General features: G+C 62.2%; 88 protein-coding genes and 1 pseudogene (1 of these 89 running past the window's edge). 38 read left to right on the forward strand and 51 right to left on the reverse strand.

Going from position 1 to position 99,529, the window contains the following annotated elements; all coding sequences use genetic code 11:
* The 9 genes from secA to NQ018_RS04955 form a co-directional block, all read right to left on the reverse strand.
* Nucleotides 1-51, reverse strand: the beginning of a protein-coding gene (secA, locus tag NQ018_RS04915; RefSeq protein ID WP_257052324.1) for a preprotein translocase subunit SecA. It extends 2,541 nt beyond the left edge of the window; the window shows 51 of its 2,592 coding nt (coding positions 1-51); it begins with the start codon at nt 49-51; its stop codon lies beyond the left edge, outside the window.
* Nucleotides 52-538: 487 nt separating this feature from the next.
* Complete coding sequence (gene hpf / locus NQ018_RS04920) at nt 539-1,201, reverse strand: ribosome hibernation-promoting factor, HPF/YfiA family (protein WP_257059021.1); 663 nt, start codon at nt 1,199-1,201, stop codon at nt 539-541.
* Nucleotides 1,202-1,337: 136 nt separating this feature from the next.
* Nucleotides 1,338-1,805 (reverse strand): ComF family protein, encoded by a 468-nt coding sequence (locus NQ018_RS04925; protein WP_257059023.1) that lies wholly within the window; start codon nt 1,803-1,805, stop codon nt 1,338-1,340.
* 169 nt (nt 1,806-1,974) lie between these two features.
* Nucleotides 1,975-3,810 (reverse strand): MtrAB system accessory lipoprotein LpqB, encoded by a 1,836-nt coding sequence (lpqB, locus tag NQ018_RS04930; protein WP_257059027.1) that lies wholly within the window; start codon nt 3,808-3,810, stop codon nt 1,975-1,977.
* Nucleotides 3,803-5,530 (reverse strand): MtrAB system histidine kinase MtrB, encoded by a 1,728-nt coding sequence (gene mtrB / locus NQ018_RS04935; RefSeq protein WP_257059193.1) that lies wholly within the window; start codon nt 5,528-5,530, stop codon nt 3,803-3,805. Before mtrB ends, lpqB begins: the two co-directional genes overlap by 8 nt.
* Nucleotides 5,531-5,569: 39 nt before the next feature.
* Nucleotides 5,570-6,247, reverse strand: coding sequence for an MtrAB system response regulator MtrA (gene mtrA / locus NQ018_RS04940; protein WP_257037788.1), 678 nt, complete (start codon nt 6,245-6,247; stop codon nt 5,570-5,572).
* Between the two features lie 89 nt (nt 6,248-6,336).
* Nucleotides 6,337-6,954 (reverse strand): dTMP kinase, encoded by a 618-nt coding sequence (locus NQ018_RS04945; protein WP_257059029.1) that lies wholly within the window; start codon nt 6,952-6,954, stop codon nt 6,337-6,339.
* Nucleotides 6,955-7,081: 127 nt separating this feature from the next.
* Complete coding sequence (ahcY, locus tag NQ018_RS04950; RefSeq protein ID WP_257037790.1) at nt 7,082-8,551, reverse strand: adenosylhomocysteinase; 1,470 nt, start codon at nt 8,549-8,551, stop codon at nt 7,082-7,084.
* Between the two features lie 159 nt (nt 8,552-8,710).
* The gene (locus tag NQ018_RS04955) at nt 8,711-9,061 is read right to left on the reverse strand and encodes a DUF4259 domain-containing protein (protein ID WP_257052316.1); all 351 of its coding nucleotides are present in this window, start codon (nt 9,059-9,061) and stop codon (nt 8,711-8,713) included.
* A 318-nt stretch (nt 9,062-9,379) separates the two neighbouring features.
* Between NQ018_RS04955 and NQ018_RS04960 the strand changes: the two genes are divergently transcribed.
* Nucleotides 9,380-10,183: a hypothetical protein gene (locus tag NQ018_RS04960; RefSeq protein ID WP_257059032.1), complete on the forward strand. Its 804-nt coding sequence runs from the start codon at nt 9,380-9,382 to the stop codon at nt 10,181-10,183.
* Nucleotides 10,184-10,247: 64 nt separating this feature from the next.
* Here the strand turns inward: NQ018_RS04960 and manA are convergent, their stop codons facing one another.
* The 4 genes from manA to NQ018_RS04980 all read right to left on the reverse strand — a co-directional run bounded on the left by manA (nt 10,248) and on the right by NQ018_RS04980 (nt 14,777).
* Nucleotides 10,248-11,507, reverse strand: coding sequence for a mannose-6-phosphate isomerase, class I (manA, locus tag NQ018_RS04965; RefSeq protein ID WP_257059034.1), 1,260 nt, complete (start codon nt 11,505-11,507; stop codon nt 10,248-10,250).
* A 100-nt stretch (nt 11,508-11,607) separates the two neighbouring features.
* Complete coding sequence (locus NQ018_RS04970) at nt 11,608-12,702, reverse strand: hypothetical protein (protein ID WP_257059036.1); 1,095 nt, start codon at nt 12,700-12,702, stop codon at nt 11,608-11,610.
* A gap of 92 nt (nt 12,703-12,794) precedes the next feature.
* Entirely contained in the window at nt 12,795-14,171 is a 1,377-nt protein-coding gene (locus NQ018_RS04975) for a phosphomannomutase/phosphoglucomutase (protein WP_257059038.1), read from the reverse strand.
* Between the two features lie 204 nt (nt 14,172-14,375).
* On the reverse strand, nt 14,376-14,777 hold the full coding sequence (locus tag NQ018_RS04980) for a DUF3499 domain-containing protein (protein WP_257059040.1): 402 nt from the start codon (nt 14,775-14,777) through the stop codon (nt 14,376-14,378).
* Between the two features lie 98 nt (nt 14,778-14,875).
* Between NQ018_RS04980 and NQ018_RS04985 the strand changes: the two genes are divergently transcribed.
* On the forward strand, nt 14,876-15,328 hold the full coding sequence (locus NQ018_RS04985) for a metallopeptidase family protein (RefSeq protein WP_257059042.1): 453 nt from the start codon (nt 14,876-14,878) through the stop codon (nt 15,326-15,328).
* Between the two features lie 114 nt (nt 15,329-15,442).
* Here the strand turns inward: NQ018_RS04985 and NQ018_RS04990 are convergent, their stop codons facing one another.
* The 3 genes from NQ018_RS04990 to NQ018_RS05000 form a co-directional block, all read right to left on the reverse strand.
* Nucleotides 15,443-15,763, reverse strand: a complete 321-nt coding sequence (locus tag NQ018_RS04990) for a WhiB family transcriptional regulator (RefSeq protein ID WP_306428433.1) — start codon at nt 15,761-15,763, stop codon at nt 15,443-15,445.
* 458 nt (nt 15,764-16,221) lie between these two features.
* Nucleotides 16,222-17,361, reverse strand: a complete 1,140-nt coding sequence (gene manB / locus NQ018_RS04995; protein WP_257059044.1) for a mannose-1-phosphate guanylyltransferase — start codon at nt 17,359-17,361, stop codon at nt 16,222-16,224.
* Nucleotides 17,362-17,559: 198 nt separating this feature from the next.
* Nucleotides 17,560-18,462 (reverse strand): glycosyltransferase family 2 protein, encoded by a 903-nt coding sequence (locus tag NQ018_RS05000; protein WP_257059047.1) that lies wholly within the window; start codon nt 18,460-18,462, stop codon nt 17,560-17,562.
* Nucleotides 18,463-18,705: 243 nt separating this feature from the next.
* Between NQ018_RS05000 and NQ018_RS05005 the strand changes: the two genes are divergently transcribed.
* The 8 genes from NQ018_RS05005 (at nt 18,706) to NQ018_RS05040 (ending at nt 26,208) form a co-directional block, all read left to right on the forward strand.
* Complete coding sequence (locus tag NQ018_RS05005; RefSeq protein ID WP_257059050.1) at nt 18,706-20,277, forward strand: LCP family protein; 1,572 nt, start codon at nt 18,706-18,708, stop codon at nt 20,275-20,277.
* 397 nt (nt 20,278-20,674) lie between these two features.
* Nucleotides 20,675-20,920 carry a ribbon-helix-helix domain-containing protein gene (locus NQ018_RS05010; RefSeq protein WP_257059052.1) on the forward strand — a complete coding sequence of 82 codons (246 nt, stop codon included), beginning with the start codon at nt 20,675-20,677 and terminating at the stop codon, nt 20,918-20,920.
* Entirely contained in the window at nt 20,917-21,159 is a 243-nt protein-coding gene (locus NQ018_RS05015; RefSeq protein ID WP_257059054.1) for a toxin, read from the forward strand. The genes NQ018_RS05010 and NQ018_RS05015 overlap by 4 nt, the downstream gene beginning before the upstream one ends.
* A 371-nt stretch (nt 21,160-21,530) precedes the next feature.
* Complete coding sequence (locus NQ018_RS05020; RefSeq protein ID WP_257059056.1) at nt 21,531-22,199, forward strand: TIGR03089 family protein; 669 nt, start codon at nt 21,531-21,533, stop codon at nt 22,197-22,199.
* Between the two features lie 293 nt (nt 22,200-22,492).
* On the forward strand, nt 22,493-23,734 hold the full coding sequence (locus NQ018_RS05025) for an ABC transporter substrate-binding protein (protein WP_257059195.1): 1,242 nt from the start codon (nt 22,493-22,495) through the stop codon (nt 23,732-23,734).
* A gap of 118 nt (nt 23,735-23,852) precedes the next feature.
* On the forward strand, nt 23,853-24,911 hold the full coding sequence (locus tag NQ018_RS05030; protein ID WP_257037804.1) for a carbohydrate ABC transporter permease: 1,059 nt from the start codon (nt 23,853-23,855) through the stop codon (nt 24,909-24,911).
* Nucleotides 24,912-24,916: 5 nt separating this feature from the next.
* Nucleotides 24,917-25,753 carry a carbohydrate ABC transporter permease gene (locus NQ018_RS05035; RefSeq protein ID WP_257037805.1) on the forward strand — a complete coding sequence of 279 codons (837 nt, stop codon included), beginning with the start codon at nt 24,917-24,919 and terminating at the stop codon, nt 25,751-25,753.
* Between the two features lie 248 nt (nt 25,754-26,001).
* Nucleotides 26,002-26,208, forward strand: a complete 207-nt coding sequence (locus NQ018_RS05040) for a hypothetical protein (protein ID WP_257059197.1) — start codon at nt 26,002-26,004, stop codon at nt 26,206-26,208.
* Nucleotides 26,209-26,243: 35 nt separating this feature from the next.
* On the opposite strand, the gene purE is transcribed toward NQ018_RS05040, so the two are convergent.
* Genes purE through NQ018_RS05060 form a run of 4 tightly spaced genes read right to left on the reverse strand, consistent with a single transcriptional unit; the run spans nt 26,244 to nt 29,439 of the window.
* On the reverse strand, nt 26,244-26,759 hold the full coding sequence (purE, locus tag NQ018_RS05045; RefSeq protein WP_257059058.1) for a 5-(carboxyamino)imidazole ribonucleotide mutase: 516 nt from the start codon (nt 26,757-26,759) through the stop codon (nt 26,244-26,246).
* A gap of 41 nt (nt 26,760-26,800) precedes the next feature.
* A complete protein-coding gene (locus tag NQ018_RS05050) occupies nt 26,801-28,012 on the reverse strand; it encodes a 5-(carboxyamino)imidazole ribonucleotide synthase (protein ID WP_257059061.1) in 1,212 nt (403 codons plus the stop codon).
* A gap of 53 nt (nt 28,013-28,065) precedes the next feature.
* Complete coding sequence (locus NQ018_RS05055) at nt 28,066-28,620, reverse strand: hypothetical protein (RefSeq protein WP_257059064.1); 555 nt, start codon at nt 28,618-28,620, stop codon at nt 28,066-28,068.
* Entirely contained in the window at nt 28,621-29,439 is an 819-nt protein-coding gene (locus NQ018_RS05060) for a biotin--[acetyl-CoA-carboxylase] ligase (RefSeq protein WP_257059200.1), read from the reverse strand.
* A gap of 429 nt (nt 29,440-29,868) precedes the next feature.
* On the opposite strand from NQ018_RS05060, the gene NQ018_RS05065 reads away from it, so the two are divergent.
* From NQ018_RS05065 to NQ018_RS05095, 8 genes and pseudogenes are all read left to right on the forward strand, one after another.
* Nucleotides 29,869-31,500, forward strand: coding sequence for an acyl-CoA carboxylase subunit beta (locus tag NQ018_RS05065; protein WP_257059065.1), 1,632 nt, complete (start codon nt 29,869-29,871; stop codon nt 31,498-31,500).
* Between the two features lie 378 nt (nt 31,501-31,878).
* Nucleotides 31,879-33,510 carry an acyl-CoA carboxylase subunit beta gene (locus NQ018_RS05070; protein WP_257037810.1) on the forward strand — a complete coding sequence of 544 codons (1,632 nt, stop codon included), beginning with the start codon at nt 31,879-31,881 and terminating at the stop codon, nt 33,508-33,510.
* A 67-nt stretch (nt 33,511-33,577) separates the two neighbouring features.
* Entirely contained in the window at nt 33,578-33,847 is a 270-nt protein-coding gene (locus tag NQ018_RS05075) for an acyl-CoA carboxylase subunit epsilon (RefSeq protein WP_257059067.1), read from the forward strand.
* Between the two features lie 532 nt (nt 33,848-34,379).
* A pseudogene (locus NQ018_RS11600) lies at nt 34,380-34,535 on the forward strand (LacI family DNA-binding transcriptional regulator); the annotation flags it as partial.
* 57 nt (nt 34,536-34,592) lie between these two features.
* Nucleotides 34,593-35,378: a substrate-binding domain-containing protein gene (locus NQ018_RS05080; RefSeq protein WP_257059069.1), complete on the forward strand. Its 786-nt coding sequence runs from the start codon at nt 34,593-34,595 to the stop codon at nt 35,376-35,378.
* Nucleotides 35,379-35,433: 55 nt separating this feature from the next.
* A complete protein-coding gene (locus NQ018_RS05085; protein ID WP_257059071.1) occupies nt 35,434-36,345 on the forward strand; it encodes a ribokinase in 912 nt (303 codons plus the stop codon).
* A gap of 11 nt (nt 36,346-36,356) precedes the next feature.
* Complete coding sequence (locus NQ018_RS05090; protein WP_257059073.1) at nt 36,357-36,965, forward strand: Maf family protein; 609 nt, start codon at nt 36,357-36,359, stop codon at nt 36,963-36,965.
* A gap of 20 nt (nt 36,966-36,985) precedes the next feature.
* Entirely contained in the window at nt 36,986-37,432 is a 447-nt protein-coding gene (locus NQ018_RS05095) for a DUF3151 domain-containing protein (RefSeq protein ID WP_257059075.1), read from the forward strand.
* Here NQ018_RS05095 and NQ018_RS05100 read toward each other — a convergent pair.
* The 3 genes from NQ018_RS05100 to NQ018_RS05110 all read right to left on the reverse strand — a co-directional run bounded on the left by NQ018_RS05100 (nt 37,429) and on the right by NQ018_RS05110 (nt 42,383).
* The gene (locus tag NQ018_RS05100) at nt 37,429-38,922 is read right to left on the reverse strand and encodes an NAD-dependent succinate-semialdehyde dehydrogenase (protein ID WP_257059078.1); all 1,494 of its coding nucleotides are present in this window, start codon (nt 38,920-38,922) and stop codon (nt 37,429-37,431) included. The genes NQ018_RS05095 and NQ018_RS05100 overlap by 4 nt on opposite strands.
* Before the next feature lie 134 nt (nt 38,923-39,056).
* Nucleotides 39,057-41,150, reverse strand: a complete 2,094-nt coding sequence (locus NQ018_RS05105) for an acyltransferase family protein (RefSeq protein ID WP_257059082.1) — start codon at nt 41,148-41,150, stop codon at nt 39,057-39,059.
* 174 nt (nt 41,151-41,324) lie between these two features.
* Nucleotides 41,325-42,383 (reverse strand): Cj0069 family protein, encoded by a 1,059-nt coding sequence (locus NQ018_RS05110; RefSeq protein WP_257037818.1) that lies wholly within the window; start codon nt 42,381-42,383, stop codon nt 41,325-41,327.
* A 473-nt stretch (nt 42,384-42,856) separates the two neighbouring features.
* Between NQ018_RS05110 and NQ018_RS05115 the strand changes: the two genes are divergently transcribed.
* Together NQ018_RS05115 and NQ018_RS05120 are read left to right on the forward strand one after the other, a co-directional pair.
* Complete coding sequence (locus NQ018_RS05115) at nt 42,857-43,735, forward strand: sulfurtransferase (protein WP_257059086.1); 879 nt, start codon at nt 42,857-42,859, stop codon at nt 43,733-43,735.
* Nucleotides 43,736-44,039: 304 nt separating this feature from the next.
* The gene (locus tag NQ018_RS05120) at nt 44,040-45,818 is read left to right on the forward strand and encodes an acetyl/propionyl/methylcrotonyl-CoA carboxylase subunit alpha (protein ID WP_257037820.1); all 1,779 of its coding nucleotides are present in this window, start codon (nt 44,040-44,042) and stop codon (nt 45,816-45,818) included.
* A gap of 73 nt (nt 45,819-45,891) precedes the next feature.
* Here the strand turns inward: NQ018_RS05120 and crtI are convergent, their stop codons facing one another.
* Together crtI and NQ018_RS05130 are read right to left on the reverse strand one after the other, a co-directional pair.
* A complete protein-coding gene (gene crtI / locus NQ018_RS05125; protein WP_257059088.1) occupies nt 45,892-47,436 on the reverse strand; it encodes a phytoene desaturase family protein in 1,545 nt (514 codons plus the stop codon).
* A 29-nt stretch (nt 47,437-47,465) separates the two neighbouring features.
* Nucleotides 47,466-48,359, reverse strand: coding sequence for a phytoene/squalene synthase family protein (locus tag NQ018_RS05130; protein WP_257059091.1), 894 nt, complete (start codon nt 48,357-48,359; stop codon nt 47,466-47,468).
* Nucleotides 48,360-48,463: 104 nt separating this feature from the next.
* Here NQ018_RS05130 and NQ018_RS05135 point away from each other — a divergent pair, with 104 nt between their 5' ends.
* On the forward strand, nt 48,464-48,862 hold the full coding sequence (locus NQ018_RS05135) for a hypothetical protein (RefSeq protein ID WP_257059094.1): 399 nt from the start codon (nt 48,464-48,466) through the stop codon (nt 48,860-48,862).
* Nucleotides 48,863-48,873: 11 nt separating this feature from the next.
* Here the strand turns inward: NQ018_RS05135 and NQ018_RS05140 are convergent, their stop codons facing one another.
* From NQ018_RS05140 to NQ018_RS05150, 3 genes are all read right to left on the reverse strand, one after another.
* Nucleotides 48,874-52,272 (reverse strand): pyruvate carboxylase, encoded by a 3,399-nt coding sequence (locus tag NQ018_RS05140; RefSeq protein WP_257059097.1) that lies wholly within the window; start codon nt 52,270-52,272, stop codon nt 48,874-48,876.
* A 361-nt stretch (nt 52,273-52,633) separates the two neighbouring features.
* Nucleotides 52,634-54,040: an NAD(P)H-quinone dehydrogenase gene (locus tag NQ018_RS05145; RefSeq protein WP_257059099.1), complete on the reverse strand. Its 1,407-nt coding sequence runs from the start codon at nt 54,038-54,040 to the stop codon at nt 52,634-52,636.
* Nucleotides 54,041-54,150: 110 nt separating this feature from the next.
* Nucleotides 54,151-55,335: an amidohydrolase gene (locus tag NQ018_RS05150; RefSeq protein ID WP_257059203.1), complete on the reverse strand. Its 1,185-nt coding sequence runs from the start codon at nt 55,333-55,335 to the stop codon at nt 54,151-54,153.
* A 227-nt stretch (nt 55,336-55,562) separates the two neighbouring features.
* Between NQ018_RS05150 and NQ018_RS05155 the strand changes: the two genes are divergently transcribed.
* On the forward strand, nt 55,563-57,167 hold the full coding sequence (locus NQ018_RS05155) for a phospho-sugar mutase (RefSeq protein WP_257059100.1): 1,605 nt from the start codon (nt 55,563-55,565) through the stop codon (nt 57,165-57,167).
* A gap of 3 nt (nt 57,168-57,170) precedes the next feature.
* On the opposite strand, the gene NQ018_RS05160 is transcribed toward NQ018_RS05155, so the two are convergent.
* Both NQ018_RS05160 and upp read right to left on the reverse strand, forming a co-directional pair.
* Nucleotides 57,171-57,665 (reverse strand): helix-turn-helix domain-containing protein, encoded by a 495-nt coding sequence (locus NQ018_RS05160; RefSeq protein ID WP_257059102.1) that lies wholly within the window; start codon nt 57,663-57,665, stop codon nt 57,171-57,173.
* Nucleotides 57,666-57,851: 186 nt separating this feature from the next.
* Entirely contained in the window at nt 57,852-58,508 is a 657-nt protein-coding gene (gene upp, locus NQ018_RS05165; protein ID WP_257059104.1) for a uracil phosphoribosyltransferase, read from the reverse strand.
* Between the two features lie 119 nt (nt 58,509-58,627).
* Between upp and NQ018_RS05170 the strand changes: the two genes are divergently transcribed.
* The 3 genes from NQ018_RS05170 (at nt 58,628) to NQ018_RS05180 (ending at nt 61,058) form a co-directional block, all read left to right on the forward strand.
* Nucleotides 58,628-58,936 (forward strand): hypothetical protein, encoded by a 309-nt coding sequence (locus NQ018_RS05170; protein ID WP_257059107.1) that lies wholly within the window; start codon nt 58,628-58,630, stop codon nt 58,934-58,936.
* On the forward strand, nt 58,933-59,769 hold the full coding sequence (locus NQ018_RS05175; RefSeq protein ID WP_257059109.1) for a C40 family peptidase: 837 nt from the start codon (nt 58,933-58,935) through the stop codon (nt 59,767-59,769). The genes NQ018_RS05170 and NQ018_RS05175 overlap by 4 nt, the downstream gene beginning before the upstream one ends.
* Nucleotides 59,770-59,843: 74 nt before the next feature.
* Nucleotides 59,844-61,058, forward strand: a complete 1,215-nt coding sequence (locus NQ018_RS05180; protein WP_257059111.1) for a SatS C-terminal domain-containing protein — start codon at nt 59,844-59,846, stop codon at nt 61,056-61,058.
* A gap of 26 nt (nt 61,059-61,084) precedes the next feature.
* Here the strand turns inward: NQ018_RS05180 and NQ018_RS05185 are convergent, their stop codons facing one another.
* The gene (locus NQ018_RS05185) at nt 61,085-61,981 is read right to left on the reverse strand and encodes an amidohydrolase family protein (RefSeq protein WP_257059113.1); all 897 of its coding nucleotides are present in this window, start codon (nt 61,979-61,981) and stop codon (nt 61,085-61,087) included.
* 34 nt (nt 61,982-62,015) lie between these two features.
* Here NQ018_RS05185 and NQ018_RS05190 point away from each other — a divergent pair, with 34 nt between their 5' ends.
* A complete protein-coding gene (locus tag NQ018_RS05190; RefSeq protein ID WP_257059115.1) occupies nt 62,016-62,972 on the forward strand; it encodes a D-alanyl-D-alanine carboxypeptidase family protein in 957 nt (318 codons plus the stop codon).
* Here the strand turns inward: NQ018_RS05190 and NQ018_RS05195 are convergent.
* The 5 genes from NQ018_RS05195 to NQ018_RS05215 all read right to left on the reverse strand — a co-directional run bounded on the left by NQ018_RS05195 (nt 62,961) and on the right by NQ018_RS05215 (nt 67,465).
* The gene (locus NQ018_RS05195; protein WP_257059116.1) at nt 62,961-63,965 is read right to left on the reverse strand and encodes a YhjD/YihY/BrkB family envelope integrity protein; all 1,005 of its coding nucleotides are present in this window, start codon (nt 63,963-63,965) and stop codon (nt 62,961-62,963) included. The genes NQ018_RS05190 and NQ018_RS05195 overlap by 12 nt on opposite strands.
* Nucleotides 63,966-64,065: 100 nt before the next feature.
* Nucleotides 64,066-65,106 carry a tryptophan--tRNA ligase gene (gene trpS, locus NQ018_RS05200; protein ID WP_373566898.1) on the reverse strand — a complete coding sequence of 347 codons (1,041 nt, stop codon included), beginning with the start codon at nt 65,104-65,106 and terminating at the stop codon, nt 64,066-64,068.
* A gap of 57 nt (nt 65,107-65,163) precedes the next feature.
* Nucleotides 65,164-65,343 carry a hypothetical protein gene (locus NQ018_RS05205; RefSeq protein WP_257037836.1) on the reverse strand — a complete coding sequence of 60 codons (180 nt, stop codon included), beginning with the start codon at nt 65,341-65,343 and terminating at the stop codon, nt 65,164-65,166.
* A 110-nt stretch (nt 65,344-65,453) separates the two neighbouring features.
* Entirely contained in the window at nt 65,454-66,344 is an 891-nt protein-coding gene (locus tag NQ018_RS05210) for an exodeoxyribonuclease III (RefSeq protein WP_257059119.1), read from the reverse strand.
* Between the two features lie 5 nt (nt 66,345-66,349).
* On the reverse strand, nt 66,350-67,465 hold the full coding sequence (locus tag NQ018_RS05215) for an MFS transporter (RefSeq protein ID WP_306428941.1): 1,116 nt from the start codon (nt 67,463-67,465) through the stop codon (nt 66,350-66,352).
* Between the two features lie 217 nt (nt 67,466-67,682).
* Between NQ018_RS05215 and NQ018_RS05220 the strand changes: the two genes are divergently transcribed.
* Nucleotides 67,683-69,893 carry an NADP-dependent isocitrate dehydrogenase gene (locus NQ018_RS05220; RefSeq protein WP_257059122.1) on the forward strand — a complete coding sequence of 737 codons (2,211 nt, stop codon included), beginning with the start codon at nt 67,683-67,685 and terminating at the stop codon, nt 69,891-69,893.
* Nucleotides 69,894-69,926: 33 nt separating this feature from the next.
* On the opposite strand, the gene ppc is transcribed toward NQ018_RS05220, so the two are convergent.
* Nucleotides 69,927-72,512: a phosphoenolpyruvate carboxylase gene (ppc, locus tag NQ018_RS05225; protein WP_257059125.1), complete on the reverse strand. Its 2,586-nt coding sequence runs from the start codon at nt 72,510-72,512 to the stop codon at nt 69,927-69,929.
* A 213-nt stretch (nt 72,513-72,725) separates the two neighbouring features.
* On the opposite strand from ppc, the gene NQ018_RS05230 reads away from it, so the two are divergent.
* The 3 genes from NQ018_RS05230 (at nt 72,726) to NQ018_RS05240 (ending at nt 76,463) form a co-directional block, all read left to right on the forward strand.
* Complete coding sequence (locus tag NQ018_RS05230; protein ID WP_257059127.1) at nt 72,726-74,042, forward strand: O-acetylhomoserine/O-acetylserine sulfhydrylase; 1,317 nt, start codon at nt 72,726-72,728, stop codon at nt 74,040-74,042.
* A gap of 37 nt (nt 74,043-74,079) precedes the next feature.
* The gene (gene metX, locus NQ018_RS05235; protein WP_257059129.1) at nt 74,080-75,177 is read left to right on the forward strand and encodes a homoserine O-acetyltransferase MetX; all 1,098 of its coding nucleotides are present in this window, start codon (nt 74,080-74,082) and stop codon (nt 75,175-75,177) included.
* A 269-nt stretch (nt 75,178-75,446) separates the two neighbouring features.
* On the forward strand, nt 75,447-76,463 hold the full coding sequence (locus NQ018_RS05240; protein ID WP_257059204.1) for an HNH endonuclease signature motif containing protein: 1,017 nt from the start codon (nt 75,447-75,449) through the stop codon (nt 76,461-76,463).
* Here the strand turns inward: NQ018_RS05240 and NQ018_RS05245 are convergent.
* Both NQ018_RS05245 and NQ018_RS05250 read right to left on the reverse strand, forming a co-directional pair.
* Nucleotides 76,397-76,729, reverse strand: coding sequence for a DUF3017 domain-containing protein (locus NQ018_RS05245; protein ID WP_257059131.1), 333 nt, complete (start codon nt 76,727-76,729; stop codon nt 76,397-76,399). The two genes, NQ018_RS05240 and NQ018_RS05245, sit on opposite strands and share 67 nt — an antisense overlap.
* A complete protein-coding gene (locus NQ018_RS05250; RefSeq protein ID WP_257037845.1) occupies nt 76,698-77,546 on the reverse strand; it encodes a bifunctional methylenetetrahydrofolate dehydrogenase/methenyltetrahydrofolate cyclohydrolase in 849 nt (282 codons plus the stop codon). Before NQ018_RS05250 ends, NQ018_RS05245 begins: the two co-directional genes overlap by 32 nt.
* 53 nt (nt 77,547-77,599) lie before the next feature.
* Between NQ018_RS05250 and NQ018_RS05255 the strand changes: the two genes are divergently transcribed.
* Nucleotides 77,600-78,067, forward strand: a complete 468-nt coding sequence (locus NQ018_RS05255) for a tRNA (cytidine(34)-2'-O)-methyltransferase (protein ID WP_257037846.1) — start codon at nt 77,600-77,602, stop codon at nt 78,065-78,067.
* On the opposite strand, the gene NQ018_RS05260 is transcribed toward NQ018_RS05255, so the two are convergent.
* Genes NQ018_RS05260 through NQ018_RS05270 form a run of 3 tightly spaced genes read right to left on the reverse strand, consistent with a single transcriptional unit; the run spans nt 77,952 to nt 82,771 of the window.
* Entirely contained in the window at nt 77,952-79,232 is a 1,281-nt protein-coding gene (locus tag NQ018_RS05260; RefSeq protein ID WP_257059133.1) for a PH domain-containing protein, read from the reverse strand. The genes NQ018_RS05255 and NQ018_RS05260 overlap by 116 nt on opposite strands.
* Nucleotides 79,229-79,648 carry a PH domain-containing protein gene (locus tag NQ018_RS05265; protein ID WP_257059134.1) on the reverse strand — a complete coding sequence of 140 codons (420 nt, stop codon included), beginning with the start codon at nt 79,646-79,648 and terminating at the stop codon, nt 79,229-79,231. The genes NQ018_RS05260 and NQ018_RS05265 overlap by 4 nt, the downstream gene beginning before the upstream one ends.
* A gap of 51 nt (nt 79,649-79,699) precedes the next feature.
* The gene (locus NQ018_RS05270; protein WP_257059137.1) at nt 79,700-82,771 is read right to left on the reverse strand and encodes an error-prone DNA polymerase; all 3,072 of its coding nucleotides are present in this window, start codon (nt 82,769-82,771) and stop codon (nt 79,700-79,702) included.
* Between the two features lie 405 nt (nt 82,772-83,176).
* Between NQ018_RS05270 and NQ018_RS05275 the strand changes: the two genes are divergently transcribed.
* The 3 genes from NQ018_RS05275 (at nt 83,177) to NQ018_RS05285 (ending at nt 85,857) form a co-directional block, all read left to right on the forward strand.
* Nucleotides 83,177-84,070, forward strand: a complete 894-nt coding sequence (locus NQ018_RS05275; protein WP_257037850.1) for a MetQ/NlpA family ABC transporter substrate-binding protein — start codon at nt 83,177-83,179, stop codon at nt 84,068-84,070.
* A gap of 96 nt (nt 84,071-84,166) precedes the next feature.
* Nucleotides 84,167-85,186 (forward strand): methionine ABC transporter ATP-binding protein, encoded by a 1,020-nt coding sequence (locus NQ018_RS05280; protein WP_257059140.1) that lies wholly within the window; start codon nt 84,167-84,169, stop codon nt 85,184-85,186.
* Nucleotides 85,183-85,857 (forward strand): methionine ABC transporter permease, encoded by a 675-nt coding sequence (locus NQ018_RS05285; RefSeq protein WP_257037852.1) that lies wholly within the window; start codon nt 85,183-85,185, stop codon nt 85,855-85,857. The genes NQ018_RS05280 and NQ018_RS05285 overlap by 4 nt, the downstream gene beginning before the upstream one ends.
* Nucleotides 85,858-85,862: 5 nt before the next feature.
* Here NQ018_RS05285 and NQ018_RS05290 read toward each other — a convergent pair whose 3' ends face one another.
* Nucleotides 85,863-86,675 (reverse strand): ferredoxin family protein, encoded by an 813-nt coding sequence (locus NQ018_RS05290; RefSeq protein ID WP_257059143.1) that lies wholly within the window; start codon nt 86,673-86,675, stop codon nt 85,863-85,865.
* Nucleotides 86,676-86,771: 96 nt separating this feature from the next.
* Here NQ018_RS05290 and NQ018_RS05295 point away from each other — a divergent pair, with 96 nt between their 5' ends.
* Nucleotides 86,772-87,353: an AMIN-like domain-containing (lipo)protein gene (locus NQ018_RS05295; protein ID WP_257059146.1), complete on the forward strand. Its 582-nt coding sequence runs from the start codon at nt 86,772-86,774 to the stop codon at nt 87,351-87,353.
* A gap of 18 nt (nt 87,354-87,371) precedes the next feature.
* Here the strand turns inward: NQ018_RS05295 and NQ018_RS05300 are convergent, their stop codons facing one another.
* Both NQ018_RS05300 and imuA' read right to left on the reverse strand, forming a co-directional pair.
* Nucleotides 87,372-88,856, reverse strand: a complete 1,485-nt coding sequence (locus tag NQ018_RS05300; protein WP_257059148.1) for a Y-family DNA polymerase — start codon at nt 88,854-88,856, stop codon at nt 87,372-87,374.
* Nucleotide 88,857: 1 nt separating this feature from the next.
* A complete protein-coding gene (gene imuA' / locus NQ018_RS05305; protein WP_257059150.1) occupies nt 88,858-89,463 on the reverse strand; it encodes a DnaE2-dependent mutagenesis accessory factor ImuA' in 606 nt (201 codons plus the stop codon).
* Between the two features lie 215 nt (nt 89,464-89,678).
* On the opposite strand from imuA', the gene NQ018_RS05310 reads away from it, so the two are divergent.
* Nucleotides 89,679-90,122 carry a hypothetical protein gene (locus tag NQ018_RS05310; protein ID WP_257059154.1) on the forward strand — a complete coding sequence of 148 codons (444 nt, stop codon included), beginning with the start codon at nt 89,679-89,681 and terminating at the stop codon, nt 90,120-90,122.
* Nucleotides 90,123-90,131: 9 nt separating this feature from the next.
* Here the strand turns inward: NQ018_RS05310 and NQ018_RS05315 are convergent, their stop codons facing one another.
* Together NQ018_RS05315 and NQ018_RS05320 are read right to left on the reverse strand one after the other, a co-directional pair.
* Complete coding sequence (locus tag NQ018_RS05315; RefSeq protein WP_257059207.1) at nt 90,132-90,806, reverse strand: response regulator; 675 nt, start codon at nt 90,804-90,806, stop codon at nt 90,132-90,134.
* Nucleotides 90,807-90,834: 28 nt separating this feature from the next.
* Nucleotides 90,835-91,947: an ATP-binding protein gene (locus tag NQ018_RS05320; protein WP_257059156.1), complete on the reverse strand. Its 1,113-nt coding sequence runs from the start codon at nt 91,945-91,947 to the stop codon at nt 90,835-90,837.
* Between the two features lie 123 nt (nt 91,948-92,070).
* Between NQ018_RS05320 and NQ018_RS05325 the strand changes: the two genes are divergently transcribed.
* Complete coding sequence (locus tag NQ018_RS05325; protein WP_257059168.1) at nt 92,071-93,117, forward strand: PspC domain-containing protein; 1,047 nt, start codon at nt 92,071-92,073, stop codon at nt 93,115-93,117.
* Here NQ018_RS05325 and NQ018_RS05330 read toward each other — a convergent pair.
* Both NQ018_RS05330 and guaA read right to left on the reverse strand, forming a co-directional pair.
* Nucleotides 93,114-93,578 (reverse strand): imm68 putative immunity domain-containing protein, encoded by a 465-nt coding sequence (locus tag NQ018_RS05330; RefSeq protein ID WP_257059176.1) that lies wholly within the window; start codon nt 93,576-93,578, stop codon nt 93,114-93,116. The genes NQ018_RS05325 and NQ018_RS05330 overlap by 4 nt on opposite strands.
* A 72-nt stretch (nt 93,579-93,650) precedes the next feature.
* Entirely contained in the window at nt 93,651-95,240 is a 1,590-nt protein-coding gene (gene guaA / locus NQ018_RS05335; protein ID WP_257059178.1) for a glutamine-hydrolyzing GMP synthase, read from the reverse strand.
* Nucleotides 95,241-95,565: 325 nt separating this feature from the next.
* Here guaA and NQ018_RS05340 point away from each other — a divergent pair, with 325 nt between their 5' ends.
* A complete protein-coding gene (locus NQ018_RS05340) occupies nt 95,566-96,483 on the forward strand; it encodes an EamA family transporter (protein ID WP_257059180.1) in 918 nt (305 codons plus the stop codon).
* Nucleotides 96,484-96,490: 7 nt separating this feature from the next.
* Here the strand turns inward: NQ018_RS05340 and NQ018_RS05345 are convergent, their stop codons facing one another.
* Entirely contained in the window at nt 96,491-97,618 is a 1,128-nt protein-coding gene (locus tag NQ018_RS05345; RefSeq protein ID WP_257059183.1) for a GuaB3 family IMP dehydrogenase-related protein, read from the reverse strand.
* Between the two features lie 24 nt (nt 97,619-97,642).
* Nucleotides 97,643-99,163, reverse strand: coding sequence for an IMP dehydrogenase (gene guaB, locus NQ018_RS05350; RefSeq protein ID WP_257059185.1), 1,521 nt, complete (start codon nt 99,161-99,163; stop codon nt 97,643-97,645).
* Nucleotides 99,164-99,529: the final 366 nt, after the last annotated feature.

Raw genomic sequence — 99,529 nt, forward strand, 5'->3', positions numbered from 1 at the left:
CTTCACAGCGCGTCCCTCGCCCATGCGGAGGATCTTAGAAAGTCCGAACACGAAAGATTCCTTCTTTGCTTGTTGCTTTTGCTAGTTGCTTACTTGCCGCTAGGCCGCGCCCATGATCTAGCCGGCGCTTCGTTCCGCGTCCCCAACTGCGGGAGCTCCAAAGCACCCGAAATACTGGGCACACATACAGTCTTCTGATTGTACGCGTTAAGGCCACATTAAGAAACCTCATGCTTTGGGGTTGGTGGTGCGCCTGGCGTGAGCGCCTCTGCGTGGGGGTTTAGGCGTTGGATTAGGCCTTGGTTTAGGCGTTGGTTTAGGCGTTGGTCGATGGCTTAAAGTCGATAGGCCGTTGCGTTGGTCGATAGGACGGCTATTTTCGGGGAAATCCGCGTCCTATCGACTTTGAGCTATCGACCAACGCGTCCTATCGACCAACACGCCAGCACCCCGACACACCAGCACACCAACCCCCCCAACCCCACAAAAAAGGAAGCCCACCACCAGGTGGGCTTCCAAATCAAGTGCTCACCAGCACCTATTCAGCGTTCTTCAAGGAGATCAAGCCGTAGTCAAAGGCGTGGCGACGGTACACCACGGATGGCTGGTTGTTCTCCTCGTTGATGAAGAGGTAGAAGTCGTGGCCAACGAGCTCCATCTCGGAGAGGGCGTCGTCCACGCTCATTGGGGTGGCCTCGTGCTCCTTGGTACGCACGATCTGGCCTGGCACTACATCCTCGACCATGTCGGCGTATGGGTCGGTGTCGTACTGATTCTCCGCGCGTGCCTCCTCGGCTTCCTGCACGAGCGCTGCAGCTGCCTCGCCGGTGCTCATTGGGGCGCGGTGGCCGGAAAGGGAGATGGAACGGCGAGCCTTCACCTTGCGCAGCGAGCGCTCCATGCGGGCGAGTGCGGTTTCCAGTGCGGCGTAGAAGCTATCTTCCTTCGCCTCAGCTCGTGCGATGTGCCCCTTGCCGGTTGCGGTGATCTGGATGCGGTCGGAGGCATCGGAGCGGCGTGGGTTTGGCTCGTGCTGGAGCTCTACGTGGAAGAAGGTGAGGGTGGGATCCAAACGTGCAATCTTTGCCAGTTTTGCGTTGACCCGTTCCGCGAAGTGCTCTGGCACCTCAACGTTGCGACCAGTAATGGAAACCTGGACCTCTGGGGAGAGCGTCTCGTTGTTTGCAGCAGGCGTGGACATAATCACGTACCTTCCTGTTCAGCCGCCCTGGCGGAGGTGAATCGGATTACTCACTCCACCCAACTATGGCGGGGATCAACTTCCACATCCAAGGATACATCTGGTCATAACAAGTTCGCTAAAAGTTGGAGCTGCATCACGCACTGATCCACCCCAATCCCCCTGCCACCTTCGCTCCTGCGCTGCTGAGAGCACTTGCCGCCGCAATGAGCGTTGCCCCCGTTGTGATCACATCGTCCACCAAGAGCACCTCCCGCCCGCGCAGGAGGGCGGCTTCGGGGGCGAGGCGAACCGCCTGTTGCATGTTTTGCCGACGCGCCTGCGCGCTCAGTCCCACAGACTCCAGGGCCTGCTCACTGTGGTAGAGGGCCTGCACATAGGGGAAACTGCAGTGTGCGAGCGCACGGGCCATGTGGTCACCGCCGCGCGCCCGCGCTGAGCTGCGCTTACTCGGCGCGGGCACGAGCACCACCTGGCCGCTCACATGCCCTTGCTCAATCAACCGTGACACCGCCGACTGCGTGATTGCCCCGAGGTACTGGGCGGCGTCGGCACGCCCTCGCTCTTTGTAATGCACCACGGTGCGGCTGCGGACCTCGCTCATGGGCCCGAGCGCCCACAGCGGCCAATGCGCGAAGCTGCGCGTGCTGATCCTACCCGGCGGACTGCGCCATTCCCGCAGGCAAGCAGCACACATGGTGTGGCCCGGCGCGTTGCAGCCCACGCAGCGCCGCGGCAAGAGTAGTTCCCCCAATCCCCACATGGGGCCAATTCTAGCGAGTGACCAGCATGATGGAGCGGTTGCCTTCCAGGCCCTGGACTTCGCGCCAGTAGCTGGCGGTGGTGCCGCCGTTGGGGAGCTCGAGGGCCGCGCGGTTGTCGGTGACGTAGAGCATCGATGGCCCGGCGGCAACGGAGAGCACGGGGGCCACAATGTTGCCGCTGGGCAGCGGGGCTACGGTTGCACCGTCGGCGGCCACAGCCCATACGGGGGCCTCGGAGTTCGCGGTTCCTACTACCAGGGAGCCGTCCATCTGCCAGTCCAGGGCGGTGGCGGTGTCGCCGATTGCGGCAGCTACCTCCTGGATGCTGGTGAGCCTGCGCTCCCCCGCGTTGGGCCGCGCCACCACGGCGGTGTACACGCGGCCGTCCATGATGAACGCCGCGCGCACGCCGGTTGGGGAGAGCTGGAATTGGGAGAGGTCACCGATGTCAGCGCCGAGGGCGGAAATATCTACTTCATTGGTGGAGATCTCGCCGGTTTCCGCCGAGCGTGAGACGCGCACCAACGTCTCCCCGTCCACCACTGCCCAGGCGCTTGTTCCGCCCTGCTCAAAGGTGGGTTGGGAGATGCGCTGCGCGCGGAGAACCTCGGTCACGTCTCCGCCAATCGCACCCACCACGAGCGCGCGTTCGCCGCCTGCACCGTCTCCGGTCACCTGCACCGCCGCGATCGTATTGTTGGTAGCCGCCACTCGTGCCGACTCCAACGTGTTGAGCGTGGTGAAGTCCCCGCCAACCCTTTGCACGGCATCGTCACTGAGCTGGTACAACACACCGCCGGTCAGGGAGTACACCTGGCTCACAGCGTTTGGGGTTGCCTGCGGGTTGTACTCAGGGAAGGAATCGGCGGTGAATTCAGTTTCGCCGAGCGGGCCCGGCACGTCCTCGCCGTCAAAGCGGAACCGGTACGGACCTGGGACTTCCGCCATAGCGAGCGTCCACACTGCCTGTCCAAGGAAACGGCGTAGCGCATCTTCGGCCATGCCCACCATGCCGGTGAATTGGTACACGCCGTCGGAGTTGCCTGCATAGGCCGCGGTATCCGGCAGCTCATCGATCACCCCCGGCGCGAGGTCCGCAGAAGGCCCCGCCACCAGAAGCTGCATCAGAGAGGAATCCAGGTTGGACATCCCCGTGAACAGCCAGCGGCGATCCTGCACCAGCACCTTGCCCGAGGGGTCAAAGAAGTACACGCCGCGGGGATTATAACGATTACGCAGCTCAGAGCGCTCAAACACAATCTGGTTGCCTAGCTCATCCAGGCGCCACTGCCCGTCGATGCGCTGCAGCGTCACCCTGTCCGTAAACGTCTCCTGCCGTGGCCGGTAGGCGCCACCTTCCGTGATAGAACCGACGATCGTGCCACGCACCTCATAGCTGCGCCGCTCCGTCTCCAGGTTCACCGAGTTGATCTCAAAGCGGTCCACCACCACGATCTCGCTGCCAGGATTCCAGGTTTCGCTGGCGGCCGGCGTGAGGAAGCTCCGGGCGTTTGAGTAGGACTGCGAAGGGTCCGAGCTCGCAATGTAGAAATCACGCAGCAGCAGGTCCGGGTCACGATCTTGAATCGGGCCTACCTGCGCCTGCTCCGCGGATCCCTCAAAGGCGCGCAGCACCTGCGGCTCGGAATTGCTCGGTAGCGAGGCGCAGGCACCCAAGGTCAGGGAGCACACCAGCACAAGTCCGCTTGCCGACGCTGCCCGGCGCCAGCGCGGGGCCGGCTCACACGCGGCGTCGGCTCGTGCGCTGCGGGGCGCTAGTTGAGAACCCGGAGACGGACTCGGATTCGGATTCGGATTCGGTGAGCGCCACCTGAAGTTACGCATGGTTGCCCTCCTCGGATTCAGACGCGGGTTCCCCAAGGTGCGCCGGGCCGTCGAGGTCTGGCCCGTCGAGGTCTGGATCGTATGCTGCGGCGAGCTCGGCCTCATCCACGGCGTCCTCATCAACCTCAATTTCATTGTGTTCCGCGGCGGTTGCGTTTGGGGCATCGGCGATGGCTGGCGTGACGTCCACATAGCGCTCCTTCGGCGCTTCGAGGACAATTGGCGGTTCGATGATCTCCTGCCCAGGCTCACGGGGCAGGATGAGGCGGAACATGGTGCCTACCGACTTCATACCGGCAGCGTCCAGGGTGCCGCCGTGGAGGCGGGTGTCCTCTAGGGAAATAGCTAGGCCAAGGCCGGTACCGCCGGAGTGGCGTTTGCGGGAGGGGTCGGCGCGCCAGAAGCGGTTGAACACCAAATCTTCCTGGCCGTATTCCAGGCCCACACCGTGGTCCACCACGGCCACGCCCACGGCGTATTCGTTTTCCTTCAAGGTCAACTCCACCGGGTTACCCTCGGAGTGGTCAAGGGCGTTGGCCAGCAGATTTCGCAGGATGCGTTCGATTCGGCGGGAATCGCCATTGATTCGCACCGGCTCGTCTGGCATGTCCACGTGGACGGGAACGTTGAGCTTTGCCGCAATGTGTTCGGTTTGCTGCACCGCGGCTTGCACGCACTGGCGCAGATCAATGGAGCTGGTGGCGAGGTCGGCCACGCCGGCGTCGTGGCGGGAAATCTCCAACAGGTCATTGAGCAGGGACTCAAACCGGTCCAGCTCGTGGACCATCAACTCAGAGGCCCGGCGGGTACTGGCTGGCAAGTGCTCGGCATCATCCACGATCATGTCCGCGGCCATGCGGACCGTGGTCAGCGGGCTGCGCAGCTCATGTGACACGTCAGAGGTGAACTGCTTTTGCAGGTTGCCGTACTCCTCAAGCTGATTGATCTGTTTGCTCAAGGATTCCGCCATGGCATTGAAGCTCACGGCGAGGCGGGCCATCTCATCTTCACCGTCCACCACCATGCGTTCGCGCAGGTGCCCAGAGCTGAAGCGCTCGGCGATGCGGCTCGCGGAACGCACCGGGGTGATCACCTGCTGCGTGAGCAGCCAGGCGATGCCCACCAGGAGGACCACCAGCACAATCGCCGCACCGGAGAACAGACCACGGAGCAGGGCGAGGGTCGCCTCGTCCTGCTCCAAAGACAGCACGAGGTACACCTGCAGGTTCGGAATGTCTGTTTCGGTTGGGGTGCCGATGATGAGTGCTTTGTACGGCGAAGCGTCGGCACGCTCGATGGTGGCGTACTGGTAGGACACCTGCCCCTGGCTGACAAAGGACCGCAGGCGTTCGGGGATGCGGTAGCCCTCTGGGGATGCGAGGACGCTGCCGTCGGGGTTGTTGACGATCAGCACGGGCTCGTAGACCGCCTGGTCACCGGCGGTGGTGCCCTGGTTCACCAAGGCCGCGCGAGCCGATTGAAGGCGGACTTGGGTGCTACTGGCGGTGCCGGTGGCGTCGATTTGCAGTTCAACGGCGGCGCGAGCGCGGTCGATCTCATTGTTGGCCAGCTCCAGTTTGGTGTTCACCAGGCGTTGGGTCACAAAACTCACCAGCACAAAGGCGAGCACGAGCATCACTACGGCAGAGGCCACCAGGATGGAGCCCAGAACCCTTGTTTGCAAAGAGGTACGCCACCGTTCCGTGAAGCGGTGGCGCATCTTTGTGGCGAATTGCAACACTTGTGCCACGGTGGTGAACTACTCCTGGCCGGTCTTGTATCCAACGCCGCGGACGGTACGCACAATCTGCGGGCGTTCGGGGTCAATTTCTATCTTGGAACGCAGGCGCTGGACGTGCACATTCACCAGGCGGGTATCCGAGGCGTTGCGGTATCCCCACACCTTTTCCAGCAACTCCTCGCGGCTAAACACTTGCCCAGGCTTTTGGGCGAGCTCCAAGAGGAGGTCGAACTCCAGTGGGGTGAGCGGGATCTCATCGTTTCCGCGGCGCACAACGTGGCCGGGGACGTCGATCACCAAGTCACCAACCTCGATGGTGTGCACGTCCTCTTCCTCGGTGCGGCGCAGGCGCGCGCGGATGCGTGCCACCAACTCCTTGGGTTTGAAAGGCTTGTTCACATAGTCATCCGCGCCGGACTCCAGGCCCAGCACCACGTCCACGGTGTCCGTTTTGGCAGTGAGCATCACGATCGGCACCTGGGAAACCTTGCGGATGGCACGGCAAATATCGATGCCATTCATGCCCGGGAGCATGAGGTCCAGCAGAATGAGGTCTGGTTGCTCGCGTTCAAAGGTGCCGAGTGCTTCCGCGCCGTCCATGACCGCAACGGTGTCAAACCCATCAGCCTCCAGCACGATGGAAAGCATCTCAGAGATTGCTGGGTCATCATCCACCACGAGGATCTTGTGAGCCATGACGAGGAGCACCTTTCACTAACCAGCGGGACGTATTCGGGGTTGCCGCCGAAAAAAGGCAGCACTACACACGCAATGCTACCGAACTGCTAGGACAGATGGTGCTGCACACGGCGCACAACGTCCGCCGGTGTATCACTTGGCTCCACCACGATCCAGGGGGAAACCCACTTGCTTTCCGCAAGCGCGTGGAACGCCTGATCCACGCGGTGTTGGAGGCTGCTGCTTTGCTCATAGGCGTCTTTTTCCCTCGTTGCGTCCAGTTTTGCACGGTGCGCCGCGCGCTCCATGGCCAACTCAGGCGGGGTGGCCAGGAATACCTGCAGGTCAGGGGTGGGTACGCCGAGGGTGGAGAACTCCAGCTCCTCCACCCACTGCTGCATCGCCGGGTCCTGTGTGCGGGCCACGCTGTAGGCCACGTTGGAGGCAACGTAGCGGTCCAGCAGGAGGTGCTCCGTGGCGATGCCTTGGTATGCGCGGACCTGTTGGGCGGCATCTGCGCGGTCGAGGGCGAACAGGGTTGCCATGGCGTATGCGGAATCGATGAGGTCACCCATCTGGCCATACAGCGCCTTGCTGGCAAGTTGCGCGTGCACCGATTCTTGGTAGCGCGGGAACGCCAGCACGCTCGCATGGAGCGCCTCGCGGATAGCCCCCATGAGGGTGTTTTTCCCCGCGCCGTCGATCCCCTCGATCGCAATGATCACGCGCCTACTCCTTCCACTTCGCTACCTGAACGCCCCTCCGCTTCCCCCGCCCCACACTTGGAACTTGGGCCTTGGGTCTTGGGCCTTGGGGGCGTCGGGAAATTGCTACCGGAAGCCCTACCCTGCTCTAGTAGCGGTAGTGCTCTGGCTTGTACGGGCCGGCTACGTCCACGCCGATGTACTCTGCCTGCTCCTTGGTGAGCTCGGTGATGTTGCCACCGAGTGCCTCCACGTGGATGCGGGCAACCTTTTCATCGAGGATCTTGGGAAGGCGGTACACCTCATTGCTGTAGCGGCCGTCGTTTTGAAACAGCTCGATCTGTGCGATGGTCTGGTCCGCGAAGGAGGTGGACATCACGAAGGAGGGGTGGCCAGTGGCGTTGCCCAGGTTGAGCAGACGGCCCTCGGAAAGCACAATGATCGCGCGGCCGTTCGGCAAGGTGAACTCGTCTACCTGCGGCTTGATGGTGGTGCGGGAGACGTCGGTGCGGTGGAGCAGCGAGGCCATGTCGATCTCATTGTCAAAGTGGCCGATGTTGCCGAGCACCGCGTGGTCCTTCATCTCAAGCATGTGCTCAAAGGTGATGATGCCCATGTTGCCGGTTGCGGTGATCACGATGTCCGCGTCCGCGATCGCCTGCTCCACGGTGACCACAGGGAAGCCGTCCATGAGTGCCTGCAGCGCATTGATGGGGTCTGCTTCTGTGACCTTCACTCGCGCGCCCTGACCGGCCATGGCCTCGGCGCAGCCCTTTCCGACGTCACCATATCCGCAGATCAACACATTCTTGCCACCCATGAGCATGTCTGTTGCGCGGTTGATGCCGTCGATCAGTGAGTGGCGCGTGCCGTACTTGTTGTCGAACTTGGACTTGGTCACCGCATCATTGACGTTCATCGCAGGGAAAGGCAGCACGCCTTCTTCGGCGAAGTGGTACAGGCGGTGGACACCGGTGGTGGTTTCCTCCGTCACGCCCTTCACCTCCTGGGCGATGGCATCCCACTTGGGCCCCTCCTCCGCCAGAACGCCGCGCAGCATGTTGAGGAACGCCTGGTACTCGTCCGAATCACCGTCTTGCACGGGTGGAACCACGCCGGCCTGCTCAAACTCGCGGCCGCGGATGACGGCCATGGTGGCATCACCGCCGTCATCCAGGATCATGTTTGGCAGCACGCCTTCGCCCCAGCTAAAGATCTGGTTGATGCACCACCAGTACTCATCCAAGGTCTCGCCCTTCCAGGCGAACACCGGCACACCCTGCGGATCCTCCGGGGTGCCTTCCTTGCCCACCACAACTGCAGCGGCTGCCTCGTCCTGGGTGGAGAAGATATTGCAGGAAGCCCAACGCACCTCAGCGCCCAAGGCAACCAGCGTTTCAATGAGGACGGCGGTCTGCACCGTCATGTGGATGGAGCCAGCAATGCGGGCGCCGCGCAGCGGCTGCTCATCCTTGTATTCCTCACGCAACTGCATCAGACCCGGCATCTCATATTCAGCCAAACGAATCTGGTGGCGGCCTGCCTCCGCGAGGCTGAGGTCTGCGACCTTAAAGGCCAAAGGTGCGGTCTGCGGGGTCAGGTCAGAGGATGCTGCCATGGTGAAGGTGTACTCCTTGGGGAAAGCTGGATAGGCGGTTGGCCGTATTGCTGGATAGCTGGTTTTAGAGTCTATCGCACACACCGGACGCGCCGGACGCACCGGACTCACCTGACGCCACAGACGCCACGGCCGCTACGGCCGCCACCCGAGGAACGGCTAGCTCAACGCCTCCAGGAAGGGATCCAGGTCCTCTTCAGTCTCCGCCTGCTCCAACACCCCGGAGGCTAGCTCCCGCAAGGTTTCGTCGGCTTGCCCACTGAGCTCCCTGATGAATGGATACTCATCCACGATTTCCCCAGAGCTGTACGGGGCGCCGGACCAGATGGCCGCGATTGTTGCAGCAGCCAGCGCGTTCAGTTTGTCCGTTTCCCCCGCGGTGGGGTCCTGTGCGAGCAGGCAGGCATCACGCACAGATTCCACAATATCTTCTGCTTCCAGGGAAAGCAGCTCCTCCAGGAAGTCTGTATTGGCTTCCTCAGTAAAGATTTCGGTGTCCCAGCCGCTCATTCGTCCGGTGTTCCTTTCCTTGCGGAGTGCTACGGGGTATTCACGTTTCAGTCGATTTCATTTTTCAGGCTGATACTTCACTTTCATACCCGCAAAATCTGCAGAACGCATGCAGATCCTTTGTGATTACTTGCTCAAGCCAAGTCCCACCGGGCGCGCCGGTATCCCACATTGTCACCCTCGAATGCGCCGTGAATGCGCCGTGACCAGTGCCAGGAGGTGTAGTTGTGTGATAGCGTCGCTACTACTGAGAGAATTGTGTCCGATTTGTGATCAAAATGTGATGGTGTTTTTGAAGGCCACTCAGGAGGAAATCTCATGCGTCCGCATCGCCCGGCTGAGCCCCCACAGGCGCGCCGACTCCTCCTGTTCGTCGCCGCCGGGTGCACCGTAGCACTCCTCGTAGGCGTGCTGGTGTGGCGCTATGCGCTGCAGCCACCGGCTCCTACGGTGGATGCGGGCCCGGCGATCACTTCCACGCAAGACCCCGCGCAGGCAGCTCAGCGCAACTCCGCTCGCCGCGCAACGGATTCTGCAGCACGCGCCGAAGACAATGCGCAGTTGCACTCAACCTGGCCAGGCGCTGCAGGTTTCTCCTCCGGCTTTACGACGCCGCGCAGCCGCTCCACTGCATCAGGCACGCAGGCGGAAACAGGGATCCCGCTGGTTACTGCGTCTACTCCGATCTCCGCGCCGGCGCCGGTTCCAGGTTCAGGATCGGGTTCTGCAAACTCTTCGGGCACTCAGGGCGCTGGAAATCGCCCGGCCACACCGACGTGGGGCAACGAGCCAACTTCGCCTGAGTACAATCCGCCGCAACCTTCCCCACCGGGCACTTCTCCGGCGCCGCCGCCAGTGGATCCCACAAATCCAGGTGACCCAGATCCAACCACTCCCCCAACCACCGGTCTCCCTGAGCCCACTGAGCCTGTTGGGCCTGTTGAGCCAAGGCCTACGGATCCCACTGATCCACCAATAACTACACCGATTGATGAGCCAGATCTTCCGCTTGTCCCCGGCGATCCCGATGCACCAACTGACCCCGCGGAACCGGTGAGCGAACCAGTTGATCCAGCCTCCCCCGGTACTGGAACTGGAATTGGAATTGGCGCAGAAGCGTAAGTAGGAATGTGAGGGGGAGTTGGCTCAAGCCCCCCCGACCAGCTCCTGTTGCTGAACTGACGTACTAACCAACGGTGGCGATGAAGATTTCGCCTTCGCCCTGTACCCGCACTGCTGCCTCGTTGGCTGCTACCCAGGCGGCGTCGGTAGGCCTGAGGGTTTGACCATCGATTTCTACTTCGCCGCTGGTGACCAAGAGGATAGTTGGACCGTGGTGTTCCACGGTGGTTTCCCCGTTGATGGCGCGCTTTTCCAGCGCGAATTCCTTAATGGGGATGGGGTACACGCCGCCTTGGGGTTGGATTTTGGGGTCCTCAATGGATTCAAAGCGCAATACGCGGACGAGTTCGGGGACGTCCACGTGCTTGGAAGTCAGGCCGCCGCGGAGAACGTTGTCTGAGTTCGCCATGATTTCCACGCCGAGGCCGCGGACGTAGGCGTGCAGGTTGCCGGCGTCTAGGTAGGTGGCCTCGCCTGGCTGCAGGACCACGTGGTTGAGCAGTAGTGCGCCGAGGACACCCATGTCACCTGGGTAGCGTTCGGCCAGCTCCACGATGTTGCGCAATGTTACCAGCATCCATTCCTCAACGGCCTGCTGATCAGCAACATCCGTTCCAGCTTCAGCACCGCTTAGCACCGCCTGTGCGCACTCCACTACGGAGTTGATGAGCTCCACCCGCGCTGCTTGTGGGATGGAGATCCAGGTGGTGAACAGGGCGCGGAGGTTTTCGGATTCCGCGGCGGGGTCGTCGCTGAGTAGGGAGAGCGAGCGATCCAATCCCGTGCAGCCCAGCGCCGCGAACAGCTTTCGGGTTTTCGCCAGTGGGCGGAAGCCAGCCATGGCGTGGAACTCGGTGAGCGCCACGATGAGTTCCGGCTTATGGTTGTTGTCTTTGTAGTTCCTGTTGGCAGCACCTAGCGGAATGCCAGCGGCGTTGTCTCGTTCAAAGCCTTCTTTCGCCTGCTCCAACGATGGATGCGCTTGAAGAGATAGCGGCTGGTCAGCGGCCAGCAGTTTCAGGAGGAACGGAAGGCGCTCGCCATAGGTTTCAATCACCCGGTCACCTAGTTGCTGCGCCGGATCAGCATCAATGAGTGCCGCCAAGGTTTCCTGCTGAGCGCCTGGGGTGCGGGATGGCCCACCGGGGTGGGCGCCGTACCAGAGTTCTGCGATTGGCTTTTCACCACTCAGATACTCTGCAACTGCCCCGTTGGGTTGTTCGCTGGCGTTGCCAGCGGCGGGGGGCTGAGCCTGGCGCATTTGCGGGATCAGTGTCCGCGAACCCCAAGGGTAGTACTGGGCAATCGGGGTGAGCAGTTGCATCTGTTTCCTTTGGTTCCTCACGTTTGGGCCTTGCAAGCCCTGGCAAGCCTCAGCGTCTGCCGTAGGTCGCCATTTTCCCAATAGAGCTTATATGTAATTGCTAAAAGAAGGCACTCGCTGCGAATCCGCGGGTCACCAAACGGAGCGTGGCGGCCAGGTCAAGATTGCGCAGCGCCACTCCTTCTTGGGCAACAGGGTCCGCCACGGTGGGATCGCCCCACACCAACACTTTCATCGGCAATGCCGCCGGTGCTGTGCCAGCGCCGGCCCCATCCCCAGATGTAGGGTCTGCATCACCGTCAATGAAGGGGTCATAAAAGACATCGCGTTCCGTGCCATTCCGGCTCCCTTCCCGGTACCTTCGATCCAGCTCTCGCATGCTTGCTTGCAGGGTGTCGTGCTCCAAGTAGCTACTCAGTACGCCTTGGGCGGACCAGAGTGTGGCCATCAATTCCGCTATTGCGCTGGTCACCCCAGCGGCGTTGTCCGGATCATAAGGCGCAGAAGGGTCCTGCCCAACGCCGGTGTGCAGCATCGAATGGCGCAAAGCCGCCTCTGCAAGCTGGCGCGCGGGATTCACCAATACGTCACGTTCCGGTGAGCATTTCAGCAGCTCATCGTCCACTTCCTCCGCAGCACGGCTCAATGCCTCTGCAATCAAGCTGCGTTCTTGGGTAAAGCTCTGTGCGAGCACTTGCACAAGCGCTACCACGCGCGCGGGGCTCGGACCTTGGACTGCGGGCAGTGGCGGAACGGTAATTACAGAGGCGGGGGCGTCGTTTTGCAAGGGCCCCTCCCCGCCTGCGGCGAGTACTACGGGAACGCCTTTGTTCGCAGCGACCGAGATCTCATTGGCTAGGCGCTCGAATTGCCGGCGCTCCGTGACCACCAGCACCACATCCAGCGCACCCACATAGCGCGGAATCTGTTTTGTCACCACTACCGGAAAGGCGTAAGGCGCCTGCAAAACAGCGCCCAGACGGGCGGCGGCGTGGGAAATATGGTCACCAGCCACTACCACCAAGCTGCGTGGCTGCACACCTACTCGCTCAAACATCCCATGCTGAAGCTGCTGGGCCACATTACGCAGTTGCGCTCCCTCATGGGCAATGTCAAAGAAGCGCACTGCCTCCGGGGAGTAGCGGCTGCCGTCGTCCCAACTATCCGTGCTGTCTGTACTTTCAGTGCGAGCCATGGTGGCCATTGTAGTGAGCCACCCCGACGCGCCGCCGCACCAAACTCACAAACTTTCGAACAGTAATTCGAACACTCGGCGGGAAACCGCACCTAAGCGCGAATGATCCCCAGAATCTCCTGCACCAAAGCATCCACCTCTTCCTGAGTTGGCGCCTCAACGTTGAGGCGCAGCAAAGGTTCGGTGTTGGAGGCGCGAACATTGAACCACGCCGGGGTGCCCTTGAGCTCCACCGTCACGCCGTCCAAATGATCCACTGATTCAGTGCGCTCAGCGAAGGCGTCCAGCACTGCCTGCGTACGTTCCTTCTGTGCCTCAGCACTGGCGAGCACCGAGTTGATCTCGCCCGAAGCAGCGTAGCGGGTGTACTCCCCCATCATCACGGACAGCGGCTGGTCCTGCTCACCCAGTGCTGCCAGCACGTGCATGGCTGCCAGGATGCCGGAATCCGCGTTAAAGAACTCGGAAAAGTAGTAGTGCGCGGAGTGCTCGCCACCGAACACGGCACCGGTCTGTGCCATCTGCGCCTTGATGAAGGAGTGACCCACACGGGTACGCACTGCGGCGCCGCCGTTTTCCTCAATAATCTCCGGCACAGCCTTGGAGGTGATGAGGTTGTGGATGATGGTAGAACCAGGGCGTGCGGCGAGGTAGCGCTTGGCCACAATGCCACAGATCGCGGAGGGGCTCACAGGCTCGCCGCGCTCATCGACTACGAAGCAGCGGTCGGCGTCGCCATCAAAGGCAAGCCCAATGTCCGCGCCTACCTTTGGGGTGAACTCTTGCAGGTCCACGAGGTTCTTCGGGTCCAGGGGATTGGCTTCGTGGTTGGGGAAGGTGCCGTCGAGCTCAAAGTACAGAGGCTCAATTTCCAGTGGCAGCCCGCGGAATACCTCTTCCACAGTGTGGCCGGCCATGCCGTTTGCGGCGTCCACAGCCACCTTCAGTGGGCGGATGTTGGAAAGGTTCACAAGCTCACGCAGGTATGCACCGTAATCCGCCAGGACATCGCGGTTCGAAATGCTGCCCTGGGCGCCGTCGTACTGCGGCACGCCCTCCACCAGGAGGTCAATGATCGTGCCGAGCCCCGTCTCCTGCCCCACCGGACGAGCGCCGGAGCGGCACATCTTGATGCCGTTGTACTCAGCGGGGTTGTGGCTGGCGGTGAACATGGCACCTGGGCAGTCCATCACGCCAGAGGCGTAGTACAGTTCATCAGTGCTGGTCAGGCCAAGCATCACGACGTCCACACCTTGCTCGGTGGCGCCTTCCGCAAACGCGGCCGCCAGGCTGGGTGAGGAAGGCCGCATGTCGTAGCCGATCACGATCTTGCTTGCGCCTTCCTGGCGCATCAGGTGGCCGAATGCGGCACCGGTGTCTTTGATGAATACCTCATCAATCTGCTCGCCGACGATCCCGCGGACGTCATACGCCTTGATGATCTGAGCAACCTGCTCGCGAGTGCGCATGGAGTTTCCCTTTCTTTCGAGCAACATTCGAACCAAAAAGACCACTGAAAAAGACCACTTAGTCAATGCAGGTAAGCACCTGCTGGGCTTGCTCGAATTCTTCCTCAGGGCATTGTACGCGCACCAACGCCGAAAACCGCCAACGGTTGCACAGGGCAGCCACGGCGGTCAAAGATTGGGCCCGAATGTGAAGTTCATTCGCTCCTAGTTCGCGTCATTCTCAGGGCTTGGCACCACACGTAGGTGGGCGCGGCGGGCCTCTTTGCGGTCCGTGCGGAATACCGGATGGTTGGGTTCCGGGAATACCGGAGGCTGGGTGCTGGGGTTTTCCACCAGGCCGGTGGTGGTGCGGCCAGCCTCACGCACGGCTTCGGCCAGTGCGGTGAGGTCTTCATCGTCTTCTTCGATGGCATCCACGCGGAGCAATTCCCAGCCAAGGGGGGCGGTGATGCGCTGTGAGTGGTGGGCACAGAGGTCCCAGCTATGCGGGTCCGTGCTGGCGGCGAGGGGGCCAACCACAGCCACGGACTGCTGGTACGCGTAGGTCAAAGTTGCCACTGCGGGTTTGCCGCAGCCGGGACGGGAGCAACGTCGAAAGTGATTCACGGAAGTAGAGTCTAGACCCCAAGTTGAGGTTTAGGTAGTGGGAGTTTTCTCGGCGCGGGAGCCGCTCGCGGTCCCAGCCAGGCTTTAGGCTGGTCACTATGCACATTCGCCCCAATCGGAATCGTCACGGAAGAGGCGTTCGGGGGCCACTTATCCCCACGCAGGTCCCCCGCTACCGCACGCGGCGGGAGAGTTTCGACGCCGCCGTGTTGGAAGCATACGCACCACTCCAACAGCGCTTTGGCCGCCAGCTCGGGCAGCTCGACATCGCAGTGGACACCGTTCCCAGGATGCGGCTGAGCATCCACGACCAACTCCCGGACGAGATCACCGCGGACGGCCCCATCCCGCTTGGCCGGGTGATTCCTGCGGGCATTGACCCTTCGGGGCGGCCAACCCGCGCCCGGATTGTGCTCTTCCGGATGCCCATCGAACAGCGGGCGCAACACGCACTGGACCGCCAAGAGCTGCTCACGAAAGTACTCACGTCCCTGGTAGCCAATTACCTTAACGTGCGCCCGGAGGACATTGATCCGAACTACGCGCCCTGAGCAGTTCAATAAGGAAAGCGCCCTGCGGTTCTCATGGAATCCGCTTTGGGCGCTGAGTTCTGGGGCCTTACTTCAGTGCCAGCCGGAATGCTTCCGCGGCCACCTCGAGACCCTTTAGATAATGTCTCGCTTCAGGCGGCGGCGCTCACGCTCGGAAAGGCCGCCCCAGATGCCAAAGCGCTCGTCATGCTCGAGTGCATACTCCAGGCACTCATCGCGCACGGCGCAGGCCTTGCAGATGCGCTTTGCCTCGCGGGTGGAACCACCCTTTTCCGGGAAGAATGCCTCGGGATCAGTTTGAGCACAGAGGGCCTGCTCCTGCCACTCTTGCTCAACAACACCAAAGATGTCGTCGAGGGTCAGCTCACGCGTTGCACGAGCTTGAGGCGCGGCATTGCCAGCGATTTCTTCCACGCCACCCTCCTCTTCTTTCATTGGGCCAACACTTCAAAAAAGCGCTCTATACGCGATAGGTGCTTTTCATCCCACCATAAACGCCAGCAGGTGATTCAAGGCCAAAGGTGTGAATCAGGAAAGGCCCATCATGCTGGAGCTTCAAGCGAGATTGCCAGTGCGGCATACGTTCAAAACTTCTACCGATATTTCTTCGCCGCGCGTCCCACGCAGCGAATTACACACTTGCGATTCAACACGCCAACACAAGATCACGTCAACCTGAAGCCAAGATTAGTAGCCAGAAAATTTTATTTTCCCAGTTCAACACATTGGCAAGTCACAACAGTCACAGAACCCCCGCGGCGGGGGCATGCCACGGGGGTACTAAATATTGTGTCCATTTCTCGATTGGGCACCATAGGGACGGTATTGAAGCTGAAACCCATCAGAAAAACTGAGAGCAGCGTGTCATGCACCACCCTGGGAATCGGCGCGTGCTAGGCGTCGGAACTGAAACGAATGCCGTTATCAGGAATCACCACACCGGGCCACACACGCATGCCGTCGCGTAGCTCGCAACGTGCGCCCACCACGGCGCCTTCGCCAATAATGCAGCCGGAAACCACAGCGTTTGCGCCGATCCGCGCACCCGAGGAAATGATGGAGTCCGCGATCACCGCACCTGGCTCAATGGTCACACCGTCAAACACCACGGTGTCATCCAACCTGGCGCCCGCGCCGATCTCCGAACCGCGGCCCACCACGGTGCCACCGAACAGCAGTGCGCCATCCCGTACTGCCGCAGTGGAATCCACCAAGGCCTCACCAGTCATGCCGGACAGCAGCGGCGAAGGCGCAATACCGCGCACCAGGTCCGAAGAACCACGGATAAAGTCCTGCGGGGTTCCCATGTCACGCCAGTAGGCATTATCCACGTAGCCGTACACCTTGCGGCCATCTTCCAGCAGTTGCGGGAAGGTTTCACGCTCCACGGAAACAGGGCGCCCTGCGGGGATTTCCGCGATCAACTCACGCTTGAACACATAGCAACCGGCGTTGATCTGGTTGGTTGGCGGGTCCTCGGTCTTTTCCAAGAAGGCGCTCACGCGACCATCGGCGTCCGTTGGCACGCAGCCGAAGGCCCGGGGATCCGCCACGCGCACGAGGTGCATGGTGACGTCGGCATCCTTTTCATGGTGGTAATCCAAAATGCCGCCCAAATCGGTGCCGCCCAGGACGTCGCCGTTGAACACCATCACGGTGTCTGCACGCAGCTTCTCGTACACGTTGCGGATGCCGCCGCCGGTGCCTAGCGGGTGCTCCTCCACCACATAGTCAATCTCCAGGCCGAACTGCTCGCCGGTTCCGAAGTAGGCCTCAAACACCTCCGCCTTGAAGGAAGTTCCCAGCACCACATGCTGAATACCCGCGGCCTGGATGCGTGCCAGCAGGTGTGAGAGGAACGGCACACCAGCCGTAGGCAGCATTGGCTTTGGGGTGGATACCGTCAGCGGGCGCAGGCGTGTGCCCTTGCCACCAACCAAAATCACTGCGTCAGTGGTTGCGCCATGCACGCTTGGCACGTTTGGCACGCTATTTGCGCTCGCGCCAAGGGCCACAAATTGCCCAGCAGACATTCCTTGAGCACTCCTTCAGGATCAAACTTCAGTCTCGAAAACTCGATTTGCCACTTAATCTATCTGGCCAATGGCGCAAACCTTTACACGCCGCGCCACGGCCGAGGGGTTCTGGGCCCCAGATGTGCCACAAATTTGCCCAACCGCTCCGGCCTTTCTGGGGAGCAGCGGCTGATCCCCCGCCCCGCCTCCGCCCGGCTAAACCTTCTCCTGCTTCTTCCTCCGCGCCGCCGCAACGGCAACCCGAGCCCGCAAGCCAAGGCCAACTTTCAGCGCCACGCGCAGCGGCGCCTGCCACGCTGCGGGGTGACGATCCGCCAGGAATCGGTACGCGGAGGCGTGGTGCGCGGGCAGCATCCGCTCGGGCACCTTGCCGGCGGCGTGACCCACCTCATGGCTGATCACCGCCTGCGGGCAGAACAGGTTTTGCCAGTCGGCGCGGCCAAAGCGGTCCCCAAGGTCAACGTCCTCCATATACATGAAGTAGCGCTCGTCAAAGCCGCCCACCTGCTCGAATGCATCCCAGCGCACCAGCAGGCAGGAGCCGGAAAGCCAGCCCGCGGGGCGTTGCTGGATCATGTCGGCGTCATCCTTGTAGGCCTTGGTCCAGGGATTGCTTGGCCACACCTGCCCGAACAGTGCATGGCCGATGCCATTGCGCAGCGTCGGCACCGCTCGCGCCGAAGGGTATGGGCTGCCGTCTTCTTGCTCGATGTACGGACCAGCGCAAGCCGCCTGCTCGGCGTCGTTGAGTGCGGCGATGAGCGCGTCGATACTGCCCTTGCCAAACTCCACATCTGGGTTGGCAAACAGGAAGTAGTCTCCCCTGATCTCCCCCGCCTCCCGGCGCGCCTGAAGGTGGCGCACGGCGCGGTTGATCGCGGTGCCGTAGCCCACGTTTCCGCCTGTTGGGAAGAATTCCACATGTTCGTGATCTTTGGCGGCTTGCTCGGGTACGCCGTCGGTTGAGCCGTTGTCCGCAAGGATGACCACGGTGCCAGCGCTGGTTGCGGTACGCAGGCTGGAAAGGAACGTGTCCAGGTGCTCACCTGGGGAATAGGTCACGGTAATCACGGCAAGTGGCTTGTTCACGTTCGCCATGTTACGGCCACCCTGGGGCTTTCTTGCCCACGCCACGCGCTGGAAGCGCCGCCCCTGCCCCGAGCCATGGCACGAAGCATTCGTACAAACCACTGCGCCCTACCTCTGCAGTACGCATGCAACGCAGATTCTTGGTGCATACTGAAGGGAGACTTTTTCAAGGCGGAGCGCTATTTTTAAGTGCAGCGATTCGCATTTCCACACTGTGGTTCATTTTTGCCAAGCAAGGATTCCCCAACGAGCATGACTGATCGGTACCGACGCACGCGTGATATTCAAGCACCCCCAAAACTCGGGCCACAGACTACCCAAATGGGGCACAAAGGCGTGAAGGCTACGGTGGCCTTGCTTTCCGCTGCCTGCCTGACCGTGTCCGCCTTGGGGTACTACACGGTGGGTCAGCTCGGGAACACCGTGGCCTCCGCGGGCAACCTGGCGCTCGGCGGGGATCAAGGGATGAAGCAGCCTGCCGACGGCGCCGTGGACATCCTGCTCGTGGGCTCGGACTCGCGTGCCGACGCGCACGGCAACCCACTTTCCCAAGAAGAGCTGGCGATGCTCAACGCAGGCGACGAGGAAAATGACAACACAGACACACTCATGGTGATCCGCGTGCCAAACGACGGCTCCTCTGCCACCGCCATTTCCATTCCGCGCGATACCTATATTCATGACGCCGAATACGGCAACATGAAGATCAACGGCGTATTCAAGGCCCACAAAGACGCGGAAACCTTGGCACTCACTGAACAGGGCGTGACGGATCAAACCACACTGGAATTGCGTGCCCGAGAGGCTGGCCGCCAGGCACTCATTGAACAGATTTCTACCCTGTCCGGCATCACCGTGGACCACTACGCCGAGGTTGGTCTGCTGGGGTTTGTGCTCCTCACCGATGCTGTGGGTGGCGTTGAGGTGTGTTTGAACGAGGCAACCCAGGACGAGTTCTCGGGCGCGGACTTTGCCGCCGGTGTGCAGACCCTCAACGGCTCCCAGGCGCTGAGTTTTGTGCGCCAGCGCCACGGCCTGCCCCGCGGCGACCTGGACCGCATTGTGCGCCAGCAGGCGTACATGGCGTCCCTGGTGAACTCCGTGCTCTCTTCCGGCACCCTGACGAACCCCTCCAAACTCAATGAGATGGGCCAGGCGGTGGAACGTTCAGTGATCATCGACGAAGGCTGGGACATCATGGCCTTTGCCACCCAATTGCAAAACTTGGCCGGTGGCAACGTCACCTTCAACACCATCCCCGTAACCTCCATCGACGGTGTGGGCGACTACGGCGAATCCGTGGTGACCATCAACCAAAATGAGGTGCACACCTTCTTTGAGCAACTTCTTGGCACGGGGACGGGGGATGCGCCTGAGACTTCCACACAGGCACCGCAGTTCGCGAGCGACGTCACCGTGCTCAACGCTTCCGGCATTGACGGCCTGGCCTCCGCTGTTGCCGCCGCCTTGAGCCAAAACGGCGAGAACATCATTGAGGTGGGCAACGCCAACAACGGCTCCTACATCTCCTCCCAAGTTGTGGCCGCTAACGCCAACAGCGAGGAAGCCCGCCGGATCGCAGAGTTCCTGGGCCTGCCAGTGGTGGAGAACAGCTCCCTGGACGAGCGCACCATCATGGTGATCACCGCCGCCGACTACGCCGGCCCCACCGAATATGGGGTGGAGCCCATCATTAACGGCCAAAGCGCAACTGATACCGCGAGCACCGAGGAGACCATCGGCCAGCCGGGTGCCGACGCGGGCGAGGCGATCGTGTCCCCCGAGATCAATGCCGGCGGCACGGGTCCACGCTGCGTGAACTAGCCTCCTGACTCCTGGCCCGTCATAGCCCAAACGGCACTCACCCATTCACCCGGATAAGCTCACCTTCGGGCGAGCGGCCGACCTTCAAACGCAATTCCGGCACACCGCCGCCAACACTGACTCAACCACGGGGCCAGTCCCGCTGGAAAAGTAACTCCTTCCGCAAGGATGAATGCGGCCCCGATTTCCCGTTGCTCGCCCCAAGTTGAATCCAAGTTGAATCAGCCCCAGAAATTGTGGAAGCTAGGGCATTCTCTCTGAAATGCCCCCTGGGCAGTGTGATGTTATTTTTTCTTGGACAAGAGAGCAATGGTTTACACGTGTGTTATCGGGAGCTTCATTTAAGAGATTGGGTGGGGGGCTCGACATGCCCCCAATTCCGTAATACGATAATTGCATGCCTGTTAATATCACCGAGAAGCAGTTAAACGCCTGGGTTGCCGAGGCGGAGGATGGCTATGACGTCGATGCGCTGAAGAAGCGCGGGCGGGGGCGTCCGGGGCGTGGCGCCGAAGCTTCCCAGGTGGTTACGGTTCGTCTCACCCCGGAGGAGCTGGAGTTGCTTGACAGGATCGCCGCTGAAAAGCATCTGTCGCGTTCGGAGCTTATGCGCCAGGCGATCACCGCTCTCACCGCGGCATGAGGGTGGCGGCCTCCGCCATCAAGCACGGCATCAGTGAGGAAGCCAGCATCCATGCCGCTTCATTTCCGACATGGGTCGCACCCCTTGATGATGATCCCGCGCAATGGCGTGAGCTGCGCCTCGGATTCGACACCCACGCCCGTCTTTTGGAAACTGTCGTGGTTGTCGCCTCCGACGGAGACGAATTACTGATTCACGCAATGAAGGCGCGGTCGAAATACGTCGATCTCCTTAGGTAACCGCTCGGTGAGTCGACGGTTACCTAAGGGTGTTCTCCTAGCTGATGGTTATGCAAAGGAGTTGTTAGAGGGATGCGGGGAGTAGCGCTAGAGGTTCAAGGTACTTCCCGCGCCATTGGAAGAGAGGCGGTCGCGTTAACGGCGGAAGGATGTTGATGAGGGGGTGCCCATTTTGTCGCGAGTCCCACCCCAGACCTGGTTCGCTGCGGCGCTCGGTGACCGGTAAACTATTTCGCCCTGGAAATAGTAACAATAGCCTCTCGCTCCCTCCCGCCACAGGCCCCGCTCGTGTGAGCATGTGGGACCTTGGGCTCGTCGGCAATGCTGAGCCTTCCGGCGCAAAGGAATGAGCGCGCCTACAATGGGCGGGCATGGAACTCCTCGCTGAACTTTTGGCACAGGACCCCGCCGCCCCGCGCTTGAGCACTTATAACGAGCGCACCGGAGCCAGGCTCGATTTTTCCGCAACGACCCTGGACAACTGGGCCGCCAAGGTGGCGAACATGTTCCGCGACGAGTTGGACCTCGACCCCGGGGACACCGTGGTACTGGACCTCCCCTCCACCTGGCAGGCCGTGGCAATTGTGCTCGGGGCGCTGGCTGCTGGGGTGAATGTGAAAAGCCCCGGTGAGCTTGAAGATCCTTCGGGTGTTGCGGTGTGGTTTGTTGCACCAGAACATGAGCAGATCCATGAGGAAAGTGACGTCGTGGTGGTAAGCGAGGATCCCTTCGGACGTGGGGTGACGGAGACCGGCGGGCAACTCCCCGATGGCTTCATTGATTTTGGGCCCACCGTGCGAATGTTTGGGGACCAATTCTTTGAGCCCACCCCTCACCTGCGCGAGCTCGTGCCAGCATCTGCCTGGGGGCCCGCACCAAGGGTGCTTTCCACGGGATGGAACAGTATTGAGGAGCTGTTTGCCCAAGTTCTGAGCCCAATCGCGGCGGGTGGCTCGGCCGTGGTGGTGTCCGGCTTGGTGAGCGCGCAGCGGCTGGCACACATTGGGGAATCGGAAAAAGTCACCCACACCGCTTCTTAAGCGCCCCCATTTGTGGGTAACTCAAGTCACAAGGGCTACCCGATTGCGTTTTAGGTCACTAGGTTTAGGTGCACACTGCGCGGTAGATACTGCAGATACTGCACCGTGCACGTCCCAAAACTGTGCACGTCCCAGAAGCGCATGCGCGCAGCACGGCGCACAGCTTTGTGCGCCCACCTTTGGTCCCCTAGAGAAAGGCCCACGTCCAGATGCGTACCCGCCCGCTTTTCTTCAGCAACTCAACTGCATCTTCATCACACGTTTTCAGTGTGAAGAAGATTGCGGCCTCTTTGATGATTGGCGCGCTCGCGCTCGCCGGTTGTTCCAGCGATAGCTCCTCCCAGAGTGGGGGCAGCGCGGATGCCAGCCAGGCTAGCGAAGGCGCCTCGGACCGCGGCCCAATCACCTTTGCTATGGGCAAGAATGATACGGACAAGCTAATTCCCGTGATTGAGCGCTGGAATGAGGAGCACCCAGATGAGCAGGTGACTCTCCACGAGCTCGCCGGCGAGGCCGATGACCAGCGCGAAACACTGGTGCAGTCCCTGCAAGCAGGAAACGCAGACTATGACGTGATGGCCCTGGACGTGGTTTGGACCGCCGACTTTGCCGCCAACCAGTGGCTTGCTCCACTCACCGGTGACCTTGCCGTGGACACCTCTCAGCTGCTGCAGCCCACCGTGGATTCCGCCACCTACAACGGCACCCTCTACGCGCTGCCGCAAAACACCAACGGTCAGTTGCTCTTCCGCAACACCGCCATCATCCCGGAGGCACCTGCGGACTGGAATGCCCTGGTGGCAAGCTGTGACGCCGCAGAAGCAGCCAACGTGGACTGCCTCACCCTGCAGCTGAAGCAGTACGAGGGCCTCACCGTGAACACCGCTGGCTTCATTGAGGGCTTCGGCGGTCACATCCTCGATGACTCCGGCACGCCTGCCGTGGACTCCGCTGAGGCGAAGGCCGGCCTGCAGGCCCTGGTGGATGCGTACTCCGACGGCACCATCTCTGCATCCTCCACCTCAGCAACTGAGGAGGAAACCAACCTTGCCTTCGTGGGTGGCGAGACCGCATACGCCATCAACTGGCCGTACATGTTTACCAACGCCGGCGAGGATTCTTCCGCGGTGAAGGACAACTTTGAGGTCACACCACTGGTTGGTCAAAACGGTGTGGGCGTTTCCACCCTGGGTGGCTACAACAACGGCATCAACATCAACTCCCCCTACAAGGCCACGGCACGTGACTTCATTGAGTTCATCGTGAACGAGGAGAACCAGACCTGGTTCGCGGACAACTCTTTCCCGCCAGTGCTCGCCTCCATCTACGATGACGAAACCCTGGTAGAGAAGTACCCTTACCTGCCTGCGCTGAAGACCTCCCTGGAGAACGCGGTACCTCGCCCAGTGAGCCCCTTCTACCCTGCAATTTCCAAGGCTGTGCAGGATAACGCCTACGCTGCGATCAACGGCACCAAGTCTGTAGACGACGCCACCGCAGACATGAAGGCAGCCATCCAAAACGCCGCAGGATAGGCCCAACGCTTGGGAACACTGCAGTAGGAAGCAGCAGGAATCCGTACCGACGTCGCCACGCCCCACACTTGCTGGGGCGTTGCGGCTGTTCGGTGGGCACAACACGTAAGGAATCAAGATGGCGCACTCAGCCGAACAACTCGCCGCACAATCGGCCAGGAAGTCCGCCGTACACGCTCGGCGAAAGCAGGCTCGCAACGCCGCCCTGCTCATCACCCCAGCGCTTGCGGTGCTGGCAGTGGTCATTGGCTACCCGATTGTGCGCGCCATCTACCTCTCCTTCAAAGCAAACAAGGGCCTAGACCCCACCACGGGCATGTTCACCGAGGGCGGGTTCGCCGGTTTGCAGCACTACCTGTACTGGCTTACCCAACGGTGTATGACGCCATCGGGTACCGTCGGCACCTGCCCTCCGGGCGTGCTGTCCACCGACTTCTGGCCGGCGATGGGCAACACCGTGTTCTTCACTGTGGTCACCGTGAGCCTGGAGATTGTGCTGGGTATGGCGATGGCGCTGGTGATGAACCGTGAGTTCCGCGGCCGCGCCCTGCTGCGCGCCTCCGTGCTGATCCCTTGGGCGATCCCCACCGCGGTGACGGCAAAGCTCTGGCAATTCATCTTTGCTGACCGCGGAATCATCAACTCCCTGCTGGGTGAGCCGATCCGCTGGACCACCGACCCCTGGGCGGCGCGCTTCGCCGTGGTGATTGCCGACGTCTGGAAGACCACCCCATTCATGGCGCTACTCATCCTGGCTGGCCTGCAAATGATCCCCAAGGATGTGTACGAGGCCGCCCGCGTGGACGGTGCCTCCACCCTGCAGCAGTTCCGCCTCATCACAATGCCGCTGGTCAAGCCCGCGTTGATGGTGGCGATCCTGTTCCGCACCCTAGACGCCCTGCGCATGTATGACCTCCCGGTCATCATGATTTCCTCCTCCTCCAACTCCCCCACGGCCACCATTTCCCAGCTCGTGGTGGAGGACATGCGCCAAAACAACTTCAACTCCGCCTCGGCTTTGTCCACCCTGATCTTCCTACTGATCTTCGCCGTGGCCTTTATCATGATCCGATTCCTGGGCGCTGATGTCTCAGGCTCGCGGCAGCGCCGTGAGGAAAAGAAGGCGTGGCGACGTCGGCAGCGTTCCTCCCTTCCGCAAGCAGAAGGGGCACGGTGACGGCGATGAGCTCGAAACTGCGCAGCAGTATTGCAAACTACCTCGGCGTGGTGCTGATCATGGTGTGGGGCCTTGCCCCGTTCTATTGGATGGTGATCACCGCGCTACGGGACAAGGCCTACACGTTTGACACCACGCTGTGGCCCACCCATGTAACCCTGGAGAACTTCCGTGACGCGATGGCCACGGATAAGGGAAACAACTTCCTGCAGGCCATCGCGAATTCGCTGATCATTGGCCTTGCCACCACCACTATTGCGGTGCTGGTTGGTGTGTTCACCGCGTACGCGCTGGCGCGGATGGAGTTCCGCGGCAAGGGTTTTGTTACCGGCATCATCCTGGCAGCCTCCATGTTCCCAGGAATTGCGCTGGTGACGCCGCTGTTCCAGCTGTTCGGTGACCTCGGGTGGATTGGCACCTACCGTGCGCTGATCATCCCGAACATTTCCTTTGCGCTGCCGCTGACCATTTACACCTTGGTGTCCTTCTTCCGGCAACTGCCTTGGGAGCTTGAGGAGGCAGCCCGCGTGGACGGCGCCACCAGGGGCCAGGCGTTCCGTCTGGTGCTGCTGCCACTTGCCGCGCCGGCGCTGTTTACCACCGCGATTCTGGCGTTCATCGCTACCTGGAACGAGTTCATGCTGGCCCGGCAGCTTTCCACAACCGCCACCGAGCCGGTCACGGTTGCAATTGCCCGCTTCAGTGGCCCGAGTTCCTTTGAATACCCCTACGCAGCCACGATGGCGGCGGGCGCATTGGTGACAATCCCCCTCATCATCATGGTCCTCATCTTCCAGCGGCGCATCGTCTCTGGCCTGACCGCGGGCGGCGTGAAGTCCTAGCCCGCATGGCTGCGCGCCGCGGGGAGTGAGCGCTGCTGTGAGCGCTGGGAGTGAGCGCTGCCGTGAGCACGGGGCGGGCTCAGAGGAGTTTCGGCGGTTTCGGGCTTTGATTACGGGCTTTGATTACGATGGTGCCCATGAGTGCCATGGACCCCGCCGAACACCATCCTGACCCAAACCCAACACCTAAACCAGCACCGGCACCCTCGGGGCCTACACCCTCGGGGCCTCAGCAGCAGCGTGAGTCCCTGGTGAAAGACGCCATCTTAGGGTTCGTAGCGTTTTTCGCGTTTATGTCCGTGGTTCAGGCAACCATGAATCTGTTGCAGCCTGAGCCCGCCCTGTGGCCCGCGCTCCTCGCGCTGGTGTTGGTGATCGCAACGGTGGCGCTGTGGCGGGCGTGGAAAAGCCCCAATACCGGTTCCGATACCGGTAGCGGGGAGTTGAACCGCTAGCTTTTCACCCTGTGACCCGTGGGCAGCGTTGCCTGCTACTCCCCCAGCAGTTTGTTGCGAAGGGCCTCGTCTTTGGCCTCTACTTCCTTGCGCATCGTTTCTTGGTAGTCCACCATCTTTTGCACCAGGGTGGCATCACCAGCGGAAAGAATTCGCACGGCGAGCAGGCCGGCATTCTTGGCACCACCGATGGACACGGTTGCAACGGGAACGCCACCTGGCATTTGCACGATGGAGAGCAGAGAGTCCATGCCGTCGAGCTCTTTCAGAGCACGCGGTACACCGATCACGGGAAGTGGGGTTGCCGCAGCCACCATGCCGGGAAGGTGAGCGGCACCGCCGGCGCAAGCAATGATCGCCTTGAGGCCGCGGGTGTGCGCACTTTGTGCGTAGGAGAGCATCTTTTCCGGCGTGCGGTGTGCGGAAACCACGCCCACCTCAAAGGGGATGCCGAACTCCGCCAGGACTTCTGCCGCGGGTTCCACGGTGGGCCAATCGGAGTCCGAACCCATGATGAGGCCAACCAAGGGGCCGTTGTTTGCTGCGTTCATCGCTTCCTTCCAGAAACTAACTGATGGATGGTGTGGTAGTCCTAGTCCTGCCACTTGGCGTGCACCAGGAAGTGCGCGGCGTCGCGGGCTTCGGCACGCACAGTGTCTGCGTCTTGGCCAACCATGTTGACATGCCCGATCTTGCGCCCTGCGCGGTGGGTTTTGCCGTAGAGGTGAATCTTGGCGTTGGGGTACTTTTCCCACACTTTTTGCATGCGTTGCGGCATCGGCATGTCTGGGTCCTCAGGCGCACCAAGCACGTTGGCCATCACGGTGACTGGAGCGAGCATCTCCGTGGAGCCGAGGGGCCAGTCCAGCACCGCGCGGAGGTGCTGCTCAAACTGGCTGGTCACACAGCCGTCCTGGGTCCAGTGCCCGGTGTTGTGCGGGCGCATGGCAAGCTCGTTCACCCAAATCTCGGGCTGCCCGTGCTCGCCTTCAGTTTCAAACAGTTCCACTGCAAGCGCGCCAGTGACGCCAAGTTCGGTGGCAATACGCTGGGCCAGGTCCCGAGCCTCAAGCATGAGTGCCTCCGGGAGGTTGGGGGCGGGCGCCACCGCCTCGGTGCAGATCCCGCCGGTTTGCACCGACTCCACCACCGGCCACGCCACGGTCTGCCCACTCGGGGTGCGCGCGACCATCGCGGAGAGTTCTCGCACCAAACGGACCTTCCGCTCCGCCATCAACGGCACACCGCGGCCTAGCAGCTCGGTAACTTTTTCCACGAGCTCGGCTTCGCTTTCCGGGAACCATACGCCGTTGCCGTCGTAGCCGCCACGGCGAGCCTTCAAGCACACTGCCCCGTCCGTGAGCGCAAAGAACTGGCGCGCATCCTCCACAGAATCAATGGCGGCGAAGGTGGGAACCGGCGCACCGAGTGCCGCCAAACGCTCACGCATCACCAACTTGTCCTGCGCGTTCACCAGCGCGGCCGGCTGCGGCTGCACGTTGATCCCCTGGGCGATCAGCACCTCGAGGTGTTCGTTTGGCACATGCTCGTGATCAAAGGTGAACGCGCTGGCCCCCTGGGCTGCGCGCTGGAGATCTTCAAGGTTGGTGTAGTCCCCGTACAGCACGTCGGAGGTCACCTGCGCCGCAGATGCATCGGGCGCGCCCGCGAGCAGGCGGACCGAGAGCCCAAGCTCGATGGCTTCGGTGTGCATCATGCGGGCCAATTGCCCATCGCCAATCACGGCAACAATTGGCATGCCCTGCGCGTGGGAAGGATGAGGAGAGGAAGTCTGTTCAGCCACGTTCCCACTATACGTTGCGCTTCCCCTCACTCACACACCGCGTGCCGACGCAGCTAGCCGCCCATCCCAGCAGGTCCCAGCGCGGCAGCACTGTGGGACTGGGCGTAGCTGTGTGACTGGGCGTAGCGCTGCGCCGCCAATTCGGCAAAGGCGCGCTCCCGAGCTCCACTGAGCACCGCCTGAACCCGTTTTGCTTTGGGCACATTAGGAATGAGGTAGGGGCGATCCCATCCCACCAGCACCAGGTGAAGGGTGTTCCGGTGACGCCCAACTTCAAGGATTTGTTCAAGCGGGATATCCTCTTTCCTTCCCCTGATACCCCGGCCGCGCAGGCTCAGCCGCTGGTCTGTGACCTTGATGCGGCGTCGTCTTGAGCTCAGCACTGGCAGCAGGAAACGCAGTACCACGAGTGCCACCCAGATCCACACCACCGCATTTCGCAGCGTGGGAGTTGCGGCAAGAAACGCCGGCGCTGTTCCCGAATCCAGATAGCCGATGAAAGCCCAGGCCAACCCCGTATATACCACCAGCTCGGCAACCTCCTGGAGGTGGCTGCCCAGCGGGGTGCTTACGTCCACCAACAGGCGTTCTTTGCGTTGCTGTGCCATCTACTGCAACCTCAGGTGCACTACATCGCCTACCGCCAGGGCGTGTTCCTCGCCTTGGGAGTCGCGGACATGGAGCAGGCCGTCGTCACTGACGGTGAGCACGCGGCCGAGCAACTCCTCATCACCGGGGAGGATGACTCGCACGTCTTTCCCAATGGAAGTGCAGACGGCGCGGTAGTCATCCATCAGATTGGGATCATTCGCCTCCCACTGCGTCATGCGCTTGTGGAGCGCCAGCAAGACCCGGACCGCAAGCTCGTTGCGTTCATACGGGATTCCCTCCAGTTCCAGGCTGGTGGCGTGGGCCACGGGAAGTTCCGCCACCGTCATTGAGGTGTTGAGCCCCAGGCCGATCACCACTGCAGGGTTTTCCCCAAGGTCCACCGCCTCCGCAAGGATTCCGCAAAGTTTGCGCCCTCCGGCAAGCAGATCATTGGGCCACTTCAACCCCACTTCCGCGGCGTGAGTGTCCTTGCCGCCGATTACCGTTGCCCCAGGAAGTGGGCCTTGGCGCAGGGCGTCCACCAGGGCAAGGCCAGTGGCCAGTGCCATCGTGCCAATGCGTTCCAGGGCTGAATGCGGTGGGCGGATCAAAAAGGACAAGGTGAGCTGGGAACCGGCAGGTGCGCCAAACTTTCGCCCCATGCGCCCGCGGCCGGTCTCCTGGTGCTCGGTGAGCATTACCGTCCAGGCAGCAGCTCCTTTGTGCGCAGCGGCTACCAGGTCTGTATTGGTGGAACCCGTGGAAAGAGAATGCTCAAGGGCGCTGTAGGGGCCGTTTTCTACAAGCTGTTCCCGCAGGTAGTTCGCGTTCAGCAGGTTGCGGGAATCCTTTGTTGGGGGGCTCGAGTATTCATCGCGCGGCGCAACTGGCCACTCCGGGTAGGCGTTCGTGGCGCGCCCCTGCCCCTGTCCCGGCCCCTGTCCCGGCCTCTGCCCCTTCCCCGACTCCTGCTGCGGTCGGGCTGTGCGATCGTCTGGATGTGTACTCACGGTGCCAATGATAGCTAGCTCCCCAGACACGCCCCATCCGCCCTGGGAACGCTTCGGCCTTGGGGGCGTCGGAAAGCCCGCCCAAGCCCTCTCTTTGACACCTCAAATCGTGAAGTCCTGTGAGTTAGCACACGTTCAGCAAAAATCTTTTCCCCGCAGAAACCATTTTGACCTGCAGCTTTGCAGCAGACCTAGGCGCGACACGCCGAAGCCCCTATAGCTTTCATGGGCAAACCTTGTTTAGAATCCCCAAACATGACCATTTCCTCATCTTTTGTTGACGCGGCTGCCCTGAAGAACGTGAACACCACGGCGGGCAAGATCGCTGACCTCAAGGCGCGGCGCCAGGAAGCCGCCGCACCGATGGGTGAGAAAGCATTTGACCGCGTTCACAACGCCGGTCGCCTCACCGCGCGCGAGCGCCTGGACTACCTCCTGGACGAAGGCTCTTTCATTGAGACCGACCAGCTCGCACGCCACCGCACCACCGCATTTGGGATGGAACACAAGCGCCCAGTGACCGACGGTGTAGTCACCGGCTGGGGCACCATCGACGGCCGCGAGGTCTGCATCTTCTCCCAGGACGGCACCGTGTTCGGCGGCGCGCTGGGCGAGGTGTACGGCGAAAAGATGTGCAAGATCATGGAACTCGCCGTCACCACCGGCCGCCCCCTGATCGGCCTGTACGAGGGCGCCGGCGCCCGCATCCAAGACGGTGCGGTGTCCCTGGACCTCATCGCGCGGACCTTCTATCACAACATCAACGCCTCCGGGGTGGTGCCGCAGATCTCCGTCATCATGGGCGCCTGCGCCGGTGGCAACGCTTACTCCCCCGCCCTCACCGACTTCGTGGTGATGGTGGATGAGACCTCCAAGATGTTCGTCACCGGCCCAGAAGTGATCAAGACCGTCACCGGCGAGGTCATTTCCCAAGAGGAGCTGGGCGGCGCCTCCGTACACATGTCTACCTCCGGCAACAGCCATTACACCGCGTCCAGCGATGAAGATGCCCTGGACTTTGTCCATGACCTGGTGGGTTTCCTGCCGTCGAACAATCGCAGCATGGCACCTCGGGAGCCCTATGAGCGTGAGGAGGGTTCCATTGACACCAACCTCACCCCGGACGATCTCAAGCTGGACCACATCATCCCGGACTCCCCCTCCACCCCGTATGACGTGCGTGAAGTGATTGAGTCCCTCACCGATGATGGCGAGTACCTGGAGATCCAGGCCGACCGTGCGGAGAACGTGGTGATCGCCTTCGGCCGCATCGAGGGCGAATCCGTGGGGTTCGTGGCGAACCAGCCAACCCAGCTCGCCGGCTGCTTGGACATCAACGCGTCTGAAAAGGCCGCCCGCTTCATCCGCACCTGCGATGCCTTCAACATCCCCATCGTGATGCTCGTGGACGTCCCCGGCTTCCTCCCCGGCGCAGGTCAGGAGCACGAGGGCATCCTGCGCCGCGGCGCCAAGCTCCTCTACGCGTACGGCGAGGCAACGGTCCCCAAGATCACCGTCACCATGCGCAAGGCTTACGGCGGCGCGTACTGCGTGATGGGCTCCAAGGGCCTGGGCGCCGACCTCAACCTGGCATGGCCCACCGCTCAGATCGCGGTGATGGGCGCTGCTGGTGCCGTCGGATTCCTGCACCGCAAGGAGCTGCTGGAGGCAGCCGATCGCGGCGAGGACATCGTGGAGCTCGCCAAGGTCTTTGAGGCTGAGTACGAGGACCACATGCTCAACCCTTACCTCGCCGCGGAGCGTGGCCTCATCGACGCCGTCATCCTCCCCTCCGAGACCCGCGGCCAGCTCGCGCGCAACCTGCGCCTCTACCGCGACAAGAATGTAGCCCGTCCCGCACGCAAGCACGGCAACATTCCGCTGTAAGAGCTCATCCTGAGCTTTCCGACGCCGCCCGCGCCACACCCATCACCGTGGGGAGCGCGGGCTCGCGCGTTTCTTCCATATATTCCGTATATATAGGTGCGCTTTGGGGTCTTGCAAAGGGTGGCTTTTGCAAAGCTTGCCACCTGGGGCGCGGGAGGCTCTGGCTAGGCCCGAATTGAAGGGAAAACTCCCACCGTTTCACCCCCAAGCGCACCCCCACATACTGCGCCGAATGTGCCTGCTCACCGGCTGCAAGCTGTACTTTTCCGCTGGGGCTGCGCCCATTCGCCCCCGAAAGGTGGAGAAGTAGCTCCCAATCCAAAAGTTTCTTGGATAACCGTTCACAAAAACTTTCTTCACCGCATAAACTATGGAGTCATGACTGCCGCAACGATGAATGAAACCGGAGCACAGGCTCCTGATCTCACCACTACCGCTGGAAAGCTTGCCGATCTTCGCGCCCGCCTCGCTGAGACCCAGGCCCCAATGGGCCAGGCAGCCGTGGAGCGCACCCATGAGGCAGGGAAGAAGACCGCCCGCGAGCGCATCGAGTACCTGCTCGATGACGGCTCCTTTGTTGAGGTGGACGCCCTCGCGCGTCACCGCTCCAAGAACTTCGGCCTGGACGCCAAGCGCCCAGTGACCGATGGTGTGGTCACCGGTTTCGGCACCATCGAAGGCCGCAAGGTCTGCGTGTTCTCCCAGGACGGCGCGGTCTTCGGTGGCGCGTTGGGCGAAGTTTACGGTGAAAAGATCGTCAAGATCATGGACCTGGCCATCAAGACCGGCGTTCCACTGATCGGCATCAATGAGGGCGCCGGCGCCCGCATCCAAGAGGGCGTGGTCTCCCTTGGCTTGTACTCCAAGATCTTCTACCGCAACACCCTTGCTTCCGGCGTGATCCCACAGATCTCCCTGATCATGGGCGCGTGTGCAGGCGGCCACGTGTACTCCCCTGCGCTGACGGACTTCATCATCATGGTGGACAAGACCTCCAAGATGTTCATCACCGGCCCAGACGTGATCAAGACCGTGACCGGCGAGGAAGTGACTCAGGAAGAGCTGGGTGGTGCACACACCCACATGGCTACCTCCGGCACCTCCCACTACACCGCTGCTGACGACGCCGACGCACTTGACTGGGTGCGTGACCTGGTTGGCTTCCTGCCTTCCAACAACCGCGCCGAGGCACCGCGTGAGGCAGCCGACATCATGGTGGGTTCCATCAAGGAGAACATTAACGACTCCGACCTGGAGCTGGACACCCTGATCCCAGATTCTCCGAACCAGCCTTACGACATGAAGGACGTCATCACCCGCGTTGTGGACGACGGCGACTTCTTCGAGATCCAAGAGGGCTACGCCGGCAACATCATCATCGGCTTCGGCCGCGTTGAGGGCCGTTCTGTGGGTATCGTGGCAAACCAGCCAACCGAGTTCGCTGGCTGCTTGGACATCAAAGCATCCGAGAAGGCAGCTCGCTTTGTGCGTACCTGTGACGCCTTCAACATCCCAATCATCGAGTTCGTGGACGTTCCAGGCTTCCTGCCAGGTACTTCCGAGGAGTACAACGGCATCATCCGCCGCGGCGCGAAGCTCCTCTACGCTTACTCTGAGGCAACCGTTGGCAAGATTACTGTGATCACCCGCAAGTCCTACGGCGGTGCGTACTGCGTGATGGGCTCCAAGGACATGGGCGCGGACCTGGTGTTCGCATGGCCCACCGCACAGATTGCCGTGATGGGCGCTTCCGGCGCCGTTGGCTTCATCTACCGCAAGGAACTCAAGGCAGCAGCCGCTGAGGGCAAGGACGTTGTGGCAGTGGCCAAGGAATACGAGAAGGAATACGAGGAGACCCTGGTGAACCCATACATGGCTGCAGAGCGCGGCTACGTAGACGCCGTTATTCCTCCATCCGAGACCCGTGGCCAGATCATCGAAGGCCTGCGCCTCCTCGACCGCAAGGTGGTTAACGTTCCTGCGAAGAAGCACGGCAACATTCCACTGTAAACTGCAGATTTGCAGATTCAAGCAGCAGGTTCACGTACAAGCCCGAATACACCCTTAAAGGAACACCATGTCTGATACCGCATCTGAAAAGCCACAGGATGCCCAGCAAGATGGCGCCGCTGAGGCCGCAAAGAAGCCTTTCTTGACTGTGGTGAAGGGCAACCCCGACCCAACCCAGGTTGCAACCCTCACCGCACTGTTTGCCACCATGGCAAACAACGCGGCGCAGGCGCAGGAACCCGAGCGTGAGCGCAACCTCTGGGGCAGCGTGGAGGAGCGCCTCCAGCGCCCCACCACCTACAACCCTGCTGCATTTCGGAACATGAGCCTCTACTAGAGAGCGCCACAAGCCCACCCACAAACCCCTTCCAGCCAGTTCAAACATCAAGGCGGGGAGGGGTTTACTTGTGCGTGTTGCGGTCTCCAGCAGCGTCCGGCCCTAGTTACCCCACCGTTGGTGATCTTGCAAACAATTTCATTCCCAGAAATTTTGCTTCCCACCCAGGCCCCAATGAGAGGCTGTGCAGCCCAAAAACCACTCTTACGGCGCACTTTTCCCAAAACTGGAACCGGACACCCGAAAATCCAAAATTATGGCAAACAGCAGCGGCACTTGTGAGAGAGAAAAACAGTGATCTCAAGTGGTTTATACTTATCCGAGTGGTTGGAGCGGCGCGCTCAGGCTGGGGCGGGTGAGCCTGCACCGGCCGTGAAGCGCTGCGATTCTGCAGGATCGCTTCGGCATCGCAGAGGCAGCCCCTCAACAAGATGCACCTCAATTGGCGGTTTCCCTCACCCCGTGTACGCACCGTGCACACATCTCTTAGCGCCAATTGATGTGCCATAGCCTCTAGTGGAATGGAATCTTTATGGCAGAGTCTCGGCCGCGGAAACGCGGCACGCTGAAGGATATTGCTGAAAAAACAGGTCTCTCTGTCAGTACGGTCTCCCGCGCGCTATCCGAAAATCCGGTGATCCCCGAGCGCACGCGGGAAGTAGTCCGCCAGGCGGCAAGAGAACTGGATTATCGGCCTAACGCGTTGGCAAAAGCTTTGCGCACACAGCGTTCAAACATTATTGGCGTGCTGGTTCCAGATATCCGCAACCCCTTCTTTGCAAACTTGGCCGCGGGCATCCAACGCGCAGCCCATGAAAAGGGTTACTTCATCCTGTTGAACCATCTTGGGGATGATGAGTCCCAGCTCGCCGCGAGCATCGAAATGCTCTCCTCCCAGCAGGTAGACGGCCTCATCGTGGTCCCGTACGCCCAAAGCAACCAAGCGTTGAGCAGCATCATTGAGGCAGGCGTGCCGGTAATCACCGTGGACCGGGAAACCGAGTTCGCGGTCCCCACAGTCACCGCTGACCCCCTCCCCGGCATCCGCGAGGCGCTCACTCACCTTGCAGGGCTGCCACATGCACGCGTCGGCTTTGTCTCCGGCCCTGAATCAGCTTCCACTGCTCGCGCACGCCTGCGCGCCGTGGAGCAAGTTGCCCTGGAGTTGGGCATTGAGGTGTTGGTGGAGTGCGGCAACTACCGGGTAGATGAAGGCGAAAAGGCCGCCACTGCCCTGCTCTCCCAGGGGGTGAATGCTGTGCTGACCTCTGACTTAATGTCCACCATTGGCACCTCGGAGGCGCTCAACAAGGCGGAAGGCCGCCTGGGCAAGGACTTTGCTCTGGTGGGCTTCGACGAAATCTCCTTCTTCCATCTCTTTGACCCCCCAATCGCGGTGGTGGATCAACATGTAGAGTGCATAGCCAGCGAAGCATTTGAGCAGCTCTACGCGCTCATCGAACACAAGCCCGCCCGCAATGTGGTGCTTCCCACCAGCTTTATCAACAGGGCATCGGCAAACCTGTCCTAGGCCCTCAGTAGACTGGTTAGGAAACACGTCTAATCGGCCTGGGAAAGGAACCTCCATGGGATACATTGCAACCGTTGGCTCCATCAATGCTGATCTCCGCGTCACAGTGCAGCGCCACCCGCAACCCGGCGAGACCCTCCTCGGCTCAGGCGGCGAGGTTGGCCCTGGCGGCAAAGGGGCAAACCAGGCGGTAGCTGCGGCGCTGCAGGGAGCACAGGTGCGGTTTGTGGGGGCAATTGGCAGCGATGCCAACGCCGCCACGGCGATCGGCACCATGCGCGCGGCGGGGGTGGGTTTGGAGGACGTCCACACGCTGTCCGGCCCAACGGGCCTAGCCATCATTTCCGTATCCGAGGACGCAGAAAACTCAATCATCGTGGTGCCCGGTGCGAACGCGGCGGTGGATGCGGAGTTTGTGGCCCAGGCGAAAGACACCATCGCTGGCGCAGACATCCTACTTCTCCAAGGGGAAATCCCGGCCTCGGGTATTGAAAAGGCCGTGGAATTGAGCACTGGACGAGTGGTCATCAATTTGGCACCCGTGGTGGAGGTGAACCGCGAAGTGCTGCTCAAGGCTGATCCGCTTATGGTCAATGAGCATGAGGCTCAGTTGGTCCTGGATCAGCTCGGCTCCCCCTACCAGCCAACAACAACCCCACAAGCCCCAGATGAGTTGGCACAGGCACTGCTGGATCAGGGTTTCGCCTCCGTGGTGATCACCCTGGGTTCCAAGGGCGCGTTGTTGGCTACTGCCGAAGCCATGGAACACATCGCCCCGCTTGACGTGCAGCCCGTGGACACCACCGGCGCAGGGGATGCCTTTGCCGGCGGTTTCGTGGCCAAGCTGCTCCAGGGCGCCTCCCTGAAGGAGGCTGCGGAGTTTGCCAACAGGGTGGGTGCGTATGCCGTGCAGGGCGTGGGTGCTCAAGATTCCTACCCAACGCAAGACGCCGAGCTGCCCAGCTAGAATTGGGCCCTATGCGCGTCGTTCTTGCTTCAGCCTCCGCTTCCCGGCAATCAATCCTGCGTTCGGCGGGGGTGGAGCCGGTGGTGCATCCCGCGGACGTCGATGAGGAGGCCATTGCCGCGCGCTTGCAGGGTGCCGCGCCGGAGGACATTGTGGCGGCCCTGGCCGAGGCCAAGGCCCAAGCGGTGGCGGCGCACTATCCGGATGACGTGGTGATCGGCGGGGATTCCATGCTGCTCTTAGACGGTGAGCTGCAGGGCAAGCCCCACACCGTGGACAAAGCCATCGAGCGCTGGCACGCGCAGCGAGGCAAGGAGGCAGTGCTGCTCACGGGGCATTGCATCGTCACTCCGCGCGGCAGGCACAGCGAGACCTCGCAAACCACCGTCTTTTTTGCGGAGGCTACCGACGCCGACGTCGCGGCCTATGCCCGCACCGGAGAGCCGCTGCCATGTGCAGGCGCGTTCACCCTAGAGGCTATTGGGGGCTGGTTCATTGACCGCATCGAGGGGGATCCCTCCAGCGTGATCGGCCTTTCACTGCCGGTGGTGCGCCGCGCGCTGTACGCCTTGGGCTACCAAGTCCACGAGTTGTGGGAGGCCCCTGCCGCCTGGGATTGATGGATGGCATGATGGTGGGCATGAACCAAGCACACAGCAACCCAAAGACCGTCAATGACATGCTCGCTCCCCCACCAGTACACCTGCCGGAGGACTACAGCGGCAAGGTAACGGTGGCCACTGTCCTCGAAGCCCCGGCGAGCCCATATGCCTGGGCGACCCTCGCCTTGGAGCGCATCGCTGCCGCCGCAGCAATTGAAGGTGCGGAAGGAGCAGAAGCGAAGGCCGTTGCGTATGCCTTTGCGCGCACGGCCTACCACCGCAGCTTGGACCGCCTCCGGGCCAACGGCTGGAAGGGATTTGGCCCTGTTCCGGCAAGCCACGAGCCAAATCGCGGGGTGCTCATGGCAATCGCCGCTCTGGCGAAGGCCTCGGCATTGATTGGCGACGAAGCCGAATACGATCGCTGCCGCCAGATGCTCTCTGACGCCGACCCCACGGCCGTGGCAGAGTTACTGGACAACTAACGGCGTTGGCTGTACGGGTCGCGCAGGCCGAGGTATTGCACGCTGGTGTACTCGTTGATTCCTTCGGCTGAGCCTTCGCGGCCCAAACCGGATTGCTTCACGCCACCAAAAGGTGCCGCCGCATTGGAGATCACGCCAGCATTAAAGCCCATCATGCCGAACTCCAGGCCATCTGCCATGCGCCACAGGCGGTCTATATTTTCCGTGAACACGTAGGAGGCCAGGCCGTATTCGGTGGTGTTTGCAAGGCGCAGCACCTCCTCCTCGCTGCGGTAGGTGAGCACCGGGGCGATCGGGCCAAAGATCTCCTCCTGGAATACCCGCATTTGCGGGGTCACGCCGGTGAGCACCGTTGGGGCAAAGAAGTAGCCTTTGCCCTCAATGCGCGCACCACCTGTGGCAACGTGGGCGCCTTTTCGCGTGGCATCGCGCACAAACTCTTCCATCTTCTCCACCGCCGCGGGCTCAATGAGCGGCCCCATGCGCACCCCCTCGTCCAGGCCATTGCCCACGGTGAAGGCAGCAATTTCCGCCACAAACTTCTCGGTGAACTCCTGGGCCACCTCCTCATGAACAAAAATCCTGTTTGCCGAGGTACAGGCCTGCCCGCCGTTGCGCATCTTCGCCGCCACGGCACCAGCTACGGCTTCCTCAATGTTGGCGTCCTCACACACGATGAGCGGGGCGTTGCCTCCGAGCTCCATGGAGGTGCGCAGGATATTCTGAGCAGCCGATTCCAGCAGCACTCTGCCCACTGCCGTTGAGCCGGTGAAAGACATTTTGCGTAGGCGCGAATCCGCCATAATCGGCTCCGAGATCGCGGAGGCAGACTTCCCCGACACCACATTGAGCACACCCGCCGGCAGCCCGGCTTCAAGCATAATCTTGGCAAAATACTGCGTGGTCAACGGGGTGAGTTTGGCGGGCTTGACCACCATCGTGCAGCCCGCCGCAAGCGCCGGAGCAATCTTCCTGGTGGCCATGGAAAGTGGGAAGTTCCAGGGAGTGATCAGCAGGCAGGGCCCCACCGGCTTGTAGCGAGTAATCATGCGCAGCGTGCCCTCAGGAGTGCTGCTCACCCGCCCGTAGTGCCGCACTGTTTCCTCACTAAACCAGCGCAGATACTCCGCCCCGTAGGTCACCTCAGCATCGCTTTCCGCCAGTGGTTTGCCCATCTCAAGGGTCATCAGGGTGGCAAATTCATCGCGGTGCTCCACGATCGCCTCGAAGCCCGCGCGCAGGATTTCCGCGCGCTCACGCGGTGCGGTGCGTGCCCACTCATCCTGTACGTCCGCGGCGGCGCTTAAGGCGCGTAGGGCGTCGTCGGCGTCGGCAGAGGCCAAGGTTGCCAGCACTTCCTCAGTGGCTGGGTTGAGCACCTCAAAGGTGTCTCCGGAGGCCGATTCCACCCACTCTCCCCCGATGAGTAGGCCGGTTGGAACCTTGCCAAGCAAGGCCTTGATATCTGGTGCGCCCTGTGGTGCATTCATTTCTGCGGGTCTCCTTTCGCACGCAGCTCAGCCAGGGAGCCCAAAAAGTACAGTCCGGTTCCCATGATCGAGCTCGGGTGCTGTCTTACCGATGCAGCCCAGCATAGGCCCGCCCCCGCACACGCGTGGGTCGGTTACACCCCCACCAGCCCTGCTGCGCGGAACACCGGCTCCATTTCCGCCCACAGCAGCGGCATGGTGGAGCGGGCGTAGTCGTCGGAGATGTGGTTGCCGTCGCGGTAGACGTAAATGTTGCCGATCACCGCGGGACAGTCGGAGCCTGGACAAAACCATGCGGAGGTATCCACGGACCTCATGGTCTCGCTGTTCAGTAGCGCGGCGGCGGGGTCCACGGCACTGTAGACCTCCGCGCGGGGTTGGCCGCAAGCCACCGGATCACCAGTTTCTTCAGCGCAAATGCTCACCAGCTTTCCGGCGCCGCCTTCCTCAATGAACCAGGGATTGTCCCGTAGGCCCACAAAGGCGATGCCCTGCTCCTCTAGGAAGTTCCACAAGGTGCGGTAGCTGAGCGGCACCTCGTCTTGGAAGCGCAGGCGTTCCGGAAGAGGGCGAGTGGAGTTGCTGATCACCAAGTCCGGCTTGTCTTGCGCTACGCGCTCAAGCACCAATTCGTTAAAAGTGGTGCAGTCTTCCGTGAACACGCCGTCCAATTCCTCCGCGTAGGCGGGGCAACCTTGACGCACCAGGGGGATCACCTTGAACGCGTGCTCTTTGCCCAGCCCATCAAGCGCGGCCATCCACTGCTCCGCGTGCGAACCACCCAGCACATACACGGTGAACTCCGCGTTCGGGTCACCGTAGGTGCAGTGCTCCACCGGGAAATCATCAATGGCGATCCGTGTTGGCGGGTCCCCCACTTCAGCCATGCAGCCGTCACTCCACGCCGGCGAGAGGCTGGACACCAGCAAGTACGGGTCCGGTTCCGCGGGCACGTTGGGCACCCGTGCACCCGCCGTGGCCATCGCCCCTGGGTACACGCGTGGGTCCAGGCGAATGTTGGCAAACTGCTCAGCCTCCGCCTGCCAGGCCGCAGGCACCCACAGAACCGACGCCGCCAGCGCCGCCACAAGCACGCCGCTCGCCGCGCGCAGCTTCCCAAGTCCGGTGCGTACCGACGCAGCCGCCGCCGCAACGCGCTGCTCGCCCCGCTGCGGGCGTGGGGCATGCTGGCGCAGGGGTTGCTCGATGATCGTGTGGCTTAGCCAGGCCAGCGCCACGGAGGCTGCCACCACCAACAGGCCCGTAGTCACCGTGGGCTCTGGCTGCCCGAGCACCACGAGGGTGATGATCAGCAGCGGCCAGTGCCACAGGTACAACGGGTAGGCGATGTTGCCCAGCCAACGCATGGGTTTGGAACCCAGCCAGCCCATGCCGGCGCCGCCGCCCAGGATCATCAACGCCGCCCCACCCAGCGGGTACAGCGCGGCGGGGCCGGGGAACTGCTGGGCACCATCGAATAGGAAACCGGTGCTGAGCACCATGCCAAGCCCCACATATCCAGCGGCCACGCGCACGGGGGCTGGAGTGCGCGCGGTGGTTGCGTACACTGCGAGGGCGCCACCCAAGGTGAGTTCCCACAACCTGGACCAGGTTGAATAGTAGTTGAGGTCCTGCGCCACACCCTGCAGGTAGGCGGCATAGCCAAAGGAGATGGCGGTAGCGATGAGCAGCGGGATACCGGCCAGGTGCTTGATCGTCTGCACGGTGTGCCCACGCGTGCGCAAACGCCGCACCAGCAGCGTGATGAGCGCGGCAAACACAATGGCCATTGCGTAGAACTGCCCCTGCACGGACATGGACCACAAGTGCTGCAGTGGGCTCACGGAATCCGCCGCAGCACCGTAGGCTTGGCCATCTGCAGCGAGTTGCCAGTTTTGGTAGTACAGCAAGCTGGCCACCAATTGCGGCCCCAAGTTGTTCACCTTTAATTGCGGAGCAAATTGGTCCACCGCCACCGCGGTGCATACCAGCACCAGCACCAGGGCCGGCACGAGCCTTCGGATGGTCCGCCACAGCGGCCACAGCACGTTTGCGCTGGCCTGGGGTTTGGCGGCGTAGCGCAATTGGGAGCCAAGGAAGAAGTAGCCGGAAAGCAGCAGGAATACGTCTACACCGCCGGACACCTTGCCCACGAAGACGTGAAAGATCACCACAAAGGCGATGGCAATACCCCGAAGTCCGTCAAGGTCGTACCGGTACTTGTTCACAATCTTCGGGTGCCTTCTTCTCGCTCTGTTCACACTAGGTGTGGGCTGCAACGCTCACGCCGGTTGGGCGCGGGCTAACCCCTCAAAGTGTATGCAAGTAGACCAGTTTTCACTAACCCACCAACACCAAAAAAGGGACCCGAACGAGCTCGGGCCCCAGTTGTGAGGAGTGGTTTAGGCGAACTTCTTCTCCACGCGCTCGATTGCCTCCTTGGCAACGAGCTCCTGGATGCCCATGTCCAGCTCGGAGGTGAAGCCCACGCAGGAGCAGTTGATCTCGCCGAGGACGTAGGTGTCCTCGCCGTTTTCGCCGTCAGCGAGCATGAAGTCTGCGGTCCAGATCAGTGGGATGTTGTCTCCACCGAGCTTCTCAGCGATCACTGGGCGGGCCTCAGCGAACATGTCCACGAGCTCTTGCCACTGCTCTGGCTTGTCGTAGGTGTAGGTTGCGCCGGAGAACAGGGTTGCGGAGAAGTTGTCGCCACCTGCGGCTGGCTTCTTGTGCACCACGAACACTGGGTGTGGGCCAACCAGCAGAATGCGGATCTCGCCCTCAACGATGCGGGGCATGAAGCGCATGTCTACGAGCATGCCGTTGTCGCCAACAATGTACTGGTCGCAGAAGTCCATGAACTCGCCGAGCTCGCGGATTTCGGTGTGGTTGTCCACTGCCTCAGTGCAGCGCAGTTTGGTGTCCAGCGGAAGTGCGGTGCCTGGCTCCACGGAAGCGGCCAGCTCCTTGTCTTCCAACTGCACGCGCCAGATGCCCTCACCGGTTGAGCCACGGTTCTGCTTGAGCACGCGCTCGCCGTAGGAAATGGAGGTTGGGAAGGTGTTGTGGAAGGTTTCCACATCGTAGTATGCGGCGGTGTCGGAGGGAACGAGGTCGGTGTCGTTGAGCTTCACCAGTGCGTCCTTGGCACCGTATGCCATCATCTCAGCAGGAGTGGACATACCCACCAGGCCGGCCTCGGAAAGCTTGGTAAGCAGGGCAAAGTAGCCCTTTTCACCGCCTGGAATGTTGCCAGGGTTCACGCGGGAAATGTAGGCATCGAAGTTGTTTGACACGTACTCGAAGATGGTGTCAGCCCACTCGGGGCGGAAGTACACCACCTCAGAGTGGTAGCCAGCTTCCTTGATGGCGTTGACGATGGGCATGGTGTCCTTGCGGTGCCCGTCAATGAACTTGTCGGAGCCACCCTCAACCTCGAAGACAACAATGCTCTTGTGCACGTGCGTATTCCCTTTCATATGGAAACTGTTAGTGGAAGTTTTCGCAGATTTTCTACTAAATGCTCAACGAACACTTGAAGAAAACTTGAAAACCAACTTTTTGGCGCAAACCGGCAAGCACACAGAAGCCACAAACCACACAAAACCCAACATGTGGTGGCCCGTGTACAGGAGTTCACTAGGCAACAATTCTACGCGGCACCACTATGGTTTTTGCCTCAATAAAGCCTGAGAGTAATCAACGCCACACCCACTCCTCACACCCTCTCCCCCTGCTTCCGTGACTCCCCCGTTTGCCCACCACACCTGCCACCTAGGGGGCGTCGGCACGCTCGCTCAAGATATTAAGGGAATCCTGAGTTTCGCAGCGGCTCATGGGATTTTTGTCAGTTGCCACACCGCGTGTCCACGGGTGCCGCTACGCTGTAACCGTACTTTTCCTCCCACACGTTCCCGCGATTCTAGGAGCCACCATGCCCGCACCGTTAGACCCCCATCCGCTGCTCCAGGAATACGCACACCCTGAACGCCTGGTTTCCGCGGCTTGGCTCAGCGCGCGCCTGGGGACGCCGGGGCTGAAAGTGGTGGAATCCAATGAGGACTCCTTGCTGTATGACATCGGCCATATCCCCGGCGCCATGCGCATTGACTGGTTCAAGGATCTCAACGACGCCACGATCCGCGATTACATCACGGGCGAAGATTTTGCCCGCCTGATGAGCGAGAAGGGCATCTCCCGCGACGACACAGTGGTGGTCTACGGCGACAAGTCCAACTGGTGGGCGGCATTCACCCTGTGGATCTTCGACCTCTTCGGCCACGAGGACGTCCGCCTCCTCAACGGCGGCCGCGACGCCTGGATGGCCGAGGAACGCGACACTTCCTACGCCGTCCCCGAACTCCCCCGCACCGATTACCCCGTTCCAACACGCAATGACGCCAGCGCACGAATCTATGTTGACGAGCTGCGCGCCAAGCTCGAAGAGTTCAAGCTTATCGACGTGCGCGAGGCGGCAGAGTTCCAAGGCACTGCCGCGCCTACGGGCGAAGGCGAAGTTTCCCCCTCTTCAGGGGTATTGCGCCACGGCCATATCCCAGGAGCGGTGAACATCCTGTGGAGCCAAGCGGTACACCCGAACGGCCGCTTCCGCTCCCGGGAGGAGCTGGAGGAGATTTACAAGGACTTCCTGGGTCCAGAGGAGACCGTTGTGTACTGCCACATCGGCGAACGCGCCGCGCATACCTGGTTTGCCTTGAAATACCTGCTGGGCAAGGAAAACGTGCGCGTGTACGACGGCTCTTGGGCCGAGTGGGGCAATATGACCCGTATGCCAATTGAGACAGGCGAATGAGCCAGGTCACCCCCGCGTAGGGTAGGCAGAAAGACTTGAACATTGTTTAGTTTGTGTCCTGAAAAGCCGCGATTCAAAAGGTCGCGGCTTTTTGCTTTCTTTGCTTTGGATTTATGTAAGAATGTTCCTGCTACGTCCTTCGTGCAGCAACGCGAGGGATTTATCTTGAACAAACTCACATCACTTGCGGTGGTTTTCAAAGTTTGCAAACTTGCACCCCCGGGCCAACTCAAGCCGGGGAACTTTTGTGCAAGAAACTGTGGACTTTCCACCCAAGCGCCACAACGAACCAGGAGAGCTTTCAGTGTCTGTGGAAACCAGGAAGATTACTAAGGTCCTCATTGCAAACCGCGGCGAGATCGCAATTCGCGTCATCCGCGCGGCCCGTGACGCAGGCATTGCCAGCGTTGCGGTCTATGCAGAGCCAGACGCAGACGCGCCATTCGTCTCCCTCGCCGATGAGGCATTTGCCCTTGGTGGTCAGAACTCTGCCGAGTCCTACCTTGTGATCGACAAGATCTTGGACGCCGCAAAGAAGTCCGGTGCGGACGCAATCCACCCAGGCTACGGCTTCCTTTCTGAGAACGCCGACTTTGCACAGGCAGTGATCGACGCCGGCCTCATCTGGATCGGCCCTTCCCCACAGTCCATCCGCGATCTTGGCGACAAGGTGACCGCACGCCACATCGCACTGCGCGCAGACGCCCCGATGGCACCTGGCACCAAGGAGCCAGTGAAGAATGCCGACGAGGTTGTGGCTTTCGCCGAGGAGCACGGCCTGCCAATCGCCATCAAGGCTGCATTCGGTGGCGGTGGCCGCGGCATGAAGGTTGCCTACAAGATGGAAGAAGTTGCGGAGCTGTACGAGTCCGCAACCCGTGAAGCTGTTGCCGCATTCGGCCGCGGCGAGTGCTTCGTGGAACGCTACCTGGACAAGGCACGCCACGTGGAGTGCCAGGTGCTCGCTGACCAACACGGCAACGTGATCGTTGCCGGCACCCGCGACTGCTCCCTACAGCGCCGCTTCCAAAAGCTCGTTGAGGAGGCACCAGCGCCATTCCTCACCGACGAGCAGCGCAAGTCCCTGCACGATTCCGCCAAGCGCATCTGCCGCGAGGCCGGCTACTACGGCGCAGGCACTGTGGAGTACCTGGTTGGTTCCGACGGCCTGATCTCCTTCCTCGAGGTGAACACCCGCCTGCAGGTGGAGCACCCAGTCACCGAGGCCACCACCGGCCTGGACCTGGTGCGCGAGCAGTTCCGCATCGCTGAAGGCGCAGAGCTGCACATCAAGGAAGACCCAACCCCACGCGGCCACGCCTTTGAATTCCGCATCAACGGCGAGGACGCCGGCTCCAACTTCATGCCTGCACCAGGCAAGGTAACCAAGTACATCGAGCCAGCAGGCCCAGGCGTGCGCATGGACTCCGGCATCGTGGAAGGCTCCGTCATCGGCGGCCAGTTTGACTCCATGCTCGCCAAGCTCATCGTCTTCGGCGAAACCCGCGAGGAGGCGCTGCAGCGCTCCCGCCGCGCACTCGGCGAGTACGTAGTGGAGGGCATGCCAACCGTCATCCCATTCCACCGCCACATCGTGGAGAACCCTGCATTCGTTGGTGACGGCGAAAAGTTCGACGTCTACACCAAGTGGATCGAGGAGGAGTGGGAGAACCCAATCCCAGCCTACGTTGACCCTGCAGAGGCCGACGAAGAAGAGGCAGCAACCCCGAACCAGAAGGTCATCGTGGAAATCGACGGCCGCCGCGTAGAAATTGCTCTCCCAGGCGACCTCGCCCTCGGTGGCGGCGCGGGCGCCGTGAAGAAGAAGGCCAAGAAGCGCCGCTCCGGTGGCGCCAAGGCGGGCGTTTCCGGCGACACCGTTGCAGCCCCAATGCAGGGCACCGTGATCAAGGTGAACGTTGAAGACGGCGCCGAGGTCAATGAGGGTGACGTGGTTGTGGTCCTGGAGGCCATGAAGATGGAAAACCCAGTGAAGGCTCACAAGTCCGGCAAGGTGGAGGGCCTCGCCGTCGCCGCTGGCGAGGGCGTGACCAAGGGCCAGGCACTGCTTGACATCAAGTAAGGCTCACTAGCTGGCCTCGCTGGCGAGGCTGAATGGAAAGGGGCTTCGGCCCCTTTTTTCATGCCTTTGAAGCTCACCCTTCCAAATCAGGCAGCTCCCGCAAGGGCGCGTCGCTGCGATCCCCCGCCAGGCGCTTCACCACGTTTTCGGCTGAGATGAGGCACATTGGCACGCCCACTCCGGGCACGGTGGTTCCCCCGGCAAAGTACAACCCCGCCACCTTTGAGTCATTACGCCCGCGCAGCATCGCGGACTGCCGCAAGGTGTGCGCGGGCCCAATCGCCCCGGCGCGATACGAGTGGTAACGCTGCGCAAAGTCTGCCGGCCCGATGCTGAAGCTACAGGTGATGCGTTCACGGAAATCCTTGATTCCCAACCAGGCGCCGATCTGCTCAATGGCTTGATCGGCGATCGCCGCCACCTCAGGGCTTTGGGTGCCGTAGGCGTTGCCGTGCCCCAGGGTTTCGTCGGCACGCGTAGGCACCAGGACAAAGAGATTCTCGTGGCCTTTGGGGGCTACGTTGGGGTCGGTGGCTGAGGTTTTGGAAATGTACAGCGACCTCGAAGCCTTCCGTTTCCCATCACCGAACACCGCCTGGAAATCCGGGGCCCAGTCTTCGGAGAACAGCAAGGTATGGTGCGTGAGCTGCGGCAATGAGCCTCGCACGCCGAGGAGCAGCAGCACCGCCGAGATTCCCGGATCCTTGGAGTGCTTGTCGGCCGCGCGCGCCACCCCGGAATCCGCAGCGGTTCCCAGGAGCAGCGTCTTGGTGTGCTCCACATCCGCGCAGCTCACCACCACGTCCGCGCGGAGCTGCCTCTGCGCCGTCTCCACGCCGATAGCGCGCCCGTCTTCCACCGTAATTGCGCGCACCTCCTGCCCAAGCAGAAACTCCACCCCAGCGTTGCGAGCTTGGCGGGCGATCGCCACCACCACTGCCTGGAACCCGCCCATCGGGTAGCGCACACCCTGCACCAGATCCGTGTGACTCATCAGCGAGTACAACGCCGGCGCCCGCCCCGGAGAGGTAGACAAAAACACCGCCGGATAGCTCAGCACCTGCCGCAATACTGGGTGGGCAAACTGCGCAGCGACGTGCCGTTCCAGACTGTTCAGCAGCAGCCGACCCAGCAGCCCCACATTGCGCAGGATCGCCGGGTTGAGGAAGTTCGCCGTGCGCGCAAAGTTGGTGTAGAGGAAATGCCGCAGCGCAAGCTGGTAAAGCTTCTCGGCCTGCTCAAGGTAGGCACGCACCTTCTCCCCCGCCCCCGGTTCCAGGGATTCAAAGAGCTTTTCGACGTGCCCAAGGCCCGAAGTCACCTGGGCAACTCGGCCCTGCTCGTTGCACACAGTGTAGGCCGGGGCAAGTTCCACAAGGTCAAGCTCGGCGGCGGTGCTGGTGCCGCAGAGTCCAAAAAAGTGGTCAAAGGCTTCTGGCATGAGGTACCAGGACGGGCCGGTGTCCCAACGGAACCCCTCATGGGCAAAACTGCCGGCGCGCCCGCCTAGCTCCTCGAGCTTGTCAATCACGGTGACTTGCATGCCACTGCGTGCGAGCAACGCCGAAGTTGCCAGTCCCGCGATACCCGCGCCGATCACCACTGCGTGCCGAGCCATTGCGCACACCTTTCTTCGGTTTTGATTTCCTACTTCGATTCCGGATGCAACGTTGTGCGCGCAACCGCCCGCACAACGATGAACGCCTTGGCAGCACCCGGCACCCGCCGCCGAACCTCCTGAGGTTGTTCCACCTTCTCCAAGAGGTGCTCATAGAGTTCCGTTGCCGCGGCAACCCCGTAGCGCGCCTGCGCAGGAAGCAACGTGATTGCGGCTTTGGCGTGCTCCAGATCCTCGCGTGCCTGCGTTGCGAGCTCGCGGTGGCTGGCTGCGTCGGCAATGTAATGCCTGCCGAGCTGCTGCTGGTCAAAGGATGCGTCGCGCAGGAAGTTCACCTTTTGGAAGCCCGCGCCGAGGCTGCGTGCGCCGCGTTCCAGCACCTCGCGTTGCGCGGGGGTGATGCTGTGTCCGCGCAGGAAGATTTTGAGGCACATCAGGCCGATGACTTCCGCGGAGCCGTAGATGTAGCGGCTCAGGTCCTCGGCAGTGAAGCCGCGCGGGGTGAGGTCGGTGCGCATGGCGGAGAAGAACGCCTCCACCTCGTGTGCTTGGAAGTCGCAGCGCCTGGCCGTGAGCGCGTAGGCGTGGATGATGAGGTCGGTGTGGAAACGGTGCTTTGGCGCGTCAAGGACTTCCTTGCGGTAGCGTTCCAGCAGCTCGCTGGGCGTGTGGGCGTTGTGGGCCTGGGCCTGGGTGCTCTGGGCCTGGCTGGCAGTGCCGTCTACGATCTCGTCTGCAATGCGCACCATCGCGTAGAGGTTGCGGATGTCTTGGCGGATTGGGGCGGAAAGCAGTCTGGTTGCGGCGGAGAAGCTCGTGGAATACCCTGCGATCACTTGAGCCGCGGCGCGTTGTGCGGTGTGATCATAGCGTGCGAGCAGTGCCCCTTTTGGGGTTGGCTTGTGGGTGTGCTCGCGCGCCATGTGACCTCCTTTTTTGCGCATCCAATTATGGTACACCGCACGCCGAGAAGCCTCGCCCACCAAGAACTAAACAGCGTTCAACTCCGTCAATTACGATGGTGAACATGGAACCAACCGAAATCAACGGCGGGCGCTTCTACGCGCGCCCCATCCACACCGACGAACGCATCGACGACCGCCCCGCCCTCGCAGCCCTCCAACACGACCTTGGCCGCGAGATCGACGTCGAGCGCGCCCGTGACTGGACCCCCGACACCGAAACCGCCACCAGCAGCGAGAGCAGCTACGCCGCGTGGGCGGTGTGCGAGCAAACGAACGTGGAGATGATCGCCTTTGCAGAACTCAACGAAGGCACGCTGAGCATCACCCCGATCGGCGATCCGCAGCGCGTCCTGCCCAACGACCCGGTGCTTCCACCAAAAACCCCTGCCGACGCAGCCAGCGAGATCCGGGGACCGATCACTCGCTGGGCTCGCGCGCAGGGGCTCGAGGTGCGGGACTAACTGGCTGGCGCCTACTCGATCACGAGGAGAAGGTCGCCACCTTCAACCTTGGTTGGCTGGGTGAGCACCACGCGGGCCACCTTGCCGTCCTTGGTCGCGGAGATCGATGCCTCCATCTTCATCGCCTCAATCACGGCAACTTCCTCACCGGTCTTGACCTCCTGGCCCACCTCCACGGTTGGGGTAACCACACCGGCGAACGGCGCAGCCACATGGCCTGGGGTGTTCGGATCGGCCTTCTCCGCAGAGGCAGTAACGGACTCCACCGAGGTATCGCGCACCAAGATCGGGCGGATCTGACCATTGACGTTGCACACCACGTTGCGCATGCCCTTGGCATCCGGCTCGCCCACGGCGTCCAGGCGCACGATCATTGGCACGTTGGAATCAGCGGTCTTGATCACCGTCTCCTGGCCTTCCACCAGGCCGTAAAGGAACTCGGCATCGCCAAGCGCGGTGGTGTCACCGAACTTCCGGCGGTGCTCCGCAAACTCCTTCGCCGGCGCCGGGAAGAGCAGGCGATCCAGTGTGGCGCGCACGGTCTCGGGGTTCTGCAGCGCCTCCTCATCCTCCTTGGCCAGCGGCGCCAGGGAATCACGCGACTCCTTACGCCCAGCCAGCGCCTTGTTGCGCAGCTCCTCTGGCCAACCACCGGGAGGGGTGCCCAGCTCGCCGCGGAGGAAGGCGATCACAGAATCGGGGATGTCATACTTCTGCGGGTCCGCCGCGAAGTCCTTAGGGTCCACGCCCGCGCCCACCAGGTACAACGCGAGGTCACCGACCACCTTGGAGGAAGGCGTCACCTTCGTTGGGCGGCCGAGCATCTCATTCACCGCGGCGTAGTTGTCCTCGATGAGCTCAAAGCGATCCGCCAAGCCCAGCGCGGTTGCCTGCGCACGGAGGTTGGAAAGCTGCCCACCTGGGATTTCATGGTGATACACGCGCCCGGTTGGGCCAGGGGTGCCAGACTCGAACGGCGCGTACAGCTTGCGCACGGCCTCCCAGTACGGCTCCAGGGAACCCACCGCATCCAGGGAAAGGCCGGTGTCACGGTAGGTGTTGGCAAAGGCGGCAACGATCGCGGACAGCGAAGGCTGGGAGGTGGTGCCGGAAAGCGGTGCCGACGCACCATCCACGGCGTCAGCCCCTGCGTTCGCCGCTGCCCAGTAGGTGGCGAGCTGCCCACCGGCAGTGTCATGGGTATGCACATGCACGGGGAGGTCAAAGTTCCGGCGCAGCTCGGTCACCAGCTTGGCGGCGGCCTGCGGCTTCATCAACCCAGCCATGTCCTTGATAGCCAAGATGTGAGCGCCAGAGGAAACGATCTGCTCCGCCAGCTTCAGGTAGTAATCCAGGGTGTAGAGCTTCTCGCCTGGGTCCGTGAGGTCACCGGAGTAGGCCATGGCTACTTCGGCTACGGCGGTGTTGGTTGCCAGCACCGCATCGATGGCCGGGCGCATTTGGGAGACGTCATTGAGGGCGTCGAAGATGCGGAAGATGTCCACGCCGGAACGCGCCGCCTCGTTCACGAATGCGTTGCACACGGAATCTGGGTACGGGGTGTATCCCACGGTGTTTCGGCCGCGCAGCAGCATCTGAATGTTGATGTTCGGCATCGCCTCGCGCAGCTCATCGAGCCGGGCCCAGGGATCTTCGTGGAGGAAACGCAGGGCCACGTCGTACGTTGCCCCGCCCCAAGCCTCCACGGAGAGCAACTGTGGCGTCAGGTGTGCTACATGGCGGGCGGCATCCACCAACGTGTTGGAGCGCACGCGGGTGGCCAGCAGCGACTGGTGGGCGTCGCGGAAGGTGGTGTCCGTAACGGCGAGGGCGTCCTGCGCGCGCAGTGCCTTGGCGAACTCCGCTGGCCCCTTCTGCAGCAGCAGGTCACGCGAACCACGAGGGAGGGAGGCAGGTACCTCGGCCGGCAGCTTCTCCACCGGATTGACCACCGCTGGGCGGGTGCCGTGTGGCTTGTTCACGGTGATGTCGGCGAGGTAGTCCAAGATGCGGCCCTGCTCATCGTCGGCCGGTGGTGCCTGAAGCAGCCATGGGTGCTCGGCGATGAAGCCGGTGGAGATGCGCTTGGTTTGGAAGTCCTCCTCGCGCAGCAACGCGCGCAGGAAGCCAATGTTGGTGGCCACGCCGGACACGGTGAACTCGGCGAGCGCACGCTGGGCACGGTTCACGGCTGTTTGGAAATCCACGCCGCGGCAGGTGAGTTTCACCAGCATCGAGTCAAAGTTCGGGGTGATCTCACCGCCCAGGGAGGCCGCACCGTCCAAGCGCACGCCCGCGCCACCCGGGCTGCGGTACGCGGTGATGGTGCCGGTGTCTGGGCGGAAACCGTTGGAGGGATCCTCCGTGGTGATGCGACATTGCAGCGCCGCGCCCTCGGTGTGGATGGATTCCTGGGTGAGGCCCAGCTCCTTCAGGGTGGCGCCAGCGGCGATCTGGATCTGCGACTTCACCAGGTCCACCTGCGTGACCTCCTCCGTCACGGTGTGCTCCACCTGGATGCGGGGGTTCATCTCAATGAACACGTAGTTGCCGGCCTCGTCCACCAGGAACTCCACGGTGCCTGCGCCCTGGTAGCCGATGTGACGGGCAAAGTCCACGGCGGACTGGCAAATCTTCTCGCGCAGCTCGGGGGCAAGGTGCTGCGCAGGGGCGATCTCCACCACCTTTTGGTGGCGGCGCTGCAGGGAGCAATCGCGTTCGTAGAGGTGGATCACGTCACCGGTGGCATCGGCAAGGATCTGCACCTCGATGTGCTGCGGGTTGAGCACGGCGCGCTCCACGTACACGCGGCCGTCGCCGAACGCGGCCTCGGCCTCGCGGGAGGCCTCAGCGGCGAGCTTTTCCAGCACCTCCGGGGATTCCACAAAGCGCATACCACGCCCGCCACCACCAGCTACGGCCTTCACGAACACCGGGAAGACTTGGTCTTTTGCCAGCTCAGCGAGCTCTGCTGGGTCTGAGGTGGCCTTGGTTTCGGTGAGGGTGGGCAGGCCAGCCTCACGGGCTGCGGCAACAGCCGCTGCTTTGTCACCTGTGAGCTGCAGCACCGAGGGCGGTGGGCCGATGAACGTCAGGCCGTTTTCAGCGCACTCGCGGGCCAGTTGGGCATTTTCAGAAAGGAAGCCGTAGCCGGGGTAAACCGCATCAGCGCGGGTGAGCTTGGCGGCACGGATGATCTCATCAATATCCAAGTACGCTTTCACGGCCGAGCCGCCCTCGCCGATCAACACCGCCTCAGAAGCGAAAGAACGGTGGAAGGAGTTGCGGTCCTCCTTTGGGTAGACAGCAACTGTGGAGGCGCCTGTTTCAAAAGCGGCGCGGAATGCGCGCACCGCGATCTCGCCGCGGTTTGCAACCAGGATTTTGGAAAAACCGGTGTGACTGTTCATGTGTTCCTATCCCTTCCTCCAAGAAAAGGAGGTCTGTGTTCTCTACCCACAAAACTTAGACTATGTGAGCTATATCGCGCGCCCTCGCCCCCTGAAATACTGTGGTATTGATTGAGATTTTTGTGGGTTTCAAGGCAGGCAGCTCTACAAAACCCCTGGTAATTGATTTAAACAAACACAAATGGACATAAGCAAAAATTTTTTAAGGTTTGAGTGGAAAGCAGGATCTCAGCGGGCACGCCAGGGCGCTCGCACGCCCACCTCAAAACAAATCCCCACGGGCCGGAACCTGATTTCTCAGTCCCAACCCGTGGGGAGCAATCCACAAAGCTGCAGCGTACAAAGCCGCAGCGCCTCGGCGTCACTCGAGGTCGTCGTGCTGCACGAGCTGACGCGCCGCCTCCGTGATGGAGCCGGATAGCGAAGGGTACACCGCAAAGGTGTTGGCGAGGTCCTCCACGGTAAGGCGGTTGGTCACGGCCACCGCGATGGGCAGGATCAGCTCAGATGCCGTGGGGGCAACCACCACGCCGCCGATGATGATGCCGGAGTTCTTACGGCAGAAGATCTTGACAAAACCGTGGCGCAGGGAGCGCATCTTTGCACGCGGGTTGGTTTCCAGCGGCAGCGTAATGCTTCGGGCCGCCACTTCCCCGGAAAGCACCTGTGCGTGGGTTACGCCAACGGCCGCGATCTCGGGGCGGGTGAACACGGCGGTTGCCACCGTCTTCAAACGCAGCGGGCTCACACCCTCGCCCAGAGCGTGGTACATCGCGATGCGCCCCTGCATCGCAGCCACGGAAGCCAAGGGGAACAGGTCAGTGCAGTCACCGCCGGCGTACACACCGGTCACGTTTGTGCGGGAAACTCGGTCCACCTTGATGTGGCCAGATTCGGTGGTAGCAATGCCCACCTTGTCCAGGCCCAGGTTGGAGGTGTTCGGCACGGAACCCACGGTCATCAGGGCGTGGGAGCCAAAGATTTCGCGGCCGTCGGCAGTGCGCACGCACACCCCTCCGTCCTCGGTGCGGGTGACAGTATCCACACGGGCGTGCTTTTCCAGGGAGACGCCGCGCTCAGACAGCACAGTTTCCAGGGTGTCGGCTGCGTCGGCATCATCGTGCGGGAGGATTCGGTCGCGGGAGGCAACCATCGTCACCTTCACGCCCAGCTCCGCGAAGGCGGAAACGAACTCAGCGCCCGTGACGCCGGAGCCCACCACGATGAGGTGTTCTGGCAGCTCGGTGATGTCGTAAATCTGGCGCCAGGTGAGGATGCGCTCACCGTCTGGCTGCGCCCCCGGCAGGATGCGCGGAGTAGCACCGGTGGCCACGAGCACCAACTCACACTCAATGGTCTCCACGGTGCCGTCGGCATGCTCTGCCTTAATGTAGTGCAACGTTTGCTTCACGGAGTAGTCATCAAAAGAGCCGCGACCGTTGATCACGCGGATGCCTGCGCGCTCCATGGACGCCAGAATGTCCGAAGACTGCTGGTGCGCCAAGGCCTGCACGCGATGGTTCATGGCCTCAATGTGCAGGCGCACCTCATTAATGCCCTCCCCCAGGCCCATGTCATCGGCGCGGCGAAGGTCGGTTTTAATGTTGGCTGCTGCGATGAAAGATTTCGACGGCACGCAGTCGTTGACCACCGCCGCACCGCCCATACCGCGATCCTCAATCAGCGTCACCTCCGCGCCGTACTTCGCGCCGGTCAAGGCTGCCTCGTAGCCCGCTGGGCCACCGCCGATGATTACAATGCGAGTCAAAATTCCTCCAGTATGGGTGTGCTGTATGGGAGAGTTGCTTGGGTGTTCGGGCGCAAAAAGCGCACGCCAAACTGTATTCTAACGCACACCAAAGCCACATCGCAGGCGGGTTAGGCCTGTACGAACACCGCGTCAGATTCGTTGTACCGGGAAACTACTTGCCCGAACAAGTTCACGCCCACGCTGAGGCAACGCACATCGGCGCGCATATCCGCCTGATGCAAATCCCCCGGGGTGCCCTGGCCGTCCCAGCAGCCCAAACGCGCCATCGAGCCCGGCACATGCTCCAGATACCAGGAGAAGTCCTCCCCGCCGGAGGACTGCTGCGCCTGGATGACAACGTGGGGCCCGAGCGCGCGTGCAGCGTCCGCGAGTACCGCCGTGGCGACGTCGTCATTGAGCACCGGCGGAACGCCACGGGTGTATGTGATCGTGAATTCCGCACCCGTGGGGGCAAGCACCTGCGCCACGAGTTCCTCGAGCAGAGGCTGGATGCGGCGCCACACGGAGATGTCTGCGGTGCGGATGGTGCCGGTAACGAAGCCGCTTTCCGGGATAGCGTTGGAGGCGTGGCCCGCGGAAATTTGGCCAAACACCATCACTGTTGCGGTGCGCGGGTCCACCCGGCGCGAAAGCAGCCCCGGCAAGTCCGTGACCAGCTTGGACAGCGCGTACACTACGTCCACCGTGAGGTGCGGGCGCGAGCTGTGGCCGCCAGGGCCGTGGACGTCGATGCGAATGACATCGCCAGCGGAGGTGATCGCGCCAGTACGCACACCCACCTGCCCCACCTTGAGCTTTGGCTCAGCATGCACCGCGAAAATGTTGGTCACGCCCTCCAAGGCGCCGAAGCTGATGACCTCCGGCGCGCCGCCGTCCATGACCTCCTCCGCGGGTTGGAAAATCACCCGTACACCCACGTTGAGGTCGGCGCTTGCGAGGGCGCAGGCGGTGGCGAGCGCCACGGTGATGTGGACGTCGTGCCCGCAGGCATGCATCACGCCGGGGACCTGTGAGGCGTGCTCGTGCTCGTGCTCGTGGATCGGCAGGGCGTCAATATCCGCGCGGATTGCCACCCGCTCCCCTTCCGGCCCGATGTCCACCATGAGACCGGTGGTGGGAAACAGCGTGGGGTTCAGGCCGTAGCTACGCAGCGTGCTTGCGATGAACTCGGTGGTCTGGAACTCCATGTGGGAAAGCTCCGGGTGCGCGTGAAGTTGCCGAAACCACCCAAGCACCTCCTGTTGATGCTGCTCACACCAAGCCTGCACATGCTCCGCCACCGAAGTGCTCAATTCACGCATCCCCTTTCAAAATCCTTTGCCAATACTACTGCCTTCACCCCAAATACCCCAATGAGCTGCACATTCCACATTTCACAGATTCATTGCGAGCGTTCCGACGCCCAGCGCACGCCAACCAGGGCACCAGGGCCATCGCGGGAGGTTGGGGGGGTTGTTGCTACGCTTGGGATCGTTAACCCTTAATGATTGCCCCTGATGATTTTGCTTGGGAGACTTCCATGACCCTCACCTTTGGAACCGCAGGCATGCGTGCACCCGTGGGTCCCGCCCTGCATCAGATCAACGTGGGGCAAGTGACCAGGATTTGCGCCGCCGTGGCGGTATGGCTGGCCAAGGAAGCCGCGGCCTCACCGCACGCCCACCCAGCGGTGTACCCGCAGGATTCTGGTGTGAGCATTGGCTCGGCGTTCAATGAGGAAGCGGCTCTGCGCGTGGTGGTGGGATACGACGCCCGCTACGGCTCCCACGTGTTTGCCACCACCGCCGCCGAGGTGCTCGCCGGCGCCGGCTTCGAGGTGTTCCTCATGCCCACGGCAACGCCCACCCAATTCATCCCATGGCTCATCAAAGACTGGGAGTTGGACGGCGGCATCCAAATCACCGCCTCCCACAACCCCAGCTCAGACAACGGCATCAAGGTGTATATGGCGAACGGGCGCCAGCTCACCACCGCAGGAGCAAGGGAGATCGAGACTTTTCTGCGCAAGGTGGAGGATCCAGTTGAGGTGCCGAGGGTGCCCATCAGGCCGTGCGCCGACCAGCAGCGTCGGTACGTTGATGCCATCGCCGCGCTCACGCTGCCCGAGCAAGCGGACCTGCTGCGGGTGAACTCGGAGCGCGCCAACATTCGGATAGCATTTACCGCGATGCACGGCGTGGGCGGGCGAACCCTCGAGGCGGCCTTCGAGGCAGCCGGCTTTGCCCAGGTGTTCCCCGTTCTTTCCCAGCTCCACCCGGACCCCACCTTCCCCACCGTGGACTTCCCCAACCCCGAGGAACCCGAGGCCGTAGCGCAACTGCTGCAGTGGGGTGAGGCGATCGAAGCCGACGTGCTCATCGCCCTCGACCCCGACGCCGACCGCTGCGCCGTGGGCATCCGCAACAACGACGGCGCCCTCAAAATGCTGCGAGGCGACGACACCGGCGCGCTGCTGGCCACCCGGCTCGTCCCGGAGTTCACAGGGGGCGCTGGAAGTGATGGGAATGATGAGAATAAGCCGCCGATTGTTGCCACCACGCAGGTCTCTTCCCAACTGTTAAAGGAAATCGCCAAGGAAAAGGGCTGGGACTACCGCGAAACACCCACCGGCTTTAAGAACCTCATGAACGCAGCCGGTGAACGCACCGTGGCCTACGCCTGCGAAGAAGCGGTTGGTATCGCGCCCGCGCCGCACCTGGTGGATGACAAAGACGGCATCGCAACCGCGATCATCATCTGCAGTTGGGCCGCAGAGCTCAAAGCATTGGGCATTACGCTGGGTGACAAGCTCGACGAACTGCACCGCATCCACGGTGTGTACACCGGCACCCAAGTGTCCACGCGAACCAACGACCCCCAAGGGCTGATCGCCCCGTGGATCAACGAGCCACCCACGCAGCTCGCCGGAGTCCCGATGAAGGCCACCACACTGCCCGACAGTCGAGGCGTACTCCTCAACGGCTGCACCCCGCAAGGCGAGGTCCGCGTGATCGCGCGCTCCTCCGGCACCGAACTCAAAGCCAAGGTGTACGTGGAAATTTCCAAAGCCCAAAACCGGGAAGCAGCCGAAGCGCTGCTAGAAGACATCACCGAGGCCGTTCAGGGCAGGATGCGCCAGCTCTAAGCGTTATTCGCCGTGTGGCTCAGCATCTTTGGCTGGCTTTGTGGGCTTGGTTGATTTCGCCGCTCCTGTTGCCTTGCTGGCCTTTTTCGCTTTTGCCGGGGCGTTATTCCGCTTGGCCTGCTTGTGGTCGATCGCTGCCATGTCCTCCGCGGCGTGCGTCAGGCGCACTTGGGAACGCTCCGCATCTGGCCAGGCAACCTCCACGTTGAGCACCTTCGTGCTCTTGCAGCGGTCTTTCACCGGAAACGTCGCCCCTGGCAGCAGCACCACCGGGGGCACCTCCAAGGCCTGCGCTAGCGCGTACACGGTGGAAAGGCGCGGGTCCGCAGGCGCGAGGCTGTTGTTGTCATTACGTTCCAGGTTGGAGATCTGGTTGCGGCTCAGCCCCGCGAGTTCCGCCAGCATCTCCTGGCTCAGGCCGCGCATCTTGCGCAGCGCCTTGAGGCGTTGCGCCAGTTCGTACCCATAGCTTGCCCAATGCATTGGTCGTTTATCCATGTGTCCACCTTGGCAACCCGGCTCTAGATTTTCTACCGGGACACGCCAAACATATTTGGCAGGCAGGCGTACGCGGTGACGTCGGTACGCGAAAAACTGCCCTCAGCGCGAGGGATGGCGCCGGGCTTCGCCTCCCCTATGCACAGGAAATTCTCCCCTCAATTGGGGCAACTGCTGGACGCGGCGCTAGTTGGTCACGCTGCCGTCGTGAACATGGATGTTGCGGGGGCCGTAGAGGCGGTCGCCGGCGTCACCCAAACCGGGAACGATGTACGCATCCTCGTTGAGCTGTGGGTCCACTGTGGCGGTGACCAGGCGGACAGGCAGGCCGGAGTTCGCCAGTGCATCCACGCCTTCCTGGGCAGACACCATGCAAATGGCAGTGATATCCGTGGCTCCGCGCGCGGCGAGCAAGCGAATCGAATGCAGCAGCGAGCCGCCCGTAGCGAGCATTGGATCCACCACAAACACGGTGCGCCCAGAAAGATCCTCGGGCAGCGCCTCCAGGTACGGGACGGGCTCATGCGTTTCTTCATCACGCGCAATGCCAATGAATCCCACCTGCGCGTCCGGGATCATGGACAGCGCGGGATCCACCATTCCCAGCCCGGCGCGAATGACCGGTACCACGATCGGCGGGTCCTGTAGCCGAGCACCCTGCGCTGTTGCCACCGGGGTGTCCACGTCAAAGTGCTCAATTGCGAGGTCACGGGAGGCTTCATAGACGAGCATTGCGCCCAAGTCTGCAAGCGCTGCGCGGAACCCAGCGTTGTCTGTGCGGGCATCACGCATGATGGTCAGGCGGGCGGCGGCCAGAGGGTGATCAACGATTCTTACATCCATGCCCATCATCGTAGCTTTCCCCCCGGACACGGACCCCCTTTTGCCCCTGTGACCTTTGATGACGCAGGAAATTTGCGCTTCATGGAACCGTTTGGGCCGCGCAACAGTCCAATAAAGGTATGAGCCAACACACTTCACTTCAGCTCGACCCGCAACACACCACCAAGCTTATCGACGCCCTCCGCGCCGAAGCCGCCAACGTCCCAGAGGCTCGTTGGGCTCCAGGGGACCTGGCGCCGGCGGCGCAGGCGTTCATCGAGGCCTTCAATGCCTGTTCCGACACCCTCGCGCGGCGCGGCGCCGAGTTGTGCGAACAAGCCGAAGACCTCGCACAAAGCAGCCGGGCCAGCCTCAGCGACATTGAGGCTACCGACCGCGGCCTTGGTAACCAACTGGGTGCGTTGCCCACCGGGCTGGGGGCGCCATGATCGATCTCACCGGTTTCGTGCGCGGCGTGTTGGCCCTGCTCCCCAACCCGAACCCCGCAGCCCAGCTCACTTTGCCGCACGCCCCGCACTTCCCCAGCGCTGAGGCCGTAGCCCAGCAATTCGGTGCAACCGCAGCCCCACTCACCGCTGCCACCCAAGCGCTCGAGCGGGATCGCGCCCGCGCCGAAGCCGTGCTCCCCCAGGCACTTGTGGAGTTCGACCGCCTGCGTGGGGCGCTGGGCGGGCTTGCGCAGGACTTCCTCGGTGAAGTGGCCGCCCTTGCCCCACAACTGATCACCACCAACCCGGCCTCCTTCATGGCCGTGCAGGCGCAACTTTCACATTTGCCGGAAAAGTACATGCAACTGGCGTACGCACAGGTGGATCAAAGCGCCAGCAACCTGCAGCACGCCACCGCGACCCTGCAGGAGGTGGCTGCCACCAGCAACAACACCCCCAACCAGCACGCCCCCGCACCACCCGCACCCACTTCAGCCGGGGAGAAAGCAGTGGCCGCGGCCCGCAGCGCGCTCGGCGTGCCGTACCAATGGGGTGGCACCACCCTCGACGGCTTCGACTGTTCAGGCCTCACCCAATGGGCGTGGCGTCAAGCCGGCGTGGAACTACCCAGGCTCGCCGAACACCAAAACGTTGGCCGGCAAGTGAGCGTGAACGAACTCATCCCCGGCGACCTGCTGGTGTGGGACGGGCACGTTGCCATGTACGCCGGCGATGGCCAAATCATTGAAGCTGGCAGCCCCGTTCAAACCAATCCCCTGCGCACCACAAACATGGGCATGGCGTTCAAAGGCTACTTCCGGCCCACCGGTTAGCGTCGGTTAGCGGCGGGTTTGTTGCATTTAGGGTGGTTTAAGGTCGCGGCCAATTCGCGCTAACATGTTGCCTTATGGAAAACAAAGGCATCGTACCTGTCTCACTTTCGCTGCCAAGCGGCGACTACTACACCCTGTGGGCCCCAAAGTGGCGCGAACACGGCGCCGAGTGGCAAGCCTTCCTGGGCTCAGACGATGACCTCTACCTCTTCCCCTCCGCAGCACACCTGTTGGTGTTCCTCGAGTCTGGCGCGAAGCACGACCTCACCGCCCACCCTAAGTGGGGCGCCTTCGAGTCCAACGGCGCGAACCGCGTTGTCCCACGCCACCACTATGACCTGGTGGGTGTCCCCAGCATGCTCGCCGGCCGCCCGAGCCACGAAAACGTCTCCGGTGTAGCCCGCGCACTCAACCTCTGCCGCTCACTCGGCGAGGTCACCGGCAACACCACCAGCCAAATGTTCTTCGCCTCCCACTCCATCCTGGCCAACCCCAACCGCGGCACCGACCACTTCGCCGGCGACCAAGGCCTTCAGGAATGGTCCGCCATCGGCCGCGTCATCCTGAGCAACTACAAAGAGGTGCTCGATTCCTTCGACGTCACCACCACTGAAGTAGACGAATCGCTTCTCGACGCCGCCCAGGCGCGCATCGACGAGGCGGAGGCGTCGGCGCGCGCTGCCCGCGAGGAGGAGGAAGCGCGGAAGAAGCAGGCCGCGGAGGCGTCGGATCCCTATGACTCCACCCCTTGGGCCGCCGCGGGCATTGACCCCATCAAGATCCACATCGACGGGCGCACTCTCTACACCCTGCGCACGTACATCGAGGCGCAGCCAGTGTTCCTGGGTAAGTTCGGACAGATTTTCACCTTCAATTCCTCCAAAGCCATGCTGCGCTGGCTCGAGCACGAGGATCACGACCTCGCCAAAGTGGCCACCTGGGAAGACCTGATGGTGCACATCAACGCCGGCGAGCTCGAAGTGACGGTCCACCCAGACAACGTCTACTCCTTCAACGGCATCGCCAAGGCCATCGAGCAAGGCATCGACGCCGTGGACACCGACCAAATGGCCCGCGCCTACGAACTGCTCGCCGACGCGGCCGACTGGGCGCAAGACGACTCCCTCAACGCCTACTTCCTGGCCAACCCCCGCATGCAGGACTACATCTCCTACATGCTCGGCTCCAACCGCACCACCGGCTACACCCCCACCCCGCCGTTCATCGAGCACGCAGAAGCATGGAAGGAACTCGAGTCCATGCTCACCGCGCGCTTCAGCAAGTTCTAACCAGTAATTTCTCAGCGCGCGGCTGCCTACGCGCGCGGCTGCAAATCCTCCGGATCGATCCCCAGCTCCGCGAGCAACAGCGGGTCGATCTCACCGAGCTCTTGGATTTCTTGGGCGTCTGTGACGTCTGTGGCGTCTGCGGCGTCCTTCTGCTCGGCCTGCGGAGTTTCGTCCGTGAACTGCGCGAATATCGGCCACACCACCTCCTGCTCCAACCGCGCGCGCAGCGGGGCCGGCAGCAAGCTGGACTGGAGCGTCGACACGGTCCACGCGAACACCTCGTCGAGGCCAATTTCTAGGCTCTCCGCGAGGTCGGTGATCAGGGCCGCATCGAAGCCAGCAACCGCAACACGGAACCCAAGCTTGTCCAGCAACTCGATGGGGTAATCGGCCAACGCCTCGATGGCGCCCTCCGCCACATCCGCACGCGGATCGCACACCACCGGGATGCCGCGGTCACGAACCCACGCCGAAAGCGGCCCCGGCACAAGGTCATCAGTGAGCTGGAAATCATCAAACAATGCGGTGGCCTGGGTGATGTACGGCGTACCGACGCGAACCTGCTCCGCAATCGGGCCGCGCAGCATCACTGGCACCAACTGCTCACGAAGCCGCGCGGCGAGGCCCGCGTCGACGGTACATCCGCCCACCACGAACTGCTTGCCCAGATCATCCACCGCGTCCGGCGACGCATCCAGGTCCACCACCAACCCCACCGTCGTCTTCGCCTCCTGGGCCGCGGCCACTGCCTCGTCGACGCGGCCTGAGACGATGTGCTCGATGTAGACAACGGGCTCGCCTTCGACGCGGGCTAGGACTTCCTTCAGTTCGCCCGTGGTGTGCAGCAGCACCTTGGGTACAAGATCGATGACCTCAGGGGTGAGCGTTTTGAAATCTGCGGTGAAAATCGGGGTGTTATACATAGCTCACAGCGTAGACCCGTGCACCATCATTGGTATGAAACCTCTGATCGTCGCCTGCGGCCTCGCGCTCTCAACGACGCTTTCCGCCATCCCCGCGCAGGCCGCGCTCGCCACCACAGCCTCCACCACAGCACAGGCAGCCACCACCACCTCCTTCGTCGACCCGGCCACCTCCGGTTCGTGGCTAGTGTTCAACATTGACTCCGGCGAGATCATCGCCGAGCACGCCCCTAACACTCGCTTCGACCCGGCCACCCTCATCAACGTCACCCTCATCCTCGCGGCCCTTGAGGAACTCGACCCCACCTCAGAGCTCACCATCGCCGCCCCAGGCGAGCGCCCCATGCTGGTCCAGGGGCAGGCATATTCGGTGATTGAGCTCGTCGGCGCGCTCCTGCACACCGACGCCACCGACGCCGCCCTCGCCCTCCAAGCCGCCATCGAACCCGACGCCCAACAAAACATCCTCGAACGCGTGGGCGCCACCAACACCACCCTCGGCCCGAACCCCCAAACTACGGCCCACGACCTCGCGCTGCTCTACCGCTACGCCTTCCGCCTCCCCGCGTACATGCAGATCTTCTCCAGCCCCAGCGTGCAAATCACCACCACCGAAGGCACCTCCCTCATCAGCAACAGCAACGCCTACTTCCTCTCCGACCCAGACTCCCTCGGCGGCACCGCAGGACTCAGCGACGGCCTCTACGCCTTCGCGGGGGCACAGCGTTCCGACGCGCGCCTGGGCGTGGTAATGCTCGGCGTCGACCCCGCCGTCACCATGCCCTCCTACCAAGCGATGGAACTCTTCGCCGCTGCGCAGGGGCAAGCTCCGACGGGCGTACTGGAAGCACCCGCAGTGGAGGAGGCAGAGGTGTCAATCCCCGAAATGGAAACGCCATCCTCCCCCGTCCCGTGGTTGGGCTTGGGGGCGATGGCGTTGGTGGTCTTGGGAGCTGCAACCTGGTGGCTGCAGCGAAAGCTACCTGCGTAGGCGGCGGTCCTTGATATCACGCACCCGGATGATCGCCGGGGCGGGGACGTCTTGGCGCGCTATCGCGAGGGCTTCGTCGGTGGTTGCGGCCCATGCGGAGGCGTACATGACGATGCGCCAGATCAGGTAAAGCACCACCATCAGGCCGATGATCGGACCGAAGGCTGCGCCCGCGGGGTTGGACAGCGCGTTGGCAAAGAAGACCGCACCGAGTTGCTTCACAACCTCAAAGGCCACCGCGCAGATCAGGGCCGCTTTCACGGCCGCGCGCATTGGTACTTCGCCACGGGGGAGGAATTTCATGAACCACCAGGCCACGGCAAAGTTGGCGAGCAGCGCCACGGCGAGGCTGAGCACGAACGTCAGGATAAAGATTCCTGGGACTTCGTCGAGGTTGAAGAACCCTAGGATGGCCTGCAATACGTTGGATGAGCCGAGGGCGGTGGCGGCGGCTGCGAGTGCAAAGGCCACCAGCAGGCCCACGAGGCCGAGGAGGTCGCGGAGCTTTGTCACCACAAAGTTGCCCTCGTTGACTGGGTACTTCCACATCTTGGACACGCCGTAGCGCAGGTTGTTCATCCATGCGAGCCCGGACCACAGCGCGGTCAGACCACCGATGCCGAACATTGCGGTGCGTTGCTCGATGGCCGCGTCGAGGATGCTGTTGAGCGTTTCACCCAGCGAGCCGTCCACTGCCGCAACGATCTGGTCCTTGATCTCTTGGAGCAAATCGGGGCGGTTGTTCAGCACGGTTGCCGCCACCGCGAATGCCAGCATCAGCAGAGGGAACATGGACAGCACGGAGAAGTAGGTGATGCCCGCGGAGTACTGATTTCCGCCCTCGGTGCCAAAGCGTTCCTGCATCCGCATGATGTGGTCGAACCACCCCCACTTTGCCCGGAGCTTGTCCAGCATGGTGGGTTCGTCGGCGTGCACGCGCTCGATGCCGTGTTCGTCGACCTTGTCCTTGTCAGCTCGCGTCGATGTAGCCACGGATGCCTTTCTCTTAGAAAATCAATGCTTCTACGATATGAAGAATCCGGCGCTCGGGGGAAATTGAGCACCGGATTCTTGCAAGATCGTTGCAAAAGCGTTACGCCAGCTTTGGCAGGAAACCAATGTTCTTGTACGCATCCGCGAGCGTTTTGGAAGCCACCTCGCGGGCGCGCTCAGCACCTCGGGCCAGAACCCTCTCCAACTCGGCTCGGTCCGACATGTAGAAATCAAACTTCTCCCGCAGCGGGGTGACGAATGCTTCGAGGGCGTCCGCCGTGTCCGCCTTCAGCGCGCCGTACCCCTGGCCCGCATAGCCCGCGACGAGTGCGTCGATAGGCGTGCCGGTGAGCGCCGACTGAATGACCAGCAAATTGGACACGCCGGGTTTGTTTTCTTTGTCGTAGCGGATTTCCGCTTCGTTGTCGGTGACGGCCGAGCGGATGCGCTTCGCGGAGACCTTGGGGTCGTCCAGCAGGTTGATGAGGCCCTTGGGGTTCTCCCCGGACTTGCTCATTTTTGAGGTGGGGTCCTGCAGGTCGTAGATCTTTGCCGAGCCTTCAGGGATGAAGCCCTCGGGCACCACGAAGGTCTTTTTGAAGCGCGAGTTGAAGCGCTCCGCGAGGGTTCGCGTGAGCTCGAGGTGCTGGCGTTGATCCTCGCCCACGGGAACGACGTGCGGGCGGTACAACAAGATGTCCGCCGCCATCAACATGGGGTAGGTGAACAGGCCCGCGGAGGTGCGGTCAGCGCCGCGCTTTGCCGACTTGTCCTTGAACTGCGTCATGCGGCTCGCCTCGCCGAAGCCGGTGAGGCAGGTGAGCACCCAGCCGAGTTCCGCGTGCTCTGGGACGTGCGACTGCACAAACAAGGTGGAACGCTCGGGGTCGATGCCCAACGCGAGGAGCTGCGCGGCGCCTGCGATGGTGCGCTGGCGCAACTCCTTGGGATCCTGATCCACCGTGATCGCGTGCAGGTCAGGGATGAAATAGAACGCCTCGAACTTATCCTGCAGGTCAATCCACTGCTTCAACGCACCTAGGTAATTTCCCAAGTGGTAGGAGTCGGCGGTGGGCTGGATGCCCGAAAGAACACGTTTCGGAGAATCTGCAGAAGATTGGATGGCAGTCATGCATGCCATCCTATCTCAGGCGCGCGCCTTCACAGCGCTCGAGTGTTTGGGCGCCGGGAGGGGCTGCTACTGGGTGCGTGGCTTCTCACCGAACAGGAACTGCAACGACGCCACCACACTCGCGCCGCCGATACCCATCAACAGTGCGCCGAGCAACGCGTTGACGTCGTGAGCGCCTAGCAGAAGGAAGGAAAGGCCGAACAAAACGGCACCGAGTACCAAAAGAATGATGCCCTTAACGCGCATGAGAAGCTCCTTGATTTGTGGGACGGCACGGCAGTGCCTACGTTCTGACCGCTTACTTTATCAACCTTCGCCAGTAACTTTTGCCGCGCTGGCGCTTCAGGTGCCCCCGGCTAGCCATACACCACTGTCAGTGGCGAGTGATCGGACCAGCGGAGGTCGTAGGCCGGCGCCTTGTCCACCCACGCGCGTTCGGCGCGGTCCATCATCGCCTTGGTGGCGGCCTGGTAGTCGATGCGCCACCCCGCGTTCGTGTCAAAGGCCTGCCCGCGGTAGGTCCACCAGGTGTACTCCGCGTCCTGCGGCGCGAGTCGGCGCGCGACGTCAAACCACACCGGTGCGGTGTTTGCTTCTCGACGCGGGCCGTCCGCGTACTCCACGGCCCCAGCCCAGTCACCGTGGGCTGGGATCTGGGACTCCTCATCGGGGAAGGTGCCAAACACTGCGTCCATGAACGCGCGCTCGTCCGGCAGGAATCCGCTCTTATTGCGGTTGGTTTTGAAATTTTTCAAATCCTGTTCGCGGTGGCAAATGTTCCAGTCGCCGCCCACCACCATGTTTTCGTGCTCGGCGGCGGCTTCGGCGAGATACGGCTCGAACGCATCCAAGAAGCGGTACTTCTCATCCTGTTTCTCCGTGCCCGCGGACCCGGAGGGCAGATACAGCGACGCGACGGTGACGCCCGCGTCGAGGCGCGCTTCGATGTACCTGCCGGACTCCTCGAAGCCGGGGATGCCGATGCGCACGTCGTGAAGCTCATGTCGCGAGAGGATGCCTACCCCGGCGCGGCCTTTCGCAGCCGCCGGGGCGCCCGCGTAGAACCAGCCGCCGTCGAGAGCTGGGGCAAGCGCGGTGAGGGTGTCTTTTTCCGACGCGCGCACCTCCTGGAGTAACACCACATCGGAGTTCGATGCCTCCAGCCACGGCAAGAACCCCAAGTTTTGCTCGCTGCGTTGCTTCACGGCGGCGCGAATGCCATTGACGTTGACGGTAGAAATTTGCATGCCCATCATCCTAACGCCCATGCCCAAATGAGAATTGACACCGCGGCGAGCGCGGCCCCCGCCAACGCTGGGGCCGAATACCCAAACCCGGCCGCAATGACTGCGCCACCCAAGGACGCCCCAGCCGCATTCGCGATGTTTAACGCGGAGTGATTGAGCGAGGCGGCCAGTGTCTTCGCGGGCCCCGCCACCTCCATGAGTCGCACCTGCAGGCATGGCACCAACGTGGAGCCGGAGGCACCGACGCACAGGAATGCGATGATTGCGAGCCACGCTGTGGTGGACGCGGCGTAGAAGAAGAGGAGCGACACCACAATGGCGCACAGTGCCAGCAGGATCCCGCGCTCATAATTCCAGTCCGAAAGCCTGCCTCCCAGCCAGTTGCCGCCAACCATGCCCACGCCATACGCCAAAAGCACCAGCCACATCCATTGCTCCGGTAGGCCGGCTCGCTGCGTCATCGTCCAAGAGATATAGGTATAGACCGCGAACATACCGCCAAATCCCACCGCGCCGATGGCCAGCGAGTACCACACCTGCACGCGCCCGAGCGCCTTGAGCTCACCAAGCGGGCTCGTGGGCAGCATCTTGGACATATGTGGCATGAGGAACCACAGCGCCACCAGGGTGGACACGCCGATGAGTGTGACAAACACGTAGGCCGCTTGCCAGCCGAAGCCCTGCCCCAACGCTTGCGCGATCGGCACGCCGAGCACCGTTGCCACCGGCAGGCCCATGCCTACGAACGCGAGCGCGCGTCCACGTTGCCCCGGGGACATCGACGCTGCCGCGAGAGCGGAGACAGAAAAGTACGCGCCGTGGGGAAGGCCCGCAAGGAAGCGCGATACGACGAGTAGTTCGTAACTCGGCGCCACGACAGCCAATCCGTTGCCCACCGTGAACGCCGCCATCAGGATAAGAAGGAGGCGGCGGCGCGGGATCATGCCAGTGAAGGCGATGATCAAGGGCGCTCCAATGACGACGCCGAGGGCGTAGGCGGTGATGATGTGCCCGGCGGTGTCCTCGGTAATCGCGTAGCCGGCGGCGATTTGGTTGAGCAAACCCATGGTCACGAACTCGGTGACGCCGATGCCGAAGCCTCCCATGGCGAGCGCAATCATGGTGATGATGCGGCGGCGTTCGGTGATTTCGGTTTGGCGGGGTAAGGGGCGTCGGAAACTCACCGAGCACACCTTACACTTGCCCACATTTTTGATGGTTTCACGTGAAACTTCGCCACAACTGGGCCCTACCCCCGTTTTCCCACATTTATGCACGCTTTAGGTTCTGCGCGCGCTATCCTATGGGTTTGAAATCACACGCCTACGAAGGAGACTCATGGCAAAGATCATCTACACCCGCACCGACGAAGCGCCGCTGCTCGCAACCTACTCACTGAAGCCGGTCGTGGAAGCGTTTGCGGGCACCGCTGGCATTGAGGTGGAGACCCGCGATATCTCACTCGCAGGCCGCATCATTTCTCAGTTCCCTGAGTACCTCACTGACGAGCAGAAGCTCGACGATGCCCTCGCTGAGCTGGGCGAACTCGCCAAGACTCCAGAAGCAAACATCATCAAGCTGCCAAACATTTCCGCTTCCGTGCCACAGCTCAAGGCCGCGATTGCGGAGCTGCAGTCTCAGGGCTACAAGCTTCCCGATTACCCAGATTCCCCATCTACTGATGAGGAAAAGGACGTCCGCGCGCGCTACGACGCCGTGAAGGGTTCCGCCGTGAACCCTGTTCTGCGTGAGGGTAACTCCGATCGCCGCGCTCCAATCGCGGTGAAGAACTTCGCCAAGAAGCACCCCCACCGCATGGGCGCTTGGACCGCTGACTCCAAGACCAATGTGGCAACGATGGATGCGAACGACTTCCGCCACAACGAGAAGTCCGTCATTATGCCAGCCGCAGACACGCTCACCATCAAGCTCGTGACCGCTGAGGGCGAGACTGTGCTCAAGGACGGCCTCAAGGTCCTCGAGGGCGAGGTTATCGACGGCACCTTCATGTCTGCTAAGGCACTGGATGCTTTCCTCAAGGAGCAGGTCGCCCGCGCGAAGGAGGAAGGCGTTCTCTTCTCCACCCACCTCAAGGCCACGATGATGAAGGTTTCCGACCCGATCATCTTCGGCTACGTTGTTCGCGCGTTCTTCGCCGATGTGTTCTCCAAGTACGGTGAGCAGCTCGAGGCGGCGGGCCTCAACGGCGAAAACGGCCTCGGCGCGATCTACGCGGGCCTGGAGAACTTGGAAAACGGCGCTGAGATTAAGGCTGCCTTCGACGCGGCCCTGGAAAACGGCCCCGCCCTCGCGATGGTGAACTCCGACAAGGGCATCACCAACCTCCACGTGCCGTCGGACGTGATTGTGGACGCCTCCATGCCCGCCATGATCCGCACCTCGGGCCACATGTGGAACGCTGCAGGAGAGGAGCAGGATACCCTCGCTGTCATCCCTGATTCCTCCTACGCGGGCGTCTACCAGACCGTCATCGACGACTGCAAGGCCAATGGCGCCTTCGACCCAGCAACCATGGGTACCGTGCCGAACGTCGGCCTCATGGCGCAGAAGGCTGAGGAATACGGCTCCCATGACAAGACGTTCAAGATCGAAGCCGACGGCACCGTGCAGGTTGTCAACGCAGCAGGTGACGTGCTGATCGAGCATGAGGTCGAGGCGGGCGACATTTGGCGTGCGTGCCAGACCAAGGACGCCCCAATCCAGGACTGGGTCAAGCTCGCCGTCACCCGGTCACGTCTCTCCGGCATGCCCGCGATCTTCTGGCTCGATCCAGAGCGCGGCCACGACGCCAACCTCATCAAGCTCGTGGAGAAGTACCTCGGCGACCACGACACCGAGGGCCTCGACATCACCATCGCCTCCCCAGTAGAGGCCACCAAGACCTCCATCGAGCGCATTCGCCGCGGTGAGGACACCATCTCCGTTACCGGCAACGTGCTGCGTGACTACAACACCGACCTATTCCCCATCCTGGAGCTCGGTACTTCCGCGAAGATGCTCTCCGTGGTGCCGCTGATGGCTGGCGGCGGCCTCTTCGAGACGGGTGCAGGCGGCTCCGCGCCAAAGCACGTCCAGCAGGTGCAGGAGGAAAACCACCTCCGTTGGGATTCTCTTGGAGAGTTCCTCGCGTTGGCGGAGTCTTTGCGCCACATCACCAACACCGGTGGCACGGCAAAGGCCGCGGTGCTTGCAGACGCGCTCGACCGCGCCACCGAAACCCTGCTGAATGAGGACAAGTCCCCATCCCGCAAGGTCGGCGAGATCGACAACCGCGGCTCCCACTTCTACCTCACCAAGTACTGGGCTGAGGAACTGGCGAAGCAGAGCGACGACGCCGAGCTTGCGCAGACCTTCGCTCCCGTCGCTGAGGCACTGGGTGCCAAGGCAGAGCAGATCGACGCCGAACTGCTGGCGGTCCAGGGCGAACCAGCGGATCTGGGCGGCTACTACCAGCCAAACGATGACAAGACGAACGCTGTGATGCGGCCATCGGCAGCATTCAACGAAATCATCGATTCGCTGAAGTAACACGAAAGGCGGGGTACATACCCCGCCTTTTTGCTATCCAGAGTTCCTGAGCGCCGTCGCGAGCCCGTTCATCGTGACCTGGATGGTCTTGGACACCAAGAACGAATCGTCGCCGGCGCGGTACCGTCGGAGCAACTCGAGCTGCACCGCGTTCAGCGGCAGCAGGTAGGGATAGCGCCGCTTCAGCGACCTCGCCTGCCGCAGATTCTCCGAAACCAGGTCGCGGTTCCCAGTGATCCGCAGGTAGGCGGCACGGGTGAGGTTGTACTCTTCAACGATCATCTCGTAAATGCGGTCTGCGATTTCTTGATCGCCCACCAAGTCCGCGTAGAGGCGGGCCAAGGAGATCTCTGCTTTCGCCATCACCTGCGCCATATTTGAGAGCACCGAATTAAAAAACGGCCAGTTGTGATAGAGATCGGACAATTCAGACCACCGCGCGTCGTCGTCGCCCGCCCAACTTGCGACCGCCGAGCCCACGCCGAACCAACCTGGCACATTGCTTCGGGATTGCGACCACGACAGCACCCACGGAATCGCGCGAAGATCCGAGATCGCGGTGGTTTGCTTCCTCGCCGCGGGCCTCGAGCCGAGATTCAGATCCCCAATCTCGTGCAGCGGCGTTGACTCCGTGAAGAACTGGATGAACCCTGGGTCTTGGGTGAGCCGTTTGTACGCGCGCCCCGAAAGATCGGACAGCTCGGCCATCACAGCATAGGCCCGGTCATTCGCGGGCTCATGATTCAGCAACGACGCCTCCAGCGCTCCAGACACGAAGGCTTCGAGGTGTCGACGCGCGGTATCGGGCGCACCGTACTTCGCAGAGATCACTTCACCTTGTTCAGTGATGCGCACCGACCCCGTGACGGCGCCTTGGGGCTGGGCGAGGATGGCGTCGTACGTCGGGCCGCCGCCGCGACCCACTGCCCCGCCGCGACCGTGCGCGAGGCGCAATTCGATGCCGTGACGCTCGAAGAGCTCAACAAATTTCCGCTCGGCATCATAAATTGCCCAGTTGGCAGCCAGGTACCCGCCGTCCTTGTTGGAATCGGAATATCCGAGCATCACTTCTTGCACGTCCCCGCGCCGACGCAGATGCTCGCGATACACCGGCACCTCCCACAGCGCCTCGAGGATGCCCGCGCCGACGCTGAGGTCGTCGATGGTCTCGAAAAGCGGCACAATGTCCAGATTGTCCAGGCCAACTTCCTTCAGCAGCACCATCGGCTCGAGAATGTCCGAGACCGCACCGGTCATCGAAACGATGCAATGCGAGATCATGTCCTCCCCGTAAGCGCGCACCGACGCAGCCGCCGCGCGGAAAATTCCGAGTTCTTTCTCCGTGACCTCGTCGAAGACTTTCACACCCGGAAACAGCAATGGGCGCGGGGTCTGCAATTCCTCGGTGAGCAACGCGATCTTTTCCGCTTCGTCGAGGCTCGCGTAGTCGTCGACGCGGCCTGCAATGCGGAACACCTCCGTGAGGACGTGCTCGAAGGTGTCGGAGTTTTGACGCAGGTCCAAGGTATAGAGATGGAAGCCAAACGTGGTGACGGCCGAGCGAATGTGGGCGAGCCGATCGTCAGCAATGATCGCGCCGCCGTAAGCGCGCAACGAACTGTCGATGATGTCGAGGTCGCGCAGCAGGTCCCGCGGCGAAGCGTATCCCGAGCGGAGTTTCTCGCGGATGCCGTAGATAGCGCGTCGGTAGGGCTCGTCGACGCGGGACTCCCAATTGTTGTTGGCGGCATCCGCGAGGGCGAGCAATTCCTGTGAGCACGCGGAGTAGCGGTCAGAGAGTGAAAGCTCGCGTTCGAGTTCGGCGAGTTGTTCGTCGTAGTATTCGCGGATCGTCTCGGCTGCGCGCTGGGTGGCGTAGCTGAGGGTCTCGGCGTTGACATAGGGGTTTCCGTCGTGATCGCCGCCGATCCAGGACCCCATGCGCACGACAGCGGCGTCGCCGAGCTCGATGCCGAAGGTGTCCCGCATGTTCGCTTGGATCGCGCGATTGAGCGCCGGCACTTGCTCAAGCAGTGAGAGTTTGTAGTAGCGCAGTCCGACGTCGATTTCGTCTTCCAGTGTGGGGCGGGCGATTCGGATGAGCGCGGTTTGCCAGAGCAACGTCATGCGCAGGAGCAGTTCACGCTCGATGGTGTCGTCGAGGCCGCGGAGATGAATTTGTTGGAGCAATGCTTTGATCCGCAGTTGGGTGTCGAACACTGTGCGGCGGCGCGTTTCCGTCGGATGCGCGGTGAGCACGGGCGCAACGTGGGCGTCGCGAATCATTTGGGCCCGCGTCGACGGGACTTGCTGAAGTTTTGCGAAAGTTCGCTCCAGCGACACCGCGGCTGGCTGCGACTCGTCGTCGAGGTCTTCCACAAGGTTGGTGAGGAGCGCGAAGTAACTGAATGAACGCGCCACTAAGTTTGCCTTACTCACGTCCATGTCCCGGAAAATTGCCAGGAGGTCGTCGGGGCGCGCTTCGCCGCGCGCTACCGCGAAGGCCGTCACGCGTGTGGATTCGACGAGCTCAAAAATTTCCTGGCCTTCTTGCTGGGCGATGACCTGGCCCAGGATCCTGCCGAGGAGTCGGATGTCTTCGCGGACGCGATCAGTCACTTGGCATTCCTTCCATGTTCGACCCTATGTATTCGGGGCAGATTCATAGTATCCGCTTTCCGACGCGCGCAAGGCACACTTCATGAGATGGAATCCCGCGCCCGCGCTGCACCAGTTAAAGAAGGTTTTATTCATAAAAACTAGACCGAGCTGTTTACTTTTTTCGGACCGAGGCTTAAAGTCGAGGAATCCCACTAACGAAAAGGACTGAATATGACCACGAAGTACGACAATTCAAATTCCGCCGCCTGGAGCTTTGAAACCCGCTCCATCCACGCGGGCCAGCCTGTGGACTCTGACACCAGCTCCCGCAACCTCCCTATCTACCTCACGAGCTCCTTCGTCTTCGACTCCGCTGAGCACGCCTCCAAGCGCTTCGATCTTTCCGACGCCGGCCCGGTGTACTCCCGCATCACCAACCCAACGGTCGGAGCCGTGGAAGAGCGCGTGAACTCCCTCGAGGGAGGCGTCCACGCGGTCCTGTTTGCCTCCGGTCAAGCTGCGGAGACCGCGGCGATCCTCAACCTCGCGCGCTCGGGCTCCCACATCGTCGCGTCACCACGCCTGTACGGCGGCACCGAGACGCTGCTGAAGGTGACGTTGGCCCGCCTCGGCATCGAGACCACATTCGTGGAGAATCCCGACGACCCCGCTTCCTGGGCAGCCGCAGTGCAAGACAACACTGTGGCGTTCTACGCCGAAACCTTCGCGAACCCACAGGCAGACGTCTTGGACATTCCAGCCGTCGCCGAGGTTGCACACGCGAACCAGGTTCCTCTCATTGTGGACAACACCCTCGCAACCGCCGCTCTGGTCCGCCCACTGGAGCACGGCGCAGACATCGTGGTCGCGTCCCTTACCAAGTTCTACACCGGCAACGGCTCTGGCCTCGGCGGCGTTCTGGTTGACGGCGGCACCTTCGATTGGACTGTCAAGCGCAACGGCGAGCCTGTCTTCCCTGATTTCGTTACCCCTGATCCCGCGTACCACGGCCTCAAGTACGCCGACCTTGGCCCTGCTGCGTTCGGCCTGAAGGCTCGCGTCGGCTTGCTCCGCGACACCGGCGCAGCCCCTTCCCCTTTCAACGCCTGGGTGACCGCGCAGGGTCTGGATACGCTGTCTCTTCGTGTTGAGCGTCATAACGAGAACGCGGCCCGGGTCGCCGAGTTCTTGGAGAATCACCCAAAGGTGTCCAAGGTGAACTACGCGGGCCTGCCTTCTTCGCCGTGGTACGAGACGAAGCAGAAGCTCGGTCTAAAGTACACCGGTTCGGTGCTTTCCTTTGACATTGTGGGCGGCAAGGACGAGGCGTGGGCTTTCATCGATGCGCTCAAGCTGCACTCCAACTTGGCGAACGTCGGCGATGTCCGTTCCCTCGTTGTCCATCCCGCGACGACGACTCACTCGCAGTCCGACGAGGCTTCCCTCGCAGCGGCGGGCATCAACCAGGCAACGATCCGCCTTTCCGTGGGCATCGAAAATATTGAGGACATCCTCGCTGATCTGACTGCGGGCTTCGACGCGGTCTAACGTACAGTTTGTCCTAGTTAACGATTCAGGAGGCTCGATGCTCGTCACGAACGGCACCCCACAATCCGTATCTATTGGGGAATTCACCACTGAGGCCGGCGTGACCATCGATGCCTCCATCACCTACCAGGCGTGGGGCGATTTCCGGGGCAGCAACGTCATTCTCGTCGAGCACGCGCTCACGGGAGACTCGAATGCGGTCGAATGGTGGGGCGACGTCATCGGTCCCGGCAAGGCCCTCGACACCGACCACTTCTGCGTCGTCTGCACGAACGTTCTCGGCGGATGTAAAGGCAGCACGGGACCCAGCAGCTTGCGTTCCGACGGCACCGCTTGGGGCTCACGCTTCCCCGCTATCTCCATCCGTGACCAGGTCAACGCCGAGGCCGCACTCTTGGATGTGCTCGGAATTTCCCGCCTGCACGCCGTTGTCGGCGGGTCAATGGGCGGCGCGCGCACCCTCGAATGGACCCTCCTCTACCCAGCCCGCGTCGACGCGGCGTGTGTGATCGCGGTGTCGGCGCGGGCTAGTGCTTGGCAGATCGGTATTCAGACAGCCCAGATCAGCGCGATTGAGCGCGACCCGAATTGGCAGGGTGGGGACTATTACGACGCGGCTCCACCGACCGCGGGCCTCGCCGCCGCCCGTCGCATCGCACATTTGACGTACCGCGGCGAATTGGAGATCGACGAGCGTTTTGGCACCACGGCGCAGCGTGGTGAAAATCCTCTGGGGCCGTATCGAGACCCAAATCAGCGATTCGCAGTGCAAAGCTACCTGGACCACCAGGGCCTGAAGCTGACCGAACGCTTCGACGCGGGCTCCTACGTCGCCCTCACCGAGTCTTTGAACAGGCACGATATCGGCCGTGATCGCGGCGGACTCAACAAGGCTTTGGCCGCAATCCAGGTACCCACGATGATCGTGGGCGTAGACACCGACATCCTTTATCCGTACCACCAGCAGGAACACCTTTCGCGGAACGTCGGAAATTTGCTCGCCATGGCGAAGATCAGCTCCCCCGTTGGGCACGACGCTTTCCTTACCGAGTCGCGCCAAATGGATCGAATCTTGCGGCACTTCATTGAGCTCGCAGATGGCGTTCGCGACGCCGGCATCGAATACCATTTATAGCCGCCTAGCTGGCCTTTTACAGGCATAGCACCCTACCCCTTGCCCAACAGATTCCCCAACGCTATAATCGCAATCAACTCAAACAAACATTCGATTTTCGGGGGAATCCAATGTCTCTTGCAAATTTCTTGCACACCGACCACTCAAACCAACTCAGCGAATTTCAACGGCGGAAAAATCAGCTCGAAATCGAGCAATGGTACCGCTACAAACCTGACCCAGAAAAGGACTATCATACCCAAATTGCCGAGGTCAGCGCACTCACAAACATGAGCCGCGCGGAAGTAAAAAACCTGCTTAACGTGGGCATAATGCTCCGACAGCTCCCTAAATTTTTCCAGCTCCTCAGCACGCTTTGGCACGTCAGCATGAACCGACTTTCCGCGATAGAACGCCAAATCATGGCGCTTCAGGACCCGAGCCACATCGCCGCTTTGGACGAGTTTCTGGTTTCCTATTTCACGCCGCGCTACGCCGATCAATGCATCCCGCAACCGCCGACCATTACCAAACATTTGCGTGAATTCGTGCAAAAGCTCGATCCCGAAGCTGCCTCCACCCCACCGAAGCGCACTGGGCGAAAGGTGTCGTTCCGTCAGGGAAACGAAGGCATGGCACGCATGTCAGTCCAGCTTGACGACGGCGAAATGCAGGAGGTGTACAAGGCTCTCAGTGCCGCGGGAGATCCCACGTGCCCGGATACCTTCTTGGATTTCTTCCGCTCCAAGACCCGCTACAGGGTCAAGCACGTCACCTTCACACTCGGCGAGGCCCTCCATCTCCTGGGAGGCGGACGCATTGACGATCACAGCGACTTCTGGGCTAAGCAACCCACCAAAAACGTCAACTACAGCAGTTCAGCGAAGACCAGCAAGTATCAACCCACCCCGGAAATCCGCGCGACCGTCCAAGCGCTGGACGGCTCCTGCCGCTTCCCCGGCTGCACCACCCAAGCAACCGAATGCGACCTCGACCATGTTGTTGCCTTCGAACAAGGCGGAAGCACAAGCGTCGACAACCTCGCATGCCTCTGCCGCTTCCACCACAACATGAAATCCAGCCAACGGTTCCACTACGAAATGAACCCTAACCGAACAGCTACGTTCTACTTCCCCAACGGCGCAACGAAGACCTCCACCCCAGGTGGTCCGCTCGTCACCGATATCATGTTCGGTCAATCATGGGCAGAGCACCAGCGCCGGCGCCAAGACTACCGCCGTCAGGAACCCAAAGAGTCCACCGACGCAGACAAGAACACCATCAAGACGCCCACCGCAGCCGCATAACACATATCAAACAGCCGAGAGCGGACCGCAAGAACTCCCAAAATCTTAGAGTCACATGCCCAGCGGATAACTACGTACCAAAACATGCCAACTCCCAAGGCAAAAGTGGCACGCCGCCAGTGATCAGTCAACGCAAACAGTCCCGAGACCAACACAAGCGCCACGAAAGCAGCCACCCCCGCTATCTGAACCCCCCTCGGTAGCGGTGATGGCTTCAAACCACGATCATGTGGATTATCCAGCAAGCTCAGCACGCTCCACCACATTGCGCACCAAAAACGCTCGGGTCAGGGGGCCAACTCCTCCTGGATTCGGCGAAACGGCGCCCGCCACTTCCCACACGTCCGGATGCACGTCGCCAACCAACTTGCCGTCTACGCGCGATACTCCAACATCGAGCACCGCAGCACCAGGCTTGACCATATCCGCCGTCAACATGTGCCCGACGCCAGCAGCCGCGACGATCACGTCTGCTTCAATAGTCTCGGCCTTCAGGTCGCGAGTACCTGTGTGGCAAAGAGTCACGGTGGCATTCTCGCTTCGCCGCGTAAGCATCAACCCGATTGGACGACCCACTGTGACGCCGCGGCCGATAACCACGACTTTTTTCCCATCGAGTTCAACGCCGAAGCGACGCAGCAGATGGATTGCACCGTTCGGTGTGCACGGCAAAGGCGCGGGTTCGTTGAGTACAAGTTTGCCAAGGTTCACGGGATGCAAGCCGTCCGCATCTTTGTCTGGATTGATGCGTTCCAGCACTGCGTTTTCATCCAGATGCTTGGGAAGTGGGAGCTGCACGATGTAGCCCGTGCACTCGGGATCCTCGTTGAGCTCGTCGATCACGGCGAACAGCTCTTCTTGTGTGGTATCCGCTGGTAGATCCTTTCGAATCGACTTTACGCCTACCTGCTCACAGTCGCGGTGCTTCATTTTTACGTATGCCTGGCTGGCTGGGTCGTCACCAACTAGAACTGTGGCGAGACCAGGGGTGATACCCTTCTCCCGAAGTGCAGCCACGCGCTTGGCAAGGTCGTCGAAGATTTCGTCGCGGTAGAGATTTCCGTCAAGTTTTGTCGCAGTCACTCCACGATTATTGCACGATCTGGCTCTTACATCGTTGGCTTAAGATTGTTCATATGGCTTTTGCGCACGTGATTTTTGACCAGCCCGTGATTCCGCCAAATACGGGAAATGCAATTCGAATGTGTGCAGGCACGGGTGCGCATCTTCACCTCGCTGGACCGCTGGGGTTCAATTTGGAGGAAAAGAACCTTCGGCGAGCAGGCTTGGACTACCACGACCTCGCCGAGGTCTCCGTGCATGAAAACCTCGAGGCCTGCTTCGAAGCGCTGCCCGGGGCGCGGGTCTACGCGTTCAGTGCGCACGGCGACGTGAGTTACACAGACATCGAGTACCGCATGGGCGACGCACTGTTGTTTGGAACCGAGCCGACTGGGCTGGAGGATGCGGTGCTTTCGCATCCTCGCGTCACTGCAGTTGTTCGGATCCCGATGCTTGAGGGTCGTCGTTCGATGAATCTGTCCAACGCGGCGGCTGTTGCGACGTATGAGGCGTGGCGTCAGCTTGGGTTTCCTGGTGTATGAGTTCCACGTCGCGGCGTCGCAATGCACTGAGTAGCGCGACAGCGTCGTCAGCATCAAGATCTCGGGCGGTCATCTTGATTGGTCCCGGCACGAGGTCAAGCCGAAGGTTTCGCAGATGCAGTCGCCGTTGAATTGGCCCTTCGGTCAGGGATAGTTCTTGGATGTGCTTCGTCTTTACGGTCGCGCTTCGACGCATGAGTCGGCCAGAGAAGATGGTGATGTACTCCCCCACTTCCACGGCTTGGCGCCGATATGCGAGTGGAGAGACCCATTTTCCGCGTTCGGGCGTACGGTAGGCCGGGTTGGTGGAGTCGACAGGGAGGGGCGCGCCTAGACGTCGCGCTAGGGCGCTGGCCTCGTCGTAAGTGCAGACGGGGAGGATTGTGGAGGCGTCTTCGTAGCCGATTGCTGTGGCTCGGACGCGCCACCAGTTGAAGATTCGCCAGAGCGGGGGTTGTTCGAGCTGGATGGCGTGGATGCGGTCGATGGGGATGGACTGGCGGCGGCGGTTGGCGAGGCCGTAGGTGATGCGGATGGTATCGTCGATTTGGATACTGAACCGCCACGCGCGATCGAGCGCGCTCCATACCGCCGGCACGATACCGAGGGCTGCGGGGAGGAGGAGCGCCGGGTTCAGGATCGCGCCTGCAATCATCAACGCAACGCCCCAACCCTGGCTGAGCGCGATTGCGGTGAGGCTTCGAAGAATGGGCAGCTCGTGCTGTCGGTCGCTGTGCACGCCCGTGAGTTCGGCGCGGATGCGCTCCGCTTCGTGCTTGCGAAGGTAGGAAATGGTGAGCGTCGAGCCCGCGCCGCCCGCGGTTTCCACGCGCAGCTCCGCGAGGCCAAAGATCCTGGGAAGGAATGGCTCAACGACGTCCACCGCTTGGATCTTTTCGCGCCTGGCTGACGTGCGCTTCTTGTTAAACACGCCTTGGCGCAGGACGATTTCATCACCGATGTCGTACGTCGTTGCGCGCCACCAAATCCCCGAGACGGCCCAAATGATGAGGCAGGCCGCGACGAATCCTCCGAGCGTCCATGCGAGTACTAGTGGGTGTTCGCGGATGAGGTCGAAGTCGATTTGCACCACTGTTGCGATGACAATCGCGATAAATCCCTGCCAAAACTGCAGCAGCGGAGTGAGCCTGTGAACGCGATTCATAGCGCCTGCATTTTCTTCGCGCGCTCGGACAGACGCACTCGCAGGTCACGGGCCAGCTCACGCTCGAGCCCCGGGATGGTGGCGTCGCTCGAGGCGGACGCCGTGTGCAGCTTGATCTTCGCGAGGTCATAGCGCGCGTCGACGGGCCCCTCGAGGACTTCGATGTATTGAATGCGCCCATAGGGTACGACGGTGAGCGTCCGCCACAACTTTCCCTTTGCGATGAGCAGCTCGTCGCGGTCTTCTTGCCAGCGAATCCGACGCACTTGGAGCGGGTTGATCCATGCGGCAGCAACGCCCAGGGCCGCGACGACGCCGACGCCCCACCATACCCATGGGAAGAACGTCGCGGCGATGATGAGCGCGATGAGGACAGGAATGGTCAGTGCGCCAATCGTGATCCATCGCGTTGTCACCAGTTTCGGGCTCACACTGTGTTCGAGGTCTAATCGCTGCATGTCCCCACTTTAGCGAAAATCCCGAGACCCCCTGCTCAGGAGTTCAGCAAATGGCAACGGCTCGAATTTATCTGCGACCACCGCCGCCACCCCGTTCGCGTTCTGCACGATCCCGCGAACAATGACTGCACGTTCCGTGCGCGCCAACGCCTCGCGCCGCCACAGCCCAACGCTGACGACGACATTCATGAGGCCCGTCTCGTCTTCCATCCCCAAAAAAGTCACCCCGGAGGCCGTGGCGGGGCGTTGCCGGTGCGTGATCACGCCCGCGACGCGGATCCTAGCACCGTCGGGCTGCCCGAGGAGGTCGCAAGCGCGCGTCACGTCTAGGCGGTCCAGGCCCGCGCGCAGAAGCTCGATGGGATGCGTGTGGGTGATACCCGTAGCGGCGACGTCGGCAGCCATCATCTCGAACGCACTCATCCCCGGCAGCGCGGGCGGCGCGATCACGCTGATCCCCGGCAGCATGGAGGGCTTTTCGGTGGCGGCGACGCCTGCTTGCCACAGCGCTTGCCGACGCTCCCCCAGCGCCCCAGCGCGCGCCAACGCCTCGAGGTGGGTGACGGTGAGCTCGGCTCGGCGCGCGAGGTCGGCGATGTCGCGGAAGGGTTGCGCTTGGACGATCGCGTCGACGCGGGCTAAGCCGCGCACGGAATTGAGCCCCAGGCGGATGGCGCCGTCTTCGATGCTGGCTTCCGCCTGGGAGCGGTTGATGTCGACGGGAAGGACGGTGACGCCATGGCGGCGGGCGTCATGCAGCAACGACTCTGGGGAGTAGAAGCCCATCGGCTGCGCGCGGAGCAGCCCCACGCAAAACTGCGCCGGGTAGTAGTGCTTGAACCATGCGGAGAAGTAGACGATCGAGGCGAAGGACTGCGCGTGCGACTCCGGGAAGCCGTAGGCCGCGAACGCAGTGACTTTGTTCCACAGCGCGTCGGCGGTGCTCCCTTTGATGCCGTTGCGCGCGAGGCCCGCGTAGAAGCGCCCCTTCAGCTCTGCCATACGCTCCGGCGAACGCTTGGCGCCCATCGCGCGGCGAAGCTCGTCTGCCTCTCCCCCGCTAAAACCAGCGGCATCCACCGCCAAGTGCATGAGTTGTTCCTGGAAGAGTGGCACCCCGAGCGTCTTGGCGAGCGCGGCCTCTAGCAACGGGTGTTCATAGGTCACGGGTTCTTCGCCGTTTCGTCTCCGCAGGTAGGGGTGCACGGAGCCGCCTTGGATGGGGCCGGGGCGGATGAGCGCGACCTCAACCACGAGGTCGAAGAAGCACCGCGGCTTCAGCCTGGGCAGCGTGGCGAGCTGCGCGCGGGACTCCACTTGGAACACGCCCACGGCGTCGCCGCGGCAGAGCATGTCGTAGACGGCGGAGTCGTCGAGAGGGATTTCCCAAAGATTCACTTCCCGGCCCGTCTCCGCGACGAGGTCGATCATATGATGCAGCGCCTCAAGCATGCCAAGGCCCAACAGATCAAATTTCACCAGGCCCGCAGCCGCGCAGCCCTCCTTGTCCCACTGCACCACCGACCGATTCTCCATACGCGCCCACTCCACGGGCACCACGTCCGCGATCGCGCGGTCACAAATCACCATTCCGCCAGAATGGATCCCCAGGTGGCGCGGCTGGCCAATGAATTGCTCGGCGAGCGCCTCGACGCGCGCCGGCACCCCGCCTCGACGCGCCCATGCGTCAGCCACTCCCTGCGGGTAGCCGAGGGCACGCGCGGCGTCGCGGACCGCGCCTCGACGTCGGTAGGTGATGTAGTTCGCTACTTGCGCGGCGTTTTCCCGGCCGTACTTTGCGTAGACGTATTGGATCACTTCTTCGCGGCGCCCGGATTCGATGTCGATGTCAATGTCCGGCGGGCCATCGCGCTCCGGGGAGAGAAAACGCTCGAACAGCAAGCCCGCCGCAATCGGCTCGGCATTCGTGATGCCCAGGGTGTAACACACGGCGGAGTTCGCAGCCGACCCGCGCCCCTGCGCAAGAATGTTTTGGGCTTTGCAGAAATCCACAATGTCGCACACGATCAGGAAGTATCCCGGGAAGCCGAGCTGCTCGATCACTGCGAGCTCATGTGCAATCTGCGTTCGGGCCGCGTCCGCGCGTTCCGACGCTCCGTAGCGCGCGTCGAAGCGAGACTCGACCAGCGCGCGGAGGTGGGCTTGCTCATCGACGGCCACGCCGTCGACGGTCCAGTGCGGTAGTCCGGGCGCGATGAGGTGGAGGGGGAAGGAACACTCTGCAGCGATATCCAGCGCGGTGTCGAGCTGTTCGCGGGGCGCCGGTGGGATGCGTAGCCAGGTGGATCCTGCTGGGTGGAGGCGGTAGCGCGCCTCGTCGAGGGATTCTCGTTGGTGGAGGGCATGCTTCGCCGCGGCAAGGCGGGAGTCGCGCGGGGTTGCCGCGCTGGGACGCGAGGTGGCGATGCGCCGCCCTGGGTATGAATCGAGGGTGCGGTGGTTGTCGGCATCCTCGGGTGTCATTGTGTAGACGTATTCGAGGATTACGTTGTCACCAAAGCAGGCCAGTTCGCTTGGTTCCCAGGTGTGGTCAGCGAGGATGTACCAGTGCCCGTCAGCATGCCTGGCGATCTCTGGCAGCGGAGGGTACTCGGTGGTGTCTTTATCACCTCGCATCCTTGCGGCAGAGATGAGCCGAGACAGCCTCCGGTAGCCTTCCGGGTTCTTGCAGAGCACCGAAAGCACGCGGTGGTCAATGGTGAGTTCCGCGCCGAACACCGTTGCCAATTCCCGGCTTGCCGCGGCCTCAGCAAAGGCCATTGCGCCGTATAGGCCATCCCTATCGAGCAATGCCAAAGCTTCGATTCCGCGTTCGATTGCAGCAGCTACCATTGCGTCCGGTTCACTCGCCCCCAACAAAAAGTTGTAGGAACCGCGCGCATGCAGCTCGGCAAACCCACTCCGCGGCGCTACCGGCACATTTCCGCCAGAACCCTCATCAGAAACCACATGTAGAACTGGTTTCAACTCAGGGGTTGGCTTGCCGGAGAGGATGCGCTCAAGCCGGGACCAACTCAGCGGCTTACCATTGAAGCCGCTGATCCCACTACTCCATTTCACAGGTCGTCACAATACTCCCGGCACCCCCCTTTCTCCAAACACATGTTCTAGATTAGCCACAACACGAGAAGGCGTCAAGATAGACCAAGCTGTACATTTTCTGGCCATGTGTGTAGTATTTCCCAACATAAACTGAACAGCTTGGTTCATTTTGGACCTAAATGGCCACCTCAGAGGCACCACGGGCATACATAAAGCGCGCATACAGCACGCACAAAACACGCAAAAGCAAGCGCGCAAACCCCACCCGCCTCCGACGTTGCCCTTTGGTTCACAATGCACGAAGCAACCCCGAGGAGCCCTGCTCACGCCGCCCCGCGCCTGCCTACGTCGGCAATGCGACTCCACAGCAAGCGCGCAGCACGAGCCCGGCGCCAAGGGATTGACACAACAAAAGGAAGACTCATGAACATTCGCAAGACCCTCGTGGCCGCAACTGCACTGGTTGCAGCTACTTCGCTCGTCGCTTGCTCCAGCAACTCCAGCGACTCCACCGGCGAGACCGCTGCGTCCGGCGAGAACACCACCATCCGCATCGGAACCACCGACGCCACCCAAAAGTCCTGGGCCGTACTGGAGGACCTGGCCGCAGAGAACGGCATCACCCTCGACGTGGTGAACTACTCCGACTACAACACCCCAAACGAGGCACTTGACCAGGGCCAGCTCGACGTCAACCTCTTCCAGCACCTGAAGTTCCTCGCCGCCTACAACGTGGGCAAGGACGCCACCCTCACCCCCGTTGGGGCAACCCAGATCGTGCCACTCGCACTCTTCTGGAAGGACCACACCTCCCTCGACGGCATTGAGGGCGAATCCATCGTGATCCCGAACGACGACTCCAACCAGGGCCGCGCCATCAACGTCCTCGTGCAGGCGGGCCTGGTGACCCTCAAGGAGGAAGGCCTCGTCACCCCAACGCCAGCGGACATCGATGAGGCCGCCTCGAAGGTGACCATTACGCCAGTCGACGCGGCCCAGACCACCGTGGCATACGGCGAAGGCCGCCCCGCGATCATCAACAACTCCTTCCTGGATCGCGCAGGCATCGACCCCAACCTGGCCGTCTTCCAGGACGACCCGGCTTCCGCTGAGGCTGAGCCTTACATCAACGCGTTCGTCACCACCGCCGACCGCGCCAACGACCCAACCATCCTCAAGCTCGCCGAGCTGTGGCACGACCCAGCCGTGCTCGCCGCCGTGGACGAGGACTCCAAGGGCACCGCAATCCCTGTGACCCGCACCCAAGACGAGCTCAAGGCCATCCTGGCCCGCCTCGAAGAGGACGCCCGCAGCTAACCCTCCCGCATACGCCAGCGCCCCGTCGAACGATGGGGCGTTTCGCGCGAAATCCACACGTTGACATAGTTCACGTTGACATAGTTAAGGAACACCATGAGCGGAACTCGTATTGAGTTTGAGGGCATCTCCAAGGTCTTCACTTCCGGCAAACGCACCATTCAGGCGCTTGAAGACGTCACCCTCACGGTTGAGCCAGGTGAGATCCTCGGCGTCATCGGCTACTCCGGTGCCGGTAAGTCCACACTGGTTCGCCTCATCAACGGCCTCGACACGCCCACCAGCGGCCACCTGCGCCTCGACGGCGTGGACATCGTCGGCATGCCTGAGTCCGGCCTTCGCCAAATCCGCAAGGGCATCGGCATGATCTTCCAGCAGTTCAACCTCTTCAACTCCCGCACCGCCGCCGGTAACATCGCATACCCGCTCAAGCTCGCGGGTATGCCAAAGCCGGAGCGCGAGCGCCGCGTGCAGGAATTGCTGGAGTTCGTTGGACTCGGCGACCGCGGCCGCAACTACCCCGAACAGCTCTCCGGCGGCCAGAAGCAGCGAGTGGGCATTGCACGCGCGCTCGCAAACAACCCCGCGCTGCTGCTTGCCGACGAAGCCACCTCGGCCCTGGACCCCGAAACCACCCACGACGTGCTAGAACTTCTACGCAAAGTGAACCGCGAGTTCGGCATCACCATCGTGGTGATCACCCACGAGATGGAAGTGGTGCGCTCCATCGCGGACAAGGTCGCCGTGATGGAAAACGGCCGCGTGGTGGAGTACGGCTCCACCTACGAGGTCTTCTCCAACCCGCGCACCGGCGTGGCCAAGCGATTCGTGGCCACCGCGCTGCGCAACACGCCCGACGCCATCGAGTCCGAGGATCTCCTCGCCCACGAGGGCCGCCTGTTCACCATCACGCTGTCCGAGTCCTCCGACTTCTTCACCGCCGCAGCGAACGCCAAGGCAGCCGGGGCCTCCATCAACATCGTGCACGGCGGCGTGACGACGCTGCAACGGCACTCTTTCGGCAAGATCACAGTGCGTCTCCAGGGTCCAGACCAGGCCATTGACGACTTCTTTGCCCACCTCAACGGCACCACCGACATCAAGGAGATCCGATGACAACCACGCTGGCAGCCGACTGGGGGCGCCTCGGCCCCACCTTCACCACCGCCATCCTGGACACCCTCATCATGGTGTCCGTCACCTTGGCAGTAGGCGGCCTCCTGGGCTTGGGCCTCGGTGTGCTTCTCTACACCACGCGCGCCCAAGGCATCCTGCGCAACGGGCCGGTGTATAACCTCATCAACCTTGTGGTGAACTTCATCCGCCCGATCCCGTTCATCATCATGATCTCCGCTTTCGGCCCGCTCACCCTCCTGGTCGTGGGAACGACGATCGGCAGGAACGCGGCGATCTTCGTGATGATCATCGCCGCCACTGTCGCCGTGTCACGCATCGTGGAGCAAAACCTCGTGGCCATCGACCCCGGCGTCATCGAGGCCGCGCGCTCCATGGGCGCGAGCCCGTGGCGAATCATCACCACAGTGATCATCCCCGAAGCGTTGGGTCCGCTGGTGCTGGGCTACACCTTTATCTTCATCGCGATCGTGGACATGTCTGCGATGGCGGGCTACATCGGTGGCGGCGGTCTCGGCGACTTCGCCATCGTCTACGGCTACCGCGCCTACGACTGGCAAGTCACGTTCGTTGCCACCGCCGTGATCATCCTGATCGTCCAGGTTGCCCAACTGTTCGGCAACTGGCTGTCCAAAAAGATCATGCGTCGCTAGTGACGCTAGGGACGAATCTTCGCGACCCACACCTTCCCTGGCTTCGACGCGGCGCCACAGGAGGCCACCACATCCATGGTTTCCTGGCGCGCGTCGATGTGCCACACCCGCCCGTCTCTGTGCCGCACTTCGGTGCCGTGCACGCTGAGGTCGCCGAAGCGCGCCTGCCCCAACTCCCCCAGGACTGCGATTTCCGCTGCTTGGCCGGGGGCGTCGTAAAGGCCGCGTCCGCGTAACCCGGGGAGGAAAATCTCGCCGCGCTCCGCAAAGGTGTACGCCTGGAGCGCGGCTTCGGCGTTGAGGCGGCCGTAGACGTATCCGTGGGGGAAGATGACGATTGCCGGCGCGAATCGGTGGCCTTTGGTGTGGCTGGATTCCCAGACGTGCGCGCCGCGGGCGGCGAGGTCGGCGGCGATGGGGCGGCCTTTGATGGCGCAGCATTGGTCGCGCTTGGCATGCGTGCACACCAGCATGAGGGTGCTCACGGGTTCTGCGTCGTTGCGGCCGGGGCCGGTGAGGTCGAGGGTGAAAAGGTCGTCGAGGCTGGTGATGTGGAGGCGTTCGGCCACCCCCTCGGCACTGAACACCAGATAGACCGTGCGCGTATGACCGCGTTGGTGCCCTTCGCGGCCAGGGCGGCGGATGAGGGTGAGCCCGGGGAGAGCGCTGAGGCGTTCGGTGTCGGCGCCGAAGGTGTGGCCGTCCAGGATGTCGTGGCTCCAGGGGCCAGGGTGTTCGAGGAGAACGAAGGTGTCGCCGCGTTTCGCGGTGCCGGGGAGGGGCTCGTTGTTGTCTGAGCAGCGCGGGGCGAGGTTCATGGTTGCCTAGCGTACCTGTGGTGCGTCTATATCTCGGTTTCGCAACGATTCCCGCGCACCCGCCACCGCCGTTGTTACGCAAGTTACCCTTGGGGCATGAGTTACCGCCTCGTCTCCGCCCCATTTCTGGCCCCAGTTCTCGCCCCAATCCTGGCCATCGGCCTCGCCGCGTGCAGCGCCCCCGAACCTTCACTCGCCACGCTGTCCGCCACGAGCACGGCAACAACCTCCACAACCACCGCAACGACCACCACTCCCGTCGGGGACCTCGACCCGAAGGAATCCGCAGGCACCGCCGCTGAGCTGCAGGTCCAGGACGTCCGCGTGGGCACCCACGACGGCTACGACCGCATCGTCTTCGAGTTCTCCGGCACCGGCACCCCCGGCTGGTTCATCAACTACACCACCGAGCCCGCACAGCAAGGCAGCGGCTTCCCTGTGGAGTTTGAAGGCGGCACCGCGCTCGACATCCACCTCCGCGGCATCCTCATGCCCTTCGAAACCGGCGTGGACGTAGGCCCGCTTCGAAGCGACGGCGCAGGCGCGATCAACGCGGTGGAGTCCCACGGCATTTTTGAGGGGCAGGAGCAGTTCGTGGCGGGCATCGACAAACCTCGCCCCTACTCGGTAACACTGCTCGAAAACCCCACGCGGCTGGTCATTGACATCCAGCAGTGACATCCAGCAGTCCTAAATCTAATACTCCGCCTCCACACGCCACTGCCCCGCCCACACCAGCAGCCACGCGCGCGGACCGTCGCCTTCCCCAGTGACCTGTAGCCGCACGCAGGGTTCGCCGCCGCGCCACCACGCGTCGTCCACCGGCCACGGCCCCGCCCAGCCCGTGACCCTGTAGGCAGTGCGTCCGCGAAGCAGCGTCGTAGGCGCGGCGGTCAGGGCCGCGTCGGCAAGCCCAATGTCGGTGCCGTCGGCGGTGAGGAGACGTACTTTGGTTGCGGGGTGGCGTATCGACGCGGGCAGGGGCGCGCGGATGGCCCCAGCCCATGGCCGGGTGTCGGGTTGCGTGTGCTCACCGTAGGCCACGAATTGGATTCTTTCGGCGACGCCGCGACCGCCGGCCTCAAAGGGTTGCAGGACGGCGTCGGTACCGAGCGTGGATTGCACCTGAGCCACCGCCTGCTGGCCTTCGCCGCGGCTTCCCCACAGTTCCGTTGGGGGTGCGGGGGCGCATTGGGGTTCCAGGGTGAGTTCTTCGAGTTGCCCTTGACCGCCGGTGGTGAGCCAACCGTCAAGTTGCCAGCGCACGCGTTGCGCGGTGGCGTGTTCACTGAGTGGTTCGGTGGTGCGCCATGTGCGGCTGAGCTCGCGCTCGCCCACGTGAGCTTTGATGGTGAGCCTGCTGCACACCAGACCTGTGCGTGCGATGCGTTCGTGGAGCTGGGCGGCGAGTTGGCGCGCCACGAAGGCCGCTTCGTCGACACGTTGGATTGCTTCTTCGGGGCGGTAGGTGACGGTGAGCTCTGGTTGTGTGAGTTCCGGCGCGACGAGTCTGGTGTCGCGGGCCTGGGCGATGGCATGGCAGCGTGCGCCCGCAGCACCAAAGCGTGTGGCGATTGAGCGCGCGTCGAGGTCTGCGAGCGCACCGAGGGTATGTAGGCCGAGTTCCTCAAAGGCGTGCACGGTGTCTGGGTCGCAGGCCAGCGCGGGCTCGGCGAGCACCCCGATGGGCTGGCTACACAAGAAGGCCTGCGCACCTCCCGGCGGAACAACCTGGGTGGCGCGGGCGGCGATGATGGCGGTGGGGATGTCATCGGCGATGCCCGCAAAGCTGTCCAGGCCCGCGCGGGAGCTTGCATCCACGAGCATGCTCGCGGCCTTGTCCTCGCTGCCGTGGTAGTTGGCGGCGGCGCGCACGTCTACGGCAACGAGTCCTGGGCGGAGGATTTCCACGCTGGAGGCCACGTCGTCGAGGCCATCTGCGATGGTGGAAAACACCCGAGCGTCGCGTTCCTCATTGGCATCCACCAAGGTCAGCGGCGGGTAGATGGCCTGGGCTTGCCGCGCGCGCATGCCTCGACGAATCCCGTGGGAGCGCGCGGCGGCGTCACACACCACCACTCGGTGCTGGGCAACAACCGCCACCGCAGGTGAATCAAAGAGTTTTTCAAACCGTGCCGCCTGCACCGGCCAGTCCGGAAACCAAAGTGCAAGTGTGCGCACGTTACATCACCGTCAGTGTGCGCTGCTCACCGATACTCATGGATGTTTGTGTCCGGCCCCCCTTCGCCATCACCTCTACCTGCAGGTCCACTGCACGGATCCTGCCCGTGCCTTCTCCAATTCCACGAAAGCCCGTGACCGAGGCGCGTATGCGCGCCGCCGGGGAGGCCACCGTTACGCCTACCAAGAGCAACGCCGCAACGCCTGTGCGCAGCTTCCCCAGCAAGGGGCGCGCCTGCACGGGAGTCAGTTGCCGCGCTGCACCGCGGTAGACCACCAGGTCCACGCCTGACACCAGTACCGACACCACAGAAAGCGGATCCGGGCCGGGGTCAGGGATTGCCACGATCCTTTCCAAACTCCCACCCTGCGTAGCCACGGCAGCATACGCCAAATCTGACCAACCCACTACCGCAACAAAACCACCAGATCCGCTCACCTGTGCGATTATCTCAGCAAGAAGTGAGGGCGTATCACTACACTCAGTAATGGCCCTGCGTAGCAAGCCGCCACCAACCAACGCTTCCCCAAGCGGCGGATGCAACGCAAGCACTTCCTCCGCAGGCACCACGTCTACCTGCGGCTGCTTTCCCAACACCTGATCCATCTGCTTTCGCAGTGCAGATATGCGCTCTTCACGACTAAGGGATGCCAACCCCCCGGCCGCTTCAAGTTCTCGCACACCCGTTTGAATCATGGGTTCATGCTAACCCCGCTCAGCACACGCGTCAAGCCCCTCCCCAACGCCCAGCTCAACGCCCCAAACCAACCACACAACCAGCCCAAACAGGGCGCGTCCGGGCCAGTTGCTAGGATGTGCCCATGCTCAACCCTTCCATGTTCAACCCTGGAGCCTTCATCACCCCGATTCCCACCCCGCCCACTGTGCGCCTGGGGGCGTCGTTCCTGCTCGGGGCGGGTGCAGCCGTCCTCACCACAGCCCTGCCCCGCGGCGTGCAAGTGGTGCTGATGGTCCTCTTTGTTGGTGCTGGGATTACCCTGATTTTCTCCCACCCCTACCGGGCGAAAATCCGCAGCTTCCTGGAGGAACGCAACCTGCATTACACGCCCAAATTCGCGCAGATTGTGCCGATGTTCATCATCTGGCTGGCCCTCATGATCGCGCCTACCTTCGCCCCCGCCCCAATATGGATCACCCTGCTGTTCGGCACGGGCGTGTGTGCATGGACATACTGGGTGTTTCCGCATATCGACGGCACCAGGGCGCTCGCATTTCTGGAGAGCACCCCAGGCGCAAAGGATTAATCCACGGGGTTAGTCCAAGTCGCGGGCATGCGCCCAGTGGGTCAGCGCGTGCCGGTTGGACTGCTGCGTCTTCCGCAGGATATTGGAGGCGTGGGTTTCCACGGTTTTCACGGAAATGAACAGTTCACTGCCAATTTCCTTGTAGGTGTAGCCGCGTGCAAGCAGACGGAGCACCTCCAGTTCACGGCGGGTCAGGGCATCTACGATTGGGTCCACCTCCTGGCCATGCTCCACCGCAGCGTCTTGTTCCGGAGCGTCCACTACGCCCGCGCCGGCTGGGTCTGGCTTGGCAAAGGCGTCCAACACGAAGCCTGCCAGGCGTGGGGAGAATACGGCGTCTCCCTCAGCCACCCGCTTAATGGCGGCTACCAGCTCCGCACCGGAAATGCTCTTGGTCACATAGCCGCGCGCACCGGCGCGGATCACGTTGATCACATCCTCGGCGGCGTCGGAAACACTCAGGGCCAAAAAGCGCGGAGAGCCGCTGACCTGCTGCAGCACTGCAACGCCGCCACCTTCGGGCATGTGCACGTCGAGAAGCACCACGTCAGGCTGCGTGGCGTCGATCCCCGCAACGGCCTCCGCGACGCTGCCTGCCTCGCCGACGATCTCCACCTGCTGCCCGATCTCAGCGCGCACCCCGGCGCGGAACACGGAATGATCGTCAACGAGAAACACCTTCATGAGTTCCATTTGTATCACTCAACCGCCCTCACCCCAAGGGCATGCGGATCACAACCTCAGTTCCACTTTCATTGCGGATATCGACGGTCCCGCCCGCGCGCTCCACGCGCTGAAGGATGGATTCACGAACACCATGACGATCCTCATCAACGAGCGCCAAATCAAAGCCGGGGCCGCGGTCACGGACAAAAATACTGAGTTCGTCGAAGCGTTCGGCGTAGACATCCACGGTATCCACCCCGGCGTGCTTGGCGGCGTTCACCATGGCTTCGCGGGCTGCCAGCACAGCCGCCTTGCCCGCGTTGTCCAGCGGCACGTCCTGCCCCACGGTCACGGGTGCGATCCGCACCCCGAAGAGGTCCTCCACCTCACCGGATGCCCGCTCGATGGCGGTGAACACGGTGGCGTCTTCACGCGGATCGAACAACCACTGGCGCAGCTCGCGCTCCTGTCTCCGGGCCAGGCGCTGCACCTCAGGTTCCTCGGAGCGTTTCTGGATGAGCGCCAAGGTTTGCAGCACGGAGTCGTGCAATTGGGAGGCGATTTCCGCGCGTTCATCAGCAGCTGCCTTCTCCGCTCGCTCCTCTGAGATCTTCTCCCACAGGCGGATACCGAAGGGCACGGCGAGCGCGCCCACGCCGAACAAGGTGAGCGCCACCGCAACCACCGCCTGGCCGAACAGTGCACCGTCTTGGCGCTGGAGCGCACCGAAGATCACGCCGGCAAACACCAGCGTTGAGCCCAGAACCACGGTGAATACGGATTGTTTGGTGCCAAGCCTGTCATAGGCAAACCAGGCCAGGGCCGCGCCGACGCCAATCACGGCCAGTGCGATGAACAGCCCGATCGGGAGGCCTGGGCGAAGCAGCACCCCCGAGCCGAGCAGCCCCACCACCACGAGCATGATGTTCAGCGGCATGGAGCTGTGCTTGCGGTCAATCGGCGCGCCCTGCTTCACGGATTTGCTGCAGATCCATACCAGAACATAAATCCATTGCCCGATGCCGAACAAGGTCAGGGCTACGAATCCGACGCGCACCCAGGTCACATTCACGTTAAGATGCGCGGCGAGTCCCGATGCCACTCCCGCGAGGACTGCCCCGTCGGCGCGGCGCTGGAAAGTGGGGTAGGCAGGTTGCATGTGTTGATTCTCCCACGCGGGCTTACACAGGTGGAATCGGGAATGTCCCTGAAACGGCGGGTCGCGCAGAATTGGGGGTACTCCCCGATGTGCCAACGGTAGGCGGCGGCCCACAATGAATGCATGGAATCCTTCACTCACACATGGGCTCAGATGTGGAACACCCGTCCCGTTCGCATGCCTGACACTGCTGGTGCTGGCGTCAGTGAAGGTATTGGTGTTCGCTACCAAATCGACCCCACCCTCGTGCGCATCGCCTTCGTGGTGCTCACGTTCCTCGGCGCCGGCATCCCGCTATATATCCTGGCCTGGGGGTTCATGCCAAAATATTCCCTGGCACAGTCCCCCATGGAGGCACTGTTCGGCGGCAAGCCCGTCACTGACAAAGCCGACAAAGCTGACAAAGTCCTGGAAAAGGAACGTCGCAACGGCATCGCCCTGATCATCGCTTTCGTCCTCCTCGGCGGTCTGAGCGCGTTCTCACTCTCCGACATCCCCGCGTTCTCCGGCGTTGTCCTCGCCGCGTTGGCTTGGTGGGCACTGCACGCTCGCACCCCAGAACCTCCCGTCGGACTGCTGGTCCGCGACGCCGGCCGCGAGCCCACCCATGATCTCAGCTCCTACGCGCCTGCCGACGGGCACAGCGCCCCATTCCAGACGCCCACACCGCCCGCTTGGGATCCGCTGGGCGCAGCGCCGGGGTTGTGGCACCTGCCTGAGCCCGGGGACGCCCCTGAGCCCACCCCTGAAAAGCCGCGCAGGGGGCGCAAGATCGTGCTCGTGGGAGTCACTGTGGCGCTGCTGGTGGCCCTTGCTTCCGCCGCGGGCCTCGGGATTTACCGCGCTGATGTGAAGGTTGAGAATATGGATGTGGCGGTGGAAGATCAGCTTCAGCCCTTGTACCAGACTGGGATTGGCAATATCACCGTAGATTTCTCAAACCTTAAGCCGCTTGAGGAATCACACGATGTGACCGTACGCGCAAACATCGGCCACGTGATGGTCACCTTGCCCGAACACGTGGCCGTGGAGCTGACGTGCACCAACTCGGCTGGCAACGTCACCTGCCCGGACTCCCCCGTGATGCCCGAAGGCGTGGACCCGAACGCGCCCCGCCTGCACCTACACCTAGAAAGCGGCGTTGGTAACCTGACGGTGCAAGAAAGCTAACTTTCTAATTTGCCGCGCAGTTCCTCACTGAGGTCCGCTACGTCGTAGGGTTCCTCGTAGGACTGCGCGGCTTCGTGGTCTTCGGGGCTCAACGCAAAGTATTTCAGTGCGGTGGTGATCTGGGTGTGAGTCTTGGGGTCGGCGTCAATGCGCATCATGCGGTCTTGCTTCCCACCCACCCGGGCCAGATTGAAGCGCCCCACCTTCTTGGACTCCAGCAGCAGCACCGCGAGTACCAACACGGGGTTGTAGGTATAGGAAAAGTAGACCGCGCCCGAATCTGGTCCCGCGTCGAGCTCCCCACCGGTGAAGTTTCCGGCAAGGTCTGTGAGCCCGAGGTCGGAGAAGATGTCTGCCACAGCAATGATCTCTTCGCTCTTGTTGCCCAGGTAGTCCACGAGCGCTTGGGCGTCGTGCTGGGCGGCTGCGCTGACCTCGCCCCAGTATTGATCAATGAACATGTTGCTCCCTTGAGTGTTGTCTTGGCATAACAACGCGGGCACAGGAATCATTTCCTGTGCCCGCGCGTTGTGTTACTCCCACTCAATTGTTCCCGGTGGTTTGGAAGTGACGTCCAAGACCACGCGGTTGACGTCGGCTACCTCGTTGGTGATGCGGGTGGAGATGCGCTCGAGTACGTCGTAGGGCAGGCGCGTCCAGTCCGCCGTCATCGCGTCCTCGGAGGAGACGGGGCGTAGCACGATGGGGTGGCCGTAGGTGCGGCCATCGCCTTGCACGCCAACACTACGGACGTCGGCAAGCAGCACCACCGGGCACTGCCAGATTTCGCCGTCCAAGCCCGCGTTTGTGAGCTCGGTGCGCGCGATGAGGTCTGCTTGGCGCAGCGTCTCCAGGCGCTCTTCGGTGACTTCGCCGATGATTCGGATGCCGAGGCCGGGGCCTGGGAAGGGTTGGCGCGCCACGATTTCCTCGGGCAGGCCGAGCTCGCGACCAACGGCGCGGACCTCGTCTTTGAAGAGCAGACGCAGGGGCTCAACCAGCTCGAACTCCACGTCGTCTGGCAGGCCGCCCACGTTGTGGTGGCTCTTGATGTTGGCGGTGCCGGTGCCGCCGCCGGACTCCACCACGTCTGGGTACAGGGTGCCCTGGACCAGGTAGTCCACGGTGGTGCCTTCGGGTGCCGCCTCCAGGATGGAGGTCACGGCGCGCTCAAAGGAGCGGATGAACTCCGCGCCGATTGCCTTGCGTTTCGCTTCCGGCTCGGTCACGCCGGCGAGCTTGGCAAGGAACGCCTCACGCTCGTCCACGGTGACCAGCTTGGCGCCGGTAGACGCAACGAAGTCATTTTGTACCTGCTCGCGCTCGCCCGCGCGCAGCAGCCCATGGTCCACAAAGACACAGGTGAGGCGGTCACCAATGGCGCGCTGCACGAGTGCTGCAGCTACCGCGGAGTCCACACCGCCGGACAGACCACAGATCGCGCGGCCTTCGGGGCCAACCTGCTCGCGTACCGCGTTGATGAGTTCCTCAGCGATGTTTGCTGGGGTCCAATTCTGCTCCAGGCCTGCAACCTCAGTGAGGAAGCGTTCCAGCACCTGCTGGCCATGCGGGGAGTGCAGCACCTCGGGATGGTACTGCACGCCAGCCATCCGGCGCTCCACGCACTCAAAGGCGGCAACGGGCGCGCCTGCGGTGCTCGCGGTGACGGCGAATCCCGCTGGAGCCTCAGAGACGGCGTCGCCGTGGCTCATCCATACCTTGTGGGTTTCCTCCAGGCCGTCGTGGAGCACGCCACCTGCAACGTTGAGGTCGGTGCGGCCATATTCACGGTCGCCGGTGGAAGCAACGGTGCCGCCGAGTGCGCGGGTCATGTATTGGAAGCCGTAGCAAATGCCGAACACCGGCACCCCGAGTTCCAGGATGGCCGCGTCAAGCTGCGGGGCGCCGTCCTCGTACACCGAGCTAGGGCCGCCGGAAAGAATCAGCGCGGCGGGGTTTTTCGCCTTGATTTCCTCCAAGGTGACGGTGTGTGGAACAACCTCGGAGTAGATGCTCGCCTCACGCACCCGGCGCGCGATGAGCTGGGCGTATTGCGCGCCGAAGTCCACCACGAGCACCGATTTGTGGGCCGTATTGTTGGGTTGTGGAGTTTTCTGTGTCACAAGTTGGCAGTCTACCCTGCCAGCCACTGTTTCCTGAACCCCGCTAGCGTTTGCCGGCCATCCCCAAAAGCTCATCCGACGTGCGCATGTGGGCGTGAAGCTTCACCCGGATACGCGCGACGCAGGATCTCGTGCACCACCACCGGCAAAAAACATATGCTTCGCGCCCACGATTTTCCGCAGCGACCCCGCACCGAATTCACTTTGCCTATCGACGCTGCCCAGCGCCACCACGCTCCCGCACGCAGTGACGCGGATCACTGCCGCAAGTTGCCACTGCAAACCCTATTGGACTTGATTCACCCATTCCTCCAAGATGAAAGGCATGCAGCAGCCGCCCCCACAGCCGCCCTCAACCGCACAACCCGCTTCAGGCCACACCTCTCTCAGTGGCGTGGCTTTTGTGATTGGCTCCTGCATTTCTTTGCAACTGGGCGCAGCTCTGGCAATGCAGTTGTTCCCGCACCTAGGCGCGGCGAGCACCACTGCCCTGCGGCTTGGCATCGCGAGCGTCATCGTGACGCTCATCGTGCGGCCGAAGTTGCGTGGCTACTCGCGGATGCAGTGGCGGGCGATGGCCTTGTTCGGCCTTTCGCTCGGCTTGATGAACACCTTTTTCTACGCGGGCATTGCCCGCATCCCCTTGGGGGCTGCGGTGACCATCGAGTTCCTCGGCCCGCTGCTGCTAGCGGCTGTTCTCTCGAGGCGCCCCCGCGACTTCCTCTGGGTGGCTCTCGCGCTTGCGGGTGTGGCGCTGCTCGGCTTGGACTCGCTGATCGGCACGCCGTTGGACCCCGTGGGCGTGTTCTATGTGCTCTGCGCGGGCGCCTGTTGGGCGGCCTACATTTTGGCGTCGGCGAAGGTTGGCCAAACGGTCCCTGGGTCGAGCGGGCTGGCATTGGGCATGCTGCTGGCTGCGTGCGTGCCGCTTCCACTCGGCATCCCGGGGTTGGGGAACCTCAATTGGGAGCTGTTTGGCATCGCGGCCGCGGGCGCATTGTTTGCCTCGGTGCTGCCGTACAGTTTTGAGTTTGCGGCGTTGCGCAGAATGCCTGAATCCGTGTTCGGCATTCTGCTGAGCCTCGAGCCGGCGTTCGCGGCGCTGTTTGGTTGGCTGCTGTTGGACCAGCCAATCACCCCTTTGGTGGGACTTGCGATCCTGCTGGTGATCGCCGCCTCGGCGGGTTCCACGATAAGCAGGACGCCGCTCCCGCAGAAACCCACCAAGGATGGCAGCGTCTAGTAGACGTCTAGTAGACGCTAATCTCCACTTTTTGGAAACTCTTGAGGTCGGTGAAGCCGCACTTCGCCATTGCCCGCTTGAGGCCGCCCACAAAGTTTTCCTCGCCAAACACCTTGGTGGAAGGGCCGTGCAGGATGGTTTCCAGGCTCACACGCTCAGCACCATAGGGGGTGTTCACCTCCACTCGGGGGAAGCGTGGGTGCGCGGCTGCGGATTCCCAGTAGTAGCCTTGCGCTGCCGCCTCGGAAGCGTTGGCCAGCGGCTGGCCCAGTACCACGGCGTCGGCACCGCAGGCGATTGCCTTGACGGCGTCGCCGGAGAAAGAGATCTCTCCGTCGGCGATCACGTGGACGTAGCGGCCGCCGGTTTCGTCCAGGTAGTCGCGGCGCGCGGCGGCAACGTCGGCAATCGCGGTTGCTTGGGCGCTGCCAATGCCCAGGGAGAGGTCTTGGGTGGAGGCACCGGAGCCGACGATCACGCCTACCACGCCAGCGCGCATGAGGTGCAGCGCGGTGGTGTAGTCCGATACGCCGCCTGCGATCACGGGGATGTCAAGGTTGCCGATGAAGTCTTTGAGGTTGAGTGGCTCGCCATCTTCCTGCACGTGTTCTGCAGAAATGATGGTGCCTTGGACCACCAGAATGTCTGCGCCAGCTTTGATTACCACTGGCGCGAGCTCGCGGCAGTTCTGTGGGGAGACGCGCACCGCCACTACCTGGCCAGAATCGCGGACCTCGCCGATTCGCTGGGCCAGCAGCTCATGGTCGATCGGAGCCGCATGCAGCTTTTGCAGTGCTTTGATGGCGCCGGAGGAGGCCAGTTCGTCGAGCTCGTCCACGCCCTCGGTCACCTCTGCGATTGCGGCGTGGAGGTCTTCGTGGCGGCCCAGCAGGCCCTCCGCGTTGAGCACCCCCAACCCGCCTTGCTTGCCCATCTCAATGGCAAACTCTGGGCTGGCCAGAGCGTCCGTGGGGTGGGACATGAAGGGGATGGCAAAGGTGTAGGCGTCGATGTGCCAGGTGGTGTCTACATCCTTGGAGGTTCGGGTGCGCCGGGACGGCTGCACAGTAACCCGTGACAAGGGGTAGGTGCGGCGCGCCTCGCGCCCAATGCCAATTTCTACGTATTCACGCATGGTGTGTGGGGGTGCTTTCTGTTTCTAGCGGTAGTTCGGCGCTTCAACCGTCTGCTGGATGTGGTGCGGGTGGGATTCCTTGAGGCCAGCGGCGGTGATTTGGACGAATCGTGCCTTTTGCAGGTCAGCGATGGTTGCCGAGCCGGTGTAGCCCATGGAGGCGCGGAGGCCGCCCACAAGCTGGTGGGTGATTTGGTCCAGGTTGCCGCGGAACGGCACGCGCCCCTCAATACCTTCCGGCACGAGCTTGTCCTCGCTCTTCACATCCGCCTGGAAGTAGCGGTCCTTGGAGTAGGACTTCTTCTCACCGGTGAGGCCGCGGCCCTGCATGGCACCCATGGAGCCCATGCCGCGGTAGCGCTTGTACTGCTTGCCTTGGACCACCACGATGTCACCTGGGGCCTCAGCGGTGCCGGCGAGCATGGAACCCAGCATCACTGAGGACGCACCTGCGGCGAGGGCCTTCGCAATGTCGCCGGAGTACTGCATGCCGCCGTCGGCAATGATTGGCACCCCTGCCGCGTGAGCTGGAACCGATGCCTCCATGATGGCGGTGATCTGTGGCGCGCCCACACCGGCGACCACGCGGGTGGTGCAGATGGAGCCTGGGCCGATGCCCACCTTGATGGCGTCGGCGCCTGCTTCGATCATGGCCTTCGCTGCGCTGCGGGTGGCCAGGTTGCCGCCGATGACATCCACGCGGTCACCGAAGCCCTTCTTCACGCGGGAGACCATGTCCAGCACGCCGCGAGAGTGTGCGTGGGCAGAGTCCACCACGAGCACATCCACACCAGCATCCACCAGGGCTCCTGCGCGCTCCCAAGATTCCTCGCCTACACCGATGCCGGCACCCACCAGCAGGCGGCCGGAAGCGTCTTTGGAGGCAAGGGGGTGCTGTTCGGTCTTCACAAAGTCTTTCACCGTGATCAGACCAACGAGCTTGCCCTGCTTGTCCACGATCGGCAGTTTCTCCACCTTGTTAGCGCTGAGCAGCTCCAGCGCGCGCTCCTTGCTCACGCCTTCTTCCGCCACCACCAGCGGCATTGGGGTCATGACCTCGGAGACCTTGCGCTGGAAGTCCTGTTCAAAGCGCATGTCGCGGTTGGTGCAGATGCCCAGCAGCTTGCCTTCGGCGTCCACAACCGGCAGACCAGAAATGCGGAAGCGCGCGCAGAGGGCGTCTACTTCCGCAATGGTCATGTCAGGGCTGCAGGTGACGGGGTCGGTCACCATGCCGGACTCGGAACGCTTCACCGTTTCCACGTGCGCGGCCTGCTCCTCAACGGAGAGGTTGCGGTGGATCACGCCCAAGCCGCCTTCCCGGGCCATGGCAATTGCCATGCGGGACTCAGTCACGGTATCCATCGCCGCGGAGACAATAGGGATGTTCAGGGAAATGTTGCGGGTCAGTTGGGTGGAAGTGGTCACTTCACTCGGGATTACATCAGAAGCATCCGGAATCAACAACACATCATCAAAGGTCAGGCCAACGAGGGCCACCTTGTTTGGATCATCGCCGCCAGTGGACACCACGTTTTGCGTCATTGAATACAAATCCTTCCCTTATGACCAACCAATTCCTTTAAGAGTAGCCATTTTCCTTCCGCGTGAAAACCAAGTGTTCGTGTTGTCACTTCCCCTCACGTTGGTGCCACACCTCACTTTCCGCGCGTTCCGACGCCGCCCGACGCGAGCAGGCTGCCGCGGGGTGTTCAGGCGGGGTGCTGAAGGCTGGGCGGGGTTTCTCTAAGGTTGTCTTCTAGGGGTGTCTTCTAGGGTTGTCTTGTTATGTCCATGGGGTTTTTGGGCACGGAGTCCATAGACTTGTTGGACAGGGAGTCTAGCTTCTTGTTGGACGGGGAGTCCAAGGGGTTTGTGGACAGGTTTTAGGCGCTGGGTGGTCTACGGCTT

Origin of the sequence: Corynebacterium kozikiae, from assembly GCF_024580965.1 — a bacterium.
Taxonomy (GTDB): Bacteria; Actinomycetota; Actinomycetes; order Mycobacteriales; family Mycobacteriaceae; genus Corynebacterium; species Corynebacterium kozikiae.

Excerpts from the sequence above, each read along its gene's own strand:
- NQ018_RS05240 (WP_257059204.1), top strand. The coding sequence starts at position 75,447 with ATGAGCCGCGCGGAAGTAAAAAACCTGCTTAACGTGGGCATAATGCTC.
- NQ018_RS05020 (WP_257059056.1), top strand. The coding sequence starts at position 21,531 with ATGGAACTCCTCGCTGAACTTTTGGCACAGGACCCCGCCGCCCCGCGC.
- NQ018_RS05230 (WP_257059127.1), top strand. The coding sequence starts at position 72,726 with ATGACCACGAAGTACGACAATTCAAATTCCGCCGCCTGGAGCTTTGAA.
- NQ018_RS05295 (WP_257059146.1), top strand. The coding sequence starts at position 86,772 with ATGAGTTACCGCCTCGTCTCCGCCCCATTTCTGGCCCCAGTTCTCGCC.
- NQ018_RS04975 (WP_257059038.1), bottom strand. The coding sequence starts at position 14,171 with ATGCGCACTCGCGAGCAGGTTGCTCAGATCATCAAGGCGTATGACGTC.
- NQ018_RS05205 (WP_257037836.1), bottom strand. The coding sequence starts at position 65,343 with ATGCGCGTTAAGGGCATCATTCTTTTGGTACTCGGTGCCGTTTTGTTC.
- NQ018_RS05330 (WP_257059176.1), bottom strand. The coding sequence starts at position 93,578 with ATGTTCATTGATCAATACTGGGGCGAGGTCAGCGCAGCCGCCCAGCAC.
- NQ018_RS05275 (WP_257037850.1), top strand. The coding sequence starts at position 83,177 with ATGAACATTCGCAAGACCCTCGTGGCCGCAACTGCACTGGTTGCAGCT.
- NQ018_RS04925 (WP_257059023.1), bottom strand. The coding sequence starts at position 1,805 with ATGAGCGAGGTCCGCAGCCGCACCGTGGTGCATTACAAAGAGCGAGGG.
- lpqB (WP_257059027.1), bottom strand. The coding sequence starts at position 3,810 with ATGCGTAACTTCAGGTGGCGCTCACCGAATCCGAATCCGAATCCGAGT.
- NQ018_RS05315 (WP_257059207.1), bottom strand. The coding sequence starts at position 90,806 with ATGAAGGTGTTTCTCGTTGACGATCATTCCGTGTTCCGCGCCGGGGTG.
- NQ018_RS05285 (WP_257037852.1), top strand. The coding sequence starts at position 85,183 with ATGACAACCACGCTGGCAGCCGACTGGGGGCGCCTCGGCCCCACCTTC.
- NQ018_RS05245 (WP_257059131.1), bottom strand. The coding sequence starts at position 76,729 with ATGTGGTGGAGCGTGCTGAGCTTGCTGGATAATCCACATGATCGTGGT.
- mtrB (WP_257059193.1), bottom strand. The coding sequence starts at position 5,530 with ATGCGCCACCGCTTCACGGAACGGTGGCGTACCTCTTTGCAAACAAGG.
- trpS (WP_373566898.1), bottom strand. The coding sequence starts at position 65,106 with ATGGCATGCATGACTGCCATCCAATCTTCTGCAGATTCTCCGAAACGT.
- NQ018_RS05035 (WP_257037805.1), top strand. The coding sequence starts at position 24,917 with ATGAGCTCGAAACTGCGCAGCAGTATTGCAAACTACCTCGGCGTGGTG.
- upp (WP_257059104.1), bottom strand. The coding sequence starts at position 58,508 with ATGGATGTAAGAATCGTTGATCACCCTCTGGCCGCCGCCCGCCTGACC.
- NQ018_RS05190 (WP_257059115.1), top strand. The coding sequence starts at position 62,016 with ATGAAACCTCTGATCGTCGCCTGCGGCCTCGCGCTCTCAACGACGCTT.
- NQ018_RS05280 (WP_257059140.1), top strand. The coding sequence starts at position 84,167 with ATGAGCGGAACTCGTATTGAGTTTGAGGGCATCTCCAAGGTCTTCACT.
- NQ018_RS05115 (WP_257059086.1), top strand. The coding sequence starts at position 42,857 with ATGCCCGCACCGTTAGACCCCCATCCGCTGCTCCAGGAATACGCACAC.
- NQ018_RS05010 (WP_257059052.1), top strand. The coding sequence starts at position 20,675 with ATGCCTGTTAATATCACCGAGAAGCAGTTAAACGCCTGGGTTGCCGAG.
- NQ018_RS04960 (WP_257059032.1), top strand. The coding sequence starts at position 9,380 with ATGCGTCCGCATCGCCCGGCTGAGCCCCCACAGGCGCGCCGACTCCTC.
- NQ018_RS05095 (WP_257059075.1), top strand. The coding sequence starts at position 36,986 with ATGAACCAAGCACACAGCAACCCAAAGACCGTCAATGACATGCTCGCT.
- manA (WP_257059034.1), bottom strand. The coding sequence starts at position 11,507 with ATGCAACTGCTCACCCCGATTGCCCAGTACTACCCTTGGGGTTCGCGG.
- NQ018_RS05345 (WP_257059183.1), bottom strand. The coding sequence starts at position 97,618 with ATGCGTGAATACGTAGAAATTGGCATTGGGCGCGAGGCGCGCCGCACC.
- NQ018_RS05220 (WP_257059122.1), top strand. The coding sequence starts at position 67,683 with ATGGCAAAGATCATCTACACCCGCACCGACGAAGCGCCGCTGCTCGCA.
- NQ018_RS05000 (WP_257059047.1), bottom strand. The coding sequence starts at position 18,462 with ATGGCGAACGTGAACAAGCCACTTGCCGTGATTACCGTGACCTATTCC.
- NQ018_RS05170 (WP_257059107.1), top strand. The coding sequence starts at position 58,628 with ATGAGCCAACACACTTCACTTCAGCTCGACCCGCAACACACCACCAAG.
- NQ018_RS05175 (WP_257059109.1), top strand. The coding sequence starts at position 58,933 with ATGATCGATCTCACCGGTTTCGTGCGCGGCGTGTTGGCCCTGCTCCCC.
- NQ018_RS05255 (WP_257037846.1), top strand. The coding sequence starts at position 77,600 with ATGGCTTTTGCGCACGTGATTTTTGACCAGCCCGTGATTCCGCCAAAT.
- NQ018_RS05030 (WP_257037804.1), top strand. The coding sequence starts at position 23,853 with ATGGCGCACTCAGCCGAACAACTCGCCGCACAATCGGCCAGGAAGTCC.
- NQ018_RS05100 (WP_257059078.1), bottom strand. The coding sequence starts at position 38,922 with ATGAATGCACCACAGGGCGCACCAGATATCAAGGCCTTGCTTGGCAAG.
- imuA' (WP_257059150.1), bottom strand. The coding sequence starts at position 89,463 with ATGGATCAGGTGTTGGGAAAGCAGCCGCAGGTAGACGTGGTGCCTGCG.
- ahcY (WP_257037790.1), bottom strand. The coding sequence starts at position 8,551 with ATGGCAGCATCCTCTGACCTGACCCCGCAGACCGCACCTTTGGCCTTT.
- NQ018_RS05215 (WP_306428941.1), bottom strand. The coding sequence starts at position 67,465 with ATGATTGCGCTCGCCATGGGAGGCTTCGGCATCGGCGTCACCGAGTTC.
- NQ018_RS05090 (WP_257059073.1), top strand. The coding sequence starts at position 36,357 with ATGCGCGTCGTTCTTGCTTCAGCCTCCGCTTCCCGGCAATCAATCCTG.
- NQ018_RS05310 (WP_257059154.1), top strand. The coding sequence starts at position 89,679 with ATGCTCAACCCTTCCATGTTCAACCCTGGAGCCTTCATCACCCCGATT.
- NQ018_RS05185 (WP_257059113.1), bottom strand. The coding sequence starts at position 61,981 with ATGTATAACACCCCGATTTTCACCGCAGATTTCAAAACGCTCACCCCT.
- guaB (WP_257059185.1), bottom strand. The coding sequence starts at position 99,163 with ATGACGCAAAACGTGGTGTCCACTGGCGGCGATGATCCAAACAAGGTG.
- NQ018_RS05290 (WP_257059143.1), bottom strand. The coding sequence starts at position 86,675 with ATGAACCTCGCCCCGCGCTGCTCAGACAACAACGAGCCCCTCCCCGGC.
- manB (WP_257059044.1), bottom strand. The coding sequence starts at position 17,361 with ATGTCTGCTGGGCAATTTGTGGCCCTTGGCGCGAGCGCAAATAGCGTG.
- metX (WP_257059129.1), top strand. The coding sequence starts at position 74,080 with ATGCTCGTCACGAACGGCACCCCACAATCCGTATCTATTGGGGAATTC.
- NQ018_RS05130 (WP_257059091.1), bottom strand. The coding sequence starts at position 48,359 with ATGGCGCGCGAGCACACCCACAAGCCAACCCCAAAAGGGGCACTGCTC.
- NQ018_RS05340 (WP_257059180.1), top strand. The coding sequence starts at position 95,566 with ATGCAGCAGCCGCCCCCACAGCCGCCCTCAACCGCACAACCCGCTTCA.
- NQ018_RS05140 (WP_257059097.1), bottom strand. The coding sequence starts at position 52,272 with ATGAACAGTCACACCGGTTTTTCCAAAATCCTGGTTGCAAACCGCGGC.
- mtrA (WP_257037788.1), bottom strand. The coding sequence starts at position 6,247 with ATGGCTCACAAGATCCTCGTGGTGGATGATGACCCAGCAATCTCTGAG.
- NQ018_RS05085 (WP_257059071.1), top strand. The coding sequence starts at position 35,434 with ATGGGATACATTGCAACCGTTGGCTCCATCAATGCTGATCTCCGCGTC.
- NQ018_RS05135 (WP_257059094.1), top strand. The coding sequence starts at position 48,464 with ATGGAACCAACCGAAATCAACGGCGGGCGCTTCTACGCGCGCCCCATC.
- NQ018_RS05065 (WP_257059065.1), top strand. The coding sequence starts at position 29,869 with ATGACCATTTCCTCATCTTTTGTTGACGCGGCTGCCCTGAAGAACGTG.
- NQ018_RS05320 (WP_257059156.1), bottom strand. The coding sequence starts at position 91,947 with ATGCAACCTGCCTACCCCACTTTCCAGCGCCGCGCCGACGGGGCAGTC.
- NQ018_RS05160 (WP_257059102.1), bottom strand. The coding sequence starts at position 57,665 with ATGGATAAACGACCAATGCATTGGGCAAGCTATGGGTACGAACTGGCG.
- NQ018_RS05055 (WP_257059064.1), bottom strand. The coding sequence starts at position 28,620 with ATGGCACAGCAACGCAAAGAACGCCTGTTGGTGGACGTAAGCACCCCG.
- NQ018_RS05015 (WP_257059054.1), top strand. The coding sequence starts at position 20,917 with ATGAGGGTGGCGGCCTCCGCCATCAAGCACGGCATCAGTGAGGAAGCC.
- NQ018_RS04990 (WP_306428433.1), bottom strand. The coding sequence starts at position 15,763 with ATGAAAGAAGAGGAGGGTGGCGTGGAAGAAATCGCTGGCAATGCCGCG.
- NQ018_RS05155 (WP_257059100.1), top strand. The coding sequence starts at position 55,563 with ATGACCCTCACCTTTGGAACCGCAGGCATGCGTGCACCCGTGGGTCCC.
- hpf (WP_257059021.1), bottom strand. The coding sequence starts at position 1,201 with ATGTCCACGCCTGCTGCAAACAACGAGACGCTCTCCCCAGAGGTCCAG.
- crtI (WP_257059088.1), bottom strand. The coding sequence starts at position 47,436 with ATGGCTCGGCACGCAGTGGTGATCGGCGCGGGTATCGCGGGACTGGCA.
- NQ018_RS04985 (WP_257059042.1), top strand. The coding sequence starts at position 14,876 with ATGCACATTCGCCCCAATCGGAATCGTCACGGAAGAGGCGTTCGGGGG.
- NQ018_RS04970 (WP_257059036.1), bottom strand. The coding sequence starts at position 12,702 with ATGGCTCGCACTGAAAGTACAGACAGCACGGATAGTTGGGACGACGGC.
- NQ018_RS05075 (WP_257059067.1), top strand. The coding sequence starts at position 33,578 with ATGTCTGATACCGCATCTGAAAAGCCACAGGATGCCCAGCAAGATGGC.
- NQ018_RS05260 (WP_257059133.1), bottom strand. The coding sequence starts at position 79,232 with ATGAATCGCGTTCACAGGCTCACTCCGCTGCTGCAGTTTTGGCAGGGA.
- NQ018_RS05070 (WP_257037810.1), top strand. The coding sequence starts at position 31,879 with ATGACTGCCGCAACGATGAATGAAACCGGAGCACAGGCTCCTGATCTC.
- NQ018_RS05180 (WP_257059111.1), top strand. The coding sequence starts at position 59,844 with ATGGAAAACAAAGGCATCGTACCTGTCTCACTTTCGCTGCCAAGCGGC.
- NQ018_RS05325 (WP_257059168.1), top strand. The coding sequence starts at position 92,071 with ATGGAATCCTTCACTCACACATGGGCTCAGATGTGGAACACCCGTCCC.
- purE (WP_257059058.1), bottom strand. The coding sequence starts at position 26,759 with ATGAACGCAGCAAACAACGGCCCCTTGGTTGGCCTCATCATGGGTTCG.
- NQ018_RS05025 (WP_257059195.1), top strand. The coding sequence starts at position 22,493 with ATGATTGGCGCGCTCGCGCTCGCCGGTTGTTCCAGCGATAGCTCCTCC.
- NQ018_RS05005 (WP_257059050.1), top strand. The coding sequence starts at position 18,706 with ATGACTGATCGGTACCGACGCACGCGTGATATTCAAGCACCCCCAAAA.
- NQ018_RS05210 (WP_257059119.1), bottom strand. The coding sequence starts at position 66,344 with ATGCAAATTTCTACCGTCAACGTCAATGGCATTCGCGCCGCCGTGAAG.
- NQ018_RS04955 (WP_257052316.1), bottom strand. The coding sequence starts at position 9,061 with ATGAGCGGCTGGGACACCGAAATCTTTACTGAGGAAGCCAATACAGAC.